Source organism: Edaphobacter sp. HDX4, assembly GCF_036877565.1.
Taxonomy (GTDB): domain Bacteria; phylum Acidobacteriota; class Terriglobia; order Terriglobales; family Acidobacteriaceae; genus Edaphobacter.
This window is the reverse complement of the sequence record NZ_JAEDXW010000007.1, coordinates 115,343-230,685: the sequence shown is the minus strand read 5'-3', so window position 1 is coordinate 230,685 and position 115,343 is coordinate 115,343. Positions and strand designations below refer to the sequence as shown.

Genomic DNA, 115,343 nt, shown 5'->3' with positions numbered 1-115,343 from the left:
GTGGCGTTGGCAATGATCTGAGCGAAAGAGGCGGGATCGAGGCTGGCTCCTCCGACGAGCGCACCGTCGATGTCGCCGAGACAGCATAGCTTGCCAGCATTATCGGGCTTGACAGAGCCGCCGTAGAGGATGCGTGTGGCGTTCGCTACATCCGATCCGGCGATAGAGGCAATCCGCGCTCGGATGATTTTATGGGCACCTTCGGCGATCTCGGGAGTTGCAGTGCGCCCGGTTCCGATAGCCCATACGGGCTCGTAGGCGATGACGAGAGGACCGAGAGACGCAGGGTCGATGCCTTCGAGAGCGACCGAGACCTGCAGATTCAGAACGTCGGCTGTAAGATTTCGCTCCCGCTCGTTAAGATGCTCGCCGACGCAGACTATCGGGATGAGCGAATGTACAAGAGCGGACTTCAGCTTGAGGTTGACGGTTGTGTCGGTCTCGTTGAAGTACTGGCGCCGCTCGGAGTGGCCGATGAGAACGTGGGTGGCACCGATAGCGGTAAGCATCGTCGGCGAAGTCTCGCCGGTATAGGCACCTTCGCTGAGCCAGTGCATGTTCTGTGCACCGACGGAGACTGATTCGTCGCGCGCAGCTTCGACGACCGCGGGCAGGCAAGGCATCGCAGGGCACAGCACGATCTCAGCCGTGGTGTTGTCTTTTACGAGCGGGAAGAAATTGGTGAGGAAGGCTGCGGACTCCGCAGGAGTCTTATACATCTTCCAGTTGGCAGCGATGAGGAGTTTGCGCATGTGGGTGCCATTCTACCGAGAGAGATCAGAGATTGCTCGCATGAAGAAGCAATTTTGAGACGACTGTGTGTATTCCGCCGAGACAAAGCGTTGTGTGCTTCCACTAGACCGGAAAGCTCGACGAGCTTCCCGACCGGAACAACAGCAGGTTCATGGTTTGGATCAGACCGCAGATCCTTCGACTGCGCAGCTCGCGATGAATCCGCGAGCTGCTTCGCTCAGGATGACACAATATGCAAATCTTCCGGTTAGTCCCGTTACTTTTTATCTGTAAGTGCAGCGACACCGGGGAGGGTCTTGCCCTCGAGGAACTCAAGGGACGCCCCGCCGCCGGTGGAGATGTGGCTGATCTTATCGGCAACGCCGGATTTCTGGACAGCAGCAACGGAATCACCTCCGCCAACGATGCTGGTGGCATCATGATTGGCGGCGACTGCCTTGGCGATGGCGTTTGTGCCCTTGGCGAAGGCCGGCATCTCGAAGACTCCCATCGGACCGTTCCAGACAATCGTGATGGCATCGGAGATCTCTTTGTTGAATAGATCAATGGATGCAGGGCCGATATCCAGACCCATCCAATCGGCGGGGAAGGGGCCGTCACCGGAGAAGAGCTCTGTCTTTGCATCAGCAGCGAACTTATCGGCCAGGACGTGATCGATTGGAAGAAGCAGTTTGACGCCCTTCTTTTCGGCCTTGTCGAGGGCTGCCTTTGCGATGTCGATTTTGTCTGTTTCGACGAGCGACTTCCCGGTAGTCTGGCCCCTCGCGTTGAGGAAGGTATACGCCATCCCACCGCCAATGATCAGTGTGGTGACGCGGTCGAGGAGACTATCGATGACGCCGATCTTGTCCGAGACCTTTGCACCTCCGATGATGGCGACAAATGGCTTGATAGGGTCACTGACGGCCTTGCTAAGGTATGTCAGCTCCTTTTCCATAAGAAGTCCTGCAGCTGAGACCGGAACGAAGTGGGTAACACCCTCGGTCGACGCGTGGGCGCGATGAGCGCTTCCGAAGGCGTCATTGATGTAGACATCGCAGAGGGAAGCAAGCTGCTTTGCGAAGGCAGGATCGTTCTTCTCCTCTTCGGAGTGGAAGCGGAGGTTCTCCAGCAGCAGCGGCTGACCGGCCTCAAGGTTTGCGGTCATCTCCTGGGCGATATCACCCACGCAATCCGGGGAGAAGGCAACGTTCTCGTCGTCGCCGAGGACATGATCCAGCAGCTCGCGAAGACGATCGACGACCGGGCGCAGGCTCATGGAGGGAACGACCTTCCCTTTGGGGCGGCCGAGGTGTGAGCAGAGGATCACGCGTGCTTTGCGCCGCAGGGCATACTCGATTGTGGGGATCGTCTCACGAATCCTGGTGTCATCGGTGATGCGCGGAGCGCTGCCTGAACCATCGACCGAGAGTGGCACATTGAAGTCGACACGGATGAGGACGCGTTTGTTAGTGAGGTCCAGGTCACGGATGGACAGCTTCGACATTTGCATTTCCTTTTTCTACAGAAGTTCGGTGCAGCTCAAGACGAGCGGTTTCCTTCGACCAACATCATAGCGGGTCGAACGGTCAGGGGTAGAGGTTGTAAGCCCGGTGTTCAACAACCCTATCTTTATTCAGGAATGAGTGCGTCTGCTTCGATCTCAATACGCCAACGCGGATCGAGCAACTCCTTCACAACCACCATGGTTGCTGCGGGGCGGACGAGTGAGAAGAATTTCCCGTGAATGCGTCCCGCGCTCTCCCAATCTTCTGTGCGGGTCAAAAACATGCGCGTGCGATAGACATGCTCTATGGATGAGCCTGCGTTCTTGAGAGCTGCGGCGATCAGAGTGAGGCACTGGTCGGTCTGCTCTGCAACATCCAGGTCATCGGCTCCGACGGGACCGGTTCCTGAGACGTAAACGAAGTTACCGAGGCGGACGGCTCGTGAAAATCCAATGACGGGCTCGTAAGGACTGGTGCCGGGGATGTTTTTGCGGCTGAACATGGACCTAGTTTATGCGTCGTGACCTAGATCCTGTAAGCGCTCCTCGCAGTCGCTCCCGGATCGGTTCCTCATAGTAGAGGAACACGAGGATCGAAAAGCATATCAGGAGGGCCGGGGACAACGCGGCATCCAGTCCTGGATGCGACCTGCCTACGTACTGGCGGAGAAGCTCTCGGACCGGTGACTGGAGCAGATAGATGGAGTAGCTGGCTCCTCCAAGGAGGATAAACAGCCGCGTTGAAAGCAGTTTTGCGAGCCATCCCGCGCCACAGGCGAGCCGGTAGATAGTCCATAAAAACCAAAATACAGCCGTCAAAGAGACAAGCCGAAGGGGCGGCGCTGAAGCGATGAAGGCGATCGCCGGCAGCATAACGACCATTGTGATCCAGTCGCTCTTCCAGCGATCCCTGCTATTGGGAGAACGGCCCAGAAATAGCGAACTGAGCAGCATGCCAAGCAGGAACTCCGGCAAGCGGAGCAGAGGAAGGAAGATGCCGGCCAGAGGGCTGGTCATTCCGGCATGCTGGTATGGAAGGTTTAGCAAGCCGACCAGAAGTCCGCTAAGGACCAGAAATACCCACAGCGCCGTTCGGTTCTGAAGACGCCGCACCAGTGGAAGCAGGAGAGGAAAACAGCAATAGAAGAATACTTCTACTGAGAGGGTCCATGCCTGCATGATCCACGCATAGCCGCTCGGAGAAGATGCTGGGCGCCAGCTTTGCAGCAGTGTAAAGTAGGTGAGGTCGTGTCCGTGGGGCAGATGCCGGCCGACTGCACATGCCATCGCCCCTGCAAGCAGATAAACGGGGTAGATACGGCAGAAACGCGCTACAAAGAACCGATACAGATCGCGGCCCGTCTGCAGGTTGCCAGCATAGGTATAGAACAGGATGAATCCCGAGAGTAGGAAGAAAAGACAGACTCCCAGATAGCCATGCTCTAAAAATGCCGTTACCGCGTGGGGCATATGCGCTCTGCTAGTGAACGCGGCTCCAAAATGAAAGAGCATGACGTAGAGTGCGGCGAAGAACCTCAACCCGGTTAATGCGTCGAGTGGAGGCCGACGAACCCGCTTGTTTGTGTCTGGAATAAACCCATGCTCAAGCAATTCTTCAGTTGGCATTATGGGGAAAGTCTATAGCAATCGGGAGAACGGAATGAAAAGCACAAGCAGACGCGGAAAATCCGGCGCTGGTCGCGTAGCTTCGCCCGATCCTGGAGCTTAGGGTGCCCGGTGGATGGCCCATGTGTTTTTCGGCGAGGGCGAACTTCAGGAAGGGGAGTGCGCGTGAACAACGTTAGATATTTTCCGGCGTTAAGTACTTCGTTTTAATAACGTTGTTTTACAAAAGGGATCGGCTCCGATAAAAGATTATCGGAGCCGATCCCTTTTGAAGGTGAGAAACATTTCCCTGTTTACAGGCCCTTCTTCACGAGGAAGAGGATAAGATCCTTGACGCGGTTGGAGTAGCCCCACTCGTTGTCGTACCAGCTGATGATCTTACCGGTGTTACCGATAACCTTGGTCAGCTTGGAGTCGAAGATGGAGGAGAGCGGATTGCCGCGGAAGTCGCTGGAGACCAGCTCCTCTTCGGTGTAGCCAAGAAATCCCTTCATCGGGCCCTCGGCGGCAGCCTTGATGGCGGCGTTGATGCTTTCGACCGAGATTGGCTTCTCTGCAACGAAGGTGAGGTCGACGACCGAAACGGTGGGGGTCGGGACGCGGATGGAGAAGCCGTCCAGCTTGCCTGCCATCTCGGGGATCACGAGCTTGAGGGCCTTGGCGGCACCGGTGCTGGTTGGAATCATCGAGAGGGCTGCAGCGCGAGCGCGGCGCAGGTCCTTGTGCGGTGCATCGAGGACGACCTGGTCGTTGGTGTAGCTATGAATCGTGTTCATCAGGCCGTTCACAATTCCAAAACTGTCATTCAGCACCTTCACGACCGGCGCAAGGCAGTTGGTGGTGCAGCTGGCGTTCGAGATGATGTTGTGCTTCGATGGGTCATACTTGCCTTCATTGACTCCGAGCACGATGGTGATGTCTTCATTGCTGGCGGGCGCCGAGATGATGACCTTCTTGACCGTCGAGCCAAGGTGCGCCTTCGCCTTCTCGGCATCGGTGAAGAAGCCGGTGGATTCAACGACGATCTCGGCACCGACGGAGGCCCAGTCAAGTTTCGCAGGGTCGCGCTCGGCGAAGACCTTGACCTGCTTGCCGTCGACGGCGATGAAGTCCTGCCCATGCGTGATCTCATGCTTGAGGTTGCCGAGGATGGAGTCATACTTCAGCAGGTGCGCGAGCGTGGCCGGCGTGGTCAGGTCATTGACGGCGACAAACTCGATGTCAGGGTTTCCGAGAGCGCTGCGGAAGACGTTGCGCCCGATGCGGCCGAAGCCGTTGATACCTACCTTTACAGCCATGATTACGGTTGCTCCTGTCGTTTATACGAGTTGTTGTTTACGCGTTTTTTCTATTGTAAAACGCTCAAGGGCACGCCTCTTGAATAACCGCGGAAAAGCGCCTGCCCATCAGCACCGGATGCTATCACTCTGGTGCCGGGCCCGCAAAAGATCGACATAGATCGGTGTCAGAACTGGTTCGTTGATTTGCGAGTGGGTTTGGCCGTGTGTTACAAGCGACGTATGCGCGATCTGCGCGATTGGATAAGCGAAAAAATGAGACGACGCCCAAGACGTGGACCGAATGACTCGGAGTCCACGGGCAAGAGCGGACAGGAACTGCCCGCAAATCAACCGGCACCATTGAGACCTTCGTACCCGGAGCCGGTACAAAAAGGTGAGCCGCAGCCCGTCCCGGAGCTGATCGCTGAGGTTGTCCCCGAGCCTGAGCCCGAGATACTGGCTCCGGAAGCGGAGACCGCAGCCTTTCTTCCCGTGACTCCTGAACAGAAGGTTGTTGTCGAGACGCAGCCGGATTCTGTTGCGGTTGCACCGGCTGAACAGCCAGCGATCAAATCTCCGAAGGGATATGTGGTGCTGACGATCGGGCTGCCTGGGTCCGGCAAGACGACCTGGTACAAGCGCCGCGGTGTTACGCCGCTTTCGAGCGATCTTTTGCGGACCATTCTCTTTGACGACATTACGGAGCAGCGCTACCAGGGACTTGTCTTCTCAACGCTTCGGAGCCTTCTGCGAGCGCGCCTGATTGCAAAGATGCCCTGGAACTATGTGGACGCGACGAACCTGTCGCCACATGAGCGACGGCAGTGGATCCGTATGGCGAAGAGCTTCGGCTACGAGGTGCAGGCGGTCTTCTTTGATGTTCCACTGGCGGTCTGCATGGAACGCAACAGCAAGCGCGACCGCGCCGTCTCCGATGAGGTCATGCTGAAGATGGCCGAACGCCTGCGTCCTCCGAGCTTCAAAGAGGGATTCGACAAGATCACGATCGTTCGTGTGAAGGGACAGCCCGGAACCACTGGCGAGCCTGCTGTAGCTGGACCGCAAAACGGGGCGACGACTGACCCGGAGGCGGCGCAGTAGAGATCCTAGACGCGGTAAAGTAAACAGCATGCCCACGGCCGGCGTTGAGTTCGCGAAGGTGAGCTATTCGCCGGAAGGTGGGCATCTTGTTTTGCGCGATATCTCGCTGGCACTCGCTGCCGGGACGACTACGGCTCTGCTCGGTCGCAGCGGATCGGGCAAGACGACGCTGCTGCGGATGGTGAACGGTCTGGTGCAGCCGACGGCGGGCGAGGTCCGGGTGGAGGGGCACGTCGTGACCTCGATGCGAGCCCCGAAGGATCTGGTCCGGTTGCGCCGCGATATTGGATACGTCATCCAGGAGACCGGCCTCTTCCCGCATATGACGATCGAGCGCAACACTGCTCTTGCATTGGAACTGGCGGAGAAACCCCATTCTGAACGAGAGAGCAGGGCACGAGAGTTGATCGGGTGGGTCGGCCTGGACTTCGACGGGCTGCGAAACCGGTTTCCTTGGCAGCTTTCCGGCGGCCAGAAACAGAGGGTTGGACTCGCTCGGGCGCTGGCCCTCGATCCGAGTGTACTTCTGATGGACGAGCCTTTTGGAGCGCTTGATCCACTGACGCGCTCTGAGATGCAGACGATGCTCAAGAAGCTCCTTCAGCGACTCAGCAAAACAGTTCTGCTGGTGACTCACGATCTTGAGGAGGCTCTGTATCTAGCCGATAGAGTGCTCATTCTTGCGGAAGGACAAGTGGTCGCAGATCTGCCTTCCGCGGAGGTTTCCAGGTCGGCAAACCCTCATGTAAGAGATTATCTATCTGTCGTACGTCACAAGAGCGAAAGATGATAGCTACCCTTCAGCGGCATGGCTGGGAGATCGCCCGGTTAACCTTCGAGCATCTCTGGCTTACGGTGATCGCCATGTTGTTCGCCATACTGGTTGGCATCCCTCTCGGAGTTTTGTTGACCCGGCGAAGGCGATGGGCGCGCCCCGTTATCGGCTTCGCAAATGTCATTCAGACGGTCCCGAGTCTGGCTCTCTTTGGTCTGCTGCTCCCGGTGCCGTGGCTGGGAGAGAACGCTGCGCGCCTGGCAATCGTGGCTCTGATCGCCTATGCCCTCCTGCCCATTCTGCGCAATACCTATGCCGGGATCGACAGCGTCAGTCCCGAATTAAGACGTGTCGCGGATGCGATGGGAATGACGGGCTGGCAACGTTTGCGCATGGTAGAGCTTCCGATTGCAGGGAGCATTATCCTGGCCGGAGTTCGTACAGCGACAGTGATCTGCGTTGGTGTGGCGACGATAGCGGCTGCCATCGGTGCTGGTGGACTCGGGGAGCTGATATTTCGCGGCGTCGCTAGTGTGGACAATGGGCTGGTGCTTGCAGGCGCGATCCCAGCGGCCCTGCTTGCCCTCACCGCAGATGCAGGCTTGGGATGGATCGAAAAGAAGCTGGCGGTGCGCCAGGGATGAGGTCTGGATCGCCCAAGCACGCCGCGTCCTGGTTGAGCGATGTCGCGTGGGCGAGTGCGAGCTTTCTTTTGCTCTTGTGCGTGGCCTGTGCTCCGCCTCGATCTTCCCGGGTCACAATTGGAGCAAAGAATTTCACTGAACAGGTCGTTCTGGGTGAGCTGCTGGCGCAGGAGATTGAGGCTGTCACAGGCCAAAAGGTAGAGAGAAGGTTCTATCTGGCGGGGAGCTACATCTGCCAGCAGGCGTTGGTGAGCGGCCGGATCGATGGCTACGTGGAATACACCGGCACGGCGCTGACAGCGATTCTCAAACAACCGTTACCGCCCGTCGGCCAGCGTGAGGCAGCTTCTGTCTTCAAAACGGTACAGCGCCTGTACGAACAGCGCTATCACATCCGTGTGGAGAGGGGGCTTGGGTTTGAGAATACGTTCGCCATGGTGGTGAGAGGCGATCAGGCGCGACAGCTGGGGCTCAAAACTATCTCCGACGCCGTTCCCTATGCACACCAGATGCGACTGGGCGTGGGGTACGAATTTGAAGAGAGACCCGATGGATTGCGAGGGCTTGAGACTACGTACGGCCTGAAGTTCGCCGATGATCCGCGCACTATGGACCTGGGGCTGCTGTACCGTGCGCTTTCGACCGGTCAGGTGGACATGATCGCGGGTAATTCGACCGACGGTCCAATACGGGCACTAGGCCTGGTCGCTCTCGAAGACGACAAGCACTACTTCCCCCCTTATGAGGCAGTTCCGCTATTCCGGGAAGACTCCCTGGTACGTCATCCTGAGATCCAAACAGCGATGGATCGGCTTGCGGGCAAAGTGAATGCAGGCGAGATCCGCGAGATGAACGACGAGGTCGATGGGCAACACAGGGACGTGACCCAGGTCGTTCGTAAATTCAGGAGCAGCAAGGGACTCTAACGGCGGCAATCTTCGAAATTTGACTGAACAGACCGGAGTGCCACTTCGGGCGAGAGCGTTCAGCATTGCCTTTGTGGTCTATTCGACCCGGAGGTAAGGAGATGAAAGAGATTCGTGTGATTGCGGTGTCTACCGAGACGGTGAAGAAGGTGCTGGCGACGAAGAGCTCCCCTGGATATGGCCATCCGGCACATACGGAAGTAGCGCGTGGTCATGGTCCCTGCCGGCATTGTCTTAAACCATTTCGCATCGGCGAGGAGAACAGGACACTGTTCACGTTCAATCCGTTCTCCATGCTGGCCGCCATACCAGCGCCGGGTCCGATCTTTGTTCATGCTGAGCTTTGCGAAAGATTCGATGAGGAGAGTGGCTATCCGGAACAGCTCGTGATGTATCCCGTTGTGCTGGATGGATACGATGGAGAACAGCGGCTGCTTACGCAGAGGAGAGCCGTTCCGGGGCAGCAGCAGCCCACCATCGCCAGCATCTTTGAGGATGCGGCAGTAAGGTATGTAATAGTTCGTGAAGGTGAGGCGGGGTGTTTTGATTTCCGCGTGGAGAGGATGGAGGTGTCGTGATGGTGGAGATGGTTGAACCCTGGTTGCGGGGAACGCGCACGGAGATCGACGCCGTTCGACGTGCTGTCCTTCATGCTCTGGAACTGGCCGCTGAGGACATTGCTCGATGGAGTGAGCCGTTGAATGGAGACGAGCTGGAATCCCGTCCATTGGGATTGCCATCAGTGGGATTCCAGGTGCGCCACATTGCCCGCTCGCTGGATCGTCTTTTGACCTATGCGGAGAACCAGAAGCTCACTGCGAGGCAGTTGAAGCTTCTGGAGACGGAAGACGAAATCGTCGATCGGGAATCAACGTTGATGGAGTTCGCCGAGGCGATCGAGGTCTCCACAAAACGTGTCCTTGCCTTTTCGGAGAAGAGCTATGAGCAGGCAAGGACCGTCGGAAGGAAGAATCTGCCGACCACGGTAGGAGGCCTTCTGGTGCACTGTGCGGACCACACCCAACGCCACGTTGGGCAGGCGATTACGACAGCAAAGGCCGTGTTGGCGCTCCGGGGTTCATGACAGGTCAATGTTTTCCATTGAGCAGATTGCCAAGAGCGTTGCTCAATGAGTTAGACGGGGAGTTAGACGGGCTCTGCTGATTGGTCTTCCGACTGTTACCGGTGAAGGCCGAGGCGCCGCTGCTGAGGGCGCCGCTCAGGTTGGGAGCGAAGGTCGGGTTGGAGGTTGTCCCACCGATGGCGACAGGAATGCCATTGCGCATCGCCGCCGTTGCGATGCTGCCTGCGCTTCCTGCAGCGCCTCCACTTGGGATCATCCCCATTAGCTGTCCAGCTATTCCGCCAACTCCAGGAGCCGCGCCGGACGCTCCGCCGCCGACCAGTCCTGTCAGTTTGAGGATGACGTTGTAGTTCAATGCGCCGGATGCAGCCACAGTTCCATTCCCACTCGCTGTTCCCAGAGCGGGGACATCTACCAGAACATTGTCGGTACGGACGTTTCCATCGGTTACCCGGATGTCAGCCGACAGGGAGCGGATCGCTGTGGCCGAGCCAGTCTTGGCTCCTGTAAGCGCCGTTACTGTCGAAAGCTTTGACCCAAGATCAAACCCGGCAAGATTGGTGTTCTCAAGGCGAATAGGTCCGCTGATGATTGGATTTGCAGTGGAACCAGTGACATCCAGGTTGGCGGTCAGGGTTCCACCCTGAAGTCGAGAGCCGCTGGGAAGATGAATTCCGACGGAAGGAAGAAAGGCTTCTAACTCATCGATAGGGAGCGACTTACCCGATAGCTGGAGGTTAATGGCTGTCGTGGGTCCGCTGGTCTGATAGGTTCCATTGAGGTTAATTGCGGCACGCCCGACGGTCAGCGTTGCCCTTTGGATCTGGCCGGTCATAGCCTGCATGTTCTGCGAGAGCGTCATCTGGAGATCAACCGGTTTTGTGGACGGGGATCCATTCCGGGCCAGCTGAAGGTTTTGCGCATTGGCGGAAACATTCGCGTTGAGGGTTTTTCCGTCGGAGAGCGCTTTGATGTCGGCGCTCGCAAGACCGCTGATGCCGGCCTCCGGTGCGACGAGCCCGCTCGAAGCAAGATCGATGTGATTGAGAGCTGCATGCAGATTGAGAGGGGTCGCGGAGGTATCGTCATAGTTGACAGGGCCCGCGGTGCCGTCGGCACTGAGAGAACCTCCGCCGGGCACTTGGGAGGTCAGCTTCAGGGGAGAAGAGCCTGTGGGAGATAGATTGCTGACTTCTGCGTTCAACTGCTGGTATACAGCCGGCTTCGACTGGCCCGCAGTCAGCAGCGAAACGGTTCCATTCTTGACCTGGAGATGGTCCGCAACCAACGTGCTGAGCATGTCATTGTTGTCAGGTGCCTTTGAGGGTGGTGGAGCTGCCGTCGGAGCGGCCTTACGCACGATGGTGAGATTGGGTGTGTCCACATTGAGACTGGTGACGTGAAGCTGTTGTCCATTCCAGGTGGTTTCGACGTCAATGGCATTGATGTTTCCCGTGATCCCAGCCGATGTCTGGAGAAAACCAGCGGCGACAGGGTCAAGATGCTTAATTGTCAGCTTCGCTCCAAAGGGAGTAAGTGACGCGTCTGTGGCGTTAATGGGACCGGCATTTCCGTTGAGAGTTACAGCGCCATCACCGGGAAGGTGAGCCGAAAGACTGAAAGGAAAGGCCTTGTCCAAGGCGAAGTTCTTCGCGTTCAGGTCGACCTTGTCGTAGGTGCGCTTAACCGCTGCTCCTGTTCCTGCAGTGGACTCCGTCGAGACGTTTACCTGTCCATTGCTTACCTGAACGCTGCTTATCGTAACGCCGGTCATGGAACCTGATTGATCTTTTGGAGTTGAGGATTTCGCCGATGCGGCTCCGATGGTGGAGTAGTTCCAGGTTCCATTTGCGTGCCGGATCAGATTGATCTTTGGACCGTTGATTGAAAATCCGGTGACGTGAACCTGTTTGCTGAAGATCAGCGGAATCATCTCTACCTTGATCGAGACCCCCGCAGCTTGAAGGAAGGGCTGATTGCTGAAGGCAGGATCGTCCGCGACGATGGCATTTTGGGCGACGAGGCCTCCAGACCAGACAGACAGGTCGAGCTTGCCCAACGTAACCTTCCTGCCAAGTGAGGTAGAGAGTTCGTTTTCGATCCGCGCTCTAAAGGCATCCGCATTGAGAAAGAAGGGAATGGCGACGATAACAAGAACCACGAGCAATGCGATGCTGCCGAGAACGATGAGAAGGGTTCTATGACGAGCTGCCATGGCCAAGATCCTTTTCGGGCGTAAAGCCTGTAAATGCGATGCTCATCCCGCTGGCATGGGTGCACGGAGGCTGACGGCCGCAGGGCTCTAAATCGCTCTTTTTCTCTAGTTTTTCTCTTGTGCTGGGCGTTTCAATGACGTCATCAGATCACAAACTCTGAAAACAGGGAGAGAATTTGATCCGGTTGACTATCTTGTACCGCAGAGGGTGGCTATATCAGCTGACCAGATGGCCCATCTTCTCGCGCTTCGTTTGAAGATACCGTTCGTTCGTAGGTTCAGAAGGAACCTCGGCGGAGATACGCTCCGTGACCTGGATGCCAGCCTGCTCGAGAGCTTCGACCTTTGCCGGATTATTGGTGATCAGCCGTACCGCGGAAAGGCCTAGTTGCTTAAGGACCTCGGCCGGAAGTTCGAACTCGCGGCAATCGGCCTTGTAGCCAAGCTCAAGATTGGCCTCAATGGTATCCAGTCCCTGGTCCTGAAGCTCGTAGGCGCGAAGCTTGGCCATCAGACCAATGCCTCGTCCTTCCTGCTGTTCGTAGAGCAGGATGCCGGAACCTGTTTCGGAGATGATGGCGAGAGCAAGCTCAAGCTGCTGGCGGCAGTCGCAGCGCAGGGAATGGAAGACATCTCCGGTGAGGCACTGAGAGTGAATCCGGACGATGGGAGGAACGCTGTGAATGTCACCCATAACGAGCGCGACGGCACCTTCCACGCGGCGGGCGGGCGCTGGCAGGGCATCGTTACAAGGCTCAGGGTTGTCGATGATGCCTTCGAAACCGAGAATGCGGAAGTGTCCCCAGCGGGTGGGGAAAGCGGCATCGGCGACCTTGTTAACAGCGGTGAAAGGCATCTGCCTCTGATTATACGGTTTGCTGCTCACCAGTATTAGATTCTCAGGATTCGTGAACGATGCAAGAGGGACCCGGGCATCTGCAGGTATAGGCCACGCTTCATGGTGCCGGAATGGCAAGAGCGTAAAGTAAGAATGTGGTGCATGTCTCTCAATCTCTGATTCTGATCACCCTGCTGGTCGAACTGGGCGTTGCAGCGGCGGTATCAAGCTCGCTGGCCCGGTCCCGGAGGTTTAAGGACGCGCTTCTGGCTGCAAGAAGGACTCCGCTGCAAAAGTTTGAGCTGGCGGCAATGATCTGCGCACCATTGGTCTTGGGAGTGCTCGTCCGCGTCAAGGTTCCGAACTTTCTGGCGGCGGACCTCTCCTTTGCAACCACATTTCTGCTTGGGATTCTGCTGGGCCCGGTGGCGGCTATGGCCGGCGGGACGGCACTGGCGATCCCTTCGGTTCTTCATCACGAGTACTGGGCGCTGCCGGTCAACCTGACCGTTGCGGCGGCAGCAGGAACATTCGCCCGCTTTGCCGATGCGGAAGATGTCTGGTCTTTCTCGCCGATGATCGACCTGAGTATTTATCGATGGATCAGGAGAAATCTGCAGCGGCCTCACCTTGATCGTCAGGTTCTTCTGCTGGTCGTTATTGCCGGGATGCAGTTCTGCGCGAGCGTGCTGTCGTGGATCAATCCTCGAAGATATTTCAGTCTCCACTCAAAAGAGTGGTGGGTCGAGTTGCTGATCTGCGCGAATGCGCCGATCGTCGTTGGCATTCCGCTGAAGATATGGAATGCAATACGGGTCGAGAGGCAGTTAGAGGAGCAGGGTAGGCTACTTCTTGAGGCGCGGCTGGATGCACTGCAACGCCAGATCAATCCGCACTTCCTCTTCAATACGCTGAACTCGATCACCTCGCTGGTGCGGTCCCAACCCGAACTGGCGCGAGAGATGATCGTAAAGCTGGCAAATATCCTCCGCGTACTGCTGAAGGATCGTGACGCTTTTGTTCCCTTCAGCGAAGAGCTTGCCTTCACCGATGACTACCTCGACATCGAGGTGGTGCGTTTTGGGCCAAAGCTTCAAGTGGTGAAGGAGATTGCGCCGGAGACTCTGGACGTTGTCGTGCCCGGGATGCTGCTGCAGCCGCTGATAGAGAACAGCATCAAGCATGGCCTGGAGCCGAGGATCAGCGGAGGAACGATTACCCTCCGAAGCAGGATTGATGATGACGGCTTGATGGTCATCGAGGTTGAAGATGATGGCGTGGGAATGTCGATCGAGCGCAACCAGGTTTCGGGGGCAGAGTCACTGGTGAGGCAGGGAGCCGGCATCGGCATGAAGAACGTTCGCGAGCGTATGGAGGTCCAGTACGGCAGCATGGCAAATGTGGAGGTCAACAGCAGGCCGGGACGTGGCACCAAGGTTACGCTACGGATGCCTATACTCGAAGCGAAGATGTGGTCGCAGAGTGGGAGGCATGTGCTGGAGGCTGCCGTGAGTGCGATGGACGACGTAATAGGCCGAGCGACGCGGACGCGCGGATAGAAGAACCTTGGTACAGACAACGCTTCGCGGTCGATCTACGCGTTTCGTTCGAGAACGCGACGGTAGTACTCCTCGTAGAGGGGAATAATGCGTGTGGCGCAGAACTGTTCCTGTGCCGTGCGGCGTGCAGCCTGGGAGATGACCTCGAGGCGGGAGGGATTGCGGAGGACATCGATCGCGGAGGCTGCCATGCCATCCACATCTCCAACCTCGAAGAGAAAGCCGTTTTGTTTGTCTTCGATCAACTCGGGTACGCCGCCGACCCTTGTTGCGATTGCAGGAACACCGCAGGCCATTGCTTCCAGAGCTGCCAAGCCGAAGGATTCCATCTCGCTCGGCATCAGCATGAGGTCTGCAACCGGCAGCAGGTCGTGAACATTATCCTGCTTTCCGAGAAAGTGGATCCTGTCCTGGACGCCATAGCGAAGCGCCAACTGCTCGGCGGAACTGCGGTCGGGACCGTCTCCAATCAGCATCAGACGGGCGGGAATCGTCTGTGCTACCCGGGCGAAGACCGCGATCACATCCAGGACACGCTTGACCGGACGGAAGTTCGAGAGGTGGACGAGAAGATGTTCGCCTGGTTCGGCGAAGCGAGGACGCATCTCGGCCACCAGGTCCGGGCGGCGAACGTAGAGGTCGCAGTTGACGAAGTTTCGGATCACTTCGATCTCGCCGTCGATGTGGAAGGCCTCGCGAGTGCGCTCGCGCAGATGTGCGGAGATAGCCGTCACTCCATGGGATCGCTCGATGCCGAATCGTGTGATTGGAAGATAGGAGGGATCGAGTCCCACCAGGGTGATATCGGTGCCATGCAAAGTCGTAATAAAAGGAAGCCGGCGACGGCGAGCTGGCACGGAGTGAGATTCGATCATCTCGCTGGCCAGCAGGGCGCTGACCGAGTGCGGAATGGCGTAGTGCACGTGCAGCAGGTCGAGTGCATAGAAATCCGCAACCTCCGCCATCCGGGTCGCCAGTGCAAGATCGTACGGGGGATACTCGAAGAGAGGGTACGTCGAGACGGAGACCTCGTGGAAATGGATATTCGCCTCTCGTCCAGTGAGGCGAAATGGCTGAGACGAGGTGATGAAGTGGACCTGATGCCCCCGTGCCGCCAGTTCGATTCCGAGCTCTGTAGCTACTACGCCTGAACCACCATAGGTTGGATAGCAGGTGATGCCGATCTTCATCGTGGCTCCTGAGAGTCGCGCCGGGAGGGCGGTGGATGGTGGCGGCGAACCGCAGATCCTTCGGCTTCGTCCATGGCGATGACACTGCCTTGGACTTCGCTCAGGAGGACACGTTTCGCGGAAGGGGCAGATCGAAGCGATCGTTGTCTGCGAGTACGTTGAGGCTACCGTAGTGGATGAGCATAGGCGCGTTTGGTTGCGAGAGTCTTGCGGGAATGGCGCTGAGGAGAGCCTGCATCTCGACTTCCCGATGCGAGCGGAGGCGGGTAGTGACGCGGTCGAGATCGCGATCGTTGTAGCCGGGATGGCAGACGAGCTCGAAGATTCCGGTTTCTGGCATTGCCTTCAGGATTTCGTTCAGCGTGGAGGAGTTGAGGTTGCCGGTAGCGGAGACTCCGAGGGTTCCATCAGTAGTGACGACCCTGCTCTGTTGAAGTTGCGGTTGGCGCTCGAAGGCGGGGCGAAGACGGTTGATTAGATGGATCTGCAGTCGGCGCTTAAGGTCGGCGTGCGCGAGCCGCTGCGTGAAGGCGGGTTCGAATGGATTTCGGATAGCAGCGATGTTGTTGCGCTCGAGTACACGGAGCAGAGGGCGGGTGACAGCCGGAAAGAGGTGGGTGTGCTTATGGGTGTCGATGTGAGTGATGGCGATGCCGGCTTGTTGCAGCTTGGCGATCTGGGCTTCGGCCTCGCGCTCGATGTCGGCCTCGCGGATGCGGCCTCGGAGAAGGTCGCGGACGAAGTCGAGCAGCGAGGAACGGAAGCTCTTGCCGCCCGGGACAACGAGGGACGGGATGGTCTCAGGAGGAGAGGCGGGGATGCCGTCAGTGAGAACGACGTGGCAGCCGATTCCGAGAGACGGGAGCCTACGGGAGATGGCGACAGCGTCGTCGAAGGCGGGGCCGGTGGCCATGAGGGTTGCGGAGGTCAGAACGCCGGCTTTGTGGAGCTCGGCGATCGAGCGATTGATGCCTGGGGTCAGGCCGAAGTCGTCTGCGTTGATGATGAGGCGCGAGGGCATGGAGATGAAGACGGCCAGCGCAACCTACATGCCGCCTGCACTACTTTAGCAGGTGGCCGAACCGCGTAGAGAGGAGGGAAGAGGTGCCACAACTCCACAATCCCAATAGCAAATCCCAGCTGAGACTGGCTGGTTCGTCGCATCCCCTGATGGTTCCCATCTCGGTTCATATTGAAGGCGGCCGATGTTCCGCCAAGACACACTTCGTTGTTCCGTATGTACAGTGCTCGGTGTGGCGAAGGAGGTCTCGATCGATCTGACGCTCGTGGGAGGGATCGAAGAGGTCCCGTAACGCTGAGGATGGCTTAGTTCAGCTGTGGGAGGCTGCGTCGCTGGGGTAGGAATCGACTGTGGGTGTGCCGTTCTGCTGATGGCGGCTATTCTCGCGGAGTGCTACGAGGAACATCCCGGAGAAGGTCAGGAGGATGAGGAGTGCGGCTTGCATGCCGTGAAGCTGACCGGCATCTCCGGAGAGAAGACCAAGCCCGACGAAGACGAAGAAAAGATGAGCGCAGAAGACTTCGAGCGAGGCCTTTCCCAAGGTGAGGAACGGCTCGACGCAGACCATGCGCTTGACGACGCTGCGCGATCCGTAGAGGAAGATCGCGAAGGCGGCCAGATTGAGTAGGCGAAGCGGGCCGATCTGCCACTTATCAAGCTGGAGGCCAAAGAACTGCTGTGAGAGCTGCGGCCCGAACCAGGAGTGTCGAACGCCCATAAAGAAGAGGCAGACAGCTGCACTGACGAAGTAGATGGCGCGAGGGAGCCGGTTGAAGGGCAGATCGCGCTCTGCAATCGAGGCGCCGATCCAGAGGCCGAGAACCCAGACAAGCTGCCAGGCGAAGAGATTGAATGCGCCGGTCTCCTGCAGGGGGATATGGAGGTGCGTGGCTCGGACAACGAGGTCATGCACCCAGGTCCTTAGTCCGAACTGTGCCAGCAGCCATATGCTTCCGCTGGCAGTGAGGATCCAGCCCCATCCCCTTCGAGCTGCGAAGAGGAGCAGTGGCGGCGTGGCCACCATGAAGACGATGTAGATGGGCAGAATGTCGAGCAAGGGTGGGCAGTAGATCAGCAGCACGGAAGAGACGATGGCTGAGAGTGGATGCGCGAGGTAGTAATTCAGTAAATTGACGAGCGCGGCGCGATGCGTATGAGACGCCACGGATGCCGCAATGGTGAAAGCGAAGAGCAGCATGAAGAGGTGATAGCCGTAGATCCGGAGGCTGCGCTTCCAGATCTTGTCGCGCATCTGCTGCGGGTCCTCGACGGTTCGGCGGATGGAGAGCATCGCCAAGAGGAGGCCGGAGAGAAAGACGAACCCTTCGGCGGAGGAGACGAAACCGAGGGGCTGATTGAAGTAATCGCTCAGGCGGGTAGGCAGATGATTCAACGTCATCCAGACAAGAAAGAATCCGCGGAGGGCGTCGAGCTCTGGCCTGCGCCTGGAGGGAGCGGGATGGGAAACGGGCGTCGATGCTTGCTCTAATCCGATTGCCACCGGCGTGCGCTCCTGTCTGTAAGACGCAGTCAGGAGACCGATGTTGCGTTCCTGCGTTCTGTTTGATGAGCGGGAAGGGATTCGGTTGCCGAGATGCTGATGGTATCGAGCAAGTATCCGCCTGGCCGAGGTAGGCAGTTTTCGTGCATCTTTATAAACGGAGGCATGAGGAATGGTTCTGAGGACGACGAGCAGGGAATGGGTGATCTGCCCAGGCTGTGGAGAAAAGCATGGAGACTGTGGCGACTGGGTAAAAAGCATGCCACACCGGGAGTTATGTGCCTGCGGAGTGGAGATGCTTTGCTGGTTTGAGAACGAGATTACGTATCACGCTGAGATTGTTGGGAAACCGAAACAAATCTTCAAAAAGAAGGCGAAGAACAAAAAGCGGAAAGCAGAGACGAAACTTCTGAAGAAAAAGGGTGGGAAGAAGAAGTGATGCCGGTGTGGCCGGAGCTTAGGACTTGAGTCCGAAGAGGACATGCTCCATTTGTAAAAGAAACATTGAAGGCTCAAGATGCTGGGAAAATCTCGAAACCCGTCTACCTCATAAGCTGATGCTTGTGAGGTATTTCATTTTCATCATTAGGGAATATTTGGTGGGCAGAGAGGGATTCGAACCCCCGACATCCTGCTTGTAAGGCAGGCGCTCTAACCAGCTGAGCTATCCGCCCACTCCGTGAAGAGCGACAGAATCAAGTGTATGTGACAGATGCGATAGATGCAATCTGGGTGTTCCTGCCCACCTCAGGATTTGCCAGCCGGTGAGGTGTGGGATATCTTCATCGATTGTGCCGCTAAAAGCCTCATACGAAAGGATCGATGATCCATGGGAATACGTTTGCATTTCTGGGGGGCCGCGCGGACGGTCACGGGATCCTCGCATCATCTGGAGTGTGCAGGGCGCCAGATCCTGCTGGACTGCGGGCTCTTTCAGGGAAGACGGCAGGAGACTCAGGAAAAGAATCTCCACCTTGCAATGACGGCGGAGGAACTGGCTGGTCAGAATGGAGAGCCATTGAGCGCGATCGTTCTGTCGCATGCGCACATCGACCATAGCGGCAATCTTCCTGGCCTGGTGAAACAGGGATATCGCGGGCCTATCTATGCAACTCCGTCGACAATCGATCTCTGTGATCCGATGTTGAAGGACAGCGCTCATATCCAGGAGGGCGACGCAGACTTTATGAACCGCCGGAGGCAGCGTCGCAAGATGGTCGGCACACCTATGGGAGCAGAACCGTTTGCGCCGCTCTACACGCAGACTGACGCGGAACAGGTGATGCGTCAGATGCGCCCGGTCAGTCTCCATGAGCCGACTCTGCTGGCTTCGTCCACCCAGAAGGAGGGATTCAAGGTAACCCTATCGAACGCCGGACACATGCTGGGCTCGGCCTGTGTTCTAGTGGATGCCGTGGAAGATGGGCAGAAGACGCGTCTCCTTTTCTCAGGCGATGTCGGCAGAAAAAACCTGCCGATTATCCGCAATCCCGATGAGGCTCCGGCTGCCGACTACCTGATCATGGAAAGCACCTATGGCAACCGGCTCCACCAGCCAGTCGGTCCCGTGAAACAGAAGCTCGCGAGGTTGGTGACCCGTACCGCAGCACGCGGTGGCAAGATCATCGTTCCCGCATTCGCCGTTGAGCGAACTCAGCAGCTGATCATGTTGCTCCATCAGCTTGTGCAGGAGAAGCTGATACCCGAGATGCCGATCTTTGTAGACAGTCCCCTGGCGACCAAGGTGACCGATGTGTTTCGAAGACATACGGAAGACTGGGATAGAGAGATCTGCAAGTTCTACCAACAGGGTCTCGACCCATTCAAATGGGAGAATGTACGGTACACGCAGACGGTTCAGGAGAGTAAGGCACTTAATGACTTGCGCCTTCCCTGCATCATCATGTCAGCCTCAGGCATGTGCGAGGCAGGCAGAATTCTTCATCATCTTAAGAATGGGATCGAGGACCCACGCAACCTGATCCTGATTACGGGCTATCAAGCTGCGAATACCCTGGGACGGAAGATCGTCGAACGGCTTCCGGAGGTGAATATCTTTGGCGAGCCGATGCGTCTGCGAGCCGAGGTTGACTCTATCGGTGAGCTAAGCGGACACGCGGACCAGTCGGAGCTTCTGAGCTGGATGGAACCCGTGGTAAAGACACTGAAAAAAGTCTTTCTTGTGCACGGGGAGCCCATGGCGCAGCAAGCACTCAAGCAGGAGATCAGTAGTCGCTACGGGCTGGAAGTAATCTGTCCTGCCCGCGGAGATCGGTTCGAGGTGAGTTAGCGCCTGCGCTGCTATCCCGCTTGCTTCACCCGACCAAGCAGCTCAGGATCACGAAACGCTTCTGTCCCGCCGGGCCGAAGCGTTGAAATAGCTGCCGCCAGATTTCCCTTGGCTGCACAAGCCTCCGGCGAGTCCCCCTGAACGAAGCGCGACAAAAACCCGGCATCGAAGCTATCGCCCGCCCCTATGGTATCGACAGGCGTCACTGCCGCAGCAGGAATGGTCCAGCGCTGTTGCCCCTGTTGAACGATCGATCCCTGGGCGCCACACTTGACCGCGACGATCGGGACCCGCTCCGCCAGCCACTCGATCGCCTCTCCCAGGTCATCCCTATGGGCCATCCTCCGAGCCTCATCCTCGTTCGGCAGCAAGACGTCGATTACAGGCAGCATAGCTGTGAACGCGTCGCCCCAAAGGTTTTCAGGATCGTCGTTCGTATCGAGCGAGACCGTCATGCCCTGGTCACGAAGATTGCGGCAGAGTCCGGGCAGGCCTCGTTGCAGGCCCTTCTGCAAAAAAAACGATGAAACGTGGAAGTGCTTCGCCTGCGCGAGGTAGTCGACGTCCAGCTCTTCCGTTGTAAGCTCAGCCATAGTTCCGGGGTAGGTCAGAATGTGGCGCACGGAACCGTGATGGAGAAGAATCGTGACGCCAGTCTGTGTTCCGTCAACCGCCTGGATGCAATGGGAGAGATCGACGCCAGCTTGCTGCAGCCTATCAAGCGCCACCACTCCCATCTCATCACGGCCCACCTTACCGACCAGGCCGACTCTGCTGCCCAGGAGCGCAAGGTTATGGGCCAGGATGCCGGAGGAGCCTCCCAGCGTGAGCTTGAAATCTTTCGCCAGAAGCTCTCGCTCGGTTGGCATCTGGCGAGGGAGACCATAGAGAATCAGGTCGAGATTGATATCCCCCGCAATGGTGACATCGAAGGTCTTCATAGCTGCTAGAAGGTGACCACTCGACTCAGGTTTTGCGGATTGTCCGGATCCATCCCCTTGGCCAGACCGCGGTAGCTGCCGAAGAGTTGCCCCCAGACAACGTAGATGACGAGCCGGGCGATCTCCGGTACCGATAAGCCAAGTTCGATCAGGAGATCTGAGGAATCCCGGAGAGAAGGTATAGCCGTATTGGTTACGGCCATCGTCGCCGAGCCCAGCCCCTTCATCTCGCGCAACACTGCGGCCTCTGCTTCCAGGCCGGATTCAGAGATCAAAGCGCCCACCAGTGTTTTGGGTCCTGCAATCGACTTGGGACCATGCCGGAACTCCAACGTGTGGAAGTACTGCGCATAGGTGCTTGAGGACTCCATGACCTTCAAAGCCGTCTCCGACGCGATGGAGTAAAGCGGACCCTGCCCCAGGAAGGCGACATCCTCGACTTCGGTCTGAGCGAAGGCTTCAACCCTGGGGGTGTAGATGTCGAGAAGGCGCTGCAATTCCCCAGGGAGGGTCTTCAATGCGTTGAGAAGATCCCTTCTTCCTGCCAGCGTTCCTGCCAAGTATTGCAGCCCCAGCAGCATGGAGGTGAATGAGGACGTCATCACGGTGCTTTCTTCCGCAACGGGCATCTTCAGGACGCGGGGTGTCATCTCCTTCAACTCGCGACCGTCGCATGTGACCGCAAGAAAAGATACCCCCTGCGACTGAAAGTATTCGGCCACCTGAAGGATCTCCGAGGTGTGACCCGAACGGGAGATCAGGATGGGGAAATAGGGTCGATGGCCATAAGGAAGCGCCATGGAGCGGAACAGAAGGATCTCCGATGCCGGCATGGCGCGCGCTGAGACATTCAGCAGAAGACTAAGGCTGCATGCAGCAGCCTGGGCGAGATAGAAGCTCGTACCGCAGCCAACAAAGATCCATTCTGCACGCTCCGGCTCACGCCCTGCCGTCAAGCCGCTCAGGTCTGTCTGTTGCAGTAGAGACAGACAGTCGCTCCAGACCTGAGGCTGGTTCTGGATCTCGCTCAGGGTCCGTACCTGTCGGTGCATAGAAAACTGGCCTCCGTAATCGCTTACGCTTGTTCGATGATAATTAAGAAATGAAACGTAACAAAAATAAACCCAGGTTTCGATAATAAGTTACCTGAAAGAAATCTCAAGCCAAGATGACCTCTACTCCTACCTCCTTGAGGACTTCTGCATCCTGATTGCGGATCTTGGAGTCCGTGATCACGGTGTGCACGGCGGTAGGAGGAACGATCAGGGACAGAGTCCGGCGGCTGAACTTGGTGGAATCGCAGACAGCGACGACCCGGCGTGCCGAGGCAATCATCGCTCGATTCACCCGTGACTCAAGAACGTTCGGGGTGGAGATCCCAACGGCTGAATCGAAGCCGTCCACTCCCAGAACAGAATGTCTGCGTGGATCTCCCGAAGCATCTCTTCGGCCAGTGGACCCACGACCGACAGGGCATTCTTTCGGACCATTCCCCCAATCAGGATGATGTCGAACTTCGTTGTAACCAGATCGGAGACGATGTTGATCAGAGACGAAAATTTAAGTGCGCGCGAATAATTCGTCGCCGCTTTATGTGCGAAGATTCGTCTTCCTGTGCTTCGAAGAGGTATGTTTCTTTGGAGGCACGATTGATACGTATGGCAGATTCGAACGACAAGTTCGTGGATATGGTTACCGCAACGGCTGAGGTCGACCTGCGATTGAGCGACTTCCATCCCCGCTCTGCTCTAAACACAGAGGAGCATATCATCCTCAAGCCCAGATATCCGGCGATCGACTATCACAACCATCTCGACTCCACTCATCCACACGAGGTGCTTGCGATCATGGATCGCTGCGGAATTGAGCACGTGGTCAACATCACCATGCAGGTTGGGCAGGCGGCTCTCGATGTAATGGATCGGTTCCACAAGGCAGCTCCGGATCGATTTTCCTCCATTGGGTGGATGGATTGGAGCGGAGTTGAACGAAAGGATTTCGCTGCTGTCACCATCGAACGGTTGAAGCGAATGGTGGATCACGGTGCCTGCGGGATCAAATTCTGGAAGGATCTCGGCCTGACTCTGCGCGGCCCGGACGGTAAACTCTTACGGATTGACGACGAGCGTTTCGCTCCTGTCTTCAGCTTCTGCGGCGAGATTGGCCTGCCGGTGATGTTTCACACCGCGGACCCGACGGCGTTCTTCGATCCCATTGATGAATACAACGAGCGCTACGAGGAACTGGCAGCGCATCCGGACTGGGGTTTTCACGGCTCGCCGGTCTCGAAACGTGAGCTTCTGGAGCAGCGCAATCGAGTGATCGCGCGGCATCCGGAGGTCACGTTTGTTGGAGCGCACTGCGCCGAGTCTTCGGAGGATCTCCGTTTTCTGGCACAGCAGCTGGACGAGCTTCCTAATCTGCAGGTCGACATCAGCGCACGAACACCGGAGCTCGGACGACAGCCTTACAGTGCCCGCCAGTTTTTCCTGAAGTACGCCGACCGGATTCTGTTCGGAACCGATCTTCTGCCGGACGACACGATGTATCGGCTTTACTTTCGCTTTCTTGAGACGGCAGATGAGTACTTCGAGTACCCATCGCACGCCTCAAGACAGGGACGGTGGAACATCTATGGACTGTTTCTTCCCGACGATGTGTTGCGCAAGGTATATCGCGACAACGCACTGAAGCTGATGCCGCATCTTCGTTAGCGAGAGGCGGCCGAACGGACAGGGAAGAGTGCGCGGAGGCGACCATCGCGCAACCAGAGCCCGGCCCACAGAACCGCCGCGATGAGGATGGGGGCGAGACTTGGGAGCACCGGCTCTCCCGAGCGGAGATTGATGGCGGTGGCTCCGCCCAGATAGCCCGTCATCAGAACGGCACCCAGGACGGACGTAGCGGGAAAAAGATAGAGAGCAGTGCAGGTGATCTCGATATACCCGAGCAGATGAACGTGGTGGAGTGGGAATATCGGCGGTGGCGATCCGGCTAGCGGTACATAGGTAAACTTCATCACGGCAGTGAAGAGAATCAAGAGAGCTGACAGAGCCGTAAGGATGTAGCCGGTCCCGACCAGCTTCTTTGAGGAGCTCTGTTCGGTGGAACGGCTGGTGAGTGGAAATACGTCGCGCAGCTTCCGGTCGCGCAGCCAGATTCCTCCCCAGATGAAGAGTGCGATGTAGATGGGGAACAGAGTATGCGTGAACAGCGGATTGTCCACACGCAGCTGCAGCGCGATCGCTCCCCCCATGTATCCCGTCAACAGGAGTGCTCCCAACACGGTCGTCACGGGGATGGCATAGAGAGCCGTGCAGACCAGCGCGATGACGCCGATGGCTGGTGTCAGCCTCATCGGGAACCCAAGTTGTGCCTGTGCCTGTACGACCTGTGGAGATGAGGTGAACTTGAACGAAGCATCCATCAGCATAAACAGGATGGATAGCACGGTGAAGGTATAGCCGACGTAAAGGCGACTCTTCGATGAGGTAGCGGTCTGGAGTTCGACGGTCATGTTCGCTATCTTTCTTTTATCTTGTTGGTGGAGAACGGGTCGCGATGTCTCGGAACATCGTGCCCGCAGGTTCGCCATTTCATCGGCGAGACTCAAGCTCGGCGCGCAGGCGTTCTTCACTCGCTCGTATCTCCGGCGTCAGCTCCGAGCCGAAATCCTCCAGCTCGAAGACCTGCCTGATCTCAATCTCGCTCTCTTCGTTGAAGGGGTTAGGGCAACGCTTCACCCATTCGATCGCCTCTTCTTTGGATCTGCACTGCCAGATCCAGAAACCGGCGATCATCTCCTTGGTCTCTGAAAATGGGCCGTCGACCACCGTGCGCTTATCGCCGCTGAAGCGGATGCGCGCACCCTTTGCGCTGGGCTGCAGGCCTTCGCCGGCCAGCATAATGCCGGCAGCAACCAGTTCTTCGTTGAACTTGCCCATCGCCGTAAGCAGCTTTTCGTCGGGTGGCGCTCCGCTCTCAGAGGAGGGTGTCGCCTTCAGAATGATCATGAATCGCATTGCACTTCGTTCCTTTCTCGGATGATTGTTGCGGAGTATGTTTTCAGGATGCTCTTCTGTTGTGAGGCTGCATCTCTGTCAGTCCAGCGGCGGCCTTCTGAACATCAGGTGGAAAGTCGGCTAGCTCCTGCACCCGGCGGATCTCGATCGTCTCGTTCGGGGAGGCAGGGCAGCGCTTGGCCCACTCGATCGCCTCTTCGCGCGACCGCACCTGGATCATCCAGTAACCGCCGATGACCTCCTTCACCTCAGCGAAGGGCCCGTCGGAGACCTGCGGCTTGCCGTTCGGAAAGCTGACGCGCGCTCCGGTCGACGGTGGATGAAGGCCATCCAGTGCAAGCAGCACGCCGGCCTTCTTGAGGGATTCGTTGTACTTCATCATCGCGGCTACCGCCTCTGCGCTGGGCATCGCGTCTGGAGCCGCGCTCTCATATCCCTTGGGGATCATCAGCATCATGAATCGCATGTGGGTCTCCTAGACGCTTTGTACCTGATGGCTCAGTTTGATCGACTCGATGCAGTTGTCGGAATCGTGGACGAGGCGAATCTCCACCTCGCCATCTCCTGCGATCTCGAGGAACTCGCGAGCCTCCGCGATAGCCTCCTGTTTGGACTTCGCCCGATACAGCGCGAACCCCGCGATCAGTTCCTTGGCTTCGGAGAAAGGCCCATCGGTGACGCTTAGCTTCCTATCGCTCAGTCGAACCTTCGCGCCATGTCGCGTAGCACCGCAGCCTTCGGTGGCAAGCAGCTTGCCTTCTGCGATCTTTTGTTCAATAAAGTCACCCATGCGGACCATCATCTCAGGGGTGGGCGGAAGACCAGCTTCAACACTGGCCGTATCTGCGGGACGGTAGAGCATAAGAAATCGCATCTTCTGTATCACTCCTCAGTAGCTTGTTCTATGGGTTAGGCGGTCGGCTCGTTGCAGTTGATCATCCACGCAATACCGAATCGATCGGTGAACATCGCAAAGCGCGTCGCCCAAAACGTAGGCTGAATCGGCATGGTGATGGTGCCGCCTGCCGAGAGTTCGTTGAAGACACGCTCAGCCTCAGGGACCTGGTCGATCTGCAGGTTGACGGAGAAGCCCTGAGGAGCCTTGTAGTGTTCAGGTGGAGCATCGGAGGCCATCAGAACAGCGCCACCGACGGTCAAGCGGGCATGCATGATCTTGTCGCGCCATTCAGGAGCGGTGTGTTCTTCGGCTGGAGTTCCGGCGTGGGGGAGCATCGCCTCGATCTTTCCCTTGAGGACGCGCTCGTAAAACTTGAAGGCTTCTTCACAGTCGCCTTTGAAGAAAAGGTAGGGTTGAATCTGCATCGTCGATCTCCTTCGCGTAATAAAGCGGTTTTTCTGCCGCTCTACATACTCGTCGAATGAAGCCGACGGAAATCGACACTCCTCACAAAAAGAATACGATTTTATTTTTTGGTTCGCCTGGCCACAGAAACTCGCCATCCTTCGATAGACTCGCGACCTCTGTCCTCACCGATCTGGCAGCTTAGCTTGCCCCGTACCGAAGATGCCATTCCGAGCGGAGCGCAGCAAAGTCGAAGGATCTGCGTTTTATACAGAGAGAGGAGTTTGGGAATCAGAGGACAGACACAGATCAGCCGTGAGAGACCGCCTAGGCGACAGTCGTCGCCTGCAGAACCTTCTCTGCTTCGGTCGCCATTGTCTTCGAGGCGTGCCGCGTGAGCTCCCGGGCATAGTCGGCTGGAAAGTCAGAGGCCTCGATCACCTGGCGGATCTCGACCTCTACATCGCATTCACCGGTGAGAGTCGGACACTTCCGCGCCCAGGCGATGGCCTCTTCTTTGGAAGGAACGTCGATGACAATAAATCCCGCGACCAGTTCCTTCAGCTCAGTGAAAGGTCCGTCCAATACGGTCTGCTTGCCTTTATTCACCAGAATGCGCGACGAGTTTGCGCTGGGTTGCAGCCACTCTCCGCCCAGCAGGATGCCGGCGTCCCGCATCTCCTGGTAGTAGTCGCCAATAGCGCCGAGCAGCGCTTTGCTTGGCAGGCCTGCGCCCTGTTCCATGTGCTTGTCGGCTTTGCGAAGAATCATGAATCGCATCTTGTGTACTCCGGAAGAATTGTAAAACGCAGTTTTGATAGAGAGTAGTAGTGTATGCGTGTGAAACGATATCTGATTCTTGGCGCGATAGCGTCAACTACGCTGGCCCAACCGATGCCGCCAGCCCAGAACAAGTCCTTTCCGCGGTTTGTGCAATATCAAGGAAATTTGGATAGCGACGGCCTTCCAACTTCAGGCGTGAAACTCTGCACAAAATTGAACAGCCTATCTGCTATCAGATGCCCTCTCAACAATACCCTGGCTCCTCGACCGTTATCTATCAGTTTGGATTGGAGCCACAGTCTGAGAGGCTCCTTATAGGAAATGGAGCTTCGTGGGTGTTTTTCACCGGCACGTTTTCGGGTGGCGGCAGTGGAACATTGGAACGTCTCGCAGTGCTGCGCTTTGAGGGTGATGAAATCGGCGGAAAGATTGTCAATTTACTCCCTTATGTCGCCGTCACGAATGTTAGCGATCGAGCTATGTGGAAAGTGCCGGAGATAACTCCATATCCGATCTTGGTCCGCGCGGATTTCCTATGGAATGATCGTGAAACCCATTTCGGAGCCCACTATTTCATAGTCGATGCATGGCTCTTTAATGAAAGATTAGATCGTTACGTGAAAGCCTTCTCCTACAAAACCAAGACGAAATATGACGGTGGAGATGGAGGTCCAGTTCACGTACTCAAGAGAGAGCGTCAAGAGATTCTTAGAAGGTTGCAAGATACGAAGCCAGTTAGCGCGCTAACCGCTCCAGATGCCGGAAGCCCCCAGTGGCGATGAAAAGTGTCAGGAATACGGACAGGTTATAACTGGCGTGCACCAGCGCCGAGCTTGCTACTGAGCGCGTACGAACGCGGACTGTGGTCAGCACCAGCGAGACGCAGAAGAGCACGAAGAGCGCGACCCAGGCGTGGGCCAGCTGTTCGGCATGGATCAGAGCAAACAGGATGCTCGAAAAGATGGCCGAGAAGATGATCGAGGCCAGCGTCAGGCCAGTCGTGTTGTGCCAGTGTTCGCGCGCTGCGGGAGTTCGTGGCAGCGAAAGCCAGTCATAAGCGATGGCGAAGGCGGGGAAGAGGAAGCCGCGAAAGGTAATCTCTTCGAAGATCGGTGCCAGCAGGGTTCCGAAGGCTGTCACCAGCCATACATCCGAAGGTGTGCGGAAGAAGTCGTCCATAGGAATGGACTTCGGCACGGGGATCAGTGAAGAGATGGCCTGCACCAAAAATCCAACCAGCAGGCCGATGGGAATCAGCTTCCAGGCATTGCGCCGTGCGATATCGAAGTCCCACTGGATGCCGTTCGAGAAGCTGCGCTTCCACAGCAGGGGGAAGACAAAAAACGAGGCGATGAGGGTCAGGACATAGGTGATGGCCATGGCGCCAACCAGCAGCTTGGGATGCGCGGCTGCTGTCATCAACTTCTGCGGATCTGTTGTCGCGTGACTCATTCCCAGAAGCAGTGCCTGGCTGACCAGGAGGGTGAATCCCGCAAACGAGACGAAGAGGATCGCATGTCCCAGGTGCGGCACTCGCGCCGGAACCCCGGGACCGGGAGCTTCGGAAGGTGGAGGAGCTTCAATGATGATGGCTTCGCCATTGGTTGGCGGCAGGGTAGAGGCATCTACGGCAGAAACCTGCGGCTGGGAGTAGTCGCAGGGAAGATCTTCAGGAAGCGGAGGTGTAGCAGGTTGGCTCATGCCTTCTTCTTCGCCGGTTTTGCGGCAGTTTTCTTTGCTGCTTTAACAGATTCCTTCGGTTTCGGTGAATCCGGTCTCTCGGTAAGTTTATCTGCGCGGGGGGTGGGTACGCCTGTTTTCTTTTCTGGTGCGGTGAACTTACCCTTTGCCTTCTTCTCGGGATCAGCGGCCGCCACGATGTCGGCCGGCTGGGACCCCGCATGATTGCTTCCATTGCGGCTGGCTGCGAGCTGTGCCGGGGTGTAGTGGCGCGCCAGGAACTCGGCGGTGTGGGAGCCCGGCACGGTTGCGACCTGCTCCGGAGTGCCGTGCGCGATAATCCGGCCGCCGCCTTCGCCCCCCTCAGGGCCGAGGTCGAGGATGTAGTCCGCGTTGCGGATGATGTCGAGGTTGTGCTCGATGATGAGAACGGTGTTTCCGAGGTCGGTGAGTCGGTGGAGGACCTCGAGCAGCTTACGCACGTCGTCGAAGTGAAGACCCGTCGTCGGTTCATCCAGAACGTAGAGGGTACGTCCGGTCTGGCGCTTGGAGAGTTCGCGTGCGAGCTTCATGCGCTGAGCCTCTCCGCCCGAAAGCGTGGTGGCGGACTGGCCAAGGTGGATATAGCCGAGACCGACATCGACGAGCGTCTGTAGGCGTTGATTCACTGCGGGAATGTCTTTGAGCACCGGCACAGCGTCTTCAATCGCGAGATCGAGCAGGTCAGCGATGGAGTAGCCGTTGAACTTCACCGCGAGCGTCTCCTGGTTGTAGCGGCGGCCATTGCAGACCTCGCACAGCACGTAGACGTCGGGCAGGAAGTTCATCTCGATGCGGCGCTGGCCCTCGCCCTGGCAGGCCTCGCAACGTCCGCCCTGAACATTGAAGCTGAAACGGCCGGGCTTGTAGCCACGTTCCCGCGACTCCGGCAACATGGCGAAGATGTCGCGGATGGCGGAGAAGACTCCGGTATAGGTGGCAGGGTTCGAGCGTGGAGTTCGGCCGATGGGTGACTGGTCGATCTGGATGACCTTGTCGAGCTGCGCGATGCCGCGGACGCGGCCATGCTGGCCCGGCTCTTCGCGGGATCCATAGAGCTCTTTTGCGAGCGAACGGTACAGGATGTCGTTGACCAGCGTACTCTTGCCGCTTCCGCTCACGCCGGTGATGACCGTCATCACTCCCAGCGGAAAGTGGGCTGTGACATTTTGCAGGTTGTGCGCGTGAGCGTCTTCGACGGTAATCCAGTTGCCCGTGAGCGGACGGGGTGCCTGGCCCGGTGTTGGACGCGTGACGATGTCGATCTTTCCCGCCAGGTACTTCCCGGTGACCGAGGCATCGTTCTCCATAATCTGTTGCGGGGTGCCGTCGGCGATCAGGTAGCCGCCGTTCTTGCCCGCTCCGGGGCCGAGGTCGAGGACATAATCGGCCTTGCGGATGGTGTCTTCGTCATGTTCAACGACGAGAACGGTGTTGCCAAGATCGCGCAGATTTTCAAGTGCGGAGATGAGCCGCTGATTGTCGCGCTGATGCAGGCCGATGGACGGCTCATCGAGAACATAGAGGACCCCGCGCAGGCGCGAGCCGATCTGCGTCGCCAGCCGGATGCGCTGGCCTTCACCTCCCGAGAGAGTCGCTGCCGAACGATCCAGCGACAGGTAACCCAAGCCGACGGCGTTCAGGAACTCGAGGCGCTCGATCACTTCGCGCTGCAAACGGTCGGCGATCATGCGTTCGCGGCCGGTGAAGTTCATGTTGCGGGCGCTGGTGAGAGCGCGCTCCAGAGAAAGCGCCGTGAAATCTGCGATGCTCAGACTGCTGACCGTGACGGCGAGCGACTCAGGCCGCAGTCTCTTGCCCTGGCAGCGCGGACATGTAGTCGCGGACATGTACTGCATCATGTACTCGCGATATCCCTCGGATTTGGTGTCCTCGAGGTTCGCGCGGAGATAGGCGAAGATACCGTGGAAGCCGGTTCGTCCGGCCTCGCCCTTCGGAGGTCCGTAGAGGAAGAGCTTCTGCTGGTCGGCTGTGAGCTGGTCGAAGGGCTTGCGAATGTCGATCTTGTATTTTTCTGCCGCGAGCTTGATGAGGCGCAGCAGGTACTGCGAGGCGGATCCCGGCCCCATGGCCCCATCCAGCAGGGGCTTGGACCAGTCGGTGATGGTCTTGGCCGGATCGAAGTCGTAGATCGAGCCGAGCCCGTGACACTCGGGGCAGGCTCCATAGGCGGAGTTGAAGGAGAAGCTGCGCGGCTCGAGCTTGGGAACGTTGATCCCACAGTCCGGGCAGGCCATCGACGAGGAGTAGAGCGTCTCTTCCTGCTTGCGAGTGACAGGATCCTGGATGCCGATCAGCACCAGGCCGCTGGCCATCTGCAGGGCCTTGGCGACGGAGGCCTCGAGGCGTCGGGTGTCGTATTTAGGCGGCGCGCCGGCGAGCGCGGCAGAGGTGTTCTCCGGCGGAACGGGCTTGAGGATGATACGGTCGACGATCGCTTCGATGGTGTGGTTCTTGCGCTTTTCCAGACGCATGCCGTCGGTGATCTCGATCATCTCGCCGTCGACGCGGGCGCGGAAGCCCTGCTGGTCGAGGGCCTGGAGCTCTTCGCGGAACTCGCCCTTGCGGCCGCGGACGATGGGGGCCATGATGGTGATCCGCTCGCCGGGGGCGAGGGCGACAACGCGCTCGACGATCTGGTCCGCGCTCTGGCGCGAGATGGGGCGGTGGCAGCTGGGGCAGTGCGGCTGGCCGACCGAGGCGTAGAGCAGACGGAGGTAGTCGTAGATCTCCGTGATGGTGCCGACGGTCGAGCGAGGCGAGCGCGAGGTGGTCTTCTGCTCGATGGAGATGGCCGGGCTCAGGCCGTCGATGGAGTCGACGTCGGGCCGCTCCATCTGGTCGAGGAACTGGCGGGCGTAGGCGGAGAGCGTCTCAACGTAGCGGCGCTGTCCTTCGGCGTAGATGGTGTCGAAGGCGAGGGACGATTTGCCGGAGCCGGAGAGGCCGGTCACGACGGTCAAGGTGTTTCTCGGGATGGAGACCGAGACGTTGCGCAGGTTGTGCTGCCGTGCTCCGCGCACGGTGATGTGGGTGATGCCCTGGGAGGTGCGGGGAGTGGCTTCGGTGCCCATAGACGATGATGGAGGCTTTACGGCCAAGTATCTAGGATACGGCATTTGGGGCGGTATGGCCGTTTCTGTGCCAGATGGATCGGAAAGAAGGGCCAGCTCCGACCTGTTTTCAGAGAGATAGTTTCGAATCAGGAAAACGTACCCAAACATTCAATATCCCGGCGTAGATGGGGGATTGTCATCTGTATGCACTTTGCATCACATTAGTACATGCGAAGCTGATTCAGTCGAACGACCGCCACTGGACGCCGCGTAGAAGCAGAGGGTGTAGCAGTGAATTCGTCGATCGTTCTTATCTCAGCGGTACTGGCGTCCCTGGCAGTGGGTGTGCTGGCCGCTTATGGAATCTGCATGACCATGTTCCGTCTCTTCCGAATCCACGCCCGGCAGGTGGCCGCCGAGCGGCAGGCACGCGCCGTTATCGCGCAGACGCGAGTGGCAGGAAGCTAGATCCGTACCACCCCACCCCCTGCCAATATTTGTGCAAAATCTTCCAAACATTGCACTTAGTCCGGACCTCCATGCAGGGCACACCGCCTGGAGCGAATCGGATCAGGGATAAGCCGCGGATCATGACGCGGTGCGGGGCGAGCTACTTTTCTTAATTCTACTCGTGGAGAGGGATCTCAACGGCAGTCTCGATGTGCCTTGGTTTCTTCTGCTTGCGATGGATTGGGGCTTGACAGGGGTTCCACGGTGGCAGGTCGACCAGACCGAGTTACTGGGGCTGCGTCTGATGCTGCTGCTGGCGAAGCTTCATGAGCTGATCGAAGATCTGCTGAGGCGTCTTGGCGCCATTGGAAGAGTCGTCCTTGGAGTCCGGGGAGCTGGAGGCGTTGGAGTTTGCGGCGGGCTGGGCTGCGGGCGGAGGTGGGGGCACGGCGGCGGGTGGCGGGGCGCTCGACTCGTCCGGAGGCTCGGGTGGATTTACCGGCTGGGTATCCGATTCGGCGTCGTCGTCGAAGCGCATGGCGTTGGGATTGGGAGGTGTAGGGCCACCTGCACGAGGTGTCAGTATGAGCTCAGCCGGCTTGTCCGGCGTGCTGGAGACAAAGAGCATATTGCTGCTGGTCCCGTCGAGGAGCTGATTGAGGACCTGGGAGGCGGGAGCGGGACCGTAGCTGCCGAAGACTCGTTCGTCCGTTACGCCTCCGGTGATGGTGATACCGGCGATCTGAGAGACCTCGTGGAGGATCTGATTGAGGCTGGAGTTGTCGGCGGTGACGGTGAGCTGGTGGTCCAGGTAGGTGATCCGGGGACGGTTCGGCGAAGAGACTGCCGGAGTCGACGAGGGCTGTGGAGCGGCGTTGACTGGTTGAGGGATCGAATGGGACTGACCGAAGAGAGGCGCAGCGAGGCAGAGCAGCAGGGAGAGTCGGGCTGGAGTCTGGGCGCGCATGCTCTGGGCTCTATGGTACGACGCTTCGATCTCTTGAAGGTGATCGGGTATTTGAGGGTGGGTACCTCAACGGCGGAAGCCGCTTTCTTTGGTGGTATTTCTATGGCTGAAGCCTGGCCGTAGCGAGGCGGTTTGAGCTTCGCTCAAATGCCCACTCATGCGGTGAACTGCATGAATGGGGCACCCGACGGACTTTGGTTTATTGATGGTTGGGGCGCTCGCTGGCAAACGGGGGCTCGAGCTTCGCTCGAATGCCCACCTTAGGCGCTGCGCACCGAAGATGCGATGAGAGCACACGCGGGGATCGGTGCCGGTTGAAGGACTGGATGTAACCGCAGATCCTTCGACTGCGCCTTCCCGCGGTGATGCTGCGGTAGGCTCCGCTCAGGATGACATCTTTTGGAGGGGAAAGCAGGTGGATAGGTGTGGAAGACAAAAGGCCCGGAGCGCCGGGCCTTTTGTCTTCTGCGGGGGGTGTGTGGGATCAGGCGGTGCGGGCTTCTCCCAGCCGCGGGACGAGCAATTGGAAGATCGCCAGTGCGGTGACGTAGGCAAAGCCAGCCATTGCGAAGATCGGGAGCGGGTGGAGCGAGAAGTAGTGGGAGACGATCCAGGTAAAGACGGCTCCTCCGATGGCTCCGGCGGTTCCGCCGATTCCGACTACCGTGCTGACGCTGGTGGAGGGGAACATGTCGGTCGGGGTGGAGAAGAGGTTTGCCGACCAGCCCTGATGTGCGGCGGTAGCGAGGCAGAAGAGCGCGATCGCAGGCCACGCGTTGTTGGGCGAGATGGTCTTCATGTGAGGCACGAGCATGATGGGCAGAACGCAGAGGGCGCAGACGAGAAGAGCGAACTTGCGACCGGAGTTGACGCTGTGGCCGTGCTTCATGCGGAAGCCGGAGAGCCAGCCGCCTGCGATGGAGCCGATGCTGGCGACGGTGTAGATGACGATGAGCGGATATTTGACGTGGTTGAGATCGAGACCGTAGTTGTCGTTGAGGAACTTGGGGAGATAGAAGAGATAGAACCACCAGATGGGATCGGTAAGACCTTTGCCGATGCAGAAAGCCCAGAAGCCGCGGTGGCGGAAGAGCACGGAGTAGATGGGCTTGCCGCGTGTGACGGGGGCCAGATCGGCCTGGGTCTGGGTGAGGCCGCGACGAAGCTTGTTATAGGGGAAGAGCAGCCAGATAACGCACCAGACGAGTCCCATGGAGCCAGTGGTGATGAACGCTGCATGCCAACCCCAGCGCATGGTGACGGCGGCGATGAGGACGGGAGCGACGAAGGCGGAGGCGTTGGATCCGGAGTTGAAGAGGCCGGTGGCGAGGGCTCGCTCCTCTGAGGGGAACCACTCGGTGGTGGCCTTGATGGCGGCGGGGAAGTTGCCGGATTCGCCGAGGCCGAGGAAGATGCGGGCGATGCAGAAGCCCATGACGCTGCCGACGAGGGAGTGGCTGATGGAGGCGCAGCCCCAGACGAGGATGGCGATGGCATAGCCGGTCTTGGTTCCAAGCCTGTCGATGATGCGCCCGGCGAAGAGGAAGCCGACGCCGTAGGCGATCTGGAAGCAGATAAGGATGCGGCCGTAGTTGATGTTATAGGTAGCCTGGTGCGCGGCATCGAGGCCGGGGACCCAACCCATGAAGTCGAGGTGCAGGAGCGGCTCGATGAGCGAGAAGACCGAGCGGTCCATGTAATTGATGGTCGTCGCGAGGAAGAGAAGGAAGCAGACGAACCACCGGACATTGGATTGCTCGGGGGCTGATGCGGTGAAGCCCCGGGAGGGGGCGGTCGTTGAATTTGAGGACATGAATCAAAGCTCCGGCGGCAATGCTGGTCTGACCATTGCTGAAAGAGGGCCGCTAAGGCCGTTGGAGGTCGATGAGATTAGTTTCTCGATGAGAATAGCTGCTTTCAGGTCAGGTATGTCAAGGATCAAACGGCCCAGGGAGTTAGAGAAGTGGTCCATCCAATTATTGCTTTGGGCCGTCGTTGCGCGATAGGCTTCTGTGATCCGGTTAAAGGAGTAGTGATGGATTTGAAGAAGTGGCTGGTGACTACGGTGGTCATGTTGGGGGTGCTGGCAGGACCGGCGTGGGCCAGAGACGGCAAAGAGATTCGAGTGGCTCCGAGCGGAGGGAATTTCACCACAATCCAGGCGGCTGTGAATGCGGCTCCGGCTGAAGGCGCGGTGATCAGGATTGCGCCGGGAACGTACCGCGAGGTGGTGCATGTGGATAAGCCGCGGATCGAGTTTCGCGGAGAGGGCAAGGACCCGAGGGACGTGGTGCTGGTGTATGGCAACAGCGCGGCTTCGACGTGCGGAACGGGATGCTCGGCGACATTGTTTGTGACCGGGGAGGACTTTTTCGCCGGGAATATGACGATCGAGAATGACTACAGCAAGCGCAGCCAGGTTCCCTCGCAGGCGGTGGCGGCGTCGGTTAGGGCCGATCGCGCGGTGTTCCGAAAGGTGAGATTGCTGGGAGCGCAGGACACGCTGTACGCCTCGAGCATGGGATGCATGAAGGGTGCAGAGGCGGGTCCGAACTGTGTGACGGGGCGGCAGTATTACAGGGATTGCTACATCGAGGGCCATGTGGACTTCATCTTTGGCGATGCGAAGGCGGTGTTCGAGAACTGCGAGATTCACAGCATTGCGCATGAGGCGGGCGGATATGTGACGGCGGAGAGCAATACGAGGCCGAACCAGGATGCGGGGTACGTCTTCAACCACTGCCAGCTGACGGCGGACGGGGGAGCAGGTCCGGTGTACCTAGGCAGACCATGGCGGGATTACTCGACGGTGATCTTTCTGAATACGAAGATGGGTGCCCATATACGGCCGGAGGGCTGGTCGGACTGGAAGAGTGCACCTGCGCCACGGCTGCCGACGGCGACGTATGCGGAGTATCGGTCGAGCGGACCGGGAGCGAATGCGGGGGCACGCGAGAAGCTGTCGAAGCAGCTGACGGCGGAGGAGGCGAAGAAGTATGAGACGGAGGTCTACCTGCGCGGCGCCGATGGGTGGGATCCAACGAAGGTGAAGTAGCGAGCGGAGGGGGTGAGTCTTCCGGCGGAGTAGCTTGTTTGGGCGACGTGAATCAGAGCAGATTTCGCCTTGCTGTAGTCGCTGAAAGGCCGTCATGCTGAGCAATACGAAGCATCCCTGTATTTCGCCTCGAGCGTCTGTGGCGCTCCGGGAAGAATACAGGGATCCTTCACTGCGTTCAGCATGACGGCTCCGTTTAGGATGACCACTGCGTTCGGGAGGACTACTGCGTTCAGGATCACGGCTTGAAAAGCCACCTCTGAATGAGAACTGCTCTAAAAGGGCGCATCTTACCTGCAGAGGGAAAACAATGATTCTTCTGCAGATGCTGATTGCGATTGCGACGGGGGCTGCCAATCCGTTCCAGTCCGGGACGAACGCTGAACTGAACAAGGAGCTGGGGCAGCCGATCTGGGCTTGTGTGGCGGTGTATGCGATCGGCCTGGTGGGGATGCTGGCCATTGCGCTGGTGATACGAGAGCCGATTCCGGCGATGGGGAAGCTGGGTGGGACCAAGACGTGGGCGTGGGCAGGGGGGCTGATCAGTATCGCTCCAACGATGGCGGGGCTGATGCTGGCACAGAAGATGGGATCGGGGATCTTTACCGGGGTAAGCATAACGGCGGCCCTGGTCACCTCGGTGGTTCTGGATCACTTTGGGTTGGTCGGGCTGGAGCGGCATCCTGCGACGATCGTCCGGATTGCAGGATGCGGTCTGATGGTAAGTGGAGTGTGGCTGGTGGCCAAGAGCTAGGGTTCTTCGTGATGATTCGCGGTGCGTGTTGAAACGACCATAGGAAATGTTCTATTGCCTCCGGGTATCTGCGAGCCTTCAGGCAAGCCGCAGATCCTTCGACTACGCTGCTCGCGATGAAGCTGCGAGCAGCTTCGCCCAGGATGACACTTGTTCTGAATTGGTCAGGGTGACGCTAGCGTGGTGTTCCGGCCCGGAGTTGTTCCGGGCCGGAGGTGTTTTTGTCAGAGGTGATGGTTATTTTGTGGTGGTGAGGACCAGGACAGTGGCGACGGGATCGAGTGCCTTGGCGGGGAGATCGACGTCGAGGGCCGCACCGTTCTGGGAGAACTTGAGCGGCTTGTGAGCTGCGTCGGCGAGCAGGTAGGCGCCGGTGACCTTGCGCGGCATCTTGTCGACATGGAAGTGGCCCTTCCAGTCGAAGATCTCGACGTACACCTTGTCGGCCTTGGTGGTGGAGCGCCAGTTCCAGGTCGGGGTGAACTTCTGGTTTCCGTGCTTGTCCTTCCCGGTGGGGCTGAAGGTTCCGGTGGGGTTATCGAAGATGGTGGCGCTGGTTCCGTAGATGGCCTCGCCGTTGACCTTCATCCACTTGCCCATGTCATGAAGGCGGTCGATCTCGGGCTGGGGAACGATTCCCTTGGAGTCAGGACCGATGTTGAGCAGGTAGTTGCCTCCCTTGGAGGCGATGTCGATGAGGTTGCGCAGAAGGGTTTCGGAGGACTTGAAGTTGGTGTCGAAGGACTTGAATCCCCAGGTGTCGTTGATGGTCATGCAGGATTCCCAGTCGCGGCCGGGGAAGCCCTGAGCGGGGACGTACTGCTCGGGGGTCTCGGTGTCTCCCTTGTAGGTTCCGCCGAGGCGATTGTTCCAGATGAGATTGGGGTGCTGGTTGAGGAGCTTGACGATCTCGGCGGCGCGCTCGGGAGTCATCATCTTGGTGGGTGTGTCGAACCAGATGACGACGGGGTAGTCCTTGTAGTTGGTGAGGAGCTCTTTGATCTGGGGGATGGACTTCTTGTGGAGGTAGTCATCGAAGGAGCCGTTCTGCGCGGGGTCCCAATGGCCGGTCTGCTTATCGTGATTGCCGCGGACGGCGGCGGCTCCTCCGGGAGCGGTCCAGTCCTGCGCCTGAGAGTAGTAGAAGCCGAGCTTGATGCCCTGCTTGCGGCACTCCTCGGCGAGCTCCTTGAGGGGGTCGCGATGGAAGGGAGTCGCATCGACGATGTTGAAGGGGTCGACCTTGGAGTCGAACATGGCGAAGCCGTCGTGGTGCTTGGAGGTGATGATGATGTACTTCATGCCGGCGCCCTTGGCGAGGGCGACGATGTCGTGAGCGGAGAAGCCGGTGGGGTTGAACTGCTTGGCGAAGGCCTTGTAGTCGGCGACGGGGATGGAAAGATCGTTCATGATCCATTCGCCGATTTGGGTGGTGCGCTGGCCGTGCCACTCGCCGGCGGGGATGGAGTAGAGGCCCCAGTGGATGAACATGCCGAAGCGGGCATCGCGCCACCACTCCATGCGGGCGTCGCGCTGGGCGGGAGTTTCAGTGTCCTGAATTGCGGGAACCGGATGATTGGTGGGGGTGGTATCGGCCTTGCTTCCCTGCAGCTGGGCGAAACCAAGCGATGCGGAGGATGCGAAGAGGAGTCCGGTCGCGATGCTGCGATGCAGAAGATTCACGGGCGTTCCTTTGGGTTAATTTACGGCACGCGAATTATAGGTGAAAGTATCTATTCATGTATGCAAATGTATTTAGCGGCTGAGAAACATGCGAGGCAAAAGGCGGGGTTATTATCGCACTGGTGAGCGGGGACGAGTCGAGAGCGGCAAAGTTGCGGGCGATGGTGGAGCGGCTACGTGGTGGAGATGTGCGTGCGCTGGCGCGGGCGATCTCGATGGTGGAGGATGCGCAGCCGGGTGCGCGCGAGCTGCTCGCGGCGTGCGAGGAGTTCGCGGGGCAGGCGGTAAAGATTGGGATCACGGGCCCTCCGGGAGCGGGTAAGAGCACGCTGGTGGACCAGATGGCGCAGTGGCTCGAGGCGCATGGAGAGAAGGTCGGCGTGCTGGCGATCGATCCGACGAGTCCGTATACAGGAGGCGCTCTGCTGGGGGACCGCATTCGTATGCGGGAGCCGGTGGGGAACTCGGGGATCTACGTGCGCAGCATGGCTTCGCGAGGCGCGGTCGGAGGACTGGCAGATGCGGTGCGGGACGCGTGCAAGGTTCTGGAGGCGTCCGGACGGAGCAGGATCCTGATCGAGACAGTCGGGGTGGGACAGGACGAGGTGGAGATCGCACGCCTCGCGGATGTGACCGTGCTGGTGCTGGTGCCCGGGATGGGGGACGATGTCCAGAGCATGAAGGCGGGAGTAATGGAGATCGCAGATGTCTTTGCGGTCAACAAGAGCGACTGCGACGGCGCGGATCGTGTAGTGGCGGAGATTCTCGCGATGCAGGGCTTATCGGGTTCCACGCAGGATCGTGTGTCCGTTGTGCAGACGGTGGCGACGACAGGCAATGGGATCGACGAGTTGATGGCAGCTGTGGCCCAGTCGGGAGAGCGCAAGAAGGTTCGGCTTCCGGCAGTGGCGGGGACGTGGAGCAGAGGGCTGCGGGTGGGTCAGGCGGACATCGATGCGCTGGATCTCGATCCTCTGAAATCAGATCGTCTGGATCTAGATCATCTGGGTGTGGCGGTTAGAAGCATCGCCGCTGCTGGCCGGTTCTACGAGATGCTGGGACTGAAGGTTGCGCATGAGGAGATCGTCGAGCATGAGCAAGTGAAGGTGGCGATGTTGCCGGTGGGGAACAGCAGGGTGGAGCTGCTGGAGCCGACGGTGGAGGATTCGGTGATTGGGCGTTTTCTGACGAAACGCGGAGAAGGACTGCACCACATCGCCGTTAGGGTTGGCGATGTCGATGGAATGTTCGAGAAGTTGAAGGAGAGCGGTGTGCGTCTGGTGAGTGAGCAGGTTCGGACGGGTGCGGGAGGGCACAGATACTTCTTCGTGCATCCGTCGAGTACGGGGGGTGTGCTGGTGGAGATTGTGGGGAAGGGATGAAGCGGTTCCTGCTTATAGATACGTGCGGAGGAGAGGGCAGCGTTGCACTGGCGGAGGGCGAGGATACGATGAGGACGGTCGCGTCGGAGGTTCTGCCGGGCCGCAGCGCTTCCGAGAGACTGATTCCGTCGATTCGACAGATGATGGAGGCCGAAGGCTGGACTCTTAAGGACCTTACCGCGATTGGCGTGGTGCATGGACCGGGATCTTTTACAGGCGTTCGGGTGGGCTTGAGTGCGGCGAAGGGTTTGAGCGAGGCAGGAAAGGTTCCGCTGGTTGCAATCTCGCGGCTGGCACTGCTGGCTGCGGCCGCAGAGGAGCCGAAGGAGAAGGTTTGTGCCGTGCTGGATGCGGGTCGAGGAGAGTTCTACTGCGGCGTCTACCAGGGATGGGGACGGATAAGCGAGTCTCTCCTGACGGCAGAAGAGACGGCTCGAGCTGCCGATGGAGCAACTGCGCTTTTGGTGTGTGAGCCACGAGCTGCAGAAGCTTTGGAGAGGCTGAGTCCTCGCCTGGTCCATGAGCCGACAGCTGACGATGCCATTCCGTTTGTCGTGGAGAGAAGTATGCGCGGGCAGTTTGACGATGCGGCGACACTGGATGCGAATTACCTGAGGCGGACGGACCTTGAGATCTTTGCTCGAATGGCGAAGGTAATTCCTTCCACGGCGACGGAGTGAGTGTGGGGCCGGAGGTGAGGCTGGCTCGCGCTGAGGACGTGGCGAAGGTCTTTGCGCTCGAGAGACGAGTTCCGGAGGCTCCGCACTGGGAGCTGAGTGACTATGCTTCTATTCCCGGGCAAGAGCGTGCGGAGGGGCTACGGCGGCGGCTCTTTGTGGCGGAGGATGGCAGCGGTCTTGTGGGGTTCGCTGTGGGAAAGATCATAGGTAGTGGAGTCGATGCACTGGCCGAACTGGAGAGTGTCGTGGTGGATAAGGATTCGCGCCGCAGGGGAGTTGGCCGGCGGCTGTGCGAGGCAGTCCTTGAGTGGTGCGAAAGCGAGGGCGCGGCGAGCGTGGAGTTGGAGGTGAGATCACTTAACCACGCTGCACAAGCCGTTTACCGCCGGATTGGATTTGTTGAAGAGGGTCGACGGCGACGCTATTACCGGGATCCGGACGATGATGCTTTATTGATGCGGTTCCGAGTTGCGCCGGTCGGAAATAAAGGTACCTGAGGCAAAAAGATCAGTGATGGCGGTGGATATCGCATTTTGCCGGGCTTTGCCCGGGTGTGATAGCGTTTTGACGCAGCGCGGGGAAGTCGAATATCTGGAGGTGTCTCTCTGATGCAGATTACGAAATATACGGAATTCCCGGATGTAGTCTCACATCTCTCCCTTCAACAACTAGCCCAGGAACACAGCCTGTATGACCGCAGGCTGGATACGTTGCGCTCCAAGCTTTTCCTGACCGAGCCGGAGAAGCTGGAGGAGGTGCGTTTGAAGAAGCTGAAGCTGAGTATCAAGGACGAGATGGAGAAGCTGCGAAGGATGGAAGAGTCGCAGACAGAGCACTAAGCAGGACCTTTGCAGCAGGGTATTACGCCGTGAGCCGGGATCAGCCCGGCTTCCGGCAGAGTGTGCGCATGGCCTTATAATCGTCACTTATGGTTCGTGATGGATACTTTTACGCGCTTGGGCTCGGAGTAGTAGCCGCGATAGTGTGGCTGCTGACCCACTCCTATATCTTCCTTGCGCTTCCGCTGCTTCTTGCAGCCTTCTTCCTGTGGTTTTTCCGTGATCCAAATCGGTCGATTCCGACCGAGCCTGGATTGATTGTGTCTCCCGCCGATGGTCTGGTGACGGATACGGAGTGGATTGAGACGACGGCCGGCAGCCGCCTGAGACTGAGCATCTTTCTGAACGTCTTCAACGTGCATGTAAACCGGTCTCCCGTGGGCGGGACCGTCCGGCTTGTGGAGTACCGCAAGGGCGAATTTTTGAACGCGATGAAGGCCGAGTCCGTACTTAATAATGAGCAGACATTAATCGTGATCGATGCAGGCGATTATGAGATCGGTTTCAAACAGATAGCCGGCCTGCTGGCTCGCCGGATTGTGTGCAATCTGAAGGCGGGAGACAGGGTGGAGCGCGGCCAGAGGATGGGTCTGATCAAGTTTGGGTCTCGCTGCGATGTGTTGCTGCCGGCGCATGTGAATCTGAAGGTCAAGACGGGTATGCGGGTCAAGGGAGGTTCGACAGTGCTTGCAGTGATTGCGGAACCGGACACCCAGACAACGACTTTGACCTCGGCTACGGTGGCCTGATGGGAGCGGGGCCGTCGGAGATAGCAGAGGGGACGACTTCAGGTAGGGAGAGGCGGCGTCCGAGTCGGGGCATGTATCTTTTGCCGTCACTGTTTACGGCAGGCAACATTGCTGCCGGATACTATGCGATCACGCAGAGTATCCAGGGGACGGCTTTACAACCAGCCTTCTTCGACAGAGCTGCCCTGGCAATCGGATTCGCGGTTCTTTTCGACGGCGTCGATGGAATGATTGCGCGCCTGACGAACACCGCGAGCGACTTCGGGAAGGAACTGGATTCACTTGCCGATGTGATTACGTTCGGGGTTGCGCCGAGCCTGCTGGCGTACATCTGGGGATTCCGGATGCTTCCGCTGGCGGAGTACTCGTTCCTCCGCGATCGGATTACACACCTCGGGATCTTCGTCTGCTTCCTTTTTCTGATCTGCGGGGCCAGCCGTCTGGCGCGGTTCAACATAAGTGTGAATCCACAGCCAAGGAATCCTGGCAGACCGGGAAAGAAGTACTTTGTGGGAATGCCGATTCCGGCGGGCGCAGGCGTAATCGCTTCTGTGGTGCATTTTGAGAGCGGAGCACCGATTTCAGACGCGCGATGGTCGGTAGTGTGGCTGTGCCTGATTTTGTTTACCGGATTCCTGATGGTCAGCACATGGCGATTCTGGAGCGGCAAGGAGATCAGCATCGGGAAACGGCACCCTTTTCAGCTGGTAGCCGTTATCGTTGCAGTCGGCGCTTTAATCGCTCTGTATTCGGAAGTGGTGTTAATTGTGGTTGCGCTGGGCTACCTGGTTTCGGGGGTTTTGGCGAGACTTGCGTACTCCTGGGGTCAGAAGAGACGGCAGGTTGGAACACCTCGTTGATAAGGAAGTAAATTCAGCCATTGCGGGTAGAGATGACGAGCAAGATATATCGCATAGGAGTGGTGGGAGCCTCATCGCTTGCGGGAAAAGAACTGAGCGAGGAACTGGCAGAGTCGCCCCTTGCGGCTTCGAACATCACGCTGCTGGAAGATGAGGACGATACTGCCGGTAACCTGGCGGCTACCGGCGATGAGATCTCGTTTATCCAGAAGCTGGATGAGACATCGTTTGAAGGTATGGATTTTGTGTTCTTCACGAGCGATGCCGAAGGCACGACGAAGCACTGGGAAGAGGCTCGGCAGGCGGGAGCGGGCATCGTAGATATGACCTATGCGCTGGAAGGCCAGAAGGATGTTCCGGTGGTCTCTCCATGGATCAGCGAGGCGCTGGGTAGACAAGGACGGATTGGAGCAGAGCTTCATCTCGAGACGCAGGCTGTGATCCCGGCACATCCGGTGGTGGTCATGCTGGGAGTCGTAGCCGCACGAATCCACACGCAGATTGCACTTGAGACTGTTGCCGCGACGGTCATGGAACCGGCGTCAGAGCATGGCAGAGCGGCGATGGACGAGATGCATCAGCAGACGGTGAGCCTGCTTTCTTTCCAGGACCTGCCCAAGGAACAGTATGATGCGCAGGTCGCTTTCAACCTGCTGCCGGCGCTCGGTCCGACCGCGAAGGTGGACCTGAGAAGTACGGAAGAACGGATTCGCAGACAGTACAAAGCGCTATCGAACGGATCGCTCCCGAAGCTGTCTTTGCAGTTGGTCCAGGCTCCTGTATTTCACGGTTACGCTGCCTCGGTTTACGTCCAGACCAAAGGAGCGGTATCGGTAAGGCGGATGGAAGCTGCGCTGGCAGGTGAGCATGTCGATATTGTCACGGACGAATCGGATGCTCCGAGCAATCTGACAGCAGCCGGCCAGGAAGAGATTATGGTTCGGGTCGAGAGTGCTTCAGATGGTGAGGAGACGGGAAACAGCTTTTGGCTGTGGCTGGCCGTCGACAATCTAAAGCTTGCGGCGATCCATGCCATTGCCTGTGCGGGAGAGCTGGGCCGACTTCGACCTTCAGGGAAAGTACAGTAAGTTTGCGTCGGAATGAGGCTGCAGATATTTCAGGAGGAAGGCGGCGAGGTAGTGCGGAGCGAAAAGGAAGTGCGGGACAACAACACGGATGGAATGCGAATTGGAATCGATCTGGGGGGAACGAAGATCGAAGCCCTGGCGATCGATGAACATGGGGAAGAACTGATTCGTCACCGCGTTGACACTCCGCGAGACGACTATGAAGGTACGGTTGCCGCCATGGTTGCGCTGGTGCACCTGCTGGAGTCGAAGACAGGCAGGACGGGAACGGTCGGTGCGGGTATCCCGGGAAGCATCTCGGAGAAGACCGGGCTGGTCAAGAATGCAAATTCGACATGGCTGAACGGCCGTGCGTTAGATAAGGACCTTTCTGCCTCGTTGGGACGCGAAGTAAGAATTGCAAACGACGCGAACTGCCTGGCGGTCTCTGAAGCCACGGATGGTGCGGCTGCAGGAAAGCATGTAGTGTTCGGCGTGATTCTTGGCACGGGATGCGGTGGTGGGGTGGCCATCGACGGGCGTGTCCACGCAGGTCCGAATGGTACCGGGGGTGAGTGGGGGCATAATCCGCTGCCCTGGCCCACGGACGAAGAGAATCCAGGGCCGCTATGCTACTGCGGAAAGCGCGGCTGCATGGAGATGTGGGTTTCCGGTACGGGAATGGCTCGCGATTACCAAGAGGTGACGGGGAATCGACGGACGGCGAGAGAGATTATTGCAGCGTTCGATGCGGGGGAAGCAGACGCAGTCAAAATTGTGGATCGGCTGGAAGATCGCCTGGCTCGTGGCATGGCGACGGTGATCAACATCCTGGATCCTGATGTGTTTGTGCTTGGCGGCGGTCTTTCCCTGACGCAGCACCTGTACGAGAGTCTGCCGAAACTTCTTCCGAAGTACGTCTTTGGTGGTGAGGCGGATACTCCGATACTGCAGGCCAGATTTGGGGATTCCAGTGGAGTTCGTGGTGCTGCATGGCTATGGCCGAGTCCGCGCTAGCAGACGTTATGCAATACTGGATGAGACCTGCTCTCTCTTTGAGAGAGTGAGTGAGGAGCCGCGTTTTTAGCATGCTCTTGAAGTGGCAGAGCCGGGATGGCGGAACTGGCAGACGCAGCGGACTCAAAATCCGCCGGCCTTCGGGCCGTGGGGGTTCGACCCCCCCTCTCGGTACCAAATAATCAATAGTTTACGAAATCAACGCATCTCCGGATGCGTTTTTTCTGTGCCCAAACTGTGCCCAAACTCTACTTGGCGCTTTCCGATCTGCCCTCTTCGATATTCTCGTTCTACAATTGCCTCTCACTGACATTTCAAATTGAAGGGCATCTTGTTGGCCTCCGTGTCTCGATTGATTAACTCCTTGGTAAACCTGGATCCTAAGACAATCATTGCTGCCCTGCTGCTCCTATTGGCAGGCGCCGTCCTGAACAAGTTTGTCCCCTTTGCCTGGCGCGGCTTCATTGCTGCTTGCGCGTGGCTGGGACGCCGGATCGGTGGAAGATTTGCCTTCCGCTATTTTGAACGTACGTATTTAGATTGGCTCGTCACACAACTAAGAGAATTGAAGTTGACGGGTATTGTTACCAGCGATGCTACGAAGAAGCCGCGACTCGAGCAAGTCTTTGTCACCTTGCGAATGGGAGGGGAAAGAGATGAGGTATCTTTCATGGATTGCGCCGTTGCTGTATGCAACGAAATCCGGAGGAATCCAGGCAAACGCCGAAGTCTGCTCGAATCACTGAAAAGAGACTTGGAACGTGCGCCCTCCGAGCAACGCAAGGAAGTGGAAGAGTACATAGCGCGGAGCATCAAAAACAAGAAGGTCCCAAAGGGCATCGCAACCATCCTATCTATCTCCGACGCGCTGCCAACTCTTGTCCGGCGTTCGTTATTAATCGAGCAATTGGTTCAATCGACTTTTTTTAGAATGAGCACGGACGGATTCTTGTCGGATGGGGAAGCAAATGAATCGGACTATCTACACACTCTGTTCAACCAGACCCTACGTGAAAATCGACGTCTTGCTGTTCTTGGCGCACCAGGTTCCGGAAAGAGCACGCTCCTTCAATACATTGGGCTTGCGTATGCCAAGGCCCGTGCGGGTGACACGAAGCTTCGAAAAAAGAAAAGTCATCGCAAATCGTTAGGAGCTACGGCCTGGCGACTCCCCGTTTTCATACCCTTGAGCACCGTTTCCAAAGCTCTAGCTGAACCTCTTCCTAATGGCAATAGCCGAACCCTCCTAGATGTATTGCCGAGCATTCTTCCACCCGATCTACAAAACGATCCTTCTGCCTCAAAATTCTTCAAAGGTAGGATCGCGGCGGGAGAGTGTATTTTGCTATTCGACGGATTGGACGAGGTCCCGACTGAGGAAGAGTTCAAGGCAGTGGTGAACTGCATCGAGAGCGTCACGATTGCTCATCCTAAAAATCAATGCATTGTTACGTCGCGAATTGCGGGATGGAGAAGCGGCGTACACGCTGACTTCAAAGTGTTCTACCTTGCAGAACTCGCCGAGTCACAGATCAATTCATTCATAACAACATGGTGTGACGCCGTCGAGCAAAACGCGGTTATCGGGCGACTTCAAGATGAGGGGCAGGCGGACAGGGCTAATCGTAGGCGCAGAGCCTTACAACATGCGACTCAACTCAGAGCTGCGCTAAAGTCTAATCGGGGCATGAGGCAACTTGCCTCAAACCCCATGCTGCTCTCGATTATCGCGCTGGTACATCATAGCCTCCCAGATCTTCCGAAGGAACGTACCAAGCTTTACTCTGAATGTTCCAAAATTCTGCTGGAACAATGGGATATGTCAAAGGGAAGGAAAGTGGATGACACTCATTTGCGTCTTGAACAGAAGGAAGCCATCCTCAGACGTATTGCATTTGCTCTCCATACTGGAGAAATTGGCAAAAAGGGTGGCAGCCGAGAAGCGCCACGTTCAGAAGTTGAAAAACTACTGTCAAGCCTGCTACCGAATTTCAACAAGTCTTCCCGAGATGCCGAACGCCTGCTGACCCGCCTGATTGAAAGGAGCGGAATCATAGTTGAGCGTCAAAGAGACGTGTTGGCATTCTCACATCTCACGTTTCAGGAGTATTTTGTTGCATCGCATCTTGCCAAGAGCAAGCTTAGTGATTTTCTCCTTCAGGAAGGGCGGCTACTCACGGACTGGTGGCGGGAAGTATCTGTGATGTATGCGGGCCTGCTAGAAGACAGTAGCGATTTTTTGCGAGCGCTTCACAAGTACAACCACTCAGATCTCTTCTCGACAAAGCTGCTGCTCGCCGGTATGTGTTTAGGTGAGTCACAGGTTGTTAAACAGGTCTCAGTCCGCGAATCGATTTGCGCTGATCTTGCTCAACTTCGTGCACTTGATCGATTAATCGGACCGTCATCAGACTTTCGAGAACTCTCCGGATACCTATCTGATTGGGCACGGTCCGAGAGTGCACGTAGGCACGCGGTCGCCTTTTCAATCTCCTGTGCGGCAAGTTCGACGGAAAGAGATTCGCTCCTCAAGAGGCTCGAATCCACAATTCGCGAGGGAGATTCGGAAGACGTGCGACTATGCATAAGCGCCTTGCAGCTAATCCCTACGCTATCTCTTTCAGACTTGGCGGATGTTATCTGCTCGCAGGTCGGAAAACGAGACAGCAAAACGTCCATTAACTGCCTAAGGCTCCTATCCCGAGTTTTACCCACATACTCGAATCCATCCCTAGCCGTTGCCTTTGAAATCGCCTTTGAAGATCCTGATCAGAACGTACGTTCAGTTGCTGTCGATGTTCTTCAGGATGCTGGCGGCAACCGCGAGCTTCTTGAGAAACTAAGGCCAAGGGTGCAGAAACTACTAAGCGATGCAAGTTGGAGAGTTCGGCAATCCGCTGCTAACGTCTACGCTCACTACATTCGAAACCGAATGGCGGGTAGTGCTTCCAGATTGTTTGAACTGATAGATGGAGAGACCGATAGCGATGTTCTGGAAGCTGCGTTCAAATCCTTTCGCGAAGCGATTGACGATCCTTCGGAAGGCTACGCCGATAAGATAGTCAAGCTCCTGCATGGTAAAAATGAAGACGCTCGCGCCCTAGCGTTGGATTCAGTCATTCAACTCCTTGATACAGGAAATGGAGGGGCCATTAGTTTTCGGACGATCCAAGCATTCGTTGGCTCCAAATCGAAAACCATTCAGGACGTCCTCACCAAGGGCATGGCACGTCTTAGCAATTCAGTGTCAATCGGACATGCTATCGAACACCTGCTCATGTCGGTTCGAACTGGGACGTTAACGGAGAAGGCAAGCGCACTCCGTCTTCTCGGAGTATTACGCAAGCACCAAATCCATACCGACCAGATCGACGAGGTGTTACTGACTGGATTGCGATCAAACAAAAGCTATATGAAGAGAGGTAGTGCCGATGGGATTGGTGCATCAGATTTCGCAGGGTGCGACGATAACTCCTATCGAATTTTGCTCTCGATGGCTGGCACGCGAAGTGCCAAAACAAAGCTGAGCGCGCTAAACGCGATCTGCACTGCAATTACACCGTCTCGACGCGCAGATACACTTGACGTTTTGCGGCGCGGATTATCCTCTGACAATCCAAAAATTCTGGCTGCAGCATCGAAGATCGCTGCGCGGATGGGAAAGGAGGGTCAGGCTCTCCAAGGCTTGCTGTTGGATCGCGCTTTGAACCAGCGTCACTATCACGACCGGTTTTATCCGCATAGCATCAGCGGATTTCGACGAATTGGAACTACCTTCATCTTTCGAGGGGATTACGCCTCAGCGTTAGAAGCAGAACGGGCAGTGAGAGAGGGCCTAGTTTCTCTGATGTCTAGCAAAGCAGACTTCCAGAATCTTATCGAGGATATTTCAAAGAAGATCGATCAAAGCCAGAGGCCTCATTTCGCTTTGGCCTCGTTGGTTCAGATAATCGGCGCGGCCGCAGGCAAGCATTGCTCGCTGAAGGGGCTTGAATGTCTATTGCGGGTCCTGCGCTTACTCGAGGAAGGTTTCGATGGCTTTGAACATGGTGCCGATATGATTTTCTTCGGTGTGCCACCGTTCATGGCGCCAGATGGCGACTCTGTTTTTCGAAATGAGATAGTTGCAATAGGAAGGTGCCTTCAAGGTCGTGAAGTCGTGAAACCGATGAAGCACGCCTTGGAGACTCAGGGAGGGTTATCGAAAGACGCCCTTCTGCGTGCCCTTCCAGAATTTGATCTGACTGTCTTAGTCGAACTGATACCCACAATCAAGGATCTTGCTAACAACGATGCGCAACGTCTGAGGGATACCGCGTGGGAGTCGTTGAAGCGGATCAATTTCGCTAGGGAGACTTGGCGGATCAGCGAATCTGCAGCTACAGAAGGCCATACTAAAATGCCTTCGATCTCGAAGCTTGCTGCACCCGTGACATAAGAGATCAACATCAATTCGATTCGAGTTTTCTGAGGGCGTCTTCAATATCGGTTTGCGAGACGATGGCATAGCGCTCGAATACGCTTCGCGTGCGCCAGCCGCCGATCTTCATAATGACGCCTTCCGCGATTCCGGCACGACGCAGATTCCGAGCTGCGGTGCGTCGCAGATCATGAAAGAGAAGTCCGGGAACTCCTGCCGATTTGCAAGCGTTCGCCCACGTCTCGCGGAAATCCCTTACCGCCTTTCCATCGGGTCGGAGAAAGACTGATTCATCTGCTGACCGTCCGGCGACGCTTTGAGTGAGAAGATTGTGGATCGTGGTGGTCATGCTGACTTCTCTACCGTCTTTGTTCTTTGTCGTGCCGGGTTCCAAGCGAATCGTCCTTGCTTCAACATCCACTTGCCCCACCTTTAGGTTGATGAGCTCGCTGATTCGCCATCCGTAGGTGCGCCCCATCTCGACAATCGTTTGAAACCATAGATCGGGGCAATAGGCGATCAGCTTCCTGTATTGCGCGTCTTCGAGGAATCCGGTACGGATGTTGTCCTCAGTGAGTTTGGGAAATTTGGGCAGACGGAAGACCTTCGGCGGTGTGGCGAACATGCCGATACGGAACATCCGCTTCAACGCAGCCATCTCACGATTGATGGTCGCATTTGACGCGTTTTCACTTTGGCGATGGTCTACATACTTCGCCACCAGATCGCTCGTCACTTCCACGACCCGGTGTGACCCGAAGAACGGCTCAATGTGCAAGCGCCAGCGAGTCTGAACATCATCTGTCGTCTTCCGTCCATTGATGCGGTAATCGCGAAAGAGATCCTCGGCCAATTCACCTACGGTGATGCGTTCATGCGTGGGACCAACAAAGGTGTTGGCGCTGATCTCGGCAAGTCGTTTGCCAAGGATGCGGGTCGCTATGCGCTTGTCTTCCGTGCGCGTCGATTCACGAAACGATCTTCCATTGCGGTGATATTTGATCCACCAGACCGCACTGTCTTTCCGCTGATATAGGCTTCCGGTTCCCCGAGGACGTGCCATCTGAATATCCCCTCCAACAGGCTAGCTGGCGAACAGATCGATGCCAATGCGTTTATGCCGGTCGATATAGGCGTCGAGATCACGAAGGTCAAAGAGGAAGGGGGTACCTTCACCATCTTGCACGAAGGGTAATCCGCCGTCTTGGACCAAACGTCGCAGCTTCCATTCACTGATGCAAAGGTAGTCGGCGGCCTGTCTCGTTCTGAGAAGGCGACGATGCTGATGCGTCGGGGAGGGCGGAAATCGCATAGAGGAGAACTCCATTTACCGATGTTGACAATGTAAAGCAGATGTAATTACGCTGTCAACGTGTATGACATACAAATCAACGAAAGACAGATTGGTGATTGAACATGGTACGTGAACGTGACTTCTCCGAGGACAAGGCACAGGAGAGACAGCAAAAGACATTGTCTGTGCGCATTTCAGATGCATTGCATGAGCGTCTGGAGCGGGTTCGCGATGTTCTGTCCGTCAAGGCGGGTACCAGGGTGTCGACATCCGAAGTTGCCAAGCAGCTATTGGAATCGGCTGATGAAGAGCGGCTGGAGTTGATCGAGCTAATGCAGAAGCCCACAGATGCTCTTACTCGCATTCGGGAGAAGCACAGCCAAGGACTTCAACTCTCGAAAAGCGAATGGACCTGCGTTGCATATTACGTTCATCAGGGCATGGAATGGTTCAGTGGCAATAACTCGCACATCTCGCCGGATTCGTATATCGCAGTGATCAAAGCATTCCTTGCCGTCTATAAACTGCTTCCAAAGTCTGAGTTCCGACACCAGGATTATTACCTTGGAAATTTGGATCACCGAGATGCCGGTGAGATTGGGCCGATCACTAGCGAAGATGTTCTGAAAGCTGCTGCACGCTGCATTCAGAAAGTGGAGACAGCTACGAAGAAACCATACACGCCGCTCTATGCCGGGCGGAACCTCTATGCTGTCCTCGATGGCGAACGGATCACAGACACTCCCGCATTGAACGATGCTCTTGCACCGTTTTGGCCTGCACTTTGGCGTCTTGCTGCCAGAGGTCATTTCAGGGTTTGCAAGATGCCCCTCCGTGCTTCCAGAAACCCAGGAGAGGAGCATTTCGAGGATAAGTCTTACCTGCCGCCTGTATCGGAACCCGTATCCGATGGTCAGTTCTCGCTTTCGTTCTCCACACTCGACGGTACTGACCTTTCTGTCCTTCTAGTCTTTCCAGGCACACGTGGAGCAATGTATCCCATCAGTCCCTACCCAATGATTGCAAGATTCCGCGCAATGCTGTTCGGACTTCGAGCCGATCAGGAATTGCAACATTGGGATAGCGAGACATTCTTCGCGTACACCAGCCGGAATGGCGACGAGATAGACGCTTCATTCCGGGCGAAAGACAACGGCATCACATTTGGCTTCTCCCCGCAGGAATGGTCTGCATTGAAGAGATTGTTTACGAAAGCTTGGAATACGCCGGAGATCAGCCGCACATGGGACAAGCTGACCCAGGAATATGGCGAGTTGTGAAGAACGGTGCTTCGCACCGGAAGTAGAAGGACACACCACCCCAGATTGGGTGCTGTAGAGGAACCTTGGTTGCCGTACGGGAACTTGTTGGCACAACGTGGTTTGGGAATATCTTGAGCCTTTTACTCTGTGTCGCGATACCGCGCGGTAACTCATTGATTCTTTTGTCGAGCGCAATTCATGCCGCTAGAAGGTAACCCTTATGGTGAAGCTGCCTCTCCGCAACAAGTCGGTAGGAACAAAAGTCACAGAAGCTGAATTCGCTACTCTTGAAATCCAAGCGCGAGCGCGGAAATTGACGCTCTCCGAGTGGGTGCGTGCAGAGTTGTTGGAGCCTAAACAAAGCAGAGATGACGATGTTCTGCTGGCGGAGGTTCTAGCTCTGCGAACAATCATGATCAATCTGCTGTTCTCGCTAGCGAAGGGCGAACGGTTGACGACAGAAGCGATGAAGGAGCTGATCGAGCGCGCAGATGGAGATAAGGCAAGCCGTGCAATGGAGCGGCTGTCGGCAGGACGGAAGGTGGTTTCCAAATCAGTTGCTGAATTGGAAGTGGAAGCGAGGGCCTAGATGAGTGAATGGGGACGGAAGAGATACCAGAACTGGCCGAGCCGTAAGCCGTTGGCTACTTATGGAGCGTTGCTGCTGGCGGTTGTCGTATTCGGCATCGGAATATGGTGGCAGTACAGCAAGAATTGTAGCTTCGTCGAGCGGTTCTATCTGCCGGTGTACGCGAAGACGTGGGTGCGTGGGAAGATGTCGGCGAAGAACCAGACGCGCTACGCGCTGATCGACATCGTGAATAAGAAGGGGCAACAGCGGCTAGCCTTGGCCGGCGAGGTCGAGCCGATTCTGAATCCTGATGGGACGAACGCGTACGTGCTGACGGCGGAGGCAATCAAAGACGGATTCGTGAAACCTGTTTGGGATGCTGGATTCTTCAATGACGTTCGGTTGCACAGCTTTTTGGGTCACTGGATATTCGGCGATCAAACTGTGTGGGACTTGCTGAAATATCCAGCGTATGGGGCATTAGGCACCCTGATTCTGGGGCTGATCCTGGCAGCGCCGAAGGATAGGAAGCGAGCTCTAATCTACAAGCATGGACGGCGGCTTCGCGGGCCGGAACTGGTTACAACGGCTGAGTTCAATACGAAGTTGGGCCGTTCAAAAGGGTTGACAACATACCTGCCAGATGGCCTCGCGCTTATCAACGAAAACCAGAGTTGGATAGACAAAACGTTCCGCAAGGATGAGAGCCGCTGGGTGCGCATCCCGCGTGATAGGGAGGCCATGCACTTCCTGATCGTTGGTGATTCGGGACATGGCAAGAGCGCGACTGTTCGGCAAGCTCTGAGCCAGATATGGGAGCGCGGAGAGACCGCCATCGTGTACGACCCAGCGATGGAATATCTGCCTCAGTTCTACGACCCAAAGCGTGGCGACGTCATCCTTAATCCCCTGGATGCGAGGTGCCCGTACTGGACACCGAGCGAGGAGGTCCCCCATCCGGCAGAAGCCCTTACCTTATCTGCTTCGTTGTTCCCTGACCAAGGTCGAGAGCATAGGTTTTTCGTCGAAGCACCGAGGAAAATCTTCGCTCATCTGCTCAATCTGAAACCCACTCCAGAGCAGCTTACAGGCTGGCTCTGCAACCCAGAAGAGATTGACCGCCGTGTGGAAGGAACAGAGATGGCGGCGATGATCGACCGTCAGGCGGGTCCGCAGCGGTCAGGTGTTCTCGGGTCGTTGAATATGGTCGCCGACGCCTTGAAGCTTCTACCGCGCGAAACCGAAACCGAACGGCGCTGGAGTGCGGCGGATTGGGCGAAGGAGCGCAAGGGATGGGTGTTCATCACTTCTAAGCCGACGGTGAGAGAGCGGCTACGCCCCCTCATCAGCCTATGGCTGGACTTGCTCGTGTTGAGAACGATGGACGAAGGATCAGCGACCAAACGAAAGACGTGGTTTGTCTTGGACGAACTGGCGAGTTTGCAGCATCTTCCTCAGTTCAAGACGGCCATCACGGAAAGCAGGAAATCGAACAATCCCATGATTCTCGGCTTCCAGGGAAAGGCGCAAATCGAAACACTGTACGGAACTATCTCGGAGGCGCTACTGTCACAGCCCGCCACGCGAATCTATCTGAAAACGAGCGAGCCTATGGCGGCGGAGTGGATTTCGAAGGCCATTGGGGAGATTGAGATTGAACGCTACCGTGAGACACGGACTTATGGGCAGTTCCCGCAGTCTCGCAAATCGGAAAGCGAGCAGCGGGATGTTTCACGTGAACCGTTAGTCATGGCCTCGCAGATCAGCGGCCTCGATCCGCTGCATGGCTATCTGAAGCATGGAAACTTGGTGGTCGAGATGAGGGTTCCTTATGGAGCTAGAGGCCCGTCACGAGAAGTTCATCGAGCGGAAGCTGGGACAGTATATGCGGGTCGTGGGCGAGCCTATGCCCCCAACGCAAGAGGTGAAACAGATGGAGTTGAAACCAGTCGAAGGACGCGGCATTTACTTCGAGTAGAAACCAATGGTCTCCATATCCAAACCGATTAGCGCGGGCCAGGCGCAGGCGTACCACAAGGAGGAGTTTGCGAACGCGCGGGAGAATTACTACACAGAGGGCGAGCGTGTGCGCGGAGAGTGGCAGGGCAAGCTTGCGGAGCGTTGGGGCTTAAGCGGTGAGGTGCATGAGGAGCAGTTCGCGCGGTTGTCCGAGGGCCAGCATCCGGGAACGGGCGAGCAGCTAGTCCGGCATCAGACTGCGCGGGAGTACGAGAACGGACGAGGGGAGGCGGTGCGTTCGATGGAGCACCGGGCTGGTTGGGATGCTACGTTCAGCGCGCCGAAGTCCGTCTCACTTACCGCACTTGTCGGTGGCGATGGCCGGATTAGGAAGGCGCACCAAGAGAGCGTGCAAGTCGCGCTCAATGAGATGGAGCGGTACGTCCAAGCCCGGATAGGTGGGAACGCTCCTGCCCAAACGACGGCTATGTGGGCCGTCGCCAAGTTCGAGCACGACAGCAGTAGACCGGTGGACGGCTACGCGGCGCCCCAGCTTCATACCCACGCGGTTGTCTTCAATTTGACTGAGAGTGCGGATGGAGACACACGCCCTCTTCAGCCGCAGGAACTCTATAAGACCCAGCAGTACGCGACGGCGGTCTACCGATCGGAGCTGGCTGAGAGTTTGCAGCGGATGGGCTACGAGATTGAACGTGGGGAGCATGGGCAGCCGGAGATAAGGGGTTACTCGCGCGAGTACCTGGAGGCGTCGAGTCCGCGGCGGCAGCAGATCAAGGAACATCTTGAGGAACGTGGCCATGCTGGCCCAGAGGCCGCGGAGATCGCGGCCCATCGGACACGCGACGCGAAGCAGCCTCTCTCACGCGATGAGGTCCGGGCGCAGCATAGAGCGATGGCAACCGCTCATGGAGATCAACCGCAGCGAGTTCTCATGGAGGCAGCGCAGCGTCCGGGTGTGGAACTGATGCCCGAGTCATCGAGGACCGCCGCGCATGAGGGCATGAGCTACGCACGAGAACGCGGTATGGAGCGCGAGGCCGTGACGGATGAGCGGTCGCTCATTCGCGATGCGCTAAAACACACGATGGGTGAGTCACGCTTACCGGAGATAAAGGCCGAATTCGAGAAGCGTGTAGAAGCACGGGAACTGATCGAGGTTCGACGCAAGGAGGGGTTTGCGGGACGCGCGTTCACGACCGCCGAGATGCAGGGATATGAGCGCGAGCTGGTCGACCGGATGAAGACGGGCCAGGGTAGTCGCGATGTATTGGCCGATGGCAAAGTGCGGCAGCAGACAATGGAGCAGCACCCGCATCTGAGCTTGAGCCAGCGTCAAGCGGTCGAAACGGTTCTGACCAGCCGCGATCAGATGATGGCCCTTGAGGGCGTAGCCGGAGCTGGGAAGACAACTTCCTTAGCCGCCGTTCGTGAAGCAGCTATTAGCTCGGGCTATAAGGTCGAAGGGCTCGCGCCAACATCGCGGGCGGCGCAGAAACTCAGCGAAGCGGGCATGGCGACGGAGACACTGCAACGGCATCTGACGCGCGACGAAAGGTCCGACGAGGGCGGAAAAACGCTCTATATAGTCGATGAATCGAGCATGGCGAGCACCAAGCAGATGCACACATTCGTCGAGCGGCTCGGGGAGAATGATCGTGTGCTCTTCGTGGGTGATACACGGCAGCATGAGGCGGTCGAAGCGGGCAGGCCCTACGCGCAGTTGCAGGAGGCAGGGCTTCGTACGGCGCGGCTAGATGAGATCATTCGTCAAAAAGACCCGGCTCTGAAGGAAGCCGTGGAGCAGCTGGCGCGGGGTGAGGTGCGCGAGGCCATAGGCAATCTCAAACAACAGGGCAGGGTGCATGAGATCGCCGACCGGCAGGAGCGCATCAGAGAGATCGCCGGCGAATATGTGCGCTCACCTGAAAACACGTTGGTCATCTCGCCGGACAACGAATCGCGGCGGGAGATCAATCGGCACATCCATCGTGTGATGCAGGACTCCGGTCAGGTCAAAGCCGAGGAGCACAGTGTCCATGTGCTTAATGCGCGGCAGGACCTCACGGGAGCCGACCGGGCGCACGCGCGGAACTACGAGCCGGACGACGTGATCCGGTACTCGAAAGGCTCGAAGCCTCTTGGCATCGAGGCGGGCGAGTATACGCGTGTCGTCCGCGCGGACGCCAAAGAGAACACGGTGACGGTTGAGCGGAGGAGCGGCGAGGAGCTCATCTACGATCCGCGCCGGTTGCAGGGCGTGACGGTCTACCGCGAGACGGAGCGGGCGTTCGCCCAGGGCGACCGGGTGCAGATGACCGCGCCATATCACGAGCGAAAGCTGGCGAATCGTGAGCTGGGGACAGTTGAGATGATCGGCGGCGACGGCAACATAAGACTGAAGATGGATTCAGGCCGCGAGGTCGAGTTCAACACGAACCAGCATCCACATCTCGACTATGGCTATGCCATGACTAGTCACAGCAGCCAGGGCCAGACGGCGAATCGAGTGCTGATCCATATTGATTCGGAGCAGGCGCACAGCCGATTGCTCAATAGCCGCATGGCCTACGTATCGGTATCCCGTGCCCAATACGATGTCCAGATGTACACCAATGATGCAAAGGCACTTGGCCAAGAACTGAATCGAGACGTGTCGAAGTCGATTGCACTTGAGGAAGGTGCGATTGCACCGAAGTTTGATCCTCAGCCAGCGCAGCAACTCGTAGAACGGATTGGCATGAACGTGAGCATATAGGCGTGTTGCAATACGTCATCCTTTATAATCAACTAATGACGTTTTGAGACAGGCAAACATGACAAACAACATGATGAAGACGATGCGATATGTCAGTAAGCACGGGATCGTGAGACCTCGCGATCTTGAGACTCTTGGTATCCCGCGTGAATATCTTCTGCGTCTCTACCGGCGAGGGAAACTCAGTCGGTCTGGCCGGGGCATCTACACGCTGCCGGATGCATCCATAACAGAGCGCCATTCGTATGCCGAAGTCGCCAAGCGAGTGCCGGGAGCTGTCCTCTGTCTTCTGTCGGCTCTCGCCTTTCACGAGATCACGACCCAGAATCCCGTTTCAATTTGGATTGCTCTAGCTAAGGGAGCCAGAAAGCCAGCTCTGGAATCTAATTCGCTGAGGATTGTTCGGCTCTCAAAACCATCGCTTACTGAAGGAATCGAAACCCATCGTGTCGAAGGTGTTTCCGTCCGCGTCTATTCCGCTGCAAAAACCGTAGCCGACTGCTTCAAGTTTCGGAACAAGATTGGCCTCGACGTTGCCATCGAAGCCCTAAGAGATAGCCTTTCTCAAAGAAAGGCCAGCATCAATGATATCTATCGCTACGCGAAAATTTGCCGCGTGAGCAACGTCATCCGTCCATATATGGAGGCCATATGACGCGCGAGCCGAACAAGAACCAAGCTGCATCCATCCGCGCTCGATTGCTTTCCCTATCCCAAGAGAAGGGCGAAGACTATCAAAGGGTGCTTGGCAGATTCGCGATTGAACGCTTCTTGTACCGGTTGGGGAATTCGTCCTACAGAGATCGTTTTGTCCTCAAGGGCGCAACGCTCTTTACTCTGTGGACAGGGGCAACCCATCGACCGACAAAGGACCTGGACCTGCTTGGATGGGGTTCCTCCGAGATTGCCGACGTAGAACAAGCTATTCGTGTGATCTCCGAGTTGCAGGAAGATGACGGTATTTTCTTTGATAGCAAGTCAATTGAAGGTGAAAGAATCAAGGAGGATGATGAATATGATGGAATTCGCATCAAGTTCCGCGCTGAACTCGCGGGGGCACGAATCCCTTTGCAGATTGACATCGGGTTTGGTGACGCCGTTTACCCGGAGCCTGAGCTTGCCGCCTTTCCCGTGCTCCTGCAAATGTCAGTGCCTGTCATTCGCGCCTATCCACGGGAAGCGTCAATAGCCGAAAAGCTGCATGCGATGGTCGAACGCGACATTCGTAATAGCCGCATGAAGGACTTTTATGACATCTGCTTCATGGCGAATACGTGGACTTTCCAGCTTGCTTCATTGCGAAGTGCAATCACGGTGTCATTCCAGAGGCGCGGGTCTACTCTTACGAATGAGATCCCATTTGCCCTGACCAATGAGTTTTTGACCGACGCGCAGAAGATGCTCCAATGGAAGGCATTTGCAGGACGGTTGAACCCCAGCGACAAAGTCCCTTCGCTTGCCGAAGTTGGTGCCGTTCTCCGCGCATTCCTGTTGCCGTGCCTCTCAGCCCAAACCGACACCGCAGCCCTGATATGGACACCCAATCGTGGATGGCACGATTCCGCAAGCTGATTCCTCGACGCTCACTTACCGGGCACAAGTCCAGCCGATGAGGCGACATACCCTTCGCTCCGGCGTCTGTAAAGGCTCCTCGCTGCGCTCCGACCGCTAGCGCGGCGCTCACGGCCTTGACAGACGACTCCGCTGCGGGTCGTTTCCGGTTATGAGAAGAATGTATTCTTCTCATGTATTCACAACCATGTGAAGGCTCAAGCCATTGCTCCAAGCTTGTAGCGGGCTATCGCCTGAGCCGACGCCACCCATGTTTTGTGATCATTTGCTAGTCGAGCGCAGAAATGCCGCAGGAGCGAAGATAATCGAATGTTCCATCGTAGAACGAGCGGGGTCGTGTGTGATCGGAGGTGTTTCCCTTTGGAACGAAGACGATCATCCCCTGCCGAGCTCGCGTCAAAATCACTCGATATGCGTTCTTCAGGTACAGTCGCCTGGAATCGTCGTTGATGGATTGCCACTTGGTGCCCTTGAAGGTCTGGTAGGCCCATTTCCCATTCTTGTGATGAAGATCTCCATCCCAACATACGCCGACCCAATCCAGCTCGAGCCCTTGTACGGCAAACTCACTTGCCACGTCTTCTAAATAGTATGACGATCGAACATCTGTGCTGGCATTGAGAAACCAGTTTGCCGGCTCGATCTCTGCTTTGATGTGGATACCTTCGGGTCGAAGGCGCTGGGCACCTGATGATGCCACTAACCCAAAGCGTTCCGACCCGCGAGCCTGCCCACGTAGCCAAGCCCTTGCAGTCGCAAGATCTCGTGTCAAGTAGATGGGATAGGCTTCTTTTATGCTCTTGTACGTAGCCCTTGCAGCTTCCGGATCGTCATCGAGAATGTGACCGACGAAAGCTGACAGCGCCTCTGCGCGAAACGATCGCATGGAAACGGCGAGATGAAGGTGTTCGTCCGAGCAAACCCGCGGCGATGCGAGGAACGCCTCTACATCATTCGCGGAACCATATTCCGGAAGTGCGATCCGCGGTGAGACGTGGACCTCCCAAGTTGGAAACCGAGTCTCAAGTGCACTGATCCATTCGGATATGCCGGCCTCTCCGGTGTTGATCTCCTGGCCGCCTCCTACAAGGCACACAACCGTACACCAATCTGGATGTCGGTCCATCACACTGATGAGGAACTCTGGCTCTGAAACATCAAAGTCGGCCTGCCCTCGCTTGCGCTGCATAAAGCTAGCCGCCTGTTCACGGGTCCAGGCGCGTTGAGCTTCATCAAACACGACGACCTTTTCTACAGGGATATGTTCATTGCCGACGTAGTGATCACGAAAGTGATGAATATTCTGGATAAAACTGCGTACCTCGCGTTCCGCTGTCTTCTTGGAGACGCCCTCACGTCGTGCTTTGTCACGGGCGAGTGCTTCCCTGAGCACATCAACGAGTGGTCCATTGCCAGAGAGAAAAACTGCGTGTTCGTCATGATGCTCTTCGGAACGCCGTGTCGCGATATTTAGCCCTGCCAGGGTTTTACCAGAGCCGGGTACTCCAGTGACGAAACAGATGGCTTTCGTGCGATTCTGCCGGGCTCGATCGATGACGGCACTTACGCTAGCGCTCGTCTCTTGAAGATTCTTCGCGCCGGCATCCTTTCGCCGAATGTCGGTCACGTTATGAGTGCGGTACAGGACCTGTGCGGCCTCAACGATAGTCGGCGTCGGTTTGTAGCCTTTTGACATCCATACGTCCACGTCGAGAGTTGGAAATACATGTGCAGAGCAAATGTGTTCGATTAGAGCGCCCAGATCCGTCGCGTTTGTCCCAACTGGAGATGCAACGAGATCATTCGCAAACTGGAGCTTCGGCACTGGCAGAGAATCAGCGGTGGTGGAGATCAGCACTGGGACGATCGCAACAGTATGGCTGCCTTCATGGAAGTTTTTGAGATCTAGGGCATAATCTACAACCTGAGCAAACGCAGAGGCCAGATGCACGCTTGCGCCTGCTTTGAACTCAATGACAAAAACGATGTTTTCCGATAACAGTACCGCGTCAGCTCGTTTACCCATCCTCGGAATGTAGAACTCTAGAAACAATCGTCCTTCTGGACGATTAGCGAGAGCAGCCTTAAGGATGGAAATCTGCTGAACCCAGGCCCAACGCTGTTGCTCTTCGAGAGCATGATGATGCTCTGTCGTTAAGACTCCGAGAATGCGTTCAGCATCGTCGCTGAGGAAATTTTGAATGGGCGCCTTGTAATAGGCCTTAATTGGCATTTGGGTGGCTTACTCTCATTACTTGTCCCTATTGATCGCTGATTCAACTTCGAGGATATTGATATTCTTGGTTTTGTTCCAGATATGATGAACATCCTCGCAGGCATCAGACGCAAACCCACCATCTGGTCCAAATGAATTCCTTCGTTGTCAGCTGTCGTGAAAAAACCCTATGACTTAGCAAACGAGAAGGGAGTATCAACACCCGCTTCGAGTTCGGCTGTAAGCCTTCTGCACAACAGAAGGGGGACAGCGCCAAAGATTCCGAAACTGCAATCGATGAGGCGCCAGCCGACTGGAATACCGCGGATATGCCCTGCGATGAGGGCAAGAGGGATTACGCCTGCGCAGGCAATCAGCCCGAAGGTGATGATCCACTTGTTACGAACAGGGTCGATGTAGGGACCAATAAACACAACCGCGATGACCAGATGAGCAAATGCCAGCCAATCAGTTCCATAGGCAAGGAATGGATAGCGGGTGTTCGTTGCACTCAATCCCTCATTGACGCGCTCGAGCCACGGAAGCAGGCCTGTGGATTCCGCGATTGGCTGCAGCGAGCTTAAATGAAAGAAGGACACGAGCCAGCCAAGCTCCGTCTGGAGAGGAAAGGCTGTAACGCCGCTAAGAAACAAGCCGATGATAAAGATGGAGAGCCAGAAGCGGATGCGGCGGATATGATCAGATGACTTCATAGATTTTGACTAGAGTAGCTGGTGTGACTCATACAGTCGAGGTGACGGACTCCACAGTATTGGTCGGCACTGCCCCAAAGCGTCTTTCCCTCCGATTGAATTCTTCGAGCGCAGCAGCGAGATCGGTCTCATCAAACTCAGGCCACATCCGATCTGTAAAGAGGAGCTCTGCATAAGCCGATTCCCACAGTAGGAAATCCGAAAGTCTCTTCTCGCCGCCTGTTCGAATCAACAGATCGACCTCTCCGCCTTCTGCACCAAGAGCCTGAGTCAGCAGCGGACGGAATAGATCCGGCGAGCGTGATATTTCGTTCGGGAGAGAGGCATTCACTCCAACCGCCGCACGCGCAATGGCATCTCGTGACGAGTAGTCGATAGCAACGCACAAATGAAGACAACTTCCTGCTGCGGTCATTGATTCGGCCCTGTCGATTTCCCGCAGCACTGCTTTCGCGAGTCGATCACGTCGCCCGATCACGTTAAGCCGCACGCCACGTCGCTGCAGTCGCTCCGCCTCCAGGCGCAGGAAGGCCCGTAGAAGCCAGAAGATGCTCTGAACTTCGGAGCCCGGTCGACTCCAGTTATCGGAAGAGAATGCGTAAAGCGTTAGGCGAACAATGCCCAAATCCAGTGCGCCCTCCACAACACGTCGGACTGTCGCAACGCCGGCGCGATGCCCTGCGACGCGGGGTAAACCACGTCGCAGAGCCCATCGGCCATTTCCATCCATGATGATTGCTACATGCAGTCTTTCCCGTTGTTTACTCTGCATTGAATCCTCCCGTAAGAGCCTTGCTCTATGCTGTGTGGCCTGGCATCACCGGTTTGGCTTGTTCAGGAGGACCTGTTACGGGAAGAGAACTGTACCAATCGATTCTGCGCGTGACGTACATGGCAGCTGCTACTGCTAGAAAACTGGCAACCGCGCCAACCAGTAGCGCATTGTCTTCGAGGGTCAGCAATAGATAGATCAGCGTGTACAGCAGCGTGAAGATAACCATTGCTATCACGCCCTGTAACCGACTGGAGAAGATCCATCCGGCATTGGCCGAAAGGAGAATCACTGTGGCAGTACCTGCAAGCATAAAGCCGTAATCGAAGCCGATCCTTTCGGCGAAGGACAAGAGGAGCAGGTAGAAGATGATCTGGGCTATTCCGACCAGAATGTACTGTGCGGGATGAACGCGTCTGCCGGTGGTGGCCTCAAAGATGAAATAGGAGAGGAACACCAGACCAAGAAAAAGGAGTACATATTTCAGGGACCGGTTGACGGACTGATAAGGATCGGCCACTTCGATGAAAGACATGCCTAGCCCCGTTGTGTCGAGCCCATTAATCGAGTCGCTTGGTCCTTCGGCGCGCACGCCGCGGGCGATGAAGGGGACAGACCACTCTGCGGTAAAGCCCTGGTTCGATATGTTTCGGTTGACGGGCGGGATTCCTCCATCAAATCCTGGATTTCGCCAATCGCCCTGCGCCGTGAGATGGGTTGTCTTGCCATAGGCAAGTACTGAAATCCGCTCCGCACCAGAGAATCGCAATGTGGATGTCGTATGGAATTGGGTATCAGGCCTTACGATATTGGCAACCTTCGCGCCAAATAGAGACAATTTGACGTGTCGGTTTTGTTCTCCACCAAGAGTGATGTTTTCAGCGATCTCCGCCGGCACAAGCGTCACAGTCTTTGCGTCTGTCGTCAATGTCGCGTCGGCCAGGGCTCCGCGTGCGTCGCTTACTCCGACGACAATTTCGGCGCGGCTCCAGTCAAGTTCTGCGCCCTGCGGAGCGGCAGCAGGAACTCCTGAGAGGTCGAAGTTCGCATCGAGCTTCAAATCCGCCTGAAACACGGGTACCCTGAAAAGCGAACGATGTCGTTCTTCTGTCTTAGTCCTGAGAGCAGCAGAGGCCTGTGTGGGAAACACCAAATAGATACCATGCTTCGTAGAATCAGCCGGAGATTGTGGTGGGATGCTGTACGGTATGGCGAGGGTCGGCCCAAGGAAGGTCTGCGGACCTCCTACGTGACTGCTGATTTCTTTGACGACATCTTCGGCCCGTTTTGTTCTGTCATCGACCAAGCCACTTACAAAGAACGCCGGAATGGCCATCAGCAATGCCAGCGCGCACACGATGATGAGTTTGAAGCCCATCGATAGCGATCTAAACAATCCCCGAGGACCCGACTGCAACATTGAAAAGTCATTCACTGAATTATCTCCCTATCGCAAAGTACTTTGCATCGCAAAGCTGTAAAGCAAAAAAAACTAAACTCTTGATGGAGTCAGACCACGCACCGGATTGCCTGACGGTTCTTCTTTCGTTTCCTTGGCGGCATCGCGAATCACCTGCTCAAGAGCGGATAGATATTCAACATAGCGTTTGCGGCCTGATGAGGTGATACGACAGACCGTAAGCGGTCGATTGTGCTCATGCCCCTTCAATATCTCGACCATCTTTCCTTTTTCCAGCACGCTCAAATGCCGGCTTAGATTTCCATCCGTGAGAGCGCATAGCTGCTTGAGATCGTTGAATGTCAGCCCCTTGGGATTGGTGATCAGGGAAGTCAGTATGCTGAGGCGAGCGCGTTCGTGGATCACCCGATCCAGCCCCTCATAAGCAAAGCGACCTTCGCTGGATGGAGATTTAGGCTTCATCTTCATTCTCCGTCGCGGTGAATAAAAGAATTGCCGCGACTAGCAACTGACCTGCCCCGTAGGAAATTCCCATGGTCCATGGAGAAAGCGCCCGGTTGCCCCCCATTGCGAGACAACTCAGCCCCGTCATTAGATACCATGCACCTGCTGCAATCATCGGTCGCGGTAAGAAGCGGCACGATGAAAATACTCCAAGCCCAAAAATGACCTGCCACATTCCTGGGAGCATCCACGTCGCGAATCGAACGTAACGCAGGAGCACAATCGTTACGAGTAGGCCTGCGCCCACCGATGGCAAAAATTGCTCAACCGCCATTCCAAGCATTTCATTTGATAGACCGGAATGTATACGGCGCGTGCGCGTGTACATCTGCACTCCAGTCAAGAAAGTGGACAAAACGGCCGTCGAGATCCAGATGCCCAGGTATGCGGAAATGTGACTGCCCGGATCTCGCACCCAATGCGCCTGGGCTCCCGCAGCTAGAATCGCGAACATACCAGTCGTCGCGAGTGTCGCCGGACCATAACCACGAAACTCCGTGGTATTGGCCATCTGTTTGCGAATGCTGCTGATGTCGCCAAGTGCTTTATAGAGATCATTCATGAGCAAATCACTTTACAGTGCAAAGTAAATCAGGGAGACAAGTCTATGTCAAGATGCGAAAATCTCTGAGTAGAAATTTCTAAGAGTGGACCATATTGAATGCGGTGATTTAGGACACGCCTACATCGACGGTGGTCCGAATTCCCATTCCAGCAGAGATGAGCTTGAACGATCACACAAGTCCAGGGGAACTGTCGATCTGGCACCCGCCGATCCCGATGATTCAACTGTGCCCAAACTGTGCCCAAACATCCAGAAGTGCCCCTGACAGAACCGCATGGAACCGCATCGATAAGTCCGCTAAGTCGCTGTAAATACTGCATTTTCAATGCGTAGGAAATGAGCGGTAGGGACTCAAAATCCGTCGGAAGCAATTCCATGGGGGTTCGATTCCCCCTCCCGGCACCATCTATCCTATTCATTTAATAGGCTTGCGAGCGTCTAAGCTGAACGTCCCGCAGAGTTCGGGTACGGAGTCAGGTACAGAACGCATCCTTCTTGTTTTCAATAGTTTGGGATATTTCCCGCTCAATGTTCGGCAGCAAGCTAACCATAGTTACCCTGTTTTACGCTCGATTACGGAATACGCAGCGGATAATTGGTCCGCGCGCCATGACAACAATCGATTGAGACGGTAGGGAGCGGGAAGGGAATTGGCTGTGGATTCCAGACAGTCACTAGGCCTAGTTCAGTGGCAAACCGTTCGGTAACCAGCTGCTCCGATGGTTGTGAATACGTATCATCAGTGGATTCTTCGATGAGTGCGTTGCCCTGGAGTCGCCAGTTGAGAATCCACTTGTCCGAGATGGCGACTATTCGGACATGGGGAAACTGCCTTGCAATAATTCTGTCGACGGGAGTTGGTGAGGGGTATACCTTTCCTACACATCAAGAACAGTCTAGCGGGCCACCTTTATTCCGGAGGTGCTATGAAAGCTATCGACGCAACTGTTCCTTTTCGATACAGACTGGTCATTCTGCTGGGCTCGGCGTGTCTTCTGGCGGTTCTGACAGCCGAGCTGTTGCTGTCGTCCCGGCAGATGTCGCTCACGCTGGATGAGGGCGCGCACCTTTATGCCGGTTACCAGCACTGGCGTGCGCGGGATTTCGGGGTCAACCCGGAGCATCCGCCGCTGGTAAAGCTGGTGGCCGCCCTACCGCTGCTGGGAATGAATCTGAAGCAGCCGCATCCGCCAAACCCGTTCTTCATCGTGGAAGAGTATGCGGGTGGCGCAGAGCTGTTGCAGGCGAACAACATGAACCTGCTGCTGAACCGCAGCCGGACAGCCGCGTGCGTCTTCACGCTGCTGCTGGGTGTGCTGGTATTTGCCATGGGGTACGAGATGTTTGGGCCAGAGGCGGCGCTGCTGGCGTTAGCGCTGTTTACGTTTGAGCCGACGGTGCTGGCGCACGGAGCGCTGGTGACGACGGACATGGGGGTGGCTGCGTGTTTGTGCGCTACAGTGTATGCATTTTACCGGTATGTGAAGCAGCCGGGCGTTACACGCCTGCTGGTGTTTGGCGTTACGGTGGGGCTCACCCTGGTGACGAAACTGAGCGGGGTGCTAATCCTGCCCATCGTGGTGGTGTGCGCGGCGACAGGAGCTGATTCCCGTTTGGAACACGAGGCGCGCCTTACGGCTCGCAGGCGCGATCTGTGCGGGTGCGGCGATCGGGTATGTGATTCTGTGGGGCTTCTACGGGTTTCGTTATGCGGCGCGCCCAGCCGGGCTGGTCATGATGCCTCCACTTGCTCTGTTTGTACACATGATGCCGGGTAAGACGCAGACCTGGGTGGTGGTGCACCTGGCGCAATGGCACCTCCTGCCGGAAGCGTACTTGTATGGCTGGACCAAGCTGCCTGCGGGTTGTGACGCATGTGTCGGGATTCTTGTTCGGGAGGCTATACCCTCGAGGCTCATGGATGTATTTTCCGGCCGCGTTGCTGATCAAGAGCAGCCTGACGCTGCTGTTACTGACGCTGCTGGCGCCGGTCCTGTTTTTGCGGGGCCTGCTGCCGTACCGGCGTGAGCTGGTCTTTCTGGGTGCAGGGATGCTGGTCTTTCTGGGCGCGAGCATGACATCGGATCTGAATATCGGGGTTCGTCATGTGTTGCCCGTATACCCGTTCGCGGCGGTACTGGCAGGTGCATGCGCGTGGGCGATTGCAAAGTCATCGAAGGTAGCGATTTATGCCGTTGCGGCGGCGCTGCTGTTCCAGATGGTCTCGTCGCTGCGTACTTATCCCAATTACATTCCATATGCCAACGAGGCGTTCGGCGGACCAGACAAGTCGCATCGGTATCTTGCGGACTCGAACGTTGACTGGGCGCAGACACTGAAGCAGGTGAGTGCTTATCTTGCCGCTCATCAGATTACGGACTGCTGGATTGCGTACGCAGGCGTGAACGACGATCTGGCCCCGGCGGGAGTTCCTCGCAGGCCTCTTCCCACAGGGCTGGCCCTGATGGCAGGAGTGCCGCAGGCGGTGATCCCAACACATATCTCAGGAGTGGTGCTGGTGGGCGCGCAGGATGCCTCCGACATGCTGTGGGGTGAGGGTGATCTGAATCCATACAGGCAGTTCCAGGAAGGCAAACCGGAGGAGATGATTGCGAGCGCGGTTCTGGTCTATCGCGGGAATTATGACGTGACGCTTGCGGCGGCGCAGAGCCATGTGAGCCAGATACCGATGCTGCTGCGGCAGGGCATGGCCGAGCGTGCGGTTGAGGAGGCACGGACAGCGGTGGCGCTTGTTCCTGACAGCGCGAGATTGAAAGCACAACTAGGCGGCACTCTGAAGAGAGTGCACCGCGAGCAGGAGGCCCAGCAGGCGTTTGCGGAAGCGATGCAGATGGCGAAGATGCATCGGCCAAATGATCAGTCGAAACAGATTACGGAAATGATTGCAGAATTTCAGCAGCCGGAGTTCTGATGTGCAGTCCTGCTGGGGAACACGATGACGGTTACGAACGAATCCCGCCACGCGCTACTCCGGCACGGGGTTGTGTTGTTGACGTTCCAGTTTTATTGCGTGAAATGCTTTCCCCACGTCCGCTCATTTGACGGGAGAACCGGCATTCTGGACGGTCGCCCATCAAGTGTCCGATATGGCCGGCTTTCGTCCAAGGTGTGTAACTGGTCTCTTTCACAGCCGAAGATTTGCCAAACTTCATGGGGCGGGAGGAAACAAAGGAGGACCTAACATCTCCATTCCATATTTAGTCACAATCGCATTCATATCTGCGGCGCTCATCTTGTCCATGAGTCCCTTTGCACTCTCGTCGAAGAAGTTCTCGAATCCGGGGTATGCACATCAAAATTATTCTTCCCTCGGTTGTGCCCACGTTTGCCAAGACGTGGGGAATGTCGCGTGGTGCGCAGATACTGCCGCCGACTGGAAGCGTGTATTTTACGTTGCCCACCTCAAAAAGGAATTCGCTCGACAGAACGTAATACCACTCGTCTTCGCGATGATGAATATGACGTGGCGGCCCTCCCTTGGGCGGGTTGACGAGTTCAAAGATTGAACACGCACCAAGGCTGTCTTCTTTGGTTACCTTGCAGCCTGCACTTTTTTTCAATTCGGCAACGGCATAGTCGAAACGATTCTCGCCCGGCTTCACCACAGCTACTTTGCCCGCTGGTACAGGCTCGGCAGGTAGTAAGGAGGTGATGGAGGCGATCCCAAAAGCTTGTAAGAGGGTGCGACGATTAGCAATCCGGCATTTGTTTTCACCAGTTAGGGACCCAAAGTAGATAGAAGTGCAAGTCTTCTGTCAACCCGCAATACTTCAGATGAGCGGCAACTTGATCACTTGTCCGTAAAACGGGCTACTCGGACGAGTGACGGATGGTGTGATTGTGCTTAATTGGTGATAAATCGCCAAGGCACTCGGGGAGGCCTGAACGAGTGCATAGCCCTGGTTGCGACAGTAGACATCGTCATGGCAGTACCTTATTCGATCAATAACCCACGGATAAAACAGTGTCGCCTGATTCCGTCTGCATCGTAGATGTTGAAATCTGCAAGCGCGCCTGGTTCCATAAGCTCTGGCAAACCAAGCATTCTCGCTGGGTTCACGGACGCCAGCCGAGCAGCGGAATGCACCTCCGCGCAAGCAATCTTCTGCAAGTTGGCGACGGCGCGATCAAGAGTAATAACGCTGCCCGCCAGCACTCCTGTATCCGTTCGGCAGGCGTCTCCCTCCACGTGGACGATGGTGTCCCCCGTCATGTAGGTACCGTCTGGTCTCTCCGCAGCCGACAGACAATCCGTAATTAAAATAGCGCGCTCTGGTCCTTTCATCTTTAGCCACAGACGAACCGCCTCAGGCGCAACGTGAAAGCCATCGCAAATTAGATCGGCGTATAAGTCGTCTCGATCGAGAACTACCCCGAGAATACCGGGGTCACGATGATCATAGGCGCGCATTGCGTTGAACGTGTGGGTGGCAGAGGCGACACCGTTCTGCATGCCCGCGATCGCTTCCGCTTGCGTAGCCATCGAATGTCCCATCGAGCAACGAATGCCCAGAGCTGTTGCGTGCCTGATTGTCGCTAAAGCTCCGGGTAGCTCAGGTGCAATCGTCATCAGACGAATGTGGCCACGCGCAGCTTCCCAAAGTTGGTCCAGAAGCTCCGGTGACGGCAATCGCAGGTGTTCGGCAGGATGCATGCCGCGCTTTTCGTGCGACAGGAAGGGCCCTTCAATGTGGATGCCCACGGCTTGTGACGTTCCTTCGAGTGGGACCGTTTCGACGTATTCCGCCATCCGCTGCAGTGATGACACCGTGGTATCAAGCGATGCCGTGACGGTGGTGGGAAGAAACCTGCTCACGCCCGCGCGCGCCAGATGTTGAGCAATCTCTTGGAAACCATCGGAAGAAGCATTCATCACATCCTGTCCAGCGATACCGTGGAAGTGGACGTCAAGGAAACCAGCTGTAATGGTTGCATAGGGGAAGTCATGGTCGAGGTGCGCAATCGCCCGTGCAGACCGCGTGCTGATTTCGAGGATGTGCGCCCCCTCGATGGTGACGATCGGGTCCGCGAGAAGGCCCGATGGCGTCGCCAACATCTTCGCTGCAATTCGCTTCATTGCGATGTGGAACCTCTCTTCTGCCTTGCGATCGGTCAACGCTCTGAAATGAGCATCTGGATATAAAGTACGTCTGCTCAAGAATTCTGAAAAGCCTCATGCCGCAGAGATCGCCCAGTCACGCTAGGAGCCAGAAACGGGCCTAAGATGCTGCAACTTGCGCGCTTGAGTTCTGAATGAGCACATTATTGCCAACGCACTCATTCATGATGATGCGTAACGCAAGACGGTGTGCGCTACTTTGAATGGAATATTGACAACTGCTTTGCTAACCGTGCGTAGCAGTCATCGACTGCGGAAAGGCGCAAATTCGGGTACAAATTCAGGTACAGTCATCAGGTCGGCTCTTTCTGCGGACTTTCCGTGACTAGCGCAGCTATGATGAACGGCGACTTGTCACAGTTACTTGCGCTTCCAACTACTCCAATCGTCGCGGTTTCCACCCGAGAACCCGCTTCGCCTTTGCATTCCAAGCCCGACTCAATCTCGTCGCATAAGACACAAGATCTTGTCCTGCAATCGCCTTCGCTTCTGCTTCGCTCATCGGCGGGGGCACCGGAGCGGCCACGAATTTCGCGAAAGCCGGCACCCATACAGCGTGAGGCGAAGGATCATCATCGACCAAGTTGTACACGCCGGGGCTGCCGCTAATGCGCGTCATTACCCCCGTGAGGCAGAGGCAAATATGGTGAGGAGACAAGAGAATCCCGTGATGGTAACGGGAGGGAGTGTCGTATTTTGTACATATCGACAATGCTGCGATCGGAACAGTGAAAGCGCGCAGATTGACCGTCTCCTGTTAAGGCCCTTTCAGGCGAAGAGTTGTTCTTTGAACGGGCTCTGCAGGATCTGACTCAGGCTGCCGACCTCTTCGCATCAGTCCACGAGCGTACGGCAGGCAAATGATGTTTTTTTCTCGAGCTGTCCTTTCTTCTCGCTTAATGACACCGAGAGATGGGTAGCCGCAGCGACTACATTGCACAAGAAAGGGAATCGTCCGAACCTCTTCATCAAGATTCCCAGGACGAAAGAATGAAATCCGGCGACGGACGACTCGTGGATCATCGAAGACTAATTATGACGCCGAGTACCATTATTCTGGACGACCGGTGACGGTGCTTCAGAGCCTGGACCGCCCCGGGTATGTGATTTACGTTGACACATTCACCAACATGCTCTTCAATGCGTTGCTCCTAGGCTTCCCGGTGCCTGCACCTCTAGTAGAGCCGTTTACGGCCGCCCGCACCCTAACGGACCACCGCCTGCCAAGCTGGATCAGCTGTTCTGGTGATGGGACCTGGAACTAGCCCACATCCTGCACACATGAAGCAATCTAAATAAACTACTGGAATCGATTCCACGGTGTGATGTAAATTGGCTGACAATCCCGATTAGAAAGATGTGGTGACCGGAAATCAGAAATGCTTCATTGAATCCGAGAATTGGAACTTCCATGCGCATGACATCCAGCCTATTCCGCAGTACAGTCGTGGGGGCTTTAGGGGGCTTACTCTTCGGTTTCGACACTGTCGTGATCGCAGGTACGACAGGGCAGCTGACCCGAGTCTTTCACCTGACCCCTAAGACGTTGGGACTCACCGTTTCCATCGCCCTATGGGGAACTGTTATCGGATGTATCTTTGCTGGTCCTCTGGGACAGAGGATTGGCGGCCGGAACGCTCTTCGCATCATGGGCGCACTGTACGTCATTTCAGCGATTGGATGCGCATTTGCCTGGAACTGGCCATCGTTGATGATTTTCCGTCTCATAGGCGGCCTTGGGATTGGAGGCTCCTCGGTGTTGGGGCCCGTTTATATTGCGGAGCTTGCTCCTGCCAAATGGCGTGGCCGCCTGGTGGGATTTTTCCAGGTAAACGTCGTTCTCGGCATCCTGTTCGCGTATGTTTCGAACTGGTGGATTGCGTCGAGGGGACTGGGCCTGGCGGAATGGCGCTGGCAGCTTGGAGTTGCAGTTGTTCCTGCGCTTCTGTTTTTCGTCCTGCTTTATACAATTCCGCAGAGCTCGCGCTTTCTGATTACACAGAACAGCCTAGAGGACGCGCTTTCGGTGCTGCGAATGATGGGGGCCGAAGATCCACAGAGAGAACTGGGGGACATTCGCGCCTCTCTGCATAGTGAGCATCTGGAGAAAGCGGAACCGCTGTTTCAGAGATCCCTCAGGCTTCCTATTTTTCTGGCAATCACGATCGGATTATTCAATCAGTTTTCCGGGATCAATGCGATCCTGTACTATGCGAACGACACCTTCGCTGCGGCGGGACTGAATCGCCTTTCAACGTTTTCACAGTCTATCTATATCGGACTCGCAAATCTTGTAGGTACGGCGATAGGAATGTCGCTGATCGATAAGATTGGCCGCAAATTACTGCTGCTGATCGGAGCGGCGGGAACGTTCTTCTGCCTTCTGTTTACGGCGATGATCTTTCGTTCCGGAGTCAATCAGGGGAGAGTGGTGTGGCTGCTTGTCACCTTTATCTGCCTGTTCTCGATGTCTCAGGGAGCGGTGATTTGGGTGTACATCTCGGAGATCTTCCCGACACGTGTACGGTCGAAGGGCCAGAGTCTTGGGGCCAGTGCACACTGGGTGAGCGATGCCTTCATTGCAGCGTTATTTCCACTGGCTGTCGCGCAGTTTTCACGGAGCGCGCCGTTTTACTTTTTTGCGGCAATGACGGCGCTTCAATTCGTGGTCGTCTTGTTCATCTATCCGGAGACCAAAGGCGCCACTCTGGAACAGTTGCAGGCTCGCCTGGAGACCTGAACACGAGGGAAGATGCGATACACCCGAAGAGAGTTTCAGCGGATAGCACTTGGTTCCTCAGCCTGGGGAGCGCTGACGCTCTCTCTTCCTCCGCTCTCAGCCGAGTCGCACTCTCCTGTTCCATTTCAGCCGTTTGCGGCTCAGGTAGAGCGCCTGCTTGCTGCGTTGGAGATGCTGGGAACCCCACTTTCGCAACAAGAGAATGCCAATTTGAAGACAGCTCTTCGAGCTAAAAACGATTATGCGCAACAAGATGATGTCCAGAAAATTGTGAGCATCCTTGCTCCGCATGTTTTGATGGAGGTCGACCTCAACCCTGAGATGCGGGTCTCTGTGAAGAGAGGCACTGCGAACGCAGAGCTTTACCAGGGGGGATGGAGGACCTTTCTCGTAAAGGTATTCAACCAGGCAGGCACGATGCCGGTTTTGAAGATCAAATCGCCGCAAGGGGGGCCGGTGGGAAGACACTCCTCGTTTGCGATTACCGGTGTGCACGATTTTACGAATGGAGCCGTGGACGAGGTTGAGGCTCGAGCCCGTTGGCTTGCGGTAAGCACATTCGATGCGCCGCCAATGATGTCAGCTCTCTCGGGGCTCGAACTGGAATATCGCATCGTGCAGTTCTACAGCCGTGACAGTGGAGAACGGGAAGCTACTCTGCAGGCCGACGCCGGATACGCCGAGCAGGACCTCGGATATCGCAGCTCTCTGCCTATTCTTTTCCATTGTGTGCCTGCGCATAAGGTGACAGTGCGGATTAAGGACGAGAAGGGCGCAGCTTCCATTGCATCCGTGCTGGTGAAGGATGGATTGGGACGCGTCTATCCTCCGCAGACGAAACGTCAGATGCCCGATCTGAATTTCCAGCCGCAGGTCTATCGTTACAACGGCGAGTCCCTTTTGCTTCCTGCTGGAGCTTACACCATCGAGTATGGACGGGGGCCGGAGTACATAGTGAAACGCATTCCTCTGGTGGTAAGTGATTCCGGTGCAGCCTCACTCGGGCTGCAACTGGAGCGATGGATAAATCCCTCGCAGCATGGCTACTACTCCGGAGACACTCACATTCATGCAGCAGGATGCTCTCATTATGAAAGCCCCACCGAGGGCGTCACGCCGATCGTGATGGAGCGGCAGGTAGATGGGGAGGCGCTCGATTTAGGTTCTGTTTTGAACTGGGGACCTGGCTTCGACTATCAGAAACAGTTTTTTACCGGCCACGCGCTGCCGATGCATCACGCGCACGATGCTGTCTCGATGTCACCTTCCAGCGCGGAGGGAGCTCTGCCCGGTGCATCTGCTGCCGTCGCGGCAAGTCCTGAGAAGGCAGGTTCTTCTGTACTGAGTGGTATGGAACGCGGTGCCACAGGAGTCGGTATGGCCCATGATGCGGGTGCAATTGCCGAGGAAGAGAAAGAGGAGGTTGTCCATTTGCTGCAATATGCAGCTGAGGCACCCGGAGTGAAGTCGCTAGTTCGGTACGATATCGAAACGTCAGGCTTTCCTTGCAGCCACTGTGGGCATCTTGTGTTGTTGCGGCTTCAGGATGGAAGTTATCCCGGCACAAATACGATTGATGACTGGCCAAGCTGGAATATACCTGTTCTTCAGTGGGCAAAGGCGCAGGGAGCGGTGGTTGGCTACGCTCATTCCGCGCATGGCCTTGTGGTAGACACTACGGCTCTGCCGAACTACGTCATGCCTCCGTTCAATAGCATGGGAGCGAACGAGTTTATTGCGGATGTCACGCACGAAGGCAAAATCGACTTTATCTCCGGTTGTGACCTCTGGCCGTTTGCGGAGCTGAACATCTGGTATCACACTTTGAACTGCGGTTACAGGACAGCCTTTGCTGGCGAAACGGACTTTCCCTGCCTGACGGATTCATGCGTGGGCGGTGGCCGCTCTTATGCTCGTTTGATTTCTGCGCCAGAGGGCGATGATGGATATTCCCGCTGGTTGGACACGTTGTTGCACGGCAGCAGCTACTTCGGGGATGGACGCAGCCATCTTTTTGGTTTCACCGTTGCCGGGGAATCGCGCAGCGGGGAGCTGATAAGGCTGAATTCATCGGCAGAGATCGAGGTAGCGGCAATGGTCTGTGCGCGGCTTGAGCCTCAGCCTAATGAAGAGACGATAGTAATTCAGCACGCCTCGCCCTATAACAAGCCTTATTGGCACATAGAACGCGCCCGTATTGGTGAGAGCCGCCGGGTTTCGGTGGAGCTGATCATGAATGGACGAGCCGTGGATCGCACGGAGATCGAAGCGGATGGGAGCATGCAAAGTGTGCGTTTTCAGGTTCGTGTCCGTAAGAGCAGCTGGATCGCTTTGCGGATTTACCCTTCCTCCCACACCAACCCGATATTTGTTCAGGTGAGTGGAAAGCCGGTTCGAGCCTCCAGAAAGAGCGCTGTCTGGTGCCGGGCGGCAGTCGATGTCTGCTGGCAGCAGAAGCGTCAGCGGATTCGCCCCTCTGAGCTGAGCGCAGCAGCAGCAGCTTACGAACATGCTCGAAGGGCCTATGACCAGATCATTGCCGAATCTGCAACGGAGCCGTAATAAGTTAGCTGACCTGGATTGGCGAGATCAGCTCATCTGCTTCCATTGCTTTACCTGGAAGAGTGGACCCCGCCTGCCCTTCTGCTCAACAGTGCCTCGGCTGGCTGCATTGTCCCAATGCAGCTGCAGGCCTCCCACGTCCTCCGGTGCAGACCAGCCGAGGCTGCCATCACCATAGATTCGGACTTCAAGATGCCGGGCTTCCTCAGAGCCAGCATGCTGCGCAACCGCAGCCCAGGGCAGCACGCTTCCGGACTTTGCAAAAACCGGAATGTTTCTGGTATCACGCGATACGGTGAACTTCTTACCGCCCCTGACAGGAGCACCTGTCCACAGATCGTGCCATTCTCCTTTCGGCAGGATTACCGGCCGCTCTGCTTCGCCAGCAAACAACGGGGCTATCAGGAGGCGATCCCCCATAAGGTATTCATCGTCTACATTGGCCAGGGTGGCGTCATCGGGATAGTCCATCAGCAGTGCCCTGAAGGGCGGCATCCCATCGCGCTGGTAGACCGCGAACGCGGCATGCAGATAGGGCAGCAGCTGCATGCGCCAGGAGATGATCTCCCTGCAGCGCGCTTCCAGTTGCTCCCATCCCTGGCTGAAATGTTCTGCATTGTTCTGTTGTCGCTCAATCTGCTTCCAGGGAGGATTGCGGATGTACCATGCGTTCACCATGGCCAGAGGTGAGAAGACAACGCTCTGCAGCCTGCGAATAAGATCTTCCTCACTTGCCGCATCCCGCACCTCAGGACACCACAAGAGCCCGGAAAATCCAGCGTTGACCAGAGCGCGTATGAACTGACGATGGTCGTAAAGATCACTGTAGAGAACAAAGGGATACGGCGCGGCCAGCGTTCCGCTGGATCGAACGAGGCTGTAGGTAGGCTTTCCGCGCTGCTCAAACTGTTTGAGGATGGCATCCTGATACCTCAGCCCGAACTCAGCATGCATCTGCTCACCGTCAACTCCGGAAGGGAAATGAGTGTGTTCGGGGAAGGACCAGCCTTCGGTAAAGTCGGAGTTGTCACATTCGTCGAGCTTGAATCCGCTGACCCCAATGTCGATCAACTCTTTGCCATGGTAGTCCCCGAAGATCCTCCGCGCCGGTTCGCCTGCGAAGTCGGGAACAATACCATCCCACACTGCGAAATCGCCGGAGTGTGGAACCATCTGCGTGAAGATTGGAGATGCGGGATGCGTAAAGGCATGCTCCCAGAGATTGATGTGGAATCCAAGGTCGCCCGCCTCGTGAATGAACTTGTGAGGATTCGGAAAGCGGTTTTTATCCCAGGCAAAGGTGCAGGAGTACGCATGCGTCTGCCATCCAGGCTCGAGCCCCAGGACATCGCACGGAATTCCGTTCGCGCGAAATTCTTTACCGAGTGCGAGCACCTGGTCCGCATCCAGGTGCATCTCCGGCCTGTACCAGAAACCCAATCCCCATTCTGGAGGAAGCACGCCCCCGCCGGAATAGAGGTTGTAACGTTGCACGGCAGTAAGCAGCTCCGGCCCGGCGAAGAGATAGACCTCAACGCCGGCGCAGCGGGGAACTTCGACGAGAACATGGCTGTTCCGGCGACGATCGCGCACCCGCATCATCTGCGGCGTATTCACCTCAACAGCATTTTCAGAGAGGGCGTGCTCCGGCCGGGGGACAACTTCTCCGCAATAGAAGGTGGCATGACGAAAGGTGTCGACCAGAATGCCGTACCCGCGTGTTGTGACGTAAAAGGGAACGGGGGCGTGCGAATCCCCAGAGTCCACCTTGGGATCGGCATTGACACGGATAATGCGCTTTTTGCTGCGCTGCTGAAATGACATCAGCTGCAATCCGAATCCATACATCAGCTCATCCGGTTCGAGTTGCAACTGCAGCTCAACGCCGCGCGGACCCAGCGAGCCTGTGGGCACGGGCAGAGGAGGGAGATCTATCGAAGGCAAACGACGCAGTGCCTCCGCAGCCGGGCTGATCTGTCGCGCCCGTATCGGTGTATGAGCTTCCGGACTGCCAAAGGTAGCTTTCCATATTCCGGGAGCAACAGCGGTCCAGTTGCTTTCAAAGCTTTTTGACTCCAGAGCCTCGGCATCTATGCGCGCTGCTCGAGTGAGCAACGCGGTGGACGCCATGGTTTTGAGGACTTCACGACGATTCATACCAGTGATTCTCCCAGGTTATTTAAGCAGAGATTGATTCAGAGATGTGGGGTCTTGAATGGAGGATACTGGTCGATCGCTTACAGGTGAAAGCTTGCGTACGACGATCTGCCGCAGAGTTTCTGCTGCAGATCGTCGTATCAAAGATCGCTGCGGGAGTTACCTTGCAAAGTTAGAAGTTGAACTTGAATCCGAGCTGCACCTGGCGCGGGATGTTGGATTGACTTACGTTGACATATCCGAACTGGTTATTCGTAGGGTTGGTGTTTGCGGCGCTGCGAACGGCAGTATTCGTGACGTTGAAGGTCTCGAACCGGAACTGTGCGTTGTAACGCTCTGTAATATTGAATCGCTTGCTAAGAGACAGATCTGCCAAGGGTGCATTGGGGTTTCGGATGTAAACCTCCTGGAATGGCGTGGCGCGCAGATCAAGATTTGCCGAGTTAATCATCTGCCATGCGGGATTGCTGCAGCTGGTGAAACCATTGTGAGCCGCATTTGGCTGCAGGTTTGTTCCATTTACCTGCCGCACGCAGGGATTGAACCAGGTATTGAAGTTCTTCTGCACCCCATCATTCGGATTGCCGATCGGATAAGCTGCTCCGTTCAATGAAGTCGGAAGACCCGATTGAATCGTCTCGATGTAATTCAGTTGCCATCCCCCAATCAGCAGCTCGGTTGCACGATTGACATTGCTTCCGAAATACTTACCCCGGCCGAATGGAAGCTCGTATACGGCGGATATCACAAGCCGCTGCGGACGATCTGCTGAACCAATGTTCTTGAATGGAGCGGAGTCCTGCGGGTTGAGGTACGTGAGTGCTTCCATGGTCTTGGACCAGGTGTACGACCCCAGAATTGTGAGGCCGCGCGAATAACGCTTTTCCACCGAAAGCTGGAGCGAGTCGTACCAGATTTTCCCCACAGATTCCTGACCATAACTCACCGTGAGGAATTGTGGGTACGGGAGGAGGAGCTGCTGACGCGAAATGGTTGCGCCATTCAGGTTTGTTCCCGGAATGGACCCGGCGAACGGATTGCGTACACTTTGCCCGGCATAGGCTGCTGGAGTCGTGCCGGCGGCAGCCGCCGCGGTTCGAAGCTGAGCAATTTGTGCGTTGCTCAATGCATTTAGATTGCGGGCGCTGCCGGCCTGATTGTCATTGGTATTGATATCCATGGTGCGGCTTCCGACATAGGAGGCCTCCATCTTGATACCGCCTGGAAACTGCTGCTCAATCCCGACGGAGTATTGATGAGCATGAGGAATCTTACGATCGACATTGTTGAAGATGATGCTCTGTCCTTCGAAGGTTGCTAATCCTAGAGCGCTACCAGTCGGCTGAAGTATCGTGGGAAACGGATTGTTCAACGGCGGAGCCGCAGGATTGTTCCCGCGTGGAATGTAGAGGTCAGGTGTCGTGCCTCCTGCAATATTGTTTGCGATGTAGGCTGTATCCTGCGCAAATCCCTGGGCCGCGCCGAATGCTGCCTCGGGCAAATAGAACATCCCATATCCACCACGGACGAGCAGTGTGTCATTGACCCGATACACGGCGCCGACACGAGGTTGAACGTGCGTGTAATCGGTATTGAAGGCTTCAGTGGGAGTGCCGTTTACCCCCGCAAACAACAGGCCTCCGGTAAGATTGCCACACGCGGGGCAATCGGCCGGATTTGCCGATTTGGCCTCATCGGCTAAATTCGATGGAGTATCGAAAGCAAATCCGCGGTTCTGGCGGTTCTGTCGTTCGGTTGGTGAGCCTTCGATGTCGTAGCGCAGACCAAGGTTCAGGGTGAGGCGCTGCGAAACTTTCCAATCGTCCTGGATATAGGTCGCGTAGTAGCGCCATTTGTAGCCAAGACGTGGTGTGTATTGAATAATGCCGCTTATAGGTGTTCCCAGCAGCAGGGATGCAACTGCCGAGCCTTGTGTGGCACTTACATTTGCCGTCGGGTTGCTCTGCGTAAAGTTTGGACTGAAGGTGAAATAGCCGCCTCCATAGACAAACGAGCCGCCTCCGGCGTTGTAGCGGATGTCGCGAAGATCAGCGCCGATGTGAATGGAATGACCTCCGTAAAGGAGCTGCACGCTCGGCTGGAAGCCGATAATGTTGCTGATATTGAAACTTGGGTTGCGGGTACCCGCGTCCGGGATGCTTGTGTTCTGTAAGGTAATCCGCGGCGGCACGGGATTGAAGCGACCATCATTGAAAGCTGACGAGAAGCCCAGAGATGTATCGTCGAAGCCGGTCACCCGTTGACGGCTGGTGGTCTGGTCGTAGCGTGCCAAGGAGGCGCGAAGATCCATAATGACATGCGCGTTAAATACCGTAAGGGAGTCGATAACAGCATTGTCATTGGTTCGTGAAAGTGGGTCTTGCGCATCGAGCAGCGGACCCTGGAAGTTGTAGGCTCCGTTATCGACCTGATTGCGGCGATTATGGGCATACCGGACGTACACGCGCTCGCGTTGTCCGAAGTTCTGGTCGACTCGGCCAATCCAATTGCGGAAGTGGTCCTGGCTGAGATTGACACCGGTGTTGTAGTTGGATGCGAGAGTATTGGCACCGCCAACATTCGGTTCAGGATAGGCCTGGGCCAGTTTCGATCCTGCACTTGCAGCCAGAAGTGAAGCAGGGATGATGTTGTTCGGGAACGGGTCGCGAATGCAGCAGCGGCCGTTGGCATCGAGGCGCGTCGTATAAGGGTTATAAATCGTCGGCTCGCCCGGAGCGGAGAAGTCTCCTTTGCGCTCGGCTGCGGTAATGGTGCTTGTAAGGGTCGGGGATGGCGAAGCCTCGTGGTAGTTCTCAAAGCCAAACAGGAAAAACGTGCGATCCTTCGCGTTGTAAATTCCGGGAATGCTGAGGGGGCCGGTTACAGCAAAGCCGTATTGATCCAGGGTGTGGCCACCCAGATTTTTCTTTGTAACCGGATCGACCGCATACCGCGGGGTTCCGTTCGCCTTGTTCGATATGCTGTTTGCTTCCAGCTGATAGCGGCGGATGAAGTCGTAGACAGAACCGTGGTATTGATTGGTACCGCTCTTGGTGGAGACGTTGAAGATGCCGCCACCGGTGCGGCCATACTGTGCGTCGTAGAAGTTGTTGACGACCTTGAACTCCTGTGTAGCATCCACAGTGGGAATGTAGGCTACGTTCTGGTTGGCGTGGGAGCGATCGCTTGCCGTATCGGAAACAGCATCGTCCGGAGCGCCGTCTAGGAAAAATGCATTGGTCTGCCGAAGTCCGCCGTTAATGGAAAAGTTTGCATTATCGCCATTATCGAACGGGCGCGTAAACGCTGGATTGCCCTGGAATGTAACCCCGGGAAGCAGCTGTGCCAGCATGAAAGGGTTGCGTCCGTTCAGCGGTAGCTCCGTCACGCGGACATTATCAACCAGGCCGCCGCGGCTGGCCGTGCCTTCGTCAAGCAAGGGAGGCTGATCGCTGACGTTGACGACCTCCGAGACCTCGCCCACGGGCAGATTCAGATTGACTGTAAGCTTGTCGCCCACGTGCAGCAAAACATTGGTTTGCTGCGCTGTTTTAAACCCAGGAGCGTCCGCCGTAAGGGTATATGTTCCCGGCAGAAGAAACGGGATTGTGTAGTTTCCGTCAGCAGAGGACCGCACTGTGGCAACCGTGCCGCGTTCTGTATTCTTCGCGGTGACGGTCACCCCGGAAAGAGCGGCTCCCGACGCGTCCTCAACCCGCCCGTTGATCGTTGCTCGCGACTCCTGCGCCCAGCCTGAACGTGCCACCACGGCTGAGAGAAGGACGATCAGAGAAGCTGCGAAAAGAATGCATTTGCTGCTGGAAATCATAGCTGACCCCGCTGGAGCGATCCATGGAAGAACGCAGGAGAATAATTGGAATCGATTCCAATTTTGATGAATTGCAAACACGATGCTCTCCCGCAGATAGAGGTGTCAAGTGTTTTTTAGCGTCAAGATGATCTTTCGCGCTTTTTGTCGCTAGCATGCAAGTGAGCCTGCTCTTGACAGGGCAGGGCAGCGAGAATAGATTTTCAGAACAATATTGGAATCGATTCCAAAAACTTATCTGAGAGGCAGAAGTTCGCGCCTTTCCATGGAGAATAGAGAAATGCAAGGTACATGCAGGAAGAGATTGCGGCTTCGGCCTTTACAGATCCTTGCTCTCCCGCTTTGCTTTCTGATGGCTCAGGCGTCTGCGCAAACCGCAAACCCGCCATCCAATTCTGCGAATCCTCCTGATGCCGTCCATGGAACCACCCCAGCGTGGGAGCGGGAAGCCTCTTCCTTAACGCTCCACATGATCGGAAATGCGCACATCGATGCCCCCTGGCTTTGGCCCTTGTCTGAAGCAAACGCCGTCGTGCACTCCACCTTTCGATCGGCCTTGGACAGGATGAAAGAAGATCCTCAGCTGACGATGACGACCAGCTCGTCGCAGTTTTATGAGTGGGTGGAGGCGAGTGATCCCGCCATGCTCAACGAGATTCGGCAACAGGTGAAGGCAGGACGCTGGAATCTGGTCGGCGGCTGGTGGGTCGAACCCGATGTGAATATCCCCAGCGGAGAATCCCTGATCCGCCAGGGACTGTACGGCCAGCAGGTGCTGCAGCGCCTCTTCGGCCGTCGCGCCGATGTGGGCTACAATCCCGACTCATTTGGGCACAACGGAAACATGCCCCAGATTCTCAAGCTGCAGGAGATGAAGTACTACGTCTTTATGCGGCCGAATGCTACGGAGAAGCCCGAGATCAAGCAGAACCTCTTTCTCTGGCAGGGTATTGATGGAACCCGCACCCTGACCTATCGCATTCCATTGGCGTATGACGATCCCGGTGATGTGCGGAGCCACATGCAAAGGACGGTGACCGCCCTCGAAGGGCAGCCGATGCACACCGCCATGGAATTCTTTGGGATTGGCGATCATGGTGGGGGACCCACGAAAGAGAATATGCGGTCCATTCGGCAAATCCAGGGCGAGGCCGGTGCTCCACACATTTTTTATTCCACGCCTGATCGGTATTTTGCAGAGGTCGCGCCGCATTTGCCGAAAGACATTCAAGTGTATGCCGGGGACCTGCAGCATCATTCCGTCGGGACTTACACCGGCGGCTCAGCCATCAAAAAGTTGAACCGGACGACCGAGGTTGCGCTCGAAACCGCGGAGAAGTTTTCGGCTCTCGGGTCCGTGGTATGGGGCGCCTCTTATCCCAAAACGGACTTTACAAAGGCATGGGAGCGTGTGCTGCTGCTGCAGTTTCACGACAGCATGGCCGATACGACCTTGCCTGAACATGAAGAGGCAGCCCGCGATGGGTATGGTCGCGCTCGTGACGCCGCCAGTGAGGCCCTTTACGGATCGCTGCAAAGGCTCGCATGGCAGATTCCGACAACCGATCCGGATTCAAAATACCTGGTCGTCTTCAACCCGCATGCATGGCCTGCGAAGTTGAACATCGAATACGACCTTGGCTGGGAAGAAGGTACTCCCACCCGGGTGGAAGATGAAGAAGGTCGTCCGATTCCTTTTCAATGGATTGACCCAACGGCTGTGGTCAATCACCGGCAGCGGCTGGTAGCCCAGATTGAGACTCCCGGGATGGGCTATCGGCAAATTCGAGTTTTCAAGGCAACACCTGCACCCTCTCCTCTGCCTGGCCGCCCCAGCGCTCACGACAATGTACTTGAGAACAATGATCTGCGGGTAACCTTTGCTTCTGATGGCACAGTCGGGCTCTTCGATAAAACGACCGGACGTCGGGTTTTCAGAGACCAGGCAGGCATGCGTGCCCTGATCTTTGACGACGATAACGACACCTGGGCACACAAGGTCCGAACCTACGATAAGCAGGTTGGCGAGTTCAAACGCATGGATGTGAAGATTCTTGAGAATGGGCCCCTCCGTGCACGTGTTCGAGAAAAGCTCAGCTATGGTGCATCTTCTCTCATCATCGATTGGATGCTCTATGCCAACAGCCGCAAGGTCGATCTGCGGGTGACGCTTGACTGGCACGAGCATCTGAAGATGCTGAAGTTCTCTTTCCCCGTTGATGTGGATCAGCCGCACGCAACCTACGAGACTGCCTACGGCGCACAGGAGCGCCAGCCAAACGGGGATGAGGATCCCGGTCAGCGCTGGATTAACGTAACTGGAACCCAGAAGGGGCATTCCTTGGGCCTGGCCATTCTCAATGACGCAAAATACGGTTACAGCGTTCAGGGCAGCGACATGCGCGTATCGATCGCGCGCGCTGCTGTGTATGCGAATCATCAGCCCCGCGAACTGAAACCCGGTGTTGATTATGCATGGATGGATCAGGGAGTACAGACCTTTCAGATGGAGTTGATCCCTCATACCGATCCATGGCAGCAGTTGGGAGTGGTGCGTGCAGCCGAGGAGCTTGTAACCGAACCCCCAATTGTTTACCAGGGAATTCATCCGGGCACGCGTAAGCAGGCCTGCTCATTTCTTTCTGTCGATGCTCCTGATGTAGTCGTCGAAGCCGTGAAGCAGGCAGAGGATGGCAAGGACATCATTGTGCGGTCTTATGAAACTGCCGGCCATGAAATCACGGCAACCTTGAAGCTGGATTTTGCCGGCACGAAGTGGACTGGCAAATATCACCCCTTTGAGATAAAAACTCTGCGCGTCAACAAGGACACGCACCAGGCACGTGAAGTCAATGCGCTCGAGGAGTAACCTTGGACATTCATGTGCAACAAAAGACAAATACGACACGCGTGCTGGTGGGAGTCGATATTGGCGGGACCAAAACTGCTGTTGTGTTTTGTAATGAGCCTCTCAATATCCTGTGGCGCCGGGAGTTCCCGACTCGTCCGGAATCAGGGCCGGATCATGCAATTGAGAAGATCCTTCATCTGATCTATCAGGGGCAGGCAGAGACAGGCTATGGAATTCATTCGATCGGTGTCAGCTGCGGAGGTCCACTCGATCGGCATCATGGGATTATTCAGCGGCCGCCGAACCTGTGGACCTGGGACGATGTGCCGATCAAAGCTCTTCTGGAAGAGGAGTTTGCGATTCCTTGTGCCCTGGAAAACGATGCGAATGCCGGAGCGATAGCCGAACACCGTTTCGGAGCCGGCCGCGGCTCCCGGCACATGGTGTTCCTGACCCTTGGTACGGGTCTGGGCGCCGGGCTCATCCTCAATGGGCAGATCTTTCGGGGGGCGAGTTCTCTAGCAGGCGAGATCGGGCACGTTCGCCTTACGGAGACCGGACCGAATGGCTACGACAAAGCAGGCTCGGTGGAAGGGTGGGCGAGCGGCGCGGGAATGGCCCTTCATGCAGCGGAAACGATTCGTGCAGCGATCGCGAACGGTGAGCCAACGATCCTTGCAGACAGACGTCCTGATATCTCTGCTCGCGATATTGGAGCGGCGATGGCCGAGGGAGATAAAGTGGCTGCCCGGATCGTGCAGGAGACCGGTCGTCGTCTGGGCGAAGCACTTGCCCTCCTGGTAGATATCCTTAATCCTGAAAGAATAGTGGTTGGGGGACTGGCGCTGCGGTTTGGCGATTACCTTCTGGAGCCCGCCCGAAAGAGAATGCAGGAAGAAGCGCTTCCTACTGCTGCAGCAGCATGTTCCGTTGTCCCAGCAGCGCTCGGTGAGCAGATAGGGGACGCCGCCGCGATCTGCATCGCCATGGGACTTCTCAACGTCGATTGAGCAGGTTCTGCGTAGGGGTCAGCGAGGGCGAGCTTTTCTGGGGCCAGAACCTTCGCCGCACGATCCTCTGTGCACAAGCTCCACGTCCAGGGTTACGGTCCTGTTCTTCACCTTTCCTGTCTCCAGAGCTTGAAACAGCATCTCCGCCGCGCGCCTCGCGATGTCGGCCACCGGCTGCCGAACGACGCAGATGGGCGGCTCCAGTGCATCGGCAAGTTCAAAGTCGTCATATCCAACCAAGGCAATGGATTGTGGAATGGAGATATTCGATTGCCGCAGAATTCTGTAGGCATTTACAGTGATGGCATTCTTAATGCTAAAGATCGCATCGATGCGGTCTTTGCCGTGCAGGTATCGCCGAAGGGCAGCTTCGGCGGAGAAATAGTCCTGCACATGCAGTTCAGCTAGAACAGGAAGTCCGGCGGCTTGAACGGTATCGTGATGGCCGCGCACCCGTGCCTGACTGGTGAAGAGCTTCCTGTCGCCGCCCATGCATAAGATCCTGCGACATCCGTTGCGGACCAGATGCTCTGTTGCCGCTTTCGCTCCCCCATAGTTATCCCCCAGGGCCGTAGGCATCGGATGATGAGGAAAAGGCCGGTCCAAGCAGACGACCGGAAATCCCGCATGTTTAAACATGCCAATATCCGCGCCATCCGAGGGAGCCAGAATCAATCCGTCGATACGTCGCTGAATCAGGGTAAGGACCTGCTCGCGCTCGCGCGCGGGAAGGTTGTCAGTGGCCGCCAGCAGCACTAGGCTGCCGTGCGCGCGCGCTACCTCCTGGATAGCTGCCGCTGCCGTCGAAAAGAAGTGGTCTGCAACGCTGGGCACAATCAACCCAATTGTCTTAGTGCGTGCGCCTTTAAGGCTGCGGGCCGCCTGGTTGGGGTGATATCCGAGTTCTTCGATGGCCTTTTGAACGGCTGCCATCGTCTTGCTACTGACGTTTTGGCCGCCATTAATGACGCGGGATACCGTGGCTGCGCCTACTCCTGCGCGACGGGCTACATCCATCAAAGCCGGAACGCTGCGAACTTTCGGAGCCATCGTTAATATCCGGTTCTATTCATCGTCAAAATAGGATCCATTCCACCAGTAGAGATAAGACGTGCAAATCCCCAGGCAGATGGAATCAATTCCATCCTACAAAAGAGAGTATCCCTAAGGGTTAATTTCCGCACCGGCTGCAGAACAGAGACAGCTACTCTGCAACGTATTGGGGAATATTGTCAAAATCCTCCCCAAAGTAATATCTCTCGACGACCATGCAGAGGATGTGCTCGAGCGCAAGATGGGATTCCTGGATATGCATGGTGACCCCGGAGGGAACGACCACCCGGTAATCGCATAAGGGAGCCATCGCGCCGCCCTGATTGCCAAGATAGCCAAGTGTGGCAATCTTCCTCACCCGGCAAAGCTGAAGCGCCTTTACGAGGTTACGTGCGTTGCCCGATGTAGATATGCCAAGAAAGACATCTCCGGGTTTCCCGATCGCTTCCACCTGGCGCTCGAAGACATCGTCAAAGGAAAAGTCATTTCCGATAGCGGTCAGGATGGAGGTATCTGTTGTAAGGGCTACGGCCGGAAGTGCCGGGCGGTTGCGGGTTAACCTAGAGACAAACTCCGCGACGAGGTGCTGCGCATCAGCCGCTGAACCTCCATTGCCTGCCACCATGAGCTTATTGCCGTTCTGGATTGCGGTGGCAATCGTTTTGCCTGCATGCACCACAGCGTCCGCGATGGAGCGATCTGCCCTGACAGACGTAAGTGTGCTTAGAGAACGGTCAAGCTGACTTGTTACGAGATCCTGCATCGTGCTCCCTGTCGACTCGCGAATCATCCTGATTTCTTTGTACAAGATTTGAAGATTATCCCATACCTGGATAGAACAGTAAGCACAAACCCTGGCTTAGTTCCAAAGTGAGCTCACCCCCGTGAAACACGAGCGCTTCAGGCCAGGCAGCCTAGAGCAAAATAAGGTCACCAGTGCATGCATGGAGATTCCCTGATCCGGTCTGCAAGATAACAGAGCTCTCTATCGAGACGTCCAGTTTCACTAGCTAAGAGCCCGTTTCATCAAGGCAAGCGACGAATGACCTGGTCGCAGATGACGATGGCGATCTCAGCTTTACTATGAACACAACGACGGTGAAGCTGACGCTCAGTACATTCAACAGAGCGGCGATAGGACCGTTCGCCTAAAGCAGGCACTACACGAGAACCAGGAATCCGCTCACCGGATTGTCGGACTGGTCATGCGAATGGCTAAAAATCTCAATCGGATTCCACGAAATCATTCCTGTAGAAGAGCGTGCCATCGCCCGGCACAAGAGGTACCTGCAAAGGGTTATTGATAACCGCCAAGACGCCACAAAATGCACAGGGCGTAAGGGAAATTTTTTGATGTGTTGTCGCCACTTCCGGCAGTCGGATATCCGAGTAGATACGAAACACCTTTCGAGCGCGAAGCCAGCGCCGATTGTCGCGAAGTCGCCCATTTCCATAGGAAGCAGGAAACCCGAAAACGCGAGAGAACTCCGAGTGGAACGAGGTCCAATCGCGGAACGCTCTGCAATCCATCGATACTCGGGAAGTGATCACGATGCGAGTATACAGACGCACCAGTAACGTGCCCCAGTCCCTCCTCGAATGCAATAGGCTGTTTTCTTCTGCAACGCGTTTGGTGCACCTGAACGAAATCCGGCATCGCGAAAAGCCATATTCGGAAGAAGGCTCGCCTAGACGATCAGCTCACTGGAGAGAGTCTAGAGCCGACTACTCTTGCAGAGTACTCATCGAGGTAAATTGTTAACAATTACGGGTAAGGAGAATTGGGATCGAGGCGAATTGTCTCGCAGCGATGTGAATTGAAGAAAGTCCACAGCTGCGAACTTCGAAAATGGGTGAGCTCACACATTCGCGAACACCTGAGCGGCCACGGAATTCGGGGTCGTTCGAAATGAATGTCAAAATGTGGCCGGAGAACACGAACTCTCACGTACGCTTCACAAAATGATATGAACTTCGGGTACATGTTCGGGTACAGAGATCAGTTTGGCTTGCTTACGCTCAATTCTGCTAAATTGCTCAGCAGCACGTACTTATCGATTTCTAAATTACGATCAACTACGCTTATTTATCATAGACTTACGGTGTTCTCAGGAAACTCAAAAATCCGTCGGAGGCAACTCCATGGGGGTTCGATTCCCCCTCCTGGCACCATTTATCTATCCTTTGTATTTTCAATGTTTTGCGAGGAATTAGGCCGGTCTCTCAGATAATTTCAGGTACAAAATCGGGTACATCACGCATCTATCTTATTTTCAATAGTTTGCGGATCTATGCTGTTCAATCTTCAGCAGCAGGCTATCTATAGTTATGGTCGTTTACGCTCGATTACGGAGTGCGCAGCGGATAAAATGTCCGCCGCCGCGTCACAAGTCGCTACCGAGTAAGTACTCAGTGTGTCCACATTGGCAGCTATCTATGGCGGATGTCTGTCGATGAGTCACTCGGGTGATTATTCACTGTTTGAGGGACGCGAGCTCTCCCAAGAAGAGCGTTTGAATAAATCTGCGCTCTTGCAGCGCGGCGAAAGCGGATCACATCACCTTTGTTGGCCGATGCGTTTATCACCAGTCGCTCGGCGGCATGCCATCCCAGTTGCGGAATACGCGTCCGAATGAGTTTGGATCCTCGAAGCCAAACAGGTAGGCTGCTTCGTTCAGCTCCAACGCTGAGTTGCTGAGGTAATACCGAGCCATCTAGTGGCGTGCGTCATCAAGCACGCGCTGAAAGCTACGGCCAGGGTCTTGCCAGCGGCGTTGCAACGTGCGCGGGCCTATGTGAAGAGCCTGCGACACTGCGTTGATCGAGGGACGGTGGCCTGTAAGCCTGTTCTGGATCGTGCGGCGCACCAATTCTAGGAATCCATCCTCTTCCTTGTATTGCCGCAACTGCTCCTCGAACTGTGGACCAGTAAATCGAACAGTTCCTTGCGGCAAGTGCCTTCGCGGCCGACGGTTCTCCGGTCTATCTCTATCGGTTCTCCTACGTTCAGCCTGCGATGCGGGAGATGTTCAAGGCCGGGACCCCGCACGGCGGAGAAATCGGCTTCGTGTTTGGCACCCTTGGCACCGGAATGTTTGGGCCTCCGCCGCCACCAGGCGCACATTGGCCGACGGTCAATCTTGTGGCGACGCCGTCTACCCGGGGTCGATCCTTGCCTCGTTCCGGGGTCTTTTGTCGTTGCCGGTGCTGCTTATTCGAATCTATAAGAAGCCATTGCCGAGCAAGCGTCCTAGCAACTGACCGTCGGTGGCTGTAGCCGTTTTACTGTGGGTATCTCGGGGGAGCGGTACCGCCGACCTCAGGTATCGCGAGCACCAAGGGAATGCCTCCCCAAAATGCCGTGAGTAATGCAGCGACATGTACGCTGGGAATCGCCCATAGATGAACGTATCCGCATGATGATGCTGCCGCGAGGCCTCGATCCTTCTGGATGGTCCAATCCGCTAGCGTGCTTATTCGCAGGTCTTTTTTCTCGTCATTGAACATCCATTCGAACCCAACCTTCACCTCCCATACTTTCTGGCCGGGGCCTAAACCATCGAAAGCAATCCCGAGCAGAAAAAGCGGTGGAAGGACCAAAAAGTCGAATGCTGTCCCCGTGACCTGTGTTGCGTAGGCATCATGTCGCTGATTTCCACCGAGGCGGGGGATTGGGGCTTTGAAACACCCTTTTACCACCCCTGGTTCCATCGAAGGGAACATCCCCGGCGAAACCGACCATGAGCGTTCGGCCTCCAAGGCTGGGTTGGGCTGAAGCTGCCGAGCCTTGGCCAGAAAGCGAAGGTAATCGCGTTGTTGCTCTGTCAGTTGCTTGTTCCACAACATTACTCCGACATATTCCTCTTTGCTTCTATACACGAAACCTGTGTAGGGGTTGATTGAATCCGCCCATGCCGGCCCGTGCGTGGACCAGAAGAAATAGACACCCGCAGCAGCGGCAGCAACTAATGGAGCAGCACCCGCTAAGGGTGATGCCGCCGGTGCTGCTGCTGGGCCAAGCGCCGCAGGCGGAACAGGTGTGAGCGGAGATACCGGCGCGGTTGGCGTAGATGGGCGTATTGGTGGGGGTCGAAACGCCGGTACTGGCGAGGTCGGGGATAACGTCGGCCCAAGGGCAACACCCGCATTAGCGTCTGCCCCCAACTTCGTTGGGGGAGGCTGCTCTATCGCCTCTTTTACTACCGGAAACTCGGGAATAGCCGCGATGCCTGAGGATCGGAAAGGAGGGTCAAGAAGTCCGGCGCCTCGCCATCCTGTGACTAAGTCGGTCATCGGCTTGGCTGCGGGAAGCTTGGTTGGAGTGTCAGGATGGCTTGGTGCCGTATTTGCGAGCGGAGTAGGTGAAGGTGGAGGGTCACTGACTGGCTGCCGCTGAACTCCGCGCGGAGCGAGCGACGCGAAAACAGGGGAAATGCTACGGCTTTCATGGTCCTGAGCACTCGGATTTCTCTTTGCTCCTGACTGTTGCACCACATGGGTTAACTCGTGGGCAAGCAATAGCCGTCCCTCGTGCGTCCTTGGTGCGAACCGGCCCGAATCAAATACGATGTGACGTCCCACGGTGTACGCGTTGGCGCTGACGTCCCGTGCAGATTGCTCCGCGGAACCCCCTGAATGCACCCGCACCTGTGAAAAGTCGTGCCCAAAGTGTGGCTCCATAAATGCCCGCGTATCGGCATCCAGCGGCTGCCCGGGGGAACGCAGAACCTCCTCCACGATCGGTGGCGCGATCTGCGCAGTAGACTTTTTTGAGGTCATCCGCTGAATGATTAGATCGGCACGGTTGTTCCTCTGAATCTGAGAGGTTGCCTCAGTAGCGCTCCGCACGACGCTATCCGCGACCGCTTCTGCTTCCTGCTCGTAGACATCCCCCGGCGCGTTTACGGAGAGCTTGGTTTGCAGCGTTGTCGGCGTTCTGCCATGTACAGGTATCTGGCTGAAATCATGCCCAGGCCTCTGCTTCCCAATTGACGCTGTCCTGGGACCAGATAGCACAGCTGGCCCGAGTCCATCCGTTGAAGGATTGCCGGCGACTGAACGCTGCAAGTTGGTCTCACGCTTCTTCCTGCACTCAGTGCACTCCTCATGTGTAGTCTTGCGGTTGCCACAAGCGCAGTTACGCTGTAAAACGCTACTGTCTGCAAGCGCAACCATTGGCTTTGCTGGCTTCATCTGCGCGGAAGTGTGGAGACTCATTGCGTTCTAGACCTCCTGCTGCTGGGCTGATTCCTGGCTAGAGGCATACGAGAGAAGGTTCAATATTTCTACGGTGTGGTTCTCCAAAGGATATAGGCAGCCGTTGGAGATTTCTTCGTGGGCTTGAAAGTGAAATCCGAACATTTTCGACCCTTTGCGTCTTTGCGATCGATATGCTCTCCGAACACGTCTTCCACGAAGCAGGACCCATTTGGAAAAGCACCTTCTATGCCGGTATGATCGGCACTTGTGATATGCACCTCCGCATTTCCGGTACCCCGCCACACTACATAGCCTCGCGGTACGCTGAGCCTTCCAACCTGATCGTGGAGAGATCGGCTCTCTCTTGAGGTGGAGTCGATCCTCGCATTCAGGTCTGCGTTCTGCATTACAAGTTTTGTGTTGGCGACGCTGGCCTTGTTGAAATCGTCTCGGGCACGCTTTGCCTCAGCCTCTGCCGCGTTGGCGGCGGAAATAGCTTTTGCGACGGCGAGTTTGTTCTGCTGTTCTTCCTTGCTCATGCTATCGCGGACTGCGTCCAACTGGGCCTTCGAATCCGTCTGTGCTTGTTCCAGGTCCGCGTTTCTTTTGGCCTCCGCCTCTGTCTTGATTTGGTCTATTTGTGCCTTTGTCTGAGCCTGCATCTCAACTCTTTCGCGGTCTACCGCCGTTTTCGTCAGATCGTCGGCTTTGCTGTTGATTTGCTGGCTTCTGGCACTGTCGCCGCCGAAGAATTTTTGCCATAAGGGCACTCCGACTCCTCCTCCAATGAGCAACGGCGCGAGCATCGTTGCCAACCACATGAAACCTTGAGGAAATGGTCGAAGGATGGTGGCAAGAACCGCAGGAACCGGAATGGTGTTCCCGGCTGGGGCGATCTTCTGAATCGAATTCAATAACGCGGATATGACCGGGGCTGCAGGGGTACCAGGCTGAACCGGTCCAACGAATTTCACCAGCTCACTTAGCAGTTGCGGCTGGTTCGGCAAGGCGCCAGCCAGATGCAAGGTTTCGACTCTTTGACTTACCTCCGAGGCGACATCGCCGAGCGGTTCATGAGGTTCGATGCTGCGTCCCAGCAGCAACTCTAACGGAGCATGCAGCGCAGAGTGAAGTGTGGGAGTTGTTGGCGGTACGGGAGCCGAGGTTGGAGTTGCAATCGGAACCGGAGCAGGAGTCGATGGGGGTACCGGTATTGGAACAGGAGTCGGGGGCAGCGGTTGATTTGTCGGGCTTTGAGAGCCCGGGACCTCACTCAGAGGCTCCTGACAGGCCCAGCAAACAGACGCGCCGTCGGGATTTTTCTTATTGCAATTAGAGCAGATGCTCATATCGGATAACCTCCGAGCGAATTAAATATCCTTCTTAAGCCTTCGCCGCAGGAAAAGGATCAAACTTCTTCAGACAGGTGGTATCCACGTTGCTAACGATGCCGCCGCTGACGACCATCGTGGCTAACGGTGCGTAATGATGCACAATTCCATCTGGTTGTCTTTTTCCAGATACTAAAATCTCGCCATTGTTTGCAGTGCGCACCGGCACATACCAGTAATCGCCGGTGCGATAGGAACTGATGCCTGGCTCCGGGGCGTGTTCGAATCTGAATTCGATACCGTTCTCGCAGGGGAGCCACGCGTTTTCAACGATTTTGTCGGCCCCGTTTACCAGGCCTTTCTGGTCCCAGCGGCGAAGATACGGAGTTCGAACGGACGCCTTTGTGCTGTGTGGAGAGTTTTTGATTTCGGGAATGTCCTGATCCACCGTGATCTGCGATTTCGACGGGACGGACTTAACCTGCAACAGAGGGCCGGGATGTCCAGGACTACGAGTAGCATCGTCAACCAGTTCCACCCAGTCGTCGATCTCCAGGCCAAGCGTCGGGTCGTTCCATTGATTTTGCAGGTTGAAGGTCTTGCCGTGGCCGGATGCAATGGCAAACACCACCGAACCGTTCTCTCGCGACCACTTGAATGTCGCCTTTTCACTTGTGCCACCATGATGAATCTCAATCCGATAGAGCTGGTTCTCCGCGCCGCGATAGCGCGATGTTGGCGAGACGATGCAGGGTCCGGTTTCAACGCTTTCGCCGGGTGACAGCCTGACGCTCAGGTGGCCACGATTGGGCGGCTGGAAGTGGGCGGCAAATTTAGGCCAATTTTTGATGATGGACTCCGGTTTGGCGTCCTCTGGCCCATCAAAAAAGGGATCTGCGAACGGAAGTGTAAGCACCTGCCAGAAAATTTTTGAGCGTCCCGCTGTATCAAGGCCGCCGAGACCTTTTTCCAGAATATCTTCGTCCTCAATGGCGTTGACGTAATCCTCCCACACATCGAGATAGATCAATCCGCCACCGTCGAGATTTTTTTTCGCCGGCTCGAAAGGCTGGCTAAGATACGTAACACTGTCGTCATCGTTCTCGCACGATACGCCATCCACGTAATAGCGCCCCTTGCCAATATTGAAATCGTTCTTTTTTCCGTTGGGTGAGATGACGAAGCCGCATGCGTGCGTCGGACCGCCGAAAGGACCGATTAGGTCAGAACTTAGTGTTTCGAGGCGCTCCAGAAGTATAGCGACTTGTTCGTTCCAGTCCGCGTCAAGGTGTACGCGTCCCTGCTGCTCGAGCACGCGTTGATAGCGCTTTGTGTGGTCGAACGTGAACCGTGAAAAATCGCCTTTCATGACTTCTCCTTAAGAAACGAAAGAGATATCTACCTGACAGCTTGCGGGAACGTACTCACTAAGGCGCGCAGCCACGCTCGATAGGCGTTGAGGATAAAACAGGTCGTGAAATACGCCCATTTCTGATCCATCATCAGCACCTTGGCGAATCGCAGACGAACAATTCTCTGCCAGCTGGCAATAGTAAGGGTTCCCGTAGCGCGTGTTGCTGAATATTGGAATGACGCCCGACTCAGCGATGCTTCCAGAACCCGCTTTGGAAGAGGCGGTATCCGGCTGGCAATTGTAGCGGCGGGGCGTTTTTGAACCGGGAGGAACATAACAGAAACGCACGCACCCGCGCTGCCGGCGAGCTACTGTTAATATGCCGTCGAAGATGCAGTTTTCGGCGAGTTCGATGGCGTGGGTTCGAATCTGGCCAAAAACAGTGCTGCGTAAGATTTTTAACGTAACCCAGGAAGCAGCGGAGTTATGATCCCACATCGCTTTCGATTTGGCGTCCATCGCGTCCACGACGCTATCACTGATAGTGATGTTTAGGGGTTCATTCTCGCGTTGAGGCTCTTCGGTCTTTATTCCACCAATAATGGAGTGCTCAATACGCAAACGTGCAGAGGAGTTCCGCAGCACGATACTAGGCTCTCCGGCGTGACGAGGTTTGCAGTCGGGATGAAGTCCCCATCCGGGCACGAGCGTACAGTGTCGAAATACGATCTCGCTGACGCCACCGACAATTCGGGTACCGCGACCGGTGACAAGAATGCCGTCGAAGATACAGCTTCCCCCATCGCCGGAGATGGAGAGTGCCTCGGCACGACCCGATTCGATATCAAAAATCCGAATCACGGGACGCGCGCCGTCAACAGCACGAATTTCCAGAGATTGTTTTGGACGCAATACGATGGAGAGGTTATTTTCGTCGTAGGTCTGGCTGTCCGTAATTTCGATAACGGCCCGGTCGGGTGAATCACGCTTCCACTGTTCGAGTACTTTGCGAACATTGCCCTGGATCTCAGTTCCCCCGGATGCGATGGAATAGATTCGTTCACCAACGGTTGAGGTAGCAGGCCGGGCGTACTCACCGCCACCGAGATCATCGCTGAAGCCATAGTGATAGCTGACAATGACATCAGGCGGCTCGTCGCCGGGATGAAAGCAGATGCGCCCCAGTACGGGGTCCACGGCAACGTAACGTGCGGGCGGCACGTAACGCCAGTTTGAAAGATCTGCGGGAATAACGGCCTCGCGCGGAATTGGTTGCGCAGCGTCTTTGCCCGGCCAGATTGCCAGGCTCTTTCCCTCTCCGTAATAGGCGGCGGAGACCATGCTCTGCCTGCTACTCACGATGCGCTCCCCGAATGCTCTGCGGCGGATGGGAGAGGGCAGCGCGTGCTCCTCCGAGAAACAGCTCTGACTCGCTGGGGGCATCGCGTCACTGAACAGCTGCGTGTTGTTGCCGATGGGGCTGAAGGTGAAGCAATGCTCCCCTGCATTGTCGCCCTCTTCCATGCAGTGAGCTTCGGAGCGAGTAACAGAATATGACTTCAGACGAAAGACAAATAAACCGATACTACCGGGGTTGTACCGTCCGGAGGAGTGACTCGAATTGGCACGCCGCACGTCGATGGTGTGAGTCAGTAGATCGAACGGAGATCCGAGCAAGCTGAGCGCATCCCCGGCGCGCAGATCGATAGATCGGCCCCGGTCTGTCCGCAGGTGATGGAGGGATTGCGTGACAGCAAGAAGCCGCCCGAATTCGACGGCCCGTGCAGGCCATCCGGCGAGGTCCCGGGAAAGCACTTCGAGAAGCGCGAGAGTTCCTTTACGCCGACGGTAATGGATGGTGTTGCCGATCTCCTGGCGGGATAAAAGTATGCGGTTACGAAGTCGCCCTTCGGCACTAGAGACGTCGCCGGGCTCGCCGGCTTCAGGCGCTGGTTTATAGCCGATCAGATCGGCTATATATGGAACAACCCAGTCCTCGCACGTTTCAATGAACCAGTTCTCATAAAGTTGCCCGATATCTCTTTCAACGACATCGACCTGTTCGGAGATGATCCGCAGCAGGCCCCGGAGGGGCTCGCCGGCTTCCACGTCCTGCTGGCGGACGTAAACGGGAAGTAGTTCGTAGAGACGGTCCTGGGTTTCAGACATTACTCGCCTCCAGGAGAATTAGAGTTCTTGGAATTTGCGGAGCGAGGAACGCAATTTGCCAAGGCAGAACTTTGATGGACATCGACCCTGGTTCTGCGGTCCCAGGTGTTGGGATTGAAAGCTGACGTGATAAGGATGAAAGATCCTCGGAGACGATATCCAGCACGTCGAGGTCGACATACATCACGCCTTCAATATTCTGCATGGCGCTGACTATCTCGCTCTCCAAAATGTTCTGGCCCAGATCTCGATTATTGAAGCTAAAACGCGAAAGTAGTTCGCTCTTGATATTTGAGGCAACAACAGTGAACTCGTAATCCGGAAGAATGGCGACACTGGCCTGGATCACTAGAAGCAACGGCTTGAAAACTGCGAGCTGAATCCGCTGTTGAGGGTCTCCCAGCTTTTCGAAGGCAGCAAGAAGGTTTACGAACAGGTCGGACGTCTCATCGATAGAGATGTTGTCGACCCCGGCGATCGTGACCTGAACGGTAGTGTCGATCTGTGTGGCATTTGCCTTGCCAATGCCAGCGAAAGTGCGCGCGAAATCTGCGTAGTCCTGTACTGACACAAGGCGATCGAGCGACATGACCGTGAGCGGAGCGTTGCGGCGGGTAGAATCGCCGGATTCAGGGTCAGCTCCGCCGGACGCCCGAATGGGATTGATGACATCCTTTACGCCGAGCGGCTTCGTCGTGACCATTTTGATCGACCCTGCGTCGACGTTGCCCGACGATCCAAGGCCGGTACGATAAACCGCTTTGATGTTCTCGATTCCCGTAGGTACTCGGGCTCCCTGTATACCGTTTCCGAAAACAACCGTTGTTTTGGAATCATTCCCTGTCCGGAGGAACAGCGAATGATCGCGCGGGCCGAGCGCGGCCAGATCCGTGGCTTCGTGCCACAGCATGCCATTCACGCGGACCTCTAAGGTACTCTCGACTCCGGTCGCAGTTGGTGCGGAGATGTAAGTAAGCGGAGACTGCTTTAACTGAAACTGCTGGAGAGCCTGACTGGCGTTGCCGCTGCCAAGGACTTCGCTGCGCGTTTCGCCATGAGTGGCGTGAACGACATTCCCAAAGATCTGAACAGTATCTCGTTTATAGGTGTAAGAGAGTCCGCCGGCAAGTAGAAGGGAAGTGTGGATTCTGTCGCCGGGAACGTCCGGGTTGGCCGCATGCTCGGCGCCGGCGAGCATGACCAGCTCGGCACCCTGAACTCCTTTCAGATCCACTCTCTCGCCTGCAACGATGAGCCAGTGCCCAGCTTCGAGGCCGTCATAAAAATCGTCCAGTTCAATTTTGTCTCGGGCGACTGGTTTCTCAATCGGCGCTTCGGACAATTCGAGTCTTTCGCTTTGCGCGAAGACAGCGAAGCCGCGGACAATGGATAAATCCGGAACTTTCTTTCGATTGAAATTCAATTTATTTTTTTCTAGGGTGATCTCAGTCACTTTACCGCTGATACCGTAGTCGGCGCGCGACCGTTCAACCGTGGTCACAATGGGGCTTACGATTGAAGAGACGCCGTCTTCTTGCTCGTGCTCAAGCAGTATCCAGCCTTGCGGGACGATTTTTTCGTAAAGATTGTCCAGTGAAATCCTGTCGGGCTCCTCAGTGGGCTGTACGGTGGAGGCGGACATTTGGCCTTCCACGGTGTACGTGGGAATTCCGTCACTATTGAGGTCGACTGAGATAGTTGTAGGATCGGTGCCTGCGCCGACCACGCTTGCACCATGGTGTGCTCTTTGAGACGCGACAGGGATGATCGTGATCTGCAGGGGCGAACCTTTGAAGGTGTAATCGAGCTGGAAGGGAGGATTTAGCTCCGGCCGATCTTTGGCGGTGAGCGCAATGCCACTCCCCAGATCGAACGTTCCCGCTTTCAAATCGCGATCGTTTACGATCGGTCTTGCCTCTCCGATTTGTATCTCCGTGTGAAGAGTAAGATTGTCGGAATGGCCATCCAGCCGTGCGGAAAACGTGAACCGCTGCTGAGAACCGGCGGTAGGAACGGTGCGGGTAAGGGGCCACTCAACTGGATCAAGGACTTGATTGTTGCTGCCGAAGACGAGCTTCTTGGGGGCATTATGGCCAAAGAGGGAAGCGCGCACGCGGAACGCATACACCTCTGCCGGCTGCGAAAGGCTAACATTGGCGTTCCTGACAGCCTCCATGAGGTGCTGTGAATCGAGTTGGGGCCGAACGACTGCCGCGATCTGTAGTACAACCTCAGAGTCTAAGGTCACTGCGGACGCCTCGCGCCCCAGACGCATCGAATCGACGGGATGTGTGGCCGGTGCCTTAGCGCTCATCCCCATCAGGCTCTGCACGGTTTGCATCAAATCTTTCTTCGTGCCTCGATCGGTGCTGGCCGAGACGGGTTCGAGCGATACCTTCGTCCAATTTCTGTCGTTATCAGGTTCTACTGCAAAGATCCGGCGGGGAACAGGGTCGGAGCCTGCGAAGGTGAATAGCAAACGGTCATTGAGCTTGAGGTTTGTAGAGATCCCCTTCAAGTACACAACCTTACCCGTTTTCGTCGGCGACTGCGGCTGGGTTTGACGAGGTTTGAGATTATTCCAGATTTCACGCGAGCTCAGGTTTTTCGATGTCTCAAACGACTGGGGAAATTCGCCGGGCCCGGGTGAACTCTGTGAGCGGCTGCCGGCAAGGATGTCTACCGCGTGATCCTTCTCAAGCGTGTAAGCAAGATAGACACTGGATGCTACGCCGGGACGAGGCCGATAGCCAGTCAGACGCGCTAGTTCGAAAATCGAGAACGGCTCCGTTGCGGTCCGCAAATATCCCTCGTTCGCAATACGCTCCTGATAGAAAGTAAGAACATCGGCGACGGTAGCCCAGGCGTCCAGTAGAGCAATGGAAAAGTCGTCATTCTCGCGAGTGCCGAGACCGGACAAAGGAAAAGAATTCCGTAATACGAGGCAGCGGTCCTGTACGGGCAGCTCCAGGGCCAAGTTCGAAAGCCGCGCCTTCATAGTTTCGAAAAAGGTGGAGTGCGTGCCAACCCGGTACACGATTGTGCTCAACCCGGCCCGGTTTGCTGTGTTGTCCGAAGCAGGTAGGCCTAATCCGCCGCCGCCGCAGTTCATCGTCCACCTCCCATGTTGAGCTTGAGAACGCCGCTCTCGGGAAAATTGGGATTGCGGTCAAGGCGAGCGATCTCGAGAGGACCGATGGGTAATACGCCATTCTGCAATTCCCCGTTCGGCCCCTGGTAGAGCCGCTCCAGCTTGTCGACCCTAATCGACATAACACCGGTTACCGCCTGTGCTATGGCGATCAGGTGGCTAAGATAGATGCTCACACCGAAAGTAAGATTATCCGGGTGAAAAAATCCGCGCCGTCCGTCTGGGAGACTAGTGGAACCGAGAACCTCGATTAGGGCGGCCTTCACATGGGCTTTTAGATAGCCTGGACGCACACAAACGGTCATTTCGATCAGGAGCGGAACATAGTTAGCGGGCACGATTTCAATATCGTGATCGATGCGGCGATAGCGATACAGAGAACGCTTGATTTCTTCAAGCAGGTCAGGGGCCGCCACCTCCGTTCCAAAGGGGTCGATCGCGAGCTGGACTGAGTATCGGCTTCCCGTGAAGCGAAGCGACGCTGCCGCTCGTTGAACCTTCGGATGTCGCTGTGCGATTGTCGCATAGTCTTCGGCCGTGACCGCCCGCTCCAGGGTGGATCGAAAGGCAGAAGGCGCGAAGAGTTTCACATCATTAAAGGATTCAGGGGCGGTTCCTCCGCTCGCAGCCAAGGGGTTGGAAATCCGACTGATGCTTTGACCGTTGATGTGTTGGCGGGACACTATATGCGTGATTGTGTCCGGGCCGAAATTAGCTGCGCTGCCGTTACCGATCCGGTAGCTGGCAAGAAAAGTAGCACCGGCTTCGGGAGCGCGCCCGAGTTGCCCGTCTCCGAATCTGAGATGGGCATAGCCGTCCTCCATCTCCACGACGAAATGGTTATCGTTAGGGCCGCTTGAGAGCAGATCCGGCCGAGGGATCCAGGGTTGGTCTTTCAGGCGTTTGACGGCCCGGAACGTACCGGAAGTATCCATCTTGAAGGTGCCTTCGAGCACGCCATCGCTGAAGGTCGCGCTGAATGCAGCGAGCGCATCTGTAGCAGGGAGACTCAGCAGGTTCCAAGATGCGTTCACGCCCTCTATAGAACCGCAAATCGTGAGATTTCCCAGCTTGCCAGAGTAGCTGCCATCGAGTTCGCCCTGCAGTTGCCGAAAGATCAGGAGAGCCGAATCTTCGCCGGCTGTTGTTTTAAGAGTCAGATCCCAAACACCCGTTAGGGTTACCATTTGGAGTGTTATCCATGGAATCGCTTGACGAGGATCCTGCAAGGTCAGTTTCGACGCCGGGGCATTCGCAAGTGGCGATTGACAATAAGTCATCGGACCTGCCTTGAGAACCGGCCGGAAGATGCCAGGAAGCTGTATTTTATCCGATGGTTCATCCACTCCGATGCAACTGGCGACCGACTCTTGAAGGGGCACCCAACCGACGAGAGGGTCATTGGTGATTCGTCGACCGTGATCAACCAGCAGCACATTGCCTAAGGCGACCGATACTTTTTCGATGTATCGGCATTCGGGGGGGCGTCCAAGACATGATATGCAGAGCGGGAATGCAAGAGCGTCTTCCAGGTGCCACCAAATATTAACGATCGGTTGCTGATACAACTCATCCACTGCGCGTTCGGTGCGCACGATGCGAACGGCCTGCCGATGAAGAGGATCCGCATCGCTTTCGACTCCCGTCTTCGGACCTAGAACTTCCGCCAATATCAGAATGTCACCGGGTTGCAGACCGTCAAGCATCCGTGCGCGTGGACCCTGGTATGCTGGCATTTCATCGTGGCCAGAGGCCTTCGATCCCCAGCCTGTCTGACGCGTTTTGGGCGTGTGGGGGGATGCGGGTTTGGCCCAGTTACCTTCCGGTGTTTTTCTATATCCGCTCGATTGGGCAGCCTTAAGATAGGACGAATCTCCATCTTCAGCCTCGACTGTCACTGCTGGCGAGGTACTTTCGGGCGTCCAGTGGTCTATCAGGGTGGCGTTGACTGCGCCCTTCTCCAGGCTGCACTGACGGTATCCCCATGTGTAGAAGGCCATACGATTCTGAGATTCGTAAAAACGGACGGGCTGTGCCGCCACGGGTTCGAAGACTTCATACAACCCGGCTGAAACCACATCCATTTCCTGCTGCGTCAGCATGGACCCTTTGCCGGCCACAGGGGCGTTAGTGACGAAGTAAAAGTCATTCGGGTTGAGTTCTGCTGTATCGGTTAGAGTTTCAACGCATACCAGCGCACGCGCGTTGCAGCCCTCGTGAACGAAATAGTCGACCAACCGCGCATGGCGGCGTAAGGAGATGCGTTGGCGACACGTGCCGATGTAAGCTTCAGTGGCGACGGCATCTTGGTAATAGCTCAGATAGTCGCCGGTATAGGCCAGGATTTCTGCCAGAGCGATGCCTATATCCGGTACGCGGGTCTCTTTCCACTCAGGCATGAGCAACGACCATCGGTCAAGGATCAGCTGGCGGAAGCCTTGGTAATCCTTCGCGAGATAATCGATCTCAGGTTCGTCGCGGACCCGCGGTGCACAGACGTTCTGATCCAGGCAGTCGAGGTCGGCGGGACAATCGGGTCTGAACAGAAAATCAAAACTGGAGTACACAGGGTCGAATCCGGGAAGGCCGACGATGCGTAGTGTGTAGGTGGAAAAATCGCCCGCCTTGTTGAGCGTGATTCGTGCACGGTCCTCCTGCTCAGGGTCGTTTATCTTGTAGAGGTGTACGCTAGTCGCCTGAATACCCGCAATGCGCACTCCTCCATCGATGACAATGTGCTCCGTGGAAAGTGCGTCGGGAGCTTTACCAAAGAAGTAAATATCGAGGCTATTAGAGGGGGCATCATGGCCCGCTTCGACGTAATCTATGCCGTTAAAGTCCTGGCTGCGAACTTTCAGGCGGCGTTGTTCGTCGTTGCAGATGCCTGCTGGTTTCATCGGCTATACCTGACGCGAAAACTGCGCGCTGTTGAGCTGCCCGGTTCGGCGCAGCACGTAACTCAGTTCTATATGGATCAGAGAGTCCTCACTGATCACCTCAAGCGACTGCAAATCCACAAGGTCTCCCAGGTAACCCTGTATCGCGGCCTGCATCGTGAATTGCACTGTGGCCGCAAGCTCAGGACTGTTGGGTGCGAACACCAACTGCATCAGACCGCTTCCGAAATCGGGGCGGTTAACCCGTTCACCGGGTCTGGTAAACAACAGCAGCTCGATCATCTGACGGACGTGGTCCTCCTCCGTTGCGCAACTGGTGCGGCCACGGTCGTCGAAGTGCAGCGGAAAGTCTGGATTCATGATCATCACATTCCGGTAACACGCGTTTGAGTAGAGGCAATTATTAACGGGGTGCCCGTTGGTACACAGATGGCAACGCTGTCGAGTAATAAAACGGGCTGGGCATTCGACGTTATGCGGGTGGCGGCTGTGACCCACATTGCAGTGATACACGGACCGTTTGCAATAATCGGAGGAGGCAACGCGCAACCGGCTATGACATACGGGCCGGGCATACAGACGATGGGCTGACCCATTACGGTAACGCGCGGATTCGGGACTGTCGGCTGCGCCTGGCCGCCGTGAGCACAGAGGACGGTAGCACCTACATGGAGCAGAAAGCCGGGCACGCTAGCCTCCTCTCAGACGACCGCCGAAATGTGATCGGATTCGGCGTCATACAATCACCATTGCGCCGTTGTTAATAGTTACGCTCGGGCCGGCCATAATGATGCTTGCGCCTTTGCCGTTCTGAATGTAGATGCCGGTGTCATTCACGATGAGGGTTGCACCGGTACTGCTTTTGAGCATGATGCCACCTGTGGGACCGGGCAAGTCACTGATGACGATGGCATTTTGCGCCGTGGTCTGAAGCGCGATGTTGGGACTGAGGGGGACTCCGGCCAGCGCGAGGGCGGGCACTTCAGCGACGCTTCCCCAGTAACAACCCACCCAGATTGGATAATCGGGATCGCCCTGCTCAAATTCCACCCAGACGCCCGCGCCAACTTGCGGAATAAAGTATGAGCCCATCTGTTTGCCCGCAACGGGAACACAGGGCATAGCCCAGCTCGTAGGCACTATTCCGGAGACGTCAGGAACCATAGCCAGAATGCGGCCAATTTGCATGGGATCGACGTTGTCCACAACGGTGCCCCTGTACTTCCCGAAATATTTTTCTTCCTGGCTCATGCTGTAACCCTGGGGACAGTGGATATAAGGCCGTTGCGAGTAAGGTGGAAATTTTGTTTGTATTCCCCGCGTTTAATGTTGTGCGTCACGCTCATGACGTAATAGAGGCCGTCAAAAGCTATCCCTCCGCCGCGTACTCCGACGAGACCGCGGGCCTTTAGAATGCGACCATATCGCAGCACGTCGAGCGTGCCGCTCGCGCTGACTACATCAGCACTGCGCGCGGCTTTCGCGAGACCTATAAGAGCCGCCTGAATGGGTGAAAATTTGGCCGTGCCGCTGATGTTTTTGAAATGTTTGGGAATGGGCGGCACAAGGCCGAGTGGCGGACTCATGGGAGTGATATCAGGTATCAGAATCGGAATCGGGAATTTGGTGAATAAGTTCTGAACGAAAATGTAGGGCTGTTGTTTGCGCTCCGCATCGAAGGCGAAGCTGAGCGATTCAACATTGGTATGTGCGTCCATATTTATGTTCAGGGCCGGTTGTGGTGCACCGATTCTAATGTCCGGTCCCCAATAGGCGACGTTTGCTCCAGGAACCGGCCCAGGAGTAATAAAAAAAACGTACCCGACATCATTTGCCAGCTTATTGATATATTTCAGGTCCGTGCCTTGATGTCGTGGAATGCGCTCGATCGGAATAGGAACGTCGATCAGGATACTCGGCAGGATAAGCGGTACGATTCCGAAAGCTGCATACTTCGTACAAATGAGAGCGACACGGGCTTCGGGTAGAAGCGCGGGGTAAGGGAAGCCGTCTAATGGGATCAGGTCCATTAAAGCAGTGAGGTCCATGCCGGTCAGTTTGAGTTTGGAAAATCCGGCACTCGCGCCTGGGCTGACGTCCTGCTTGGTAATCACGCCGTCGATAATCACGTCCGGTATGCCATTCACGGTGGCGATCAGAATCACGCGAACAACAGGAATGGACACACCGCCCGATAGAAGAAATAGAGTATGTAACGGAGAACTTGTGCTGAGCGTAAAGCTCATTTCAAATCCGCTGGGAACGTTCGGCTCTGCGTGATTATTTACCGTGATGTCTGTCATTGAATCAAGCACAGACTGCGGCACGGGTACGGGAATAACCGGACCGATCATCAACGTCAGATAGAGTCCTTTAAGCATTCGGCGTTCCGGGTATGCCTTCCGGCAGGGTCATGCGCAGGCGACGGCCCACGGTTCCGGTGAGATCCTGAGGTCTCATCGCGCGATTGGCGTCACAAATGCGCCAGAAGAGTTCGGGATCGCCGAGATATTGGGCTGCGAGATTGTCTAGGCGGTCACCCGCAACGACAGCATGTACTTGCAGAACGGCAAAGTCCTCAGGAGGAGGTACGAAACGGCGCCTTAGGTAGACGTATTGGGTTCCTGAAGCCGCCGAGTAGATGGCTGTTGGAATGTTCAGATAACGGCTGCTGATGAGGAACATATTTGCCTTTCATCCAATCCTGTCGACGCCAAGTGATGCGAGACTGGCGCTGGGGTTAAACGATGCGAGTTGCTCTTTGTTTTTCTGGTAGGCCATGTACAAGTTGCCGTTGCCCCCAAAGCCCAGGTCGGTGACGCTGAGAACGCGCATGCTAAGGCTGACCTTCGCGCGAATCGGGTTCAGCGCCGGATCGAAGGCCTCTTCTGTAATGCTTAAATCTGTGATTCGAACAGGCACGATCCGGTTTTTACTCCAGACGAAGAGCGTGAGAAAGGACTGCATTGGGACAATCTCGAGCGTGCCTATGCTTGCGAGACTGTTGTTCAGAACCAGTTGGTCGCTGGACGGATAAACGAGAGTTTCAAGGGCTGCGATTTGTGGGTGCAGGCCCAGCTTGCTCGCATTTGGATTTTGGTCAGGGAACTCGAGTTGATCGGTGATATCCATCTCTGCTTCGAGCTTGATGGTTTCAACAGGCGGGCCTTTAAGGCGCAAAGCTTCGGAGCGATCGCCTCCTTCGGTCATACCCTGTACCTGGAGACTGCGTGTAAGAGTGTCGGGATTGTATTGCAGCCCAATGATCTTAAGCGGGGAACTGCCGAACAGGACGATTCCACCTTTGAGGAGACGGGGCGAGTTGGGGAATGTGCTCATGCTAGTGATTTACCTCGCTAAAGGGAGCCGTTGTTCGCGTAGGTATGGGGGCCGGGTCTATTGGAAACCAGTATCATTCGAGTTACCGGGTTCTTTGTTTCCGACGATTTTCTATGTCCTTCTGTATGTCAACCTTGAGCTTTCGCTCTTGCGCGAGCATTTCATCTGCTCGCGCAGCCCCATAAAAATCGCGCCCAAACTTCCAAGTTGCCCACGACTGGTTACCCTTAGAACTATTAAGACCCCGATCCATGATCATGAGATTCGCTCTCGTACTGAGAACTTCTTTCTGGGCGTCGCTGAGTTCTCCGGTGCGCTCAAACTCTCCCAACTCCTTAAAGCCGGCCATTTCACTGATTTCGTCAACTGAAACGATATGTTCGACAGTCGGATCCCGCGTCACCTTTCCTGAGATTTGATCAATGAACTCTATTTTTTTGGTTTGAATGTTTGCCTTTGCCGCACTCTGAAAGACATCCTTGCGGACATTTTCAAGAACTGAAAATAGGCGGCATGCCAGGTACAAAGCCCGGCCTAGCCGGCCGATCTGTTGCCTCAGACCAAACTGGTCTACTGAGGCCTGCTGCCGTTCTTTTAAGAGTGCAGCCTTCTTTTGAATCAGAGCTGTCTTCTCTTCTCCGAGCTTTGCTCCTTGAATCTGTCTATCGAGTTCGTCAATTTCGATTTGAATTTTTGTGCGTGTATCTTCAATAGTGCCTATTTGAGACGAAAGCGTTTCCTTGCGCGCAGCAGTCTCGGCTGCGCGCTGTTCCGCCGTTGATTTATTTCCTTTGGATTCCGTTGGCTCGGACGGCTTCTTGTCTGCCCCCGTTGACGCCAAGCCTTTGGCGGGGAGTATTTTCGGGTCGAATGCTTCTGCGGGTGCCCGAACCACCAAACCATCCGGTGTAACGGCATCGAAATTTCCAGGTGGCGTGGGACCATCGTAAGCTGTGCCCGCACCTTTGCTGGAATGCGTTAGCAGCGCAACAATTACAGCAACGTTTGCTTTTGCTATAGCGCGCGAGAGGGCTTCTCCCGAATTGTTCAACTGCGCAAATGTCCTCGCGTTTAATGCAGAGACGAATGTTCCGAGATCTGCCATGATTTGGAACAGCAGTGTTCCTACAAATACTATTGAAATCGTCATTGCCGCTAAGGCGATCCCGTTGGCAATCCAACCAGGGCCCGCAATGAGCGCAGCCACGTATAGGGCGGCGAAGAACGCCATTACAGCGACCGCTTGTTTGGTAAAGAGGGCGTCAATCTCAGCCTTTACATCGTCATGGTACGGTTCTTTGGCCTTTTGCACTGCATACCAAAGCCGTTCGAGTGGCGTCATCTTTATAACTGCTTCGTCACCAGGTGCTTCTGTTTCTTGCGTTGGTTTTTTCCGATGTGGGTCGGCATTGAATGCATCGTAAAGTTCTTTTTCTGTCTGCCGCGGCTTAGGCCCCAGTCCCGGAGGGGCAGGCGAATGGCTGTTTGACGGCTGGCCCTTGGCAACCGCCGGCGAGTCTCCGTGGTCAGGAGTTTTCGCCGGCGGTACAACGCCCCAGCGTCGCAAATCAGCTATGTCAGCCTCGGAAAATGGTGCCCTTGCTACTTGTCGGGAAGTACGTCCTTCTACCCGAAAAGGACTGAGTGTTGAACTTCCGGCTTCGAAGGGACCATAGCATACATTTTGGTGGGTGTCCTTCGGTTTCTGTCCCGACTGTTGAACCACGTGCGTTAGCTCGTGAGCTAGAAGTCGTTGTCCTTCGTGTGTCTCTGGTGCAAACCGGCCCTCACCAAAAACGATATTGTTTCCGACCGTATAGGCGTGAGCCTGAACATCCAGTGCCGATTGTTTTGCGGCAGTATCGGAGTGCACTCGCACCAAGGAAAAGTCATGGCCAAAACGCTTCCCCATGTTCTGTTGTAGCGCTGGTTCAAGCGGTCTACCGGAACTCGCGAGTACACGTTCAACACTAGCAGGCGCCGCATCCATCTGCTCATTCGATTGTCCCGAGAAACGCTGAATACGTGGTAGTGCTCCGCTAACTGGATGTGCCGGCGTTGCCATGACATGATCGGCAACCCAGTCGGCTTCAAGTTCCAAAGGATCTTTGCTCGCACCAATCACAAGCTTCCGCTGCAGCACCACATTTGCATCCGGGCGTGCTCCCCGAACACTTATACCCGCCAGAGGTGGTGCAAAAACGGACTCTGGCCGAGCTCCCATGTTAGATGTGGCTGTCTTGTGAGTTGAGGTATGCCGCTGAAGCCGTCCATTCTTCTTCGCGCTACACTCCGCACAGTCGGCGGCGTTCTTTGCCTCCTTGCCGCAAGCGCACTTGCATTGAAGAACCGCCTTCGCCCCCTTCATCTCCCTATCCCTCCGTACACGGCCTGTGCTACCTGCTTGCCAAGTCCCTTCCCGCTGGGGTTGTGCGACAGCTGCAGGGTCCCTCCTCGCACTGCATTTAGCGCGGCGCCGTTTTCCAGGCCGCCGGCGATCCCTCCTTCTGCCAGCAGGCGTCCCAGTTCCATCTCTACCGCCGCCTGCAGGTGCAGGCGTTCGCGGACACTCAGCGATACTCCGTCCAGAATCAGTCGGTCGATATGCAGGTGTATGTTCATGCGATCTCTCTCACGGCTTCGCGACTTTGGAAATCGCCTTCATTGATTGGGCGATCCAGCTTTAGCATTTCGGTGCGAGCGGCCGACAGAACCATCTGCATTGTGACGTGCGAACCGCATGCGGCAGCTTGGAACGCGGCATTCAGGGCGGCATTGTGAATGGTGCCGCCAGTAAGATTCAGGCGGGCAAGCCGGACGTAATCCAAATTGCCGAGCGGGGTTTCCGATGGAAACACCTGTTGCCACATCCGCCGACGTTCGCTGACTCCGGGAAAATTAAAATTAACTATGAATCGCAGGCGGCGCATGAAGGCGGTATCAAGACTGCTCTTCATATTGGTAGCTAGGATTGCGAGACCGCGGTACGCCTCGATGCGCTGTAGTAGATAGTTGATCTCAATATTCGCGTAGCGGTCGTGACTGTCTTTTACTTCACTGCGCTTACCGAACAACGCGTCGGCTTCGTCGAAGAAGAGGATGGCTCCGCCATCGTCCGCCGCATCGAAGAGGCGCCGCAAGTTCTTTCCTGTTTCACCGATGTACTTGCTGACTACCGCGGAAAGATCGATCCGGTAGAGATTCAAACGAAGGTCATTGGCGATCACCTCCGCGGCCATTGTTTTGCCAGTGCCGCTATCGCCTGCGAATAGTGCGCTGATACCAAGCCCGCGATTCATCCTATTGCCGAAGCCCCATTCGCCATATACCTTTCCCCGGCTTCCGACCTGAGCCGCGATCTCGCGTAGTAGTCCCGCCTCAGTAGCCGGAAGGACGATATCGTTCCACGTAGCCTTCGCGTCGATCCGTTGGGCGAGAGTATCGAGGCGAGGTCTCACGCTGACACGACAGGCATCCCACAGACGATTCGATAAATCTTCGGGAGTCGTATGGCCTTCGCAGGCGCTTTTGGTGATGCGCCGAATGGCTGTGAAATTCAAATTGAACTGCCCTGCCAGCAATGCCGGATTGTCTCCAGAGTCTCCATTCAGGCCCTGTGTCCAGGCAATCTGCTGCTCCTCCGGAGTGGCTCTGGCAACGTCGATGGAAAGGCTGGCACGCCCCAATCCTGGCAACTGGTCACGACAAGCGAGAAACATTATTCCATCGACTCGTGTAAGGAACCGGCGCAGCGAAGACTGGGCTGCGTTTGGACCGTCCGAGTCCTGAGCATCGACGTAGAGGGCCAAGGGCAGAAGCGTGCTCTCACGTTCCCAGAGTCGAATCAGAAGATCAAGATCTGTGTTGTGGTTTGGCAGCACTTCCTCAGAGATGCGATAGACGCGCCTGCCCAGGGCCTGGGCGGCGCCGATTGCCAGGGCTTGCTTGGCGTCGGTGTCTGACCCGAGGAGTTGTACCACCGGTATTCGCCCACTCGTTACCTGCGCAAGCTCCGCCACGACTTCGTCTCTCAGAAGTCGCTGCGAGGGGGGGATCTCGACGTCGGATACATCGAGCGAGGTCATTAGTGCTAAGAGACGTTCATCGAGGTAGTTCAGTCCTTTCAGGAAATTTACGATCCTGTCGTCAGCGCGGAGACAGCTGACGGTGAGTGGCTGCCCGCTCACCGGGAATAACTCGATGAGCTTCCAGTAGCGCAGCGGACGCTCGGGAGAAAGGATGTCCCACGAGGGGTGGTCGAAGAGACTCAGCGCCAGAGCAAAGGTAGGGTATGAACGGTCAGGATTGTCCTGCGCTTTGGCGCAGAGGGCTGCAATTCGCGTGTCGAGTTCCATTCCCGCGCAGAGGAGCAGCACGTTTTGTTCGAACGATGACAGGCCAAGCAGGCGGGTAACCAGTTCCAATGCGGGGGGTGGCTCCCTTTCGACACAAGTTGTCAGGTCGCGATCAGCATGGATGGCTTTAGATGAGAATGGATCATCGGCACTGGAAGCCGTTGCCGACAAATTCTCCAGTCGTGATCGAAGCCACGCCATGGCAGCCGAAAGATACAGCGAGTTTGATTCCTGCCAGAGCATGACGTCGATCATTTGATCTCTACTCGATGATTTCTAAATACCGGCACCGGTTTCGAGTTGTCCGTGATGAGACTGTCCACCCCGTCAACGCGCAGCCGAACCAGGTGACTACCCGCCTCGATTGCTTTAGCTACAAATCGCAGTTTGTGGCTTGAGTCAGTGAGCGGTTCAGCAATGATCTCTCGATCACCTAATAAGATCGCGCATCGCTGTTCGGGCGCCACTTGCGGACTGCACGCGAGGTTAATCGTTAAGTTGCCGGCGTGACCCTTAATCGGGAACTCGGTGGTTATAGATGGCGAGAGTGCAACGGATACTTCGTTCGAAAGGCGGATACGTTCTTTCGGCGTGGCTTTATTGTTGGTGCTCTCGATTGAAACGGTATAGTGTCCCGCGACCCACTTCGAGGAATCATTCTCAATGATCACTGTGATTTTGTTCGCACTGCCTCCGGCCTGAGGAACGATACGGATGGGCTTCGGCAACCGTGCGTGCCTGAAGAGTACTTGTACGTCGCCAGTGAAATTATGGCCCTCAAAGATCACGGTATCGGCGAGGGTCGCAGTGCGTTGGCCATTAGGCAGGGTAATATCTGTAATCTCGGGAAACGGCGGAATCAGGCTTGGTTGGGTATTAAAACCAGTGTCCGCGGGACCGCGGGTCAGGATGGGAAGCGCTGCCTTAACGGCGACGGTGCTGTCGATCAGAACGACGGAGGCTTCGTATGCGACGGAGGTTCGGTAGGGCGTCTGGAAGCCAGACCATAGTCGATAAATTTCCTCGGTCGTGAGCGGCTGCAGTGTGAGGCGCACGTGTTCAATCTGTGCGTGAAGGTCGTTGTTGGGAAGTGCATTCCTGATGTCCTCCGCGAGCAGGATGGCATGGTCGTGGAGAATGCTCATTGCCTTGCCAATCAGTTCGAGGCTGAAGGGTTGCTTGAGGTCGTCGCCGCGTCCGAAAGCGGTCACAATAAAGTAAAGATTTAATGCCAGTGGGGGCATGGACTTCTCGCCGGGATTTCCGCGTCCTGGCATGTCCATGTTGCGCCAAGCCGCGTTGGGGAGTGCTTGGTACAGGAAGACGTTGAGCTGATTGGCTTCGTTGCCAGTGGCGCGGGCCCGGTCTGGCGGCCGAGTGGTGACCGTTGTGTCGTTCAGGTTGAGTTCGGGCGTAACGCCGACTGCCAGCAGATTGCGCAAGGTGGCTGTAACGGCGGCGATCGCGCTCGGATTACTCAAGGGTGCCTCCTCTTGCTCGGCTCTTGAGGTAGTCGTCGAGGCTAGTGGATGGTGGCGCTGGAGGTGTCTGTCGTGGCGCGGGGACGGGCGAGTTTGCGCGCACTTCAACGCGCCCGATAGTCACTTGTATCGCTGGCTCGGGGCCGTTCTGTCCGGAGCGTGGGGATGGCTCAGTGCTATTACTCGCTTTTGTTCTGGTTGCCTGTACAGAAACCGCGCGCGAGGTTGTCTGTGTGGGTTGCAAGGCCTGGAGATCCGGCAGTATTCGTTTTTCAGGCGGCTGCGCAGATGCAATCGTACGCAAAGCAGGGCTTGATCCTCGCTGCTTTGTTTCCGTGTGGGCCATTTCGTTTTGCGAAAGCGGGCGGCGCGATGTTTGTGTTGGGGAAGACAGGTCCGTTCGCCCGGTAGACCCAGGTGCCGGCTGCATCGGGGAAGTTCGCTTGCTCTGAAGGTGTGGCTCTGAGGAAAATGAGGACGCTGCAGTCGGACCGGATATCCTATTCGAATCGGAGACTTTCTCGAGGGAATCAACCGGCTGTGCTTTCGATACAGCCTTAACTGGACGCCAATTCGCTTCGGGTTGTTCCTCCCTCTGTTCTTTCTCAATCCTGGCTTTCTCCGGCTCGCCCGCACGACGCTGTCCCGCAGTCTCCGGTCCTTTGGCCGCGAATTTGGAGCGAGACCAAAAGCCTCCTTCTTGTGGCGCCTCCACAGCCCTCTGCGGTTCGGTAGCATCCACTCTCACCGAGGCATACGGTACGCGGAACTGCTCGGCGGGGGATTCCGAAGGAGTTGTTAGCTCCGCGGGTCCGAAACCGTTGTCAGGATTTCCGAACCATGGGGCAATGCGTGGACGCACGACAGTTGCACTCCCCAATGCCCGATTCGCGAGGTTGAACAAGTAATCACTCATTCGGCAAGCATCTCCAGATAGATCTGTCTGCGCCTCGAGCTCATTGCCACGATATCGACCTCGCTCCATCCGTAAGCGGAAGCGAGTTGGTGCACTTCGTACGCAATGCGCATCGCGAGAGCTCGCACTTCATGCCAGAGGAACGATGCAATGTCGAATATTTCCTCCCATGAGCATCTGCAGATGGGGCATTCGAGAGCAATTCTCAAATCGCCCTGCGGGTCAGCTAGAGACATTGCCGAGGCAACAGCTTCAATTACTTCTGCCGGAGCTTCATCGAGAGGCAGTGGGCACTTCGTGCATCTTTCGAAAAGGATCACGCGGGCGTAGGCCGCATCTGAGACCGCCCTGGCTGCTCGCAGATCATGACTGTTGGGTAATCGGAATTCTATCTCGTAGCCGCTGTGTTCCAGGAATCGCGGAGCTGATGAAGGCTGAATGGCGTTCATTTGTCCCACATCGAATTCAAGTTCCAAACGACCATCGCAATTGGGGCAGTCAGTAACTCCAGCAAGACGGGGTCCGAACGTCAGTTCCCGCAACCGCAGCAGACGCGTATCTCGTTCTCCGATGCTGAGTTCGTCCAGCGACGCGGGTTCAGTTTCAGCGCACGCGGCCAGAAGTAACTCCAATGGTCGGTCGACGGGATCTTGGATCTGGCCCCGCTCCCATAGTGACAACACGTTGAGTGTGGACAAGGGACACATGGCGAGTTATCCAGCTGGAACAGTGAAACTCGGTTCAGACGGCTCTGGAACTTCGACATCCCGCTCCCAGCCCTCATTTTCGAGCTTGATGTGTTGAATCGCGACCGCATTCGCATTGGCGTCAAGATCGGACAGGGCCTGGTATTCCGAAACCCAGCATCGAAACACCTTGTACGTAAAGGCGAGTTGTCCGGCTTCGTTGTAGACCTCTATAAGGATGTCCTTTCGAAAATCCTTTAGGGAGGTCTCGCTGCCGAGCCCGGCCGTGAAGTGCCAGACTTTATTGGCCCACTTTTCGAATTCAGTGTCGTGGGTCACTCCGCGCTCAAGACTGATCGCTTCGTATTCGGTCCTGCCCGGTGACTTGTGGCTGCTGCTGGGATCGCCGCCTTCCCGGTGTTTTACCACTTCCGTCGTTCGTTTCAAACCGCCAACCTTGCTGATGCCGGCAACATACTTGCCATCCCACTTGACGCGAAACTTGAAGTTCTTATAAGGATCGAACCGCTGCGCGTTTACTGTGAATTGCGCCATACGCTACTCCTTTTAGACGTCGATCTGGCCGGCTATCTGCTGCAGCTTGATGACGACGAACTCGGCAGGCTTCAATGGCGCGAAGCCGACCACAATGTTCACAATGCCCAGATCGATATCGTTCTGCGTCGTCGATTCTTTGTCGCACTTGACGAAGTAGGCATCGCGCGGCGTCGTTCCCTGAAAGGCACCCTGGCGGAAGAGATTATGCATGAACGCACCGATGTTCAGTCGGATCTGAGCCCAAAGTGGTTCGTCGTTCGGTTCGAACACAACCCATTTGGTGCCGCGGAAAAGGCTCTCTTCAATAAATAAAGCAAGTCGGCGGACGGGGACGTACTTGTAATCGTCCGAAAGAACATCGGCGCCCCTGGTAGTTCGGGAGCCCCAGACAACTGTGCCGACCACCGGAAAGGTACGCAAGCAGTTCACGGCTAACGGATTCAATTGACCGTTCTCTGCGTCAGTCAGATGGACCGATAAATCCATCACGCCGTTTAGAGTCGCGTCCATTCCAGCCGGGGCCTTCCAGACTCCCCTCTGCGCATCCGTGCGGGCAAAAATGCCGGCGACGGCGCCGCAGGGTACGAAGTTGTCAGGCTGATTGTCCCTCAATGGATTGGGCTCGGTGAGCCTTGGGAAAAACAGTGCGGCGTTCGCACTCCGACTCCGCACCAGCTTGTCTATCCCCTTGTCTGGGCTGATTGCGTCCGCAGGAGACCTCCAGGCGACAGGCGGATCTACGAGGAACATAGCACGCCTATCCTCACAATATTTAATCGCATCGGGTAGGAGGGCATCGCTCTCTATGTCGCCATCTTTCGTATAAGGCGGTATGCAAAGAAGATTGAAGATGTCAGCTTTTTCAAGGGCATAGATACCTTTCTT

Annotated in this window: 92 protein-coding genes and 2 tRNA genes (2 of these 94 running past the window's edge); 36 read left to right on the top strand and 58 right to left on the bottom strand. The window is 56.3% G+C overall.

What is annotated here, in order from left to right; translation table 11 throughout:
- The 5 genes from tpiA to gap form a co-directional block, all read right to left on the bottom strand.
- Positions 1–752, bottom strand: partial view of a triose-phosphate isomerase gene (gene tpiA / locus JAO29_RS09625; RefSeq protein ID WP_334267991.1) — the 5' portion only. The gene continues 10 nt to the left of window position 1, outside the view; 752 of the gene's 762 nt are visible here — the first part of the coding sequence; the start codon lies at positions 750–752; the stop codon falls past the left edge of the window.
- Between the two features lie 257 nt (positions 753–1,009).
- The gene (locus JAO29_RS09620) at positions 1,010–2,239 is read right to left on the bottom strand and encodes a phosphoglycerate kinase (RefSeq protein ID WP_334267990.1); all 1,230 of its coding nucleotides are present in this window, start codon (positions 2,237–2,239) and stop codon (positions 1,010–1,012) included.
- Positions 2,240–2,364: 125 nt separating this feature from the next.
- Positions 2,365–2,742 carry a RidA family protein gene (locus JAO29_RS09615; RefSeq protein WP_334267989.1) on the bottom strand — a complete coding sequence of 126 codons (378 nt, stop codon included), beginning with the start codon at positions 2,740–2,742 and terminating at the stop codon, positions 2,365–2,367.
- 4 nt (positions 2,743–2,746) lie between these two features.
- Entirely contained in the window at positions 2,747–3,865 is a 1,119-nt protein-coding gene (locus JAO29_RS09610) for an acyltransferase family protein (RefSeq protein ID WP_334267988.1), read from the bottom strand.
- Positions 3,866–4,158: 293 nt separating this feature from the next.
- Complete coding sequence (gap, locus tag JAO29_RS09605) at positions 4,159–5,163, bottom strand: type I glyceraldehyde-3-phosphate dehydrogenase (protein ID WP_334267987.1); 1,005 nt, start codon at positions 5,161–5,163, stop codon at positions 4,159–4,161.
- Positions 5,164–5,418: 255 nt separating this feature from the next.
- Between gap and JAO29_RS09600 the strand changes: the two genes are divergently transcribed.
- The 6 genes from JAO29_RS09600 to JAO29_RS09575 all read left to right on the top strand — a co-directional run bounded on the left by JAO29_RS09600 (position 5,419) and on the right by JAO29_RS09575 (position 9,675).
- Positions 5,419–6,246 carry an AAA family ATPase gene (locus tag JAO29_RS09600; protein ID WP_334267986.1) on the top strand — a complete coding sequence of 276 codons (828 nt, stop codon included), beginning with the start codon at positions 5,419–5,421 and terminating at the stop codon, positions 6,244–6,246.
- Positions 6,247–6,274: 28 nt separating this feature from the next.
- Positions 6,275–7,036 (top strand): ATP-binding cassette domain-containing protein, encoded by a 762-nt coding sequence (locus tag JAO29_RS09595; protein ID WP_334267985.1) that lies wholly within the window; start codon positions 6,275–6,277, stop codon positions 7,034–7,036.
- On the top strand, positions 7,033–7,665 hold the full coding sequence (locus JAO29_RS09590; protein WP_334267984.1) for an ABC transporter permease: 633 nt from the start codon (positions 7,033–7,035) through the stop codon (positions 7,663–7,665). The genes JAO29_RS09595 and JAO29_RS09590 overlap by 4 nt, the downstream gene beginning before the upstream one ends.
- Complete coding sequence (locus JAO29_RS09585) at positions 7,629–8,591, top strand: glycine betaine ABC transporter substrate-binding protein (protein WP_334267983.1); 963 nt, start codon at positions 7,629–7,631, stop codon at positions 8,589–8,591. The genes JAO29_RS09590 and JAO29_RS09585 overlap by 37 nt, the downstream gene beginning before the upstream one ends.
- Positions 8,592–8,692: 101 nt before the next feature.
- On the top strand, positions 8,693–9,169 hold the full coding sequence (locus tag JAO29_RS09580; RefSeq protein WP_334267982.1) for a DUF1203 domain-containing protein: 477 nt from the start codon (positions 8,693–8,695) through the stop codon (positions 9,167–9,169).
- On the top strand, positions 9,169–9,675 hold the full coding sequence (locus JAO29_RS09575) for a DinB family protein (protein ID WP_334267981.1): 507 nt from the start codon (positions 9,169–9,171) through the stop codon (positions 9,673–9,675). The genes JAO29_RS09580 and JAO29_RS09575 overlap by 1 nt, the downstream gene beginning before the upstream one ends.
- Positions 9,676–9,679: 4 nt before the next feature.
- Here JAO29_RS09575 and JAO29_RS09570 read toward each other — a convergent pair whose 3' ends face one another.
- Positions 9,680–11,890, bottom strand: a complete 2,211-nt coding sequence (locus tag JAO29_RS09570; protein ID WP_334267980.1) for an AsmA family protein — start codon at positions 11,888–11,890, stop codon at positions 9,680–9,682.
- A 217-nt stretch (positions 11,891–12,107) separates the two neighbouring features.
- Positions 12,108–12,746, bottom strand: coding sequence for a GTP cyclohydrolase II (gene ribA, locus JAO29_RS09565; protein ID WP_334267979.1), 639 nt, complete (start codon positions 12,744–12,746; stop codon positions 12,108–12,110).
- Positions 12,747–12,883: 137 nt separating this feature from the next.
- On the opposite strand from ribA, the gene JAO29_RS09560 reads away from it, so the two are divergent.
- Positions 12,884–14,287 (top strand): sensor histidine kinase, encoded by a 1,404-nt coding sequence (locus JAO29_RS09560; protein ID WP_334267978.1) that lies wholly within the window; start codon positions 12,884–12,886, stop codon positions 14,285–14,287.
- A gap of 35 nt (positions 14,288–14,322) precedes the next feature.
- On the opposite strand, the gene bshA is transcribed toward JAO29_RS09560, so the two are convergent.
- The 3 genes from bshA to JAO29_RS09545 all read right to left on the bottom strand — a co-directional run bounded on the left by bshA (position 14,323) and on the right by JAO29_RS09545 (position 17,999).
- On the bottom strand, positions 14,323–15,477 hold the full coding sequence (gene bshA, locus JAO29_RS09555) for an N-acetyl-alpha-D-glucosaminyl L-malate synthase BshA (protein ID WP_334267977.1): 1,155 nt from the start codon (positions 15,475–15,477) through the stop codon (positions 14,323–14,325).
- A gap of 100 nt (positions 15,478–15,577) precedes the next feature.
- A complete protein-coding gene (locus tag JAO29_RS09550) occupies positions 15,578–16,498 on the bottom strand; it encodes a ChbG/HpnK family deacetylase (RefSeq protein ID WP_334267976.1) in 921 nt (306 codons plus the stop codon).
- A gap of 310 nt (positions 16,499–16,808) precedes the next feature.
- A complete protein-coding gene (locus JAO29_RS09545; protein ID WP_334267975.1) occupies positions 16,809–17,999 on the bottom strand; it encodes an OpgC family protein in 1,191 nt (396 codons plus the stop codon).
- A gap of 172 nt (positions 18,000–18,171) precedes the next feature.
- Between JAO29_RS09545 and JAO29_RS09540 the strand changes: the two genes are divergently transcribed.
- Positions 18,172–18,438 (top strand): hypothetical protein, encoded by a 267-nt coding sequence (locus JAO29_RS09540; protein ID WP_334267974.1) that lies wholly within the window; start codon positions 18,172–18,174, stop codon positions 18,436–18,438.
- A 158-nt stretch (positions 18,439–18,596) separates the two neighbouring features.
- Here the strand turns inward: JAO29_RS09540 and JAO29_RS09535 are convergent.
- A tRNA-Val gene (locus JAO29_RS09535) sits at positions 18,597–18,673 on the bottom strand.
- Positions 18,674–18,828: 155 nt separating this feature from the next.
- On the opposite strand from JAO29_RS09535, the gene JAO29_RS09530 reads away from it, so the two are divergent.
- Positions 18,829–20,289, top strand: coding sequence for an MBL fold metallo-hydrolase (locus JAO29_RS09530; RefSeq protein WP_334267973.1), 1,461 nt, complete (start codon positions 18,829–18,831; stop codon positions 20,287–20,289).
- 11 nt (positions 20,290–20,300) lie between these two features.
- Here JAO29_RS09530 and JAO29_RS09525 read toward each other — a convergent pair whose 3' ends face one another.
- The 3 genes from JAO29_RS09525 to JAO29_RS09515 form a co-directional block, all read right to left on the bottom strand.
- Complete coding sequence (locus JAO29_RS09525; protein WP_334267972.1) at positions 20,301–21,230, bottom strand: carbohydrate kinase family protein; 930 nt, start codon at positions 21,228–21,230, stop codon at positions 20,301–20,303.
- A gap of 5 nt (positions 21,231–21,235) precedes the next feature.
- Positions 21,236–22,282, bottom strand: a complete 1,047-nt coding sequence (locus tag JAO29_RS09520) for an SIS domain-containing protein (RefSeq protein ID WP_334267971.1) — start codon at positions 22,280–22,282, stop codon at positions 21,236–21,238.
- Positions 22,283–22,388: 106 nt separating this feature from the next.
- Complete coding sequence (locus JAO29_RS09515) at positions 22,389–22,634, bottom strand: hypothetical protein (protein ID WP_334267970.1); 246 nt, start codon at positions 22,632–22,634, stop codon at positions 22,389–22,391.
- A gap of 254 nt (positions 22,635–22,888) precedes the next feature.
- Here JAO29_RS09515 and JAO29_RS09510 point away from each other — a divergent pair, with 254 nt between their 5' ends.
- Positions 22,889–23,944: an amidohydrolase family protein gene (locus JAO29_RS09510; protein WP_334267969.1), complete on the top strand. Its 1,056-nt coding sequence runs from the start codon at positions 22,889–22,891 to the stop codon at positions 23,942–23,944.
- Here the strand turns inward: JAO29_RS09510 and JAO29_RS09505 are convergent.
- The 6 genes from JAO29_RS09505 to JAO29_RS09480 form a co-directional block, all read right to left on the bottom strand.
- A complete protein-coding gene (locus JAO29_RS09505; protein WP_334267968.1) occupies positions 23,941–24,747 on the bottom strand; it encodes a DoxX family protein in 807 nt (268 codons plus the stop codon). The genes JAO29_RS09510 and JAO29_RS09505 overlap by 4 nt on opposite strands.
- A gap of 79 nt (positions 24,748–24,826) precedes the next feature.
- The gene (locus tag JAO29_RS09500) at positions 24,827–25,252 is read right to left on the bottom strand and encodes a YciI family protein (protein ID WP_334267967.1); all 426 of its coding nucleotides are present in this window, start codon (positions 25,250–25,252) and stop codon (positions 24,827–24,829) included.
- A gap of 43 nt (positions 25,253–25,295) precedes the next feature.
- Entirely contained in the window at positions 25,296–25,718 is a 423-nt protein-coding gene (locus JAO29_RS09495) for a YciI family protein (protein ID WP_334267966.1), read from the bottom strand.
- Between the two features lie 9 nt (positions 25,719–25,727).
- Entirely contained in the window at positions 25,728–26,126 is a 399-nt protein-coding gene (locus JAO29_RS09490; RefSeq protein WP_334267965.1) for a YciI family protein, read from the bottom strand.
- 35 nt (positions 26,127–26,161) lie between these two features.
- Entirely contained in the window at positions 26,162–26,575 is a 414-nt protein-coding gene (locus JAO29_RS09485; protein ID WP_334267964.1) for a VOC family protein, read from the bottom strand.
- A 307-nt stretch (positions 26,576–26,882) separates the two neighbouring features.
- On the bottom strand, positions 26,883–27,335 hold the full coding sequence (locus tag JAO29_RS09480) for a YciI family protein (RefSeq protein ID WP_334267963.1): 453 nt from the start codon (positions 27,333–27,335) through the stop codon (positions 26,883–26,885).
- Between the two features lie 338 nt (positions 27,336–27,673).
- Here JAO29_RS09480 and JAO29_RS09475 point away from each other — a divergent pair, with 338 nt between their 5' ends.
- Positions 27,674–28,120: a hypothetical protein gene (locus JAO29_RS09475; RefSeq protein WP_334267962.1), complete on the top strand. Its 447-nt coding sequence runs from the start codon at positions 27,674–27,676 to the stop codon at positions 28,118–28,120.
- On the opposite strand, the gene JAO29_RS09470 is transcribed toward JAO29_RS09475, so the two are convergent.
- Positions 28,074–29,039, bottom strand: a complete 966-nt coding sequence (locus JAO29_RS09470; protein WP_334267961.1) for a CPBP family intramembrane glutamic endopeptidase — start codon at positions 29,037–29,039, stop codon at positions 28,074–28,076. The genes JAO29_RS09475 and JAO29_RS09470 overlap by 47 nt on opposite strands.
- Positions 29,036–32,152 (bottom strand): excinuclease ABC subunit UvrA, encoded by a 3,117-nt coding sequence (gene uvrA / locus JAO29_RS09465; protein WP_334267960.1) that lies wholly within the window; start codon positions 32,150–32,152, stop codon positions 29,036–29,038. The genes JAO29_RS09470 and uvrA overlap by 4 nt, the downstream gene beginning before the upstream one ends.
- Before the next feature lie 273 nt (positions 32,153–32,425).
- Here uvrA and JAO29_RS09460 point away from each other — a divergent pair, with 273 nt between their 5' ends.
- The gene (locus JAO29_RS09460) at positions 32,426–32,602 is read left to right on the top strand and encodes a hypothetical protein (protein ID WP_334267959.1); all 177 of its coding nucleotides are present in this window, start codon (positions 32,426–32,428) and stop codon (positions 32,600–32,602) included.
- 268 nt (positions 32,603–32,870) lie between these two features.
- Here JAO29_RS09460 and JAO29_RS09455 read toward each other — a convergent pair whose 3' ends face one another.
- Together JAO29_RS09455 and JAO29_RS09450 are read right to left on the bottom strand one after the other, a co-directional pair.
- Positions 32,871–33,551: a hypothetical protein gene (locus JAO29_RS09455; protein ID WP_334267958.1), complete on the bottom strand. Its 681-nt coding sequence runs from the start codon at positions 33,549–33,551 to the stop codon at positions 32,871–32,873.
- A gap of 484 nt (positions 33,552–34,035) precedes the next feature.
- Positions 34,036–35,364 carry an MFS transporter gene (locus JAO29_RS09450; RefSeq protein WP_334267957.1) on the bottom strand — a complete coding sequence of 443 codons (1,329 nt, stop codon included), beginning with the start codon at positions 35,362–35,364 and terminating at the stop codon, positions 34,036–34,038.
- Positions 35,365–35,586: 222 nt separating this feature from the next.
- Between JAO29_RS09450 and JAO29_RS09445 the strand changes: the two genes are divergently transcribed.
- Together JAO29_RS09445 and JAO29_RS09440 are read left to right on the top strand one after the other, a co-directional pair.
- Positions 35,587–36,606 (top strand): pectinesterase family protein, encoded by a 1,020-nt coding sequence (locus JAO29_RS09445; RefSeq protein WP_334267956.1) that lies wholly within the window; start codon positions 35,587–35,589, stop codon positions 36,604–36,606.
- Positions 36,607–36,916: 310 nt separating this feature from the next.
- Positions 36,917–37,360: a DMT family transporter gene (locus tag JAO29_RS09440; RefSeq protein WP_334267955.1), complete on the top strand. Its 444-nt coding sequence runs from the start codon at positions 36,917–36,919 to the stop codon at positions 37,358–37,360.
- 237 nt (positions 37,361–37,597) lie between these two features.
- Here the strand turns inward: JAO29_RS09440 and JAO29_RS09435 are convergent, their stop codons facing one another.
- Positions 37,598–39,043: an alpha-L-fucosidase gene (locus JAO29_RS09435; protein WP_334267954.1), complete on the bottom strand. Its 1,446-nt coding sequence runs from the start codon at positions 39,041–39,043 to the stop codon at positions 37,598–37,600.
- Positions 39,044–39,204: 161 nt separating this feature from the next.
- Between JAO29_RS09435 and meaB the strand changes: the two genes are divergently transcribed.
- The 10 genes from meaB to JAO29_RS09385 all read left to right on the top strand — a co-directional run bounded on the left by meaB (position 39,205) and on the right by JAO29_RS09385 (position 50,075).
- Positions 39,205–40,425 carry a methylmalonyl Co-A mutase-associated GTPase MeaB gene (gene meaB, locus JAO29_RS09430; protein ID WP_334267953.1) on the top strand — a complete coding sequence of 407 codons (1,221 nt, stop codon included), beginning with the start codon at positions 39,205–39,207 and terminating at the stop codon, positions 40,423–40,425.
- Entirely contained in the window at positions 40,422–41,105 is a 684-nt protein-coding gene (gene tsaB / locus JAO29_RS09425) for a tRNA (adenosine(37)-N6)-threonylcarbamoyltransferase complex dimerization subunit type 1 TsaB (protein WP_334267952.1), read from the top strand. The genes meaB and tsaB overlap by 4 nt, the downstream gene beginning before the upstream one ends.
- The gene (locus tag JAO29_RS09420) at positions 41,102–41,602 is read left to right on the top strand and encodes a GNAT family N-acetyltransferase (RefSeq protein ID WP_334267951.1); all 501 of its coding nucleotides are present in this window, start codon (positions 41,102–41,104) and stop codon (positions 41,600–41,602) included. The genes tsaB and JAO29_RS09420 overlap by 4 nt, the downstream gene beginning before the upstream one ends.
- A 111-nt stretch (positions 41,603–41,713) precedes the next feature.
- Positions 41,714–41,944: a hypothetical protein gene (locus JAO29_RS09415; RefSeq protein WP_334267950.1), complete on the top strand. Its 231-nt coding sequence runs from the start codon at positions 41,714–41,716 to the stop codon at positions 41,942–41,944.
- An 89-nt stretch (positions 41,945–42,033) separates the two neighbouring features.
- Positions 42,034–42,693, top strand: coding sequence for a phosphatidylserine decarboxylase (locus JAO29_RS09410; RefSeq protein WP_334267949.1), 660 nt, complete (start codon positions 42,034–42,036; stop codon positions 42,691–42,693).
- Positions 42,694–42,764: 71 nt separating this feature from the next.
- Positions 42,765–43,553: a CDP-diacylglycerol--serine O-phosphatidyltransferase gene (gene pssA / locus JAO29_RS09405; protein ID WP_334267948.1), complete on the top strand. Its 789-nt coding sequence runs from the start codon at positions 42,765–42,767 to the stop codon at positions 43,551–43,553.
- A 32-nt stretch (positions 43,554–43,585) separates the two neighbouring features.
- Positions 43,586–44,641, top strand: a complete 1,056-nt coding sequence (locus JAO29_RS09400) for an Asd/ArgC dimerization domain-containing protein (RefSeq protein WP_334267947.1) — start codon at positions 43,586–43,588, stop codon at positions 44,639–44,641.
- Between the two features lie 12 nt (positions 44,642–44,653).
- On the top strand, positions 44,654–45,637 hold the full coding sequence (gene mak, locus JAO29_RS09395) for a fructokinase (protein ID WP_334267946.1): 984 nt from the start codon (positions 44,654–44,656) through the stop codon (positions 45,635–45,637).
- 90 nt (positions 45,638–45,727) lie between these two features.
- Positions 45,728–45,814: transfer RNA gene (locus tag JAO29_RS09390), tRNA-Leu, on the top strand.
- A 154-nt stretch (positions 45,815–45,968) separates the two neighbouring features.
- Positions 45,969–50,075: an NACHT domain-containing protein gene (locus JAO29_RS09385; RefSeq protein ID WP_334267945.1), complete on the top strand. Its 4,107-nt coding sequence runs from the start codon at positions 45,969–45,971 to the stop codon at positions 50,073–50,075.
- A 10-nt stretch (positions 50,076–50,085) separates the two neighbouring features.
- Here the strand turns inward: JAO29_RS09385 and JAO29_RS09380 are convergent, their stop codons facing one another.
- Both JAO29_RS09380 and JAO29_RS09375 read right to left on the bottom strand, forming a co-directional pair.
- Positions 50,086–51,120, bottom strand: coding sequence for a tyrosine-type recombinase/integrase (locus JAO29_RS09380; RefSeq protein WP_334267944.1), 1,035 nt, complete (start codon positions 51,118–51,120; stop codon positions 50,086–50,088).
- Between the two features lie 21 nt (positions 51,121–51,141).
- Positions 51,142–51,369: a helix-turn-helix transcriptional regulator gene (locus JAO29_RS09375; RefSeq protein WP_334267943.1), complete on the bottom strand. Its 228-nt coding sequence runs from the start codon at positions 51,367–51,369 to the stop codon at positions 51,142–51,144.
- A gap of 104 nt (positions 51,370–51,473) precedes the next feature.
- On the opposite strand from JAO29_RS09375, the gene JAO29_RS09370 reads away from it, so the two are divergent.
- The 6 genes from JAO29_RS09370 to JAO29_RS09345 all read left to right on the top strand — a co-directional run bounded on the left by JAO29_RS09370 (position 51,474) and on the right by JAO29_RS09345 (position 59,491).
- Complete coding sequence (locus JAO29_RS09370) at positions 51,474–52,631, top strand: hypothetical protein (protein WP_334267942.1); 1,158 nt, start codon at positions 51,474–51,476, stop codon at positions 52,629–52,631.
- A 202-nt stretch (positions 52,632–52,833) separates the two neighbouring features.
- Entirely contained in the window at positions 52,834–53,202 is a 369-nt protein-coding gene (locus JAO29_RS09365; RefSeq protein ID WP_334267941.1) for a hypothetical protein, read from the top strand.
- Complete coding sequence (locus tag JAO29_RS09360) at positions 53,203–55,194, top strand: type IV secretion system DNA-binding domain-containing protein (protein WP_334267940.1); 1,992 nt, start codon at positions 53,203–53,205, stop codon at positions 55,192–55,194. It begins immediately after the preceding gene.
- Positions 55,169–57,919: a MobF family relaxase gene (mobF, locus tag JAO29_RS09355; RefSeq protein ID WP_334267939.1), complete on the top strand. Its 2,751-nt coding sequence runs from the start codon at positions 55,169–55,171 to the stop codon at positions 57,917–57,919. Before JAO29_RS09360 ends, mobF begins: the two co-directional genes overlap by 26 nt.
- A 58-nt stretch (positions 57,920–57,977) precedes the next feature.
- Entirely contained in the window at positions 57,978–58,574 is a 597-nt protein-coding gene (locus JAO29_RS09350) for a type IV toxin-antitoxin system AbiEi family antitoxin domain-containing protein (protein WP_334267938.1), read from the top strand.
- Entirely contained in the window at positions 58,571–59,491 is a 921-nt protein-coding gene (locus JAO29_RS09345) for a nucleotidyl transferase AbiEii/AbiGii toxin family protein (protein ID WP_334267937.1), read from the top strand. The genes JAO29_RS09350 and JAO29_RS09345 overlap by 4 nt, the downstream gene beginning before the upstream one ends.
- A 268-nt stretch (positions 59,492–59,759) precedes the next feature.
- On the opposite strand, the gene JAO29_RS09340 is transcribed toward JAO29_RS09345, so the two are convergent.
- From JAO29_RS09340 to JAO29_RS09315, 6 genes are all read right to left on the bottom strand, one after another.
- Positions 59,760–61,724, bottom strand: a complete 1,965-nt coding sequence (locus tag JAO29_RS09340; protein ID WP_334267936.1) for a DUF2075 domain-containing protein — start codon at positions 61,722–61,724, stop codon at positions 59,760–59,762.
- Between the two features lie 170 nt (positions 61,725–61,894).
- Positions 61,895–62,419: a hypothetical protein gene (locus tag JAO29_RS09335; protein WP_334267935.1), complete on the bottom strand. Its 525-nt coding sequence runs from the start codon at positions 62,417–62,419 to the stop codon at positions 61,895–61,897.
- Positions 62,420–62,447: 28 nt separating this feature from the next.
- A complete protein-coding gene (locus JAO29_RS09330) occupies positions 62,448–63,191 on the bottom strand; it encodes a di-trans,poly-cis-decaprenylcistransferase (protein WP_334267934.1) in 744 nt (247 codons plus the stop codon).
- Between the two features lie 25 nt (positions 63,192–63,216).
- Positions 63,217–64,569: a cell envelope integrity protein CreD gene (creD, locus tag JAO29_RS09325; RefSeq protein WP_334267933.1), complete on the bottom strand. Its 1,353-nt coding sequence runs from the start codon at positions 64,567–64,569 to the stop codon at positions 63,217–63,219.
- Positions 64,570–64,683: 114 nt separating this feature from the next.
- A complete protein-coding gene (locus JAO29_RS09320) occupies positions 64,684–65,073 on the bottom strand; it encodes a transcriptional regulator (RefSeq protein ID WP_334267932.1) in 390 nt (129 codons plus the stop codon).
- Positions 65,063–65,677, bottom strand: a complete 615-nt coding sequence (locus tag JAO29_RS09315) for a hypothetical protein (protein WP_334267931.1) — start codon at positions 65,675–65,677, stop codon at positions 65,063–65,065. Before JAO29_RS09315 ends, JAO29_RS09320 begins: the two co-directional genes overlap by 11 nt.
- A 929-nt stretch (positions 65,678–66,606) precedes the next feature.
- Between JAO29_RS09315 and JAO29_RS09310 the strand changes: the two genes are divergently transcribed.
- The gene (locus tag JAO29_RS09310; RefSeq protein WP_334267930.1) at positions 66,607–67,458 is read left to right on the top strand and encodes an ArnT family glycosyltransferase; all 852 of its coding nucleotides are present in this window, start codon (positions 66,607–66,609) and stop codon (positions 67,456–67,458) included.
- A gap of 143 nt (positions 67,459–67,601) precedes the next feature.
- Positions 67,602–68,612 (top strand): hypothetical protein, encoded by a 1,011-nt coding sequence (locus JAO29_RS09305; RefSeq protein WP_334267929.1) that lies wholly within the window; start codon positions 67,602–67,604, stop codon positions 68,610–68,612.
- Positions 68,613–68,898: 286 nt separating this feature from the next.
- On the opposite strand, the gene JAO29_RS09300 is transcribed toward JAO29_RS09305, so the two are convergent.
- The gene (locus tag JAO29_RS09300; protein ID WP_334267928.1) at positions 68,899–69,306 is read right to left on the bottom strand and encodes a cupin domain-containing protein; all 408 of its coding nucleotides are present in this window, start codon (positions 69,304–69,306) and stop codon (positions 68,899–68,901) included.
- 329 nt (positions 69,307–69,635) lie between these two features.
- Positions 69,636–70,778, bottom strand: coding sequence for an N-acetylglucosamine-6-phosphate deacetylase (gene nagA, locus JAO29_RS09295; protein ID WP_334267927.1), 1,143 nt, complete (start codon positions 70,776–70,778; stop codon positions 69,636–69,638).
- Between the two features lie 1,459 nt (positions 70,779–72,237).
- On the opposite strand from nagA, the gene JAO29_RS09290 reads away from it, so the two are divergent.
- Both JAO29_RS09290 and JAO29_RS09285 read left to right on the top strand, forming a co-directional pair.
- On the top strand, positions 72,238–73,560 hold the full coding sequence (locus JAO29_RS09290) for a sugar porter family MFS transporter (protein ID WP_334267926.1): 1,323 nt from the start codon (positions 72,238–72,240) through the stop codon (positions 73,558–73,560).
- Positions 73,561–73,572: 12 nt separating this feature from the next.
- On the top strand, positions 73,573–76,122 hold the full coding sequence (locus tag JAO29_RS09285) for a CehA/McbA family metallohydrolase (RefSeq protein ID WP_334267925.1): 2,550 nt from the start codon (positions 73,573–73,575) through the stop codon (positions 76,120–76,122).
- Positions 76,123–76,149: 27 nt separating this feature from the next.
- Here the strand turns inward: JAO29_RS09285 and JAO29_RS09280 are convergent, their stop codons facing one another.
- Both JAO29_RS09280 and JAO29_RS09275 read right to left on the bottom strand, forming a co-directional pair.
- Positions 76,150–78,279: a TIM-barrel domain-containing protein gene (locus JAO29_RS09280; RefSeq protein ID WP_334267924.1), complete on the bottom strand. Its 2,130-nt coding sequence runs from the start codon at positions 78,277–78,279 to the stop codon at positions 76,150–76,152.
- Between the two features lie 172 nt (positions 78,280–78,451).
- Positions 78,452–82,045, bottom strand: coding sequence for a carboxypeptidase-like regulatory domain-containing protein (locus JAO29_RS09275; protein ID WP_334267923.1), 3,594 nt, complete (start codon positions 82,043–82,045; stop codon positions 78,452–78,454).
- Between the two features lie 343 nt (positions 82,046–82,388).
- On the opposite strand from JAO29_RS09275, the gene JAO29_RS09270 reads away from it, so the two are divergent.
- Both JAO29_RS09270 and JAO29_RS09265 read left to right on the top strand, forming a co-directional pair.
- Positions 82,389–84,977 (top strand): alpha-mannosidase, encoded by a 2,589-nt coding sequence (locus JAO29_RS09270; RefSeq protein WP_334267922.1) that lies wholly within the window; start codon positions 82,389–82,391, stop codon positions 84,975–84,977.
- 2 nt (positions 84,978–84,979) lie between these two features.
- Positions 84,980–85,969 carry an ROK family protein gene (locus JAO29_RS09265; RefSeq protein WP_334267921.1) on the top strand — a complete coding sequence of 330 codons (990 nt, stop codon included), beginning with the start codon at positions 84,980–84,982 and terminating at the stop codon, positions 85,967–85,969.
- Between the two features lie 18 nt (positions 85,970–85,987).
- Here JAO29_RS09265 and JAO29_RS09260 read toward each other — a convergent pair whose 3' ends face one another.
- From JAO29_RS09260 to JAO29_RS09165, 21 genes are all read right to left on the bottom strand, one after another.
- Positions 85,988–87,019 (bottom strand): LacI family DNA-binding transcriptional regulator, encoded by a 1,032-nt coding sequence (locus JAO29_RS09260; RefSeq protein WP_334267920.1) that lies wholly within the window; start codon positions 87,017–87,019, stop codon positions 85,988–85,990.
- Positions 87,020–87,173: 154 nt separating this feature from the next.
- Complete coding sequence (locus JAO29_RS09255) at positions 87,174–87,812, bottom strand: D-sedoheptulose 7-phosphate isomerase (protein WP_334267919.1); 639 nt, start codon at positions 87,810–87,812, stop codon at positions 87,174–87,176.
- Between the two features lie 1,792 nt (positions 87,813–89,604).
- A complete protein-coding gene (locus tag JAO29_RS23475; protein WP_442886347.1) occupies positions 89,605–89,736 on the bottom strand; it encodes a helix-turn-helix domain-containing protein in 132 nt (43 codons plus the stop codon).
- Between the two features lie 568 nt (positions 89,737–90,304).
- Positions 90,305–92,089 (bottom strand): eCIS core domain-containing protein, encoded by a 1,785-nt coding sequence (locus tag JAO29_RS09250; RefSeq protein ID WP_334267918.1) that lies wholly within the window; start codon positions 92,087–92,089, stop codon positions 90,305–90,307.
- 218 nt (positions 92,090–92,307) lie between these two features.
- Positions 92,308–93,042, bottom strand: a complete 735-nt coding sequence (locus tag JAO29_RS09245; RefSeq protein ID WP_334267917.1) for a hypothetical protein — start codon at positions 93,040–93,042, stop codon at positions 92,308–92,310.
- A 562-nt stretch (positions 93,043–93,604) separates the two neighbouring features.
- Positions 93,605–94,921, bottom strand: coding sequence for a DUF6519 domain-containing protein (locus tag JAO29_RS09240; protein WP_334267916.1), 1,317 nt, complete (start codon positions 94,919–94,921; stop codon positions 93,605–93,607).
- A gap of 9 nt (positions 94,922–94,930) precedes the next feature.
- Positions 94,931–97,075 (bottom strand): hypothetical protein, encoded by a 2,145-nt coding sequence (locus JAO29_RS09235; protein WP_334267915.1) that lies wholly within the window; start codon positions 97,073–97,075, stop codon positions 94,931–94,933.
- Positions 97,068–100,187, bottom strand: a complete 3,120-nt coding sequence (locus JAO29_RS09230) for a putative baseplate assembly protein (protein ID WP_334267914.1) — start codon at positions 100,185–100,187, stop codon at positions 97,068–97,070. Before JAO29_RS09230 ends, JAO29_RS09235 begins: the two co-directional genes overlap by 8 nt.
- Complete coding sequence (locus tag JAO29_RS09225; RefSeq protein WP_334267913.1) at positions 100,184–103,123, bottom strand: putative baseplate assembly protein; 2,940 nt, start codon at positions 103,121–103,123, stop codon at positions 100,184–100,186. The genes JAO29_RS09230 and JAO29_RS09225 overlap by 4 nt, the downstream gene beginning before the upstream one ends.
- A gap of 3 nt (positions 103,124–103,126) precedes the next feature.
- Positions 103,127–103,483, bottom strand: a complete 357-nt coding sequence (locus JAO29_RS09220) for a GPW/gp25 family protein (protein WP_334267912.1) — start codon at positions 103,481–103,483, stop codon at positions 103,127–103,129.
- Between the two features lie 375 nt (positions 103,484–103,858).
- Positions 103,859–104,374, bottom strand: a complete 516-nt coding sequence (locus JAO29_RS09215) for a phage baseplate assembly protein V (protein ID WP_334267911.1) — start codon at positions 104,372–104,374, stop codon at positions 103,859–103,861.
- Positions 104,371–105,504, bottom strand: coding sequence for a hypothetical protein (locus JAO29_RS09210; RefSeq protein WP_334267910.1), 1,134 nt, complete (start codon positions 105,502–105,504; stop codon positions 104,371–104,373). The genes JAO29_RS09215 and JAO29_RS09210 overlap by 4 nt, the downstream gene beginning before the upstream one ends.
- Positions 105,497–105,808, bottom strand: coding sequence for a LysM domain-containing protein (locus tag JAO29_RS09205; protein WP_334267909.1), 312 nt, complete (start codon positions 105,806–105,808; stop codon positions 105,497–105,499). Before JAO29_RS09205 ends, JAO29_RS09210 begins: the two co-directional genes overlap by 8 nt.
- A 9-nt stretch (positions 105,809–105,817) precedes the next feature.
- The gene (locus JAO29_RS09200; protein ID WP_334267908.1) at positions 105,818–106,333 is read right to left on the bottom strand and encodes a hypothetical protein; all 516 of its coding nucleotides are present in this window, start codon (positions 106,331–106,333) and stop codon (positions 105,818–105,820) included.
- A gap of 211 nt (positions 106,334–106,544) precedes the next feature.
- Positions 106,545–108,608: an eCIS core domain-containing protein gene (locus JAO29_RS09195; RefSeq protein ID WP_334267907.1), complete on the bottom strand. Its 2,064-nt coding sequence runs from the start codon at positions 108,606–108,608 to the stop codon at positions 106,545–106,547.
- 218 nt (positions 108,609–108,826) lie between these two features.
- A complete protein-coding gene (locus JAO29_RS09190; RefSeq protein WP_334267906.1) occupies positions 108,827–109,084 on the bottom strand; it encodes a hypothetical protein in 258 nt (85 codons plus the stop codon).
- Complete coding sequence (locus JAO29_RS09185; RefSeq protein ID WP_334267905.1) at positions 109,081–111,072, bottom strand: ATP-binding protein; 1,992 nt, start codon at positions 111,070–111,072, stop codon at positions 109,081–109,083. Before JAO29_RS09185 ends, JAO29_RS09190 begins: the two co-directional genes overlap by 4 nt.
- Positions 111,069–112,298: a DUF4255 domain-containing protein gene (locus tag JAO29_RS09180; protein WP_334267904.1), complete on the bottom strand. Its 1,230-nt coding sequence runs from the start codon at positions 112,296–112,298 to the stop codon at positions 111,069–111,071. The genes JAO29_RS09185 and JAO29_RS09180 overlap by 4 nt, the downstream gene beginning before the upstream one ends.
- A 912-nt stretch (positions 112,299–113,210) precedes the next feature.
- Positions 113,211–113,912 (bottom strand): T4 family baseplate hub assembly chaperone, encoded by a 702-nt coding sequence (locus JAO29_RS09175; protein WP_334267903.1) that lies wholly within the window; start codon positions 113,910–113,912, stop codon positions 113,211–113,213.
- A gap of 15 nt (positions 113,913–113,927) precedes the next feature.
- Positions 113,928–114,455: a phage tail protein gene (locus JAO29_RS09170; RefSeq protein ID WP_334267902.1), complete on the bottom strand. Its 528-nt coding sequence runs from the start codon at positions 114,453–114,455 to the stop codon at positions 113,928–113,930.
- 12 nt (positions 114,456–114,467) lie between these two features.
- Positions 114,468–115,343, bottom strand: the 3' portion of a protein-coding gene (locus JAO29_RS09165; protein WP_334267901.1) for a phage tail sheath subtilisin-like domain-containing protein. It continues 762 nt past the right edge of the window; the window shows 876 of its 1,638 coding nt (coding positions 763–1,638); its start codon lies off the right edge, out of view — the gene reads right to left on this strand; the stop codon is at positions 114,468–114,470.

Excerpts from the sequence above, each read along its gene's own strand:
- JAO29_RS09340 (WP_334267936.1), bottom strand. The coding sequence starts at position 61,724 with ATGCCAATTAAGGCCTATTACAAGGCGCCCATTCAAAATTTCCTCAGC.
- JAO29_RS09585 (WP_334267983.1), top strand. The coding sequence starts at position 7,629 with ATGGATCGAAAAGAAGCTGGCGGTGCGCCAGGGATGAGGTCTGGATCG.
- bshA (WP_334267977.1), bottom strand. The coding sequence starts at position 15,477 with ATGAAGATCGGCATCACCTGCTATCCAACCTATGGTGGTTCAGGCGTA.
- JAO29_RS09610 (WP_334267988.1), bottom strand. The coding sequence starts at position 3,865 with ATGCCAACTGAAGAATTGCTTGAGCATGGGTTTATTCCAGACACAAAC.
- JAO29_RS09495 (WP_334267966.1), bottom strand. The coding sequence starts at position 25,718 with ATGCGATTCATGATGCTGATGATCCCCAAGGGATATGAGAGCGCGGCT.
- JAO29_RS09240 (WP_334267916.1), bottom strand. The coding sequence starts at position 94,921 with ATGAAAGGCGATTTTTCACGGTTCACGTTCGACCACACAAAGCGCTAT.
- JAO29_RS09170 (WP_334267902.1), bottom strand. The coding sequence starts at position 114,455 with ATGGCGCAATTCACAGTAAACGCGCAGCGGTTCGATCCTTATAAGAAC.
- JAO29_RS09230 (WP_334267914.1), bottom strand. The coding sequence starts at position 100,187 with ATGAACTGCGGCGGCGGCGGATTAGGCCTACCTGCTTCGGACAACACA.
- pssA (WP_334267948.1), top strand. The coding sequence starts at position 42,765 with ATGTATCTTTTGCCGTCACTGTTTACGGCAGGCAACATTGCTGCCGGA.
- JAO29_RS09580 (WP_334267982.1), top strand. The coding sequence starts at position 8,693 with ATGAAAGAGATTCGTGTGATTGCGGTGTCTACCGAGACGGTGAAGAAG.
- mobF (WP_334267939.1), top strand. The coding sequence starts at position 55,169 with ATGGTCTCCATATCCAAACCGATTAGCGCGGGCCAGGCGCAGGCGTAC.
- JAO29_RS09440 (WP_334267955.1), top strand. The coding sequence starts at position 36,917 with ATGATTCTTCTGCAGATGCTGATTGCGATTGCGACGGGGGCTGCCAAT.
- JAO29_RS09530 (WP_334267973.1), top strand. The coding sequence starts at position 18,829 with ATGGGAATACGTTTGCATTTCTGGGGGGCCGCGCGGACGGTCACGGGA.
- JAO29_RS09210 (WP_334267910.1), bottom strand. The coding sequence starts at position 105,504 with ATGCTTAAAGGACTCTATCTGACGTTGATGATCGGTCCGGTTATTCCC.
- JAO29_RS09190 (WP_334267906.1), bottom strand. The coding sequence starts at position 109,084 with ATGAACATACACCTGCATATCGACCGACTGATTCTGGACGGAGTATCG.
- JAO29_RS09615 (WP_334267989.1), bottom strand. The coding sequence starts at position 2,742 with ATGTTCAGCCGCAAAAACATCCCCGGCACCAGTCCTTACGAGCCCGTC.
- JAO29_RS09600 (WP_334267986.1), top strand. The coding sequence starts at position 5,419 with ATGAGACGACGCCCAAGACGTGGACCGAATGACTCGGAGTCCACGGGC.
- JAO29_RS09225 (WP_334267913.1), bottom strand. The coding sequence starts at position 103,123 with ATGAAACCAGCAGGCATCTGCAACGACGAACAACGCCGCCTGAAAGTT.
- JAO29_RS09575 (WP_334267981.1), top strand. The coding sequence starts at position 9,169 with ATGGTGGAGATGGTTGAACCCTGGTTGCGGGGAACGCGCACGGAGATC.
- JAO29_RS09510 (WP_334267969.1), top strand. The coding sequence starts at position 22,889 with ATGGCAGATTCGAACGACAAGTTCGTGGATATGGTTACCGCAACGGCT.
- JAO29_RS09485 (WP_334267964.1), bottom strand. The coding sequence starts at position 26,575 with ATGCAGATTCAACCCTACCTTTTCTTCAAAGGCGACTGTGAAGAAGCC.
- JAO29_RS09620 (WP_334267990.1), bottom strand. The coding sequence starts at position 2,239 with ATGTCGAAGCTGTCCATCCGTGACCTGGACCTCACTAACAAACGCGTC.
- JAO29_RS09345 (WP_334267937.1), top strand. The coding sequence starts at position 58,571 with ATGACGCGCGAGCCGAACAAGAACCAAGCTGCATCCATCCGCGCTCGA.
- JAO29_RS09375 (WP_334267943.1), bottom strand. The coding sequence starts at position 51,369 with ATGCGATTTCCGCCCTCCCCGACGCATCAGCATCGTCGCCTTCTCAGA.
- JAO29_RS09370 (WP_334267942.1), top strand. The coding sequence starts at position 51,474 with ATGGTACGTGAACGTGACTTCTCCGAGGACAAGGCACAGGAGAGACAG.
- JAO29_RS09490 (WP_334267965.1), bottom strand. The coding sequence starts at position 26,126 with ATGCGATTTCTTATGCTCTACCGTCCCGCAGATACGGCCAGTGTTGAA.
- JAO29_RS09305 (WP_334267929.1), top strand. The coding sequence starts at position 67,602 with ATGTATTTTCCGGCCGCGTTGCTGATCAAGAGCAGCCTGACGCTGCTG.
- JAO29_RS09360 (WP_334267940.1), top strand. The coding sequence starts at position 53,203 with ATGAGTGAATGGGGACGGAAGAGATACCAGAACTGGCCGAGCCGTAAG.
- JAO29_RS09245 (WP_334267917.1), bottom strand. The coding sequence starts at position 93,042 with ATGTGGTTGGCAACGATGCTCGCGCCGTTGCTCATTGGAGGAGGAGTC.
- JAO29_RS09505 (WP_334267968.1), bottom strand. The coding sequence starts at position 24,747 with ATGACCGTCGAACTCCAGACCGCTACCTCATCGAAGAGTCGCCTTTAC.
- JAO29_RS09185 (WP_334267905.1), bottom strand. The coding sequence starts at position 111,072 with ATGATCGACGTCATGCTCTGGCAGGAATCAAACTCGCTGTATCTTTCG.
- JAO29_RS09290 (WP_334267926.1), top strand. The coding sequence starts at position 72,238 with ATGACATCCAGCCTATTCCGCAGTACAGTCGTGGGGGCTTTAGGGGGC.
- creD (WP_334267933.1), bottom strand. The coding sequence starts at position 64,569 with ATGGGCTTCAAACTCATCATCGTGTGCGCGCTGGCATTGCTGATGGCC.
- gap (WP_334267987.1), bottom strand. The coding sequence starts at position 5,163 with ATGGCTGTAAAGGTAGGTATCAACGGCTTCGGCCGCATCGGGCGCAAC.
- nagA (WP_334267927.1), bottom strand. The coding sequence starts at position 70,778 with ATGAAGCGAATTGCAGCGAAGATGTTGGCGACGCCATCGGGCCTTCTC.
- JAO29_RS23475 (WP_442886347.1), bottom strand. The coding sequence starts at position 89,736 with ATGGCTCGGTATTACCTCAGCAACTCAGCGTTGGAGCTGAACGAAGCA.
- JAO29_RS09315 (WP_334267931.1), bottom strand. The coding sequence starts at position 65,677 with ATGAATGATCTCTATAAAGCACTTGGCGACATCAGCAGCATTCGCAAA.
- JAO29_RS09450 (WP_334267957.1), bottom strand. The coding sequence starts at position 35,364 with ATGTCCTCAAATTCAACGACCGCCCCCTCCCGGGGCTTCACCGCATCA.
- JAO29_RS09520 (WP_334267971.1), bottom strand. The coding sequence starts at position 22,282 with ATGCACCGACAGGTACGGACCCTGAGCGAGATCCAGAACCAGCCTCAG.
- JAO29_RS09235 (WP_334267915.1), bottom strand. The coding sequence starts at position 97,075 with ATGTCTGAAACCCAGGACCGTCTCTACGAACTACTTCCCGTTTACGTC.
- JAO29_RS09400 (WP_334267947.1), top strand. The coding sequence starts at position 43,586 with ATGACGAGCAAGATATATCGCATAGGAGTGGTGGGAGCCTCATCGCTT.
- JAO29_RS09335 (WP_334267935.1), bottom strand. The coding sequence starts at position 62,419 with ATGAAGTCATCTGATCATATCCGCCGCATCCGCTTCTGGCTCTCCATC.
- JAO29_RS09455 (WP_334267958.1), bottom strand. The coding sequence starts at position 33,551 with ATGCGCGCCCAGACTCCAGCCCGACTCTCCCTGCTGCTCTGCCTCGCT.
- JAO29_RS09280 (WP_334267924.1), bottom strand. The coding sequence starts at position 78,279 with ATGAATCGTCGTGAAGTCCTCAAAACCATGGCGTCCACCGCGTTGCTC.
- JAO29_RS09480 (WP_334267963.1), bottom strand. The coding sequence starts at position 27,335 with ATGCGATTCATGATTCTTCGCAAAGCCGACAAGCACATGGAACAGGGC.
- JAO29_RS09415 (WP_334267950.1), top strand. The coding sequence starts at position 41,714 with ATGCAGATTACGAAATATACGGAATTCCCGGATGTAGTCTCACATCTC.
- JAO29_RS09350 (WP_334267938.1), top strand. The coding sequence starts at position 57,978 with ATGACAAACAACATGATGAAGACGATGCGATATGTCAGTAAGCACGGG.
- JAO29_RS09215 (WP_334267911.1), bottom strand. The coding sequence starts at position 104,374 with ATGAGCCAGGAAGAAAAATATTTCGGGAAGTACAGGGGCACCGTTGTG.
- JAO29_RS09310 (WP_334267930.1), top strand. The coding sequence starts at position 66,607 with ATGAAAGCTATCGACGCAACTGTTCCTTTTCGATACAGACTGGTCATT.
- JAO29_RS09330 (WP_334267934.1), bottom strand. The coding sequence starts at position 63,191 with ATGCAGAGTAAACAACGGGAAAGACTGCATGTAGCAATCATCATGGAT.
- JAO29_RS09570 (WP_334267980.1), bottom strand. The coding sequence starts at position 11,890 with ATGGCAGCTCGTCATAGAACCCTTCTCATCGTTCTCGGCAGCATCGCA.
- JAO29_RS09365 (WP_334267941.1), top strand. The coding sequence starts at position 52,834 with ATGGTGAAGCTGCCTCTCCGCAACAAGTCGGTAGGAACAAAAGTCACA.
- JAO29_RS09380 (WP_334267944.1), bottom strand. The coding sequence starts at position 51,120 with ATGGCACGTCCTCGGGGAACCGGAAGCCTATATCAGCGGAAAGACAGT.
- JAO29_RS09470 (WP_334267961.1), bottom strand. The coding sequence starts at position 29,039 with ATGAGCCAACCTGCTACACCTCCGCTTCCTGAAGATCTTCCCTGCGAC.
- JAO29_RS09595 (WP_334267985.1), top strand. The coding sequence starts at position 6,275 with ATGCCCACGGCCGGCGTTGAGTTCGCGAAGGTGAGCTATTCGCCGGAA.
- JAO29_RS09540 (WP_334267974.1), top strand. The coding sequence starts at position 18,172 with ATGGTTCTGAGGACGACGAGCAGGGAATGGGTGATCTGCCCAGGCTGT.
- JAO29_RS09590 (WP_334267984.1), top strand. The coding sequence starts at position 7,033 with ATGATAGCTACCCTTCAGCGGCATGGCTGGGAGATCGCCCGGTTAACC.
- JAO29_RS09205 (WP_334267909.1), bottom strand. The coding sequence starts at position 105,808 with ATGTTCCTCATCAGCAGCCGTTATCTGAACATTCCAACAGCCATCTAC.
- JAO29_RS09320 (WP_334267932.1), bottom strand. The coding sequence starts at position 65,073 with ATGAAGCCTAAATCTCCATCCAGCGAAGGTCGCTTTGCTTATGAGGGG.
- mak (WP_334267946.1), top strand. The coding sequence starts at position 44,654 with ATGAGGCTGCAGATATTTCAGGAGGAAGGCGGCGAGGTAGTGCGGAGC.
- JAO29_RS09220 (WP_334267912.1), bottom strand. The coding sequence starts at position 103,483 with ATGAATCCAGACTTTCCGCTGCACTTCGACGACCGTGGCCGCACCAGT.
- JAO29_RS09500 (WP_334267967.1), bottom strand. The coding sequence starts at position 25,252 with ATGCGATTCATGATCATTCTGAAGGCGACACCCTCCTCTGAGAGCGGA.
- JAO29_RS09270 (WP_334267922.1), top strand. The coding sequence starts at position 82,389 with ATGCAAGGTACATGCAGGAAGAGATTGCGGCTTCGGCCTTTACAGATC.
- uvrA (WP_334267960.1), bottom strand. The coding sequence starts at position 32,152 with ATGGGCACCGAAGCCACTCCCCGCACCTCCCAGGGCATCACCCACATC.
- JAO29_RS09255 (WP_334267919.1), bottom strand. The coding sequence starts at position 87,812 with ATGATTCGCGAGTCGACAGGGAGCACGATGCAGGATCTCGTAACAAGT.
- JAO29_RS09200 (WP_334267908.1), bottom strand. The coding sequence starts at position 106,333 with ATGACCGAAGGAGGCGATCGCTCCGAAGCTTTGCGCCTTAAAGGCCCG.
- ribA (WP_334267979.1), bottom strand. The coding sequence starts at position 12,746 with ATGCCTTTCACCGCTGTTAACAAGGTCGCCGATGCCGCTTTCCCCACC.
- JAO29_RS09550 (WP_334267976.1), bottom strand. The coding sequence starts at position 16,498 with ATGCCCTCGCGCCTCATCATCAACGCAGACGACTTCGGCCTGACCCCA.
- JAO29_RS09260 (WP_334267920.1), bottom strand. The coding sequence starts at position 87,019 with ATGGCTCCGAAAGTTCGCAGCGTTCCGGCTTTGATGGATGTAGCCCGT.
- JAO29_RS09525 (WP_334267972.1), bottom strand. The coding sequence starts at position 21,230 with ATGAAGACCTTCGATGTCACCATTGCGGGGGATATCAATCTCGACCTG.
- JAO29_RS09445 (WP_334267956.1), top strand. The coding sequence starts at position 35,587 with ATGGATTTGAAGAAGTGGCTGGTGACTACGGTGGTCATGTTGGGGGTG.
- meaB (WP_334267953.1), top strand. The coding sequence starts at position 39,205 with ATGGTGGAGCGGCTACGTGGTGGAGATGTGCGTGCGCTGGCGCGGGCG.
- JAO29_RS09285 (WP_334267925.1), top strand. The coding sequence starts at position 73,573 with ATGCGATACACCCGAAGAGAGTTTCAGCGGATAGCACTTGGTTCCTCA.
- JAO29_RS09410 (WP_334267949.1), top strand. The coding sequence starts at position 42,034 with ATGGTTCGTGATGGATACTTTTACGCGCTTGGGCTCGGAGTAGTAGCC.
- tsaB (WP_334267952.1), top strand. The coding sequence starts at position 40,422 with ATGAAGCGGTTCCTGCTTATAGATACGTGCGGAGGAGAGGGCAGCGTT.